General features: G+C 61.8%; 106 protein-coding genes (2 of these 106 running past the window's edge). 46 read left to right on the forward strand and 60 right to left on the reverse strand.

The window, feature by feature from the left end; genetic code table 11:
• The 5 genes from AC19YX_RS20220 to AC19YX_RS20240 form a co-directional block, all read right to left on the reverse strand.
• On the reverse strand, positions 1-1127 hold the start of the coding sequence (locus AC19YX_RS20220; RefSeq protein WP_500606856.1) for a DNA repair ATPase. The gene continues 4126 nt to the left of window position 1, outside the view; the window shows 1127 of its 5253 coding nt (coding positions 1-1127); its start codon is at positions 1125-1127; its stop codon lies beyond the left edge, outside the window.
• A 195-nt stretch (positions 1128-1322) separates the two neighbouring features.
• Entirely contained in the window at positions 1323-3398 is a 2076-nt protein-coding gene (locus AC19YX_RS20225; protein WP_078469971.1) for a flotillin family protein, read from the reverse strand.
• A gap of 35 nt (positions 3399-3433) precedes the next feature.
• A complete protein-coding gene (locus AC19YX_RS20230; protein WP_500606857.1) occupies positions 3434-4075 on the reverse strand; it encodes a hypothetical protein in 642 nt (213 codons plus the stop codon).
• A 63-nt stretch (positions 4076-4138) separates the two neighbouring features.
• Positions 4139-4834: a PspA/IM30 family protein gene (locus AC19YX_RS20235; RefSeq protein WP_078469969.1), complete on the reverse strand. Its 696-nt coding sequence runs from the start codon at positions 4832-4834 to the stop codon at positions 4139-4141.
• A gap of 14 nt (positions 4835-4848) precedes the next feature.
• Complete coding sequence (locus AC19YX_RS20240) at positions 4849-5343, reverse strand: YjfI family protein (RefSeq protein ID WP_500606947.1); 495 nt, start codon at positions 5341-5343, stop codon at positions 4849-4851.
• 362 nt (positions 5344-5705) lie between these two features.
• Between AC19YX_RS20240 and AC19YX_RS20245 the strand changes: the two genes are divergently transcribed.
• Positions 5706-6905 carry a CaiB/BaiF CoA transferase family protein gene (locus AC19YX_RS20245; protein ID WP_500606858.1) on the forward strand — a complete coding sequence of 400 codons (1200 nt, stop codon included), beginning with the start codon at positions 5706-5708 and terminating at the stop codon, positions 6903-6905.
• 54 nt (positions 6906-6959) lie between these two features.
• A complete protein-coding gene (locus AC19YX_RS20250; RefSeq protein WP_078469968.1) occupies positions 6960-7853 on the forward strand; it encodes a TIGR02285 family protein in 894 nt (297 codons plus the stop codon).
• 165 nt (positions 7854-8018) lie between these two features.
• Here AC19YX_RS20250 and AC19YX_RS20255 read toward each other — a convergent pair whose 3' ends face one another.
• The 5 genes from AC19YX_RS20255 to xerD all read right to left on the reverse strand — a co-directional run bounded on the left by AC19YX_RS20255 (position 8019) and on the right by xerD (position 13289).
• Positions 8019-8306 (reverse strand): DUF3509 domain-containing protein, encoded by a 288-nt coding sequence (locus tag AC19YX_RS20255; protein WP_020298985.1) that lies wholly within the window; start codon positions 8304-8306, stop codon positions 8019-8021.
• A gap of 246 nt (positions 8307-8552) precedes the next feature.
• Positions 8553-9962, reverse strand: coding sequence for a threonine synthase (thrC, locus tag AC19YX_RS20260; RefSeq protein WP_020298984.1), 1410 nt, complete (start codon positions 9960-9962; stop codon positions 8553-8555).
• 105 nt (positions 9963-10067) lie between these two features.
• Positions 10068-11372 (reverse strand): homoserine dehydrogenase, encoded by a 1305-nt coding sequence (locus AC19YX_RS20265; protein WP_500606859.1) that lies wholly within the window; start codon positions 11370-11372, stop codon positions 10068-10070.
• 131 nt (positions 11373-11503) lie between these two features.
• Positions 11504-12235, reverse strand: coding sequence for a thioredoxin fold domain-containing protein (locus AC19YX_RS20270; protein WP_078469967.1), 732 nt, complete (start codon positions 12233-12235; stop codon positions 11504-11506).
• A 157-nt stretch (positions 12236-12392) separates the two neighbouring features.
• Entirely contained in the window at positions 12393-13289 is an 897-nt protein-coding gene (gene xerD / locus AC19YX_RS20275; RefSeq protein WP_078469966.1) for a site-specific tyrosine recombinase XerD, read from the reverse strand.
• A 107-nt stretch (positions 13290-13396) separates the two neighbouring features.
• On the opposite strand from xerD, the gene AC19YX_RS20280 reads away from it, so the two are divergent.
• Positions 13397-15199: a cation:proton antiporter gene (locus AC19YX_RS20280; protein WP_500606860.1), complete on the forward strand. Its 1803-nt coding sequence runs from the start codon at positions 13397-13399 to the stop codon at positions 15197-15199.
• An 8-nt stretch (positions 15200-15207) separates the two neighbouring features.
• Here AC19YX_RS20280 and AC19YX_RS20285 read toward each other — a convergent pair whose 3' ends face one another.
• Positions 15208-15621: an acyl-CoA thioesterase gene (locus AC19YX_RS20285; RefSeq protein ID WP_201129592.1), complete on the reverse strand. Its 414-nt coding sequence runs from the start codon at positions 15619-15621 to the stop codon at positions 15208-15210.
• Between the two features lie 327 nt (positions 15622-15948).
• Here AC19YX_RS20285 and AC19YX_RS20290 point away from each other — a divergent pair, with 327 nt between their 5' ends.
• Positions 15949-18075 carry a DUF4132 domain-containing protein gene (locus AC19YX_RS20290; RefSeq protein ID WP_500606861.1) on the forward strand — a complete coding sequence of 709 codons (2127 nt, stop codon included), beginning with the start codon at positions 15949-15951 and terminating at the stop codon, positions 18073-18075.
• A gap of 57 nt (positions 18076-18132) precedes the next feature.
• Here AC19YX_RS20290 and rplS read toward each other — a convergent pair whose 3' ends face one another.
• The 5 genes from rplS to ffh all read right to left on the reverse strand — a co-directional run bounded on the left by rplS (position 18133) and on the right by ffh (position 21702).
• On the reverse strand, positions 18133-18483 hold the full coding sequence (rplS, locus tag AC19YX_RS20295; RefSeq protein ID WP_003175895.1) for a 50S ribosomal protein L19: 351 nt from the start codon (positions 18481-18483) through the stop codon (positions 18133-18135).
• 45 nt (positions 18484-18528) lie between these two features.
• Positions 18529-19302 carry a tRNA (guanosine(37)-N1)-methyltransferase TrmD gene (gene trmD, locus AC19YX_RS20300; protein WP_177326797.1) on the reverse strand — a complete coding sequence of 258 codons (774 nt, stop codon included), beginning with the start codon at positions 19300-19302 and terminating at the stop codon, positions 18529-18531.
• Positions 19284-19820 (reverse strand): ribosome maturation factor RimM, encoded by a 537-nt coding sequence (gene rimM, locus AC19YX_RS20305; RefSeq protein WP_020298976.1) that lies wholly within the window; start codon positions 19818-19820, stop codon positions 19284-19286. Before rimM ends, trmD begins: the two co-directional genes overlap by 19 nt.
• A gap of 5 nt (positions 19821-19825) precedes the next feature.
• Complete coding sequence (gene rpsP, locus AC19YX_RS20310) at positions 19826-20077, reverse strand: 30S ribosomal protein S16 (RefSeq protein WP_003209587.1); 252 nt, start codon at positions 20075-20077, stop codon at positions 19826-19828.
• A gap of 248 nt (positions 20078-20325) precedes the next feature.
• On the reverse strand, positions 20326-21702 hold the full coding sequence (gene ffh, locus AC19YX_RS20315) for a signal recognition particle protein (protein WP_003209589.1): 1377 nt from the start codon (positions 21700-21702) through the stop codon (positions 20326-20328).
• A 210-nt stretch (positions 21703-21912) separates the two neighbouring features.
• On the opposite strand from ffh, the gene AC19YX_RS20320 reads away from it, so the two are divergent.
• The 3 genes from AC19YX_RS20320 (at position 21913) to AC19YX_RS20330 (ending at position 25607) form a co-directional block, all read left to right on the forward strand.
• Positions 21913-22725 carry a cytochrome C assembly family protein gene (locus AC19YX_RS20320; protein WP_020298975.1) on the forward strand — a complete coding sequence of 271 codons (813 nt, stop codon included), beginning with the start codon at positions 21913-21915 and terminating at the stop codon, positions 22723-22725.
• Between the two features lie 12 nt (positions 22726-22737).
• On the forward strand, positions 22738-23979 hold the full coding sequence (locus AC19YX_RS20325; protein ID WP_201129590.1) for a transporter associated domain-containing protein: 1242 nt from the start codon (positions 22738-22740) through the stop codon (positions 23977-23979).
• 317 nt (positions 23980-24296) lie between these two features.
• Positions 24297-25607 carry an MFS transporter gene (locus AC19YX_RS20330; protein WP_020298973.1) on the forward strand — a complete coding sequence of 437 codons (1311 nt, stop codon included), beginning with the start codon at positions 24297-24299 and terminating at the stop codon, positions 25605-25607.
• A gap of 76 nt (positions 25608-25683) precedes the next feature.
• On the opposite strand, the gene purT is transcribed toward AC19YX_RS20330, so the two are convergent.
• The 5 genes from purT to AC19YX_RS20355 form a co-directional block, all read right to left on the reverse strand.
• A complete protein-coding gene (gene purT, locus AC19YX_RS20335; RefSeq protein ID WP_078469961.1) occupies positions 25684-26865 on the reverse strand; it encodes a formate-dependent phosphoribosylglycinamide formyltransferase in 1182 nt (393 codons plus the stop codon).
• Between the two features lie 101 nt (positions 26866-26966).
• A complete protein-coding gene (locus AC19YX_RS20340) occupies positions 26967-27434 on the reverse strand; it encodes a VUT family protein (protein WP_078469960.1) in 468 nt (155 codons plus the stop codon).
• Between the two features lie 203 nt (positions 27435-27637).
• Positions 27638-27847: a DUF1289 domain-containing protein gene (locus AC19YX_RS20345; protein WP_500606862.1), complete on the reverse strand. Its 210-nt coding sequence runs from the start codon at positions 27845-27847 to the stop codon at positions 27638-27640.
• Entirely contained in the window at positions 27844-28368 is a 525-nt protein-coding gene (locus tag AC19YX_RS20350) for a gamma carbonic anhydrase family protein (protein WP_020298969.1), read from the reverse strand. The genes AC19YX_RS20345 and AC19YX_RS20350 overlap by 4 nt, the downstream gene beginning before the upstream one ends.
• A 55-nt stretch (positions 28369-28423) precedes the next feature.
• Positions 28424-29023: a CoA pyrophosphatase gene (locus tag AC19YX_RS20355; RefSeq protein ID WP_020298968.1), complete on the reverse strand. Its 600-nt coding sequence runs from the start codon at positions 29021-29023 to the stop codon at positions 28424-28426.
• 146 nt (positions 29024-29169) lie between these two features.
• Here AC19YX_RS20355 and AC19YX_RS20360 point away from each other — a divergent pair, with 146 nt between their 5' ends.
• Positions 29170-29721: an NUDIX hydrolase gene (locus tag AC19YX_RS20360; RefSeq protein ID WP_500606863.1), complete on the forward strand. Its 552-nt coding sequence runs from the start codon at positions 29170-29172 to the stop codon at positions 29719-29721.
• 192 nt (positions 29722-29913) lie between these two features.
• Positions 29914-30417: a L,D-transpeptidase family protein gene (locus AC19YX_RS20365; protein WP_078469956.1), complete on the forward strand. Its 504-nt coding sequence runs from the start codon at positions 29914-29916 to the stop codon at positions 30415-30417.
• 71 nt (positions 30418-30488) lie between these two features.
• Here AC19YX_RS20365 and AC19YX_RS20370 read toward each other — a convergent pair whose 3' ends face one another.
• Both AC19YX_RS20370 and purL read right to left on the reverse strand, forming a co-directional pair.
• Positions 30489-30800 carry a YqfO family protein gene (locus tag AC19YX_RS20370; RefSeq protein ID WP_201129586.1) on the reverse strand — a complete coding sequence of 104 codons (312 nt, stop codon included), beginning with the start codon at positions 30798-30800 and terminating at the stop codon, positions 30489-30491.
• Positions 30801-30805: 5 nt separating this feature from the next.
• Positions 30806-34702, reverse strand: coding sequence for a phosphoribosylformylglycinamidine synthase (gene purL, locus AC19YX_RS20375; protein ID WP_078469954.1), 3897 nt, complete (start codon positions 34700-34702; stop codon positions 30806-30808).
• A 286-nt stretch (positions 34703-34988) separates the two neighbouring features.
• Here purL and mltF point away from each other — a divergent pair, with 286 nt between their 5' ends.
• Positions 34989-36449 (forward strand): membrane-bound lytic murein transglycosylase MltF, encoded by a 1461-nt coding sequence (mltF, locus tag AC19YX_RS20380; RefSeq protein ID WP_078469953.1) that lies wholly within the window; start codon positions 34989-34991, stop codon positions 36447-36449.
• Positions 36450-36603: 154 nt separating this feature from the next.
• On the opposite strand, the gene pdxJ is transcribed toward mltF, so the two are convergent.
• From pdxJ to lptF, 8 genes are all read right to left on the reverse strand, one after another.
• Positions 36604-37347 (reverse strand): pyridoxine 5'-phosphate synthase, encoded by a 744-nt coding sequence (gene pdxJ / locus AC19YX_RS20385; protein ID WP_020298962.1) that lies wholly within the window; start codon positions 37345-37347, stop codon positions 36604-36606.
• A 49-nt stretch (positions 37348-37396) separates the two neighbouring features.
• A complete protein-coding gene (gene recO, locus AC19YX_RS20390; RefSeq protein ID WP_078469952.1) occupies positions 37397-38086 on the reverse strand; it encodes a DNA repair protein RecO in 690 nt (229 codons plus the stop codon).
• A gap of 66 nt (positions 38087-38152) precedes the next feature.
• Positions 38153-39055 carry a GTPase Era gene (gene era, locus AC19YX_RS20395; protein ID WP_020298960.1) on the reverse strand — a complete coding sequence of 301 codons (903 nt, stop codon included), beginning with the start codon at positions 39053-39055 and terminating at the stop codon, positions 38153-38155.
• Complete coding sequence (rnc, locus tag AC19YX_RS20400; protein ID WP_020298959.1) at positions 39048-39737, reverse strand: ribonuclease III; 690 nt, start codon at positions 39735-39737, stop codon at positions 39048-39050. Before rnc ends, era begins: the two co-directional genes overlap by 8 nt.
• Before the next feature lie 203 nt (positions 39738-39940).
• Positions 39941-40795, reverse strand: coding sequence for a signal peptidase I (gene lepB, locus AC19YX_RS20405; protein ID WP_020298958.1), 855 nt, complete (start codon positions 40793-40795; stop codon positions 39941-39943).
• A gap of 5 nt (positions 40796-40800) precedes the next feature.
• Entirely contained in the window at positions 40801-42600 is a 1800-nt protein-coding gene (lepA, locus tag AC19YX_RS20410; protein ID WP_020298957.1) for a translation elongation factor 4, read from the reverse strand.
• A gap of 171 nt (positions 42601-42771) precedes the next feature.
• Entirely contained in the window at positions 42772-43833 is a 1062-nt protein-coding gene (gene lptG, locus AC19YX_RS20415; RefSeq protein WP_078469951.1) for an LPS export ABC transporter permease LptG, read from the reverse strand.
• Positions 43826-44944, reverse strand: coding sequence for an LPS export ABC transporter permease LptF (lptF, locus tag AC19YX_RS20420; protein WP_078469950.1), 1119 nt, complete (start codon positions 44942-44944; stop codon positions 43826-43828). The genes lptG and lptF overlap by 8 nt, the downstream gene beginning before the upstream one ends.
• Positions 44945-45253: 309 nt before the next feature.
• Between lptF and AC19YX_RS20425 the strand changes: the two genes are divergently transcribed.
• From AC19YX_RS20425 to rlmF, 5 genes are all read left to right on the forward strand, one after another.
• Positions 45254-46744, forward strand: coding sequence for a leucyl aminopeptidase (locus AC19YX_RS20425; RefSeq protein WP_078469949.1), 1491 nt, complete (start codon positions 45254-45256; stop codon positions 46742-46744).
• A 60-nt stretch (positions 46745-46804) separates the two neighbouring features.
• Complete coding sequence (locus AC19YX_RS20430) at positions 46805-47233, forward strand: DNA polymerase III subunit chi (RefSeq protein ID WP_500606864.1); 429 nt, start codon at positions 46805-46807, stop codon at positions 47231-47233.
• Positions 47234-47240: 7 nt separating this feature from the next.
• Positions 47241-47657 carry a DNA polymerase III subunit chi gene (locus AC19YX_RS20435; protein ID WP_500606865.1) on the forward strand — a complete coding sequence of 139 codons (417 nt, stop codon included), beginning with the start codon at positions 47241-47243 and terminating at the stop codon, positions 47655-47657.
• A gap of 256 nt (positions 47658-47913) precedes the next feature.
• A complete protein-coding gene (locus tag AC19YX_RS20440) occupies positions 47914-50760 on the forward strand; it encodes a valine--tRNA ligase (RefSeq protein WP_500606866.1) in 2847 nt (948 codons plus the stop codon).
• 129 nt (positions 50761-50889) lie between these two features.
• The gene (rlmF, locus tag AC19YX_RS20445) at positions 50890-51912 is read left to right on the forward strand and encodes a 23S rRNA (adenine(1618)-N(6))-methyltransferase RlmF (protein WP_500606867.1); all 1023 of its coding nucleotides are present in this window, start codon (positions 50890-50892) and stop codon (positions 51910-51912) included.
• A gap of 63 nt (positions 51913-51975) precedes the next feature.
• On the opposite strand, the gene AC19YX_RS20450 is transcribed toward rlmF, so the two are convergent.
• Positions 51976-52257, reverse strand: a complete 282-nt coding sequence (locus AC19YX_RS20450) for an HU family DNA-binding protein (protein WP_003440137.1) — start codon at positions 52255-52257, stop codon at positions 51976-51978.
• Positions 52258-52652: 395 nt separating this feature from the next.
• Between AC19YX_RS20450 and yejK the strand changes: the two genes are divergently transcribed.
• Both yejK and AC19YX_RS20460 read left to right on the forward strand, forming a co-directional pair.
• Positions 52653-53657 (forward strand): nucleoid-associated protein YejK, encoded by a 1005-nt coding sequence (gene yejK, locus AC19YX_RS20455; RefSeq protein ID WP_500606868.1) that lies wholly within the window; start codon positions 52653-52655, stop codon positions 53655-53657.
• Entirely contained in the window at positions 53657-54007 is a 351-nt protein-coding gene (locus AC19YX_RS20460; RefSeq protein WP_500606869.1) for a glutaredoxin family protein, read from the forward strand. Before yejK ends, AC19YX_RS20460 begins: the two co-directional genes overlap by 1 nt.
• Before the next feature lie 24 nt (positions 54008-54031).
• On the opposite strand, the gene AC19YX_RS20465 is transcribed toward AC19YX_RS20460, so the two are convergent.
• The 5 genes from AC19YX_RS20465 to AC19YX_RS20485 all read right to left on the reverse strand — a co-directional run bounded on the left by AC19YX_RS20465 (position 54032) and on the right by AC19YX_RS20485 (position 57964).
• Positions 54032-54967 carry a glutathione S-transferase family protein gene (locus tag AC19YX_RS20465; protein ID WP_421547995.1) on the reverse strand — a complete coding sequence of 312 codons (936 nt, stop codon included), beginning with the start codon at positions 54965-54967 and terminating at the stop codon, positions 54032-54034.
• A gap of 87 nt (positions 54968-55054) precedes the next feature.
• Complete coding sequence (locus tag AC19YX_RS20470) at positions 55055-55375, reverse strand: GIY-YIG nuclease family protein (protein WP_500606870.1); 321 nt, start codon at positions 55373-55375, stop codon at positions 55055-55057.
• 53 nt (positions 55376-55428) lie between these two features.
• Positions 55429-55899 carry a nuclear transport factor 2 family protein gene (locus AC19YX_RS20475; protein WP_078469940.1) on the reverse strand — a complete coding sequence of 157 codons (471 nt, stop codon included), beginning with the start codon at positions 55897-55899 and terminating at the stop codon, positions 55429-55431.
• 99 nt (positions 55900-55998) lie between these two features.
• Positions 55999-57315 (reverse strand): CynX/NimT family MFS transporter, encoded by a 1317-nt coding sequence (locus AC19YX_RS20480; protein ID WP_078469939.1) that lies wholly within the window; start codon positions 57313-57315, stop codon positions 55999-56001.
• The gene (locus tag AC19YX_RS20485; RefSeq protein WP_500606871.1) at positions 57305-57964 is read right to left on the reverse strand and encodes a FadR/GntR family transcriptional regulator; all 660 of its coding nucleotides are present in this window, start codon (positions 57962-57964) and stop codon (positions 57305-57307) included. Before AC19YX_RS20485 ends, AC19YX_RS20480 begins: the two co-directional genes overlap by 11 nt.
• A gap of 166 nt (positions 57965-58130) precedes the next feature.
• On the opposite strand from AC19YX_RS20485, the gene AC19YX_RS20490 reads away from it, so the two are divergent.
• Complete coding sequence (locus AC19YX_RS20490; protein ID WP_078469937.1) at positions 58131-58442, forward strand: type II toxin-antitoxin system MqsR family toxin; 312 nt, start codon at positions 58131-58133, stop codon at positions 58440-58442.
• Positions 58439-58921 (forward strand): type II toxin-antitoxin system MqsA family antitoxin, encoded by a 483-nt coding sequence (locus AC19YX_RS20495; protein WP_500606872.1) that lies wholly within the window; start codon positions 58439-58441, stop codon positions 58919-58921. The genes AC19YX_RS20490 and AC19YX_RS20495 overlap by 4 nt, the downstream gene beginning before the upstream one ends.
• Before the next feature lie 59 nt (positions 58922-58980).
• On the opposite strand, the gene AC19YX_RS20500 is transcribed toward AC19YX_RS20495, so the two are convergent.
• The 4 genes from AC19YX_RS20500 to AC19YX_RS20515 form a co-directional block, all read right to left on the reverse strand.
• A complete protein-coding gene (locus tag AC19YX_RS20500) occupies positions 58981-59745 on the reverse strand; it encodes an amino acid ABC transporter ATP-binding protein (protein ID WP_003171943.1) in 765 nt (254 codons plus the stop codon).
• Between the two features lie 10 nt (positions 59746-59755).
• Entirely contained in the window at positions 59756-60853 is a 1098-nt protein-coding gene (locus AC19YX_RS20505; RefSeq protein WP_078469935.1) for an amino acid ABC transporter permease, read from the reverse strand.
• A gap of 10 nt (positions 60854-60863) precedes the next feature.
• A complete protein-coding gene (locus tag AC19YX_RS20510) occupies positions 60864-62045 on the reverse strand; it encodes an amino acid ABC transporter permease (RefSeq protein WP_078469934.1) in 1182 nt (393 codons plus the stop codon).
• Between the two features lie 65 nt (positions 62046-62110).
• Positions 62111-63139, reverse strand: a complete 1029-nt coding sequence (locus AC19YX_RS20515; protein ID WP_020298417.1) for an amino acid ABC transporter substrate-binding protein — start codon at positions 63137-63139, stop codon at positions 62111-62113.
• Between the two features lie 469 nt (positions 63140-63608).
• On the opposite strand from AC19YX_RS20515, the gene AC19YX_RS20520 reads away from it, so the two are divergent.
• The 5 genes from AC19YX_RS20520 to AC19YX_RS20540 all read left to right on the forward strand — a co-directional run bounded on the left by AC19YX_RS20520 (position 63609) and on the right by AC19YX_RS20540 (position 68862).
• Positions 63609-64265 carry an alpha/beta hydrolase gene (locus tag AC19YX_RS20520; RefSeq protein WP_500606873.1) on the forward strand — a complete coding sequence of 219 codons (657 nt, stop codon included), beginning with the start codon at positions 63609-63611 and terminating at the stop codon, positions 64263-64265.
• 96 nt (positions 64266-64361) lie between these two features.
• Entirely contained in the window at positions 64362-65855 is a 1494-nt protein-coding gene (gene rhlB, locus AC19YX_RS20525; RefSeq protein ID WP_078469932.1) for an ATP-dependent RNA helicase RhlB, read from the forward strand.
• A 144-nt stretch (positions 65856-65999) separates the two neighbouring features.
• Positions 66000-66977: an ornithine cyclodeaminase family protein gene (locus AC19YX_RS20530; protein WP_500606874.1), complete on the forward strand. Its 978-nt coding sequence runs from the start codon at positions 66000-66002 to the stop codon at positions 66975-66977.
• A 41-nt stretch (positions 66978-67018) separates the two neighbouring features.
• A complete protein-coding gene (locus AC19YX_RS20535) occupies positions 67019-68146 on the forward strand; it encodes an NAD(P)/FAD-dependent oxidoreductase (RefSeq protein ID WP_500606875.1) in 1128 nt (375 codons plus the stop codon).
• An 89-nt stretch (positions 68147-68235) separates the two neighbouring features.
• Positions 68236-68862, forward strand: a complete 627-nt coding sequence (locus AC19YX_RS20540; protein ID WP_078469929.1) for a helix-turn-helix transcriptional regulator — start codon at positions 68236-68238, stop codon at positions 68860-68862.
• A 48-nt stretch (positions 68863-68910) separates the two neighbouring features.
• Here the strand turns inward: AC19YX_RS20540 and AC19YX_RS20545 are convergent, their stop codons facing one another.
• The 4 genes from AC19YX_RS20545 to moaC all read right to left on the reverse strand — a co-directional run bounded on the left by AC19YX_RS20545 (position 68911) and on the right by moaC (position 71089).
• The gene (locus tag AC19YX_RS20545; protein ID WP_020298410.1) at positions 68911-69687 is read right to left on the reverse strand and encodes an ABC transporter substrate-binding protein; all 777 of its coding nucleotides are present in this window, start codon (positions 69685-69687) and stop codon (positions 68911-68913) included.
• Positions 69688-69922: 235 nt separating this feature from the next.
• The gene (gene moaE / locus AC19YX_RS20550; protein ID WP_500606876.1) at positions 69923-70375 is read right to left on the reverse strand and encodes a molybdopterin synthase catalytic subunit MoaE; all 453 of its coding nucleotides are present in this window, start codon (positions 70373-70375) and stop codon (positions 69923-69925) included.
• A 1-nt stretch (position 70376) separates the two neighbouring features.
• On the reverse strand, positions 70377-70619 hold the full coding sequence (gene moaD, locus AC19YX_RS20555; RefSeq protein ID WP_500606877.1) for a molybdopterin converting factor subunit 1: 243 nt from the start codon (positions 70617-70619) through the stop codon (positions 70377-70379).
• A complete protein-coding gene (moaC, locus tag AC19YX_RS20560; protein ID WP_201129565.1) occupies positions 70616-71089 on the reverse strand; it encodes a cyclic pyranopterin monophosphate synthase MoaC in 474 nt (157 codons plus the stop codon). The genes moaD and moaC overlap by 4 nt, the downstream gene beginning before the upstream one ends.
• Positions 71090-71283: 194 nt before the next feature.
• On the opposite strand from moaC, the gene AC19YX_RS20565 reads away from it, so the two are divergent.
• A complete protein-coding gene (locus AC19YX_RS20565) occupies positions 71284-71730 on the forward strand; it encodes a DMT family transporter (RefSeq protein WP_500606878.1) in 447 nt (148 codons plus the stop codon).
• On the opposite strand, the gene AC19YX_RS20570 is transcribed toward AC19YX_RS20565, so the two are convergent.
• From AC19YX_RS20570 to AC19YX_RS20580, 3 genes are all read right to left on the reverse strand, one after another.
• Positions 71727-72647 (reverse strand): LysR family transcriptional regulator, encoded by a 921-nt coding sequence (locus tag AC19YX_RS20570; RefSeq protein WP_500606879.1) that lies wholly within the window; start codon positions 72645-72647, stop codon positions 71727-71729. The two genes, AC19YX_RS20565 and AC19YX_RS20570, sit on opposite strands and share 4 nt — an antisense overlap.
• Before the next feature lie 142 nt (positions 72648-72789).
• Complete coding sequence (locus AC19YX_RS20575) at positions 72790-74184, reverse strand: PhoH family protein (protein WP_078469923.1); 1395 nt, start codon at positions 74182-74184, stop codon at positions 72790-72792.
• Between the two features lie 349 nt (positions 74185-74533).
• Positions 74534-75658: a polysaccharide deacetylase family protein gene (locus AC19YX_RS20580; protein WP_500606880.1), complete on the reverse strand. Its 1125-nt coding sequence runs from the start codon at positions 75656-75658 to the stop codon at positions 74534-74536.
• Positions 75659-75845: 187 nt separating this feature from the next.
• Here AC19YX_RS20580 and yaaA point away from each other — a divergent pair, with 187 nt between their 5' ends.
• The 14 genes from yaaA (at position 75846) to AC19YX_RS20650 (ending at position 94733) form a co-directional block, all read left to right on the forward strand.
• Positions 75846-76625, forward strand: a complete 780-nt coding sequence (gene yaaA, locus AC19YX_RS20585; RefSeq protein ID WP_078469921.1) for a peroxide stress protein YaaA — start codon at positions 75846-75848, stop codon at positions 76623-76625.
• A gap of 811 nt (positions 76626-77436) precedes the next feature.
• On the forward strand, positions 77437-78753 hold the full coding sequence (locus AC19YX_RS20590; RefSeq protein ID WP_020298401.1) for a nucleotide sugar dehydrogenase: 1317 nt from the start codon (positions 77437-77439) through the stop codon (positions 78751-78753).
• Positions 78754-78847: 94 nt separating this feature from the next.
• Complete coding sequence (alg8, locus tag AC19YX_RS20595; RefSeq protein WP_446739662.1) at positions 78848-80329, forward strand: mannuronan synthase; 1482 nt, start codon at positions 78848-78850, stop codon at positions 80327-80329.
• Positions 80330-80364: 35 nt separating this feature from the next.
• The gene (locus AC19YX_RS20600) at positions 80365-81534 is read left to right on the forward strand and encodes an alginate biosynthesis protein Alg44 (protein ID WP_078469918.1); all 1170 of its coding nucleotides are present in this window, start codon (positions 80365-80367) and stop codon (positions 81532-81534) included.
• A 2-nt stretch (positions 81535-81536) separates the two neighbouring features.
• Positions 81537-83048: an alginate biosynthesis TPR repeat lipoprotein AlgK gene (gene algK, locus AC19YX_RS20605; protein ID WP_500606881.1), complete on the forward strand. Its 1512-nt coding sequence runs from the start codon at positions 81537-81539 to the stop codon at positions 83046-83048.
• A gap of 35 nt (positions 83049-83083) precedes the next feature.
• Positions 83084-84562, forward strand: coding sequence for an alginate export family protein (locus AC19YX_RS20610; RefSeq protein WP_078470225.1), 1479 nt, complete (start codon positions 83084-83086; stop codon positions 84560-84562).
• A gap of 41 nt (positions 84563-84603) precedes the next feature.
• Positions 84604-86178: a mannuronan 5-epimerase AlgG gene (algG, locus tag AC19YX_RS20615; protein WP_421548327.1), complete on the forward strand. Its 1575-nt coding sequence runs from the start codon at positions 84604-84606 to the stop codon at positions 86176-86178.
• A gap of 11 nt (positions 86179-86189) precedes the next feature.
• On the forward strand, positions 86190-87650 hold the full coding sequence (locus AC19YX_RS20620; protein WP_421548006.1) for an alginate O-acetyltransferase: 1461 nt from the start codon (positions 86190-86192) through the stop codon (positions 87648-87650).
• Positions 87651-87657: 7 nt separating this feature from the next.
• Positions 87658-88773 (forward strand): mannuronate-specific alginate lyase, encoded by a 1116-nt coding sequence (locus AC19YX_RS20625; protein WP_078469915.1) that lies wholly within the window; start codon positions 87658-87660, stop codon positions 88771-88773.
• Positions 88774-88926: 153 nt separating this feature from the next.
• Positions 88927-90492 (forward strand): MBOAT family O-acyltransferase, encoded by a 1566-nt coding sequence (locus AC19YX_RS20630; protein WP_201129558.1) that lies wholly within the window; start codon positions 88927-88929, stop codon positions 90490-90492.
• An 11-nt stretch (positions 90493-90503) separates the two neighbouring features.
• Positions 90504-91679, forward strand: coding sequence for an alginate O-acetyltransferase (locus tag AC19YX_RS20635; RefSeq protein ID WP_500606882.1), 1176 nt, complete (start codon positions 90504-90506; stop codon positions 91677-91679).
• Between the two features lie 14 nt (positions 91680-91693).
• Positions 91694-92347: an alginate O-acetyltransferase AlgF gene (locus AC19YX_RS20640; RefSeq protein ID WP_020298391.1), complete on the forward strand. Its 654-nt coding sequence runs from the start codon at positions 91694-91696 to the stop codon at positions 92345-92347.
• A gap of 116 nt (positions 92348-92463) precedes the next feature.
• Positions 92464-93915: a mannose-1-phosphate guanylyltransferase/mannose-6-phosphate isomerase gene (locus tag AC19YX_RS20645; protein ID WP_078469912.1), complete on the forward strand. Its 1452-nt coding sequence runs from the start codon at positions 92464-92466 to the stop codon at positions 93913-93915.
• 542 nt (positions 93916-94457) lie between these two features.
• Complete coding sequence (locus AC19YX_RS20650) at positions 94458-94733, forward strand: short-chain dehydrogenase (RefSeq protein WP_201129555.1); 276 nt, start codon at positions 94458-94460, stop codon at positions 94731-94733.
• Positions 94734-95148: 415 nt separating this feature from the next.
• On the opposite strand, the gene AC19YX_RS20655 is transcribed toward AC19YX_RS20650, so the two are convergent.
• The gene (locus AC19YX_RS20655) at positions 95149-96414 is read right to left on the reverse strand and encodes a type II toxin-antitoxin system HipA family toxin (protein ID WP_500606883.1); all 1266 of its coding nucleotides are present in this window, start codon (positions 96412-96414) and stop codon (positions 95149-95151) included.
• Positions 96411-96707 (reverse strand): helix-turn-helix domain-containing protein, encoded by a 297-nt coding sequence (locus tag AC19YX_RS20660; RefSeq protein ID WP_500606884.1) that lies wholly within the window; start codon positions 96705-96707, stop codon positions 96411-96413. The genes AC19YX_RS20655 and AC19YX_RS20660 overlap by 4 nt, the downstream gene beginning before the upstream one ends.
• 825 nt (positions 96708-97532) lie before the next feature.
• On the opposite strand from AC19YX_RS20660, the gene AC19YX_RS20665 reads away from it, so the two are divergent.
• Entirely contained in the window at positions 97533-98171 is a 639-nt protein-coding gene (locus AC19YX_RS20665) for a hypothetical protein (protein ID WP_500606885.1), read from the forward strand.
• A 30-nt stretch (positions 98172-98201) separates the two neighbouring features.
• On the opposite strand, the gene AC19YX_RS20670 is transcribed toward AC19YX_RS20665, so the two are convergent.
• Entirely contained in the window at positions 98202-98864 is a 663-nt protein-coding gene (locus AC19YX_RS20670) for an RES family NAD+ phosphorylase (RefSeq protein ID WP_500606886.1), read from the reverse strand.
• Positions 98865-99392: 528 nt separating this feature from the next.
• Here AC19YX_RS20670 and AC19YX_RS20675 point away from each other — a divergent pair.
• From AC19YX_RS20675 to AC19YX_RS20685, 3 genes are all read left to right on the forward strand, one after another.
• A complete protein-coding gene (locus tag AC19YX_RS20675) occupies positions 99393-99857 on the forward strand; it encodes a multidrug transporter (protein WP_078469907.1) in 465 nt (154 codons plus the stop codon).
• Between the two features lie 36 nt (positions 99858-99893).
• Positions 99894-100718, forward strand: coding sequence for an SDR family oxidoreductase (locus AC19YX_RS20680; RefSeq protein WP_500606887.1), 825 nt, complete (start codon positions 99894-99896; stop codon positions 100716-100718).
• 179 nt (positions 100719-100897) lie between these two features.
• Positions 100898-101929: a sel1 repeat family protein gene (locus tag AC19YX_RS20685; protein WP_500606888.1), complete on the forward strand. Its 1032-nt coding sequence runs from the start codon at positions 100898-100900 to the stop codon at positions 101927-101929.
• A gap of 23 nt (positions 101930-101952) precedes the next feature.
• Here AC19YX_RS20685 and AC19YX_RS20690 read toward each other — a convergent pair whose 3' ends face one another.
• The 6 genes from AC19YX_RS20690 to AC19YX_RS20715 all read right to left on the reverse strand — a co-directional run bounded on the left by AC19YX_RS20690 (position 101953) and on the right by AC19YX_RS20715 (position 107733).
• On the reverse strand, positions 101953-102348 hold the full coding sequence (locus AC19YX_RS20690) for a DUF3592 domain-containing protein (protein WP_500606889.1): 396 nt from the start codon (positions 102346-102348) through the stop codon (positions 101953-101955).
• A 57-nt stretch (positions 102349-102405) separates the two neighbouring features.
• Positions 102406-102840 carry a DUF3592 domain-containing protein gene (locus AC19YX_RS20695; protein ID WP_500606890.1) on the reverse strand — a complete coding sequence of 145 codons (435 nt, stop codon included), beginning with the start codon at positions 102838-102840 and terminating at the stop codon, positions 102406-102408.
• Positions 102841-102931: 91 nt separating this feature from the next.
• Entirely contained in the window at positions 102932-103795 is an 864-nt protein-coding gene (locus tag AC19YX_RS20700; RefSeq protein WP_201129546.1) for an efflux RND transporter periplasmic adaptor subunit, read from the reverse strand.
• A 10-nt stretch (positions 103796-103805) separates the two neighbouring features.
• Positions 103806-104006, reverse strand: a complete 201-nt coding sequence (locus tag AC19YX_RS20705; RefSeq protein ID WP_078469901.1) for a DUF1656 domain-containing protein — start codon at positions 104004-104006, stop codon at positions 103806-103808.
• Complete coding sequence (locus tag AC19YX_RS20710; RefSeq protein WP_500606891.1) at positions 103996-106197, reverse strand: FUSC family protein; 2202 nt, start codon at positions 106195-106197, stop codon at positions 103996-103998. Before AC19YX_RS20710 ends, AC19YX_RS20705 begins: the two co-directional genes overlap by 11 nt.
• Before the next feature lie 24 nt (positions 106198-106221).
• Positions 106222-107733 carry an efflux transporter outer membrane subunit gene (locus AC19YX_RS20715; protein ID WP_078469899.1) on the reverse strand — a complete coding sequence of 504 codons (1512 nt, stop codon included), beginning with the start codon at positions 107731-107733 and terminating at the stop codon, positions 106222-106224.
• 264 nt (positions 107734-107997) lie between these two features.
• Here AC19YX_RS20715 and AC19YX_RS20720 point away from each other — a divergent pair, with 264 nt between their 5' ends.
• Positions 107998-108966, forward strand: coding sequence for a LysR family transcriptional regulator (locus AC19YX_RS20720; protein ID WP_020298381.1), 969 nt, complete (start codon positions 107998-108000; stop codon positions 108964-108966).
• A gap of 166 nt (positions 108967-109132) precedes the next feature.
• Positions 109133-110107 carry a 2-hydroxyacid dehydrogenase gene (locus AC19YX_RS20725; RefSeq protein ID WP_500606892.1) on the forward strand — a complete coding sequence of 325 codons (975 nt, stop codon included), beginning with the start codon at positions 109133-109135 and terminating at the stop codon, positions 110105-110107.
• Positions 110108-110213: 106 nt separating this feature from the next.
• On the opposite strand, the gene AC19YX_RS20730 is transcribed toward AC19YX_RS20725, so the two are convergent.
• Positions 110214-111125, reverse strand: a complete 912-nt coding sequence (locus AC19YX_RS20730; RefSeq protein ID WP_500606893.1) for a DMT family transporter — start codon at positions 111123-111125, stop codon at positions 110214-110216.
• Positions 111126-111346: 221 nt separating this feature from the next.
• On the opposite strand from AC19YX_RS20730, the gene AC19YX_RS20735 reads away from it, so the two are divergent.
• Positions 111347-112222, forward strand: coding sequence for an AraC family transcriptional regulator (locus tag AC19YX_RS20735; RefSeq protein WP_201129536.1), 876 nt, complete (start codon positions 111347-111349; stop codon positions 112220-112222).
• 27 nt (positions 112223-112249) lie between these two features.
• Here AC19YX_RS20735 and AC19YX_RS20740 read toward each other — a convergent pair whose 3' ends face one another.
• Both AC19YX_RS20740 and AC19YX_RS20745 read right to left on the reverse strand, forming a co-directional pair.
• Positions 112250-113302, reverse strand: a complete 1053-nt coding sequence (locus tag AC19YX_RS20740) for a YncE family protein (RefSeq protein WP_500606894.1) — start codon at positions 113300-113302, stop codon at positions 112250-112252.
• Positions 113302-115343, reverse strand: the 3' portion of a protein-coding gene (locus AC19YX_RS20745) for a TonB-dependent siderophore receptor (RefSeq protein ID WP_500606895.1). Its footprint extends 394 nt past the window's final position; only the last 2042 of its 2436 coding nucleotides appear in the window; the start codon falls outside the window, past its right edge — the gene reads right to left on this strand; the stop codon is at positions 113302-113304. Before AC19YX_RS20745 ends, AC19YX_RS20740 begins: the two co-directional genes overlap by 1 nt.

Consider the following 115343-nt stretch of genomic DNA (forward strand, 5'->3'; position numbering starts at 1 on the left):
TTGTAGGTGAGCAGTACCGAACGCCCCTGCTCGGGGTGATAGAAGATGTACTGCACGTCTTCGCCGTTGGGCGAGCGTACCGAGCGCTTGAAGCGCATGCCTTCCATCGATTGCTCGAAGGTCTTGTACTCGCCGCTCTGCAGGTAGTAGCCACCGGGAAAGATGATGCCGTGGTCTTCCGGCAGCTGCACGCAGGCCAGGCCAATGGCATCGATGCGCTCGACCTGACGGGTCAGGCTGTTGAACACCAGGTAGCGCCACTGCTCTTCGCGGTACGGCAGGATCTTGAGCAGGATCAGGCTGCCCAGGCGGGCGAATTCGATCTGGCCGTCGTCCAGGGACTGGGTCTTGTCCAGCACCTCTTCGCGGTAGATGCCCAGGCCATCCTCGGTGTTGTTCTCGACCTTGACGGTGAGGTCGCCGCCCATGGTTTCGACGAACACGGTGTCGAGGATGTTCATGTGCGGGAAACGGCCTTCGACGGCCATTTCCCGGGTTGCTTTGCGCCACTCGAAATCGAACGGGGCCGGCAGCGCTATGTCGCGCTCGCCGCGGTTGTCGATGTAGCGCACGTCGCGCCCATCCAGGGAGATGGACCAACGGAACACCCGCACGTCGGTGATGCGTTCACCGATCTGGAAACTCGCCAACAGCTTGCCGTCGCGAATCGCCAGTTGCAGCAGGCGGGTGTTCTTGTAATAGGTGTAGAGCTCGTTGAAGTCGTTGAGAAAGCCCTGGGCGGCAAGGAAAGTGCCTTCCAGCGGCACGGGTTCGGCCTCGTAGCCTTCGCCCTCTTCCACCAGCCGATAGAGGGAGAACACGTCGGCGACGCTGGTCTCCTTCTTCAGGCCGATAAAAACGTTGTAGCCAAACAGCAGGCAGTCGCCGACCTGGACGATGTCCCGGGCGATGCAGTTGTTTTCGGTGCGGATGCGCACGCGCCCGACCACTTCCATGCGGCTGTTGCCGAACTCTTCCAGGCGGCGCTGGTTGAGGCCTTCGGCGGTTTGCCGCAGGCGTTGGCCCTGGTCCAGCAGGCGCTTTTGCAGCACCTCATAGGCGCCGCCTTCGGCGACGGCCTTGTCCAATACATCCTGTGCGGGAGTTGCGGCTTGTGCGTCCGACATCGTGGCCTTCCTGGATCTACGGCGGTGTACAAAAAAAGAAACTGGGCGCTGCTAGTTGATGCGATGGGCTGTAGCTGGCGTGGCTGCTGAAGGTTGAGGGCGCTGGCGCCTGACAAACCGTTGATCTTCCGGGGTTATCCGGAGGGTTGTCAGGGCCAGCGCAGCCTCGCGGGCTCGGCAGCGACTACAGGTGCATCAGGCTTCGGCTGCCGGAGTTTCGAGCTTGCGCTCGGCAGCAGCGGCGGCCAGCTCGGCGGCTACGGCGGGAATGCCTTTGCCATTGAGCAAGCGGGACAGGACGTCCTGGACCACCGGGCTCTTGCCGACCACGCCTTCGATGGCCTTGCCCACCGACAGCGACTTGGCGAAGGAGTTGAAGAAGTCGCCTTCGCCGCCGACGATTTCGATCTTCGCCTTGCTGAGGGCAGCGGACAGCACTTGTGCCTGGTCCTTGGCGATGTCCTTGTTGGCGGCGATGGCAGCCATCGCTTCCTCGAAGTTCTTCTCCAATTGCATGCGGAACTCTTCGTGCTGACGGGCGCTGTCGCTGAGGGAATCCAGGGCACCGAACTTCTTGCCCAGGCCTTCGGCTTCGGCGTTCAGGCGCTCCAGCAATACTTCGGCCTCGGCCGAACCCATGTCCTTGGTGGCCTGGGCCTTGGCCGCGCCCAACTGGGCTTCGCCACGGGCCTGGGCACCGAGCTTCTCTTCCATGACCTTGGCTTCGGCCAGGCCATCTTTCTCTTTGGCTTGCGCCTGAGCTTCCATGACGCGGGCGTCGGCCAGGCCTTTTTCCTGCTCGCCACGGGCTTCAGCGATCATCTGCTCGGCGCGAACCCGTGCCTGGGCCATGCCTTCCTTCTCTTGCGCGGCGACGGTGACTTCCAGAACCCGCGCATCGGCCAGGCCAGGTGCAGCGCGTTCGGCTTCCAGGCCTTCGGCCAGGCGTTTCTTGGCTTCGGACTGCTTGGATGCGGCTTCCAGATCGGCCTGGGCCAGGTTGTTGATTTCCACCGCGCGATGCTTGGAGCGGGTTTCGTCGGCTTCGGCCTGTTTCACCTGGCGGACCATTTCCTGCTCGGCTTCGGCTTGCGCCTGGAGCACGACGACCTGCTTGGCGCGCTCGGCCTGGGAGATCTCGCGCACTTCCTTGATCCGTTCTTCTTCCTGGGCCACGGTCTTCTCGACCGCGACGCGCTCACGAATCACCACGGCGATGTTCTTGCGCTGCTCTTCCAGGGCTTTTTCGCTGTCGATGCGTTGCAGCTCGACTTCACGCTCGCGCGAGACGATTTCCAGGTCTTTGGCGCGGGTGACTTTCTCCACCTCGATCACCACCGCCCGCTGGCGGTTCTGCTGCGCCACTTCGACTTCGCGCTGATGGTTCTCGGTGCGTACGTCGATTTCCTGCTGGGTCTGGATGCGAGCCTGCTCGGACTTCAGGCGCTCCTCTTGCTGGACCTTGGAGGTCTCGGCTTCTTCGCGGGCGCGGATGGTTTCGATCTCGCGCTTCTGCCGCGCTTCGGCATCGGCCTGCTGGCGTTCGAGGGACAGCGAGGCTTCGCGGGTCTCGACGTTTTTCTTCTGGATCGCCAGTTCCTGGTTACGCTCCAGTTCGTTGGTGATCACGTTCTGCATGGCTGTCAGTTCGGTGATCTTGCGAATACCCTCGGCGTCGAGAATGTTGCTCGGGTCCAGGGAATGCTTGGCGGTCTGTTCCAGGTAGTCGATGGCCACGTCTTCCAGCACATAGCCGTTGAGGTCGTTGCCGATCACTTCGATGATGCGATCGCGGAAATCCTGGCGGTTCTCGAACAGCTGCACGAAGTCGAACTGCTTGCCGACGGTTTTCAGGGCTTCGGAGAACTTGGCGTTGAACAGCTCGTTGACTGCCGAGCGATCGGAGGCACGATCGACACCGATGGCCTTGGCCACCTTGAGCACGTCTTCCTGGGTTTCATTGACCCGCAGGTAGAAAGCCACGGTGATGTCGGCGCGCATGTTGTCACGGCAAATCAGCCCGTCCTTGGCGCGACGGTCGACTTCCAGGGTCAGCAGGGAGATCTTCATGAACTCCTTGAGGTGGATGACCGGGTACACCAGGGCGCCGGTGAAATGCACCTTGGGTGTCGAGGACATGTCGTTGACGATCAGCGCGGTGCCCTGCGGGACCTTGATGTAGAAGGCCTTGAACAGCGCCAGCAGGCCGAAGACCACCAGAACGACAAGGCCGACCCCGAACAGGATGGGCAGCAGTGACGGTAAGTTCATTGAAATCAATCTCCTTTGATCTGAGGGAGTCGGGGTCAGATGCCCCGGAACTCGGCCTCGGTAATGACCCGATAGGCGTGTTGCGCCTCCAGATACTCCAGTAACACGACGCGATCGCCGCGTTTGAAAGCCAGTGCCTCATCGGCACGCACGCGCAGGATCAGGCCCGCGCCACCGTCTTGCAAAATGGCTTCGCCGTGCTCCAGGGTGACCCGGCCACTGCGTATCACCGCCGTTTGCCCGATCACTGATCGGCTGTTGGGCGCTTCCATCTTGTGAAACAAGGGCCGCAACGGGCTGCATACCAGCGCACTGATGGGCGCGGCGATAAACAGCGCGATCACGGCCAGCACCAGGCCCAGGGGATAGCGCAACAGCCCCAGGTCCAGGTGGCTGAGAACGAACAGCTCGGCGAAATAGGTAATGAACCAGCTGAAGAAAAACAGCAGGGTCAGGACCAGGGTCAGCGGAATGCCGTTGAGTTTGAACTTGATCAGCAGGCCGGCCAGGCCCTCGGCGTTGCCAGTGCCTTCGAACAGCGAGTCGGCCTCGACGTCCAGCAGGTCGATGTCGATCATACCCAGGGCGACGATCGCCCAGTAGATGACCGCCAGGCACAGCATGAAGCTGAACAGCACGGTGGGAAATGACAATACGGTCTGCAGGAAGATTTCCATCGCGTTCCTATCCCTGAAAAAAGCGGGCAAGGCCAGTTGGCCCCGCCCATCGACAACGGTGAATCAGGTCTTGCCCTGGTCCTTCAGACGCGCCAGCACGCTGTTGGCACTATGGCGGTCTTCAATGATCCCGGCGGCCCGCAGCTTGGCATGCAGCGCGTCCTCGGGGCTGGCGGCGCTGGCCAACTCCTCGGCCGCCTCCATCTGCGCCGCGCGTTCAGCCTGCTGGCGCTTGATGCGCTCCAGGGACTCGACCGCGGTTTGCAGTTTGTTCTGGGTGCCGCCATAACGCTGGGCCACGGCCAACTGGGCCTTTTGCACGCTTTCGGTGGCCTTGACCGTATCCACCTGTTGTTTCAAATGCTTGATATTGCCCTCGGTCTGATTCACCGCCTTGCGCAACTGACTGACGCTGGCGGCAAAGCCCTCGGCCTGTTCCCGCTCGGCACGCAACTCGGCTTCGAGCTGGGCGATCTTCTCTGCCACTTCCAGGGCCAGGGCTTCGTTGCCGACTTCCAGGGCCTTGAGGGCATGGGTTTCGTATTCACTGACACGGGCCGCGGTTTTCTGCACCTGCTCGGACGCCAGCTTCTGGCGCGCCATGATCTGCGCCAGAGACTCTCTTGATGAGCGCAACGCCTGCTCGGCATCGCGGATTTCCTGATCGAGAATACGCAGCGCCTGGCTGTCCACCAGGGCCTCGCCGGCTTCCGTCGCGCCACCACGCAGAGCGGTGAGCAATTTGCTCCAAACGTTCATGTGCATTCCTCCAATCAGGCCTGAGCCTTGAGATAGCCTTCGTAAGCCTCGGTCGCGCGAATCACGTTGCTGGCCAGGGTCTCGATCTCGTACAGCACGTTGGACAGCAGCGAGGTCGCGCTCAAGGCGCCGAACATGCTGTAGCAGCGTTCGCCATCGGCCTGGGTGTCCAGACCGATGCTCGACAGCGGAAACAGTTGGCGACTGAGCAGCACTTCCTCGTTGAAAGCCGCCACATCACTCACCGCGCTCTGCGGCCAGAGCAGCGCCTCAACCAGGATCTGCCCTCCGTGCAAGGCCACGAACAGCGGCAAGTCGCCGTATTCATGCATGGTCACGTGAAGGCTGGCGTCGGCGCCGTCGAGCAACTCGATACTGGCATCGCCAGCGCTGAACAACTCGGTGCCGGCCAGGGCCTGACACAGTGCTTGGGCATTCCAGGTTTGCGGCATGCTCATGTCTCCTTCCTTTTCCACCGGGCCCCGGTCATGCAGGCGTTGGCGAAATATTCGTGGGTATTAACTGAGGACTCGGTTTGCATGGAAGAGAGATTAATTCATCACGCGTGAGAATTTCAATAGCATCACGCGTGATACTAAAAAGACATTTTTTCGGCACGCAAAACAAAACCTCAGGGCACGCCTGAAGCCGGAAAAAGGGAGGGAGGTAAACAAGACACGAGGACCTTTCCCTGGTTTTCCGAAGCGCGCAATCCTTGGCAGACGGCAATTAAACCCGCTGGAGCCCTGAATGAGAAGCACCAATTGCCCGGCCACGCCACGCCGCCCAGGAAAAAGGCCAGCGCCCGGCAGTGCCCTAAACGCCATCAATGGTCTAGGCTAGGCGGATTTTCCTGCCTCGCGGACGCCCCATGAATACCCTCAGCAAGCCTCTCGCCGGATTGAAAGTGATCGAACTCGGCACCCTGATTGCCGGCCCCTTTGCCTCGCGCATCTGCGCCGAGTTCGGGGCCGAGGTGATCAAAGTCGAGTCCCCGGATGGCGGCGATCCTCTGCGCAAGTGGCGCAAGCTGTATGAGGGCACTTCGCTATGGTGGTTTGTCCAGGCACGCAATAAAAAGTCCCTGACCCTCAACCTCAAGCACCCCGACGGCCTGGCCATCCTCAAGCAGTTATTGAGCGATGCCGACATCCTGATCGAGAACTTCCGCCCCGGCGTCCTGGAAAAACTCGGGCTGGGCTGGGACGTCCTCCACGCCCTCAACCCGAAGCTGGTGATGGTGCGCCTCTCCGGCTTCGGCCAGACCGGCCCCATGAAGGACCAGCCGGGTTTTGGCGCGGTCGGTGAATCCATGGGCGGCCTGCGCTACATCACCGGCTTCGAGGATCGCCCGCCGGTACGCACCGGGATTTCCATCGGCGATTCGATTGCCGCCCTGTGGGGCGTGATCGGCGCATTAATGGCGCTCCGCCATCGAGAGGTCAACGGCGGCCAGGGACAGGTGGTCGACGTAGCGTTGTATGAAGCCATTTTCGCGATGATGGAAAGCATGGTTCCGGAGTTCGATGTATTCGGCTTTATCCGCGAGCGCACCGGCAATATCATGCCCGGCATCACCCCCTCGTCCATCCACACCAGCGCCGACGGCAAACACGTGCAGATCGGGGCCAACGGCGATGCGATTTTCAAGCGCTTCATGCTGCTGATCGGTCGTGAAGACCTGGCCAACGACCCGGTCCTGGCCAGCAATGACGGGCGTGACAGCCGGCGTGACGAACTGTACGGAGTGATCGATCGCTGGGTCAGTTCGCTGCCGCTGGACCAGGTGGTCGAACAGCTGAACCGCGCCGAAGTGCCCGCCAGCCGGATCTTCAGCGCCGAGGACATGTTCAGCGACCCGCAGTTTCTGGCCCGGGAAATGTTCCTCCAGGCCAAGCTGCCGGACGGGAAAGATTTCAAGATGCCCGGCATCGTGCCGAAACTCTCTGAGACGCCGGGTACTTGCGAATGGGTCGGCGCGCAATTGGGCGAGCACACCACGCAGGTACTGGACGCATTGGGTTATGACCGCGAGCAGATCAGCCGTCTGCGCGCAGCCGGGGCGATCTAGCCCCTGACGAGGATGCAGCAGGATGAATGTTTGCCACAGAGAATCGACCCCCTGATGGACCCACGCAGCAGCCGGCGAACCACTTCCGTGAAGCGCATCCTGCCGCTGCTGCTGGTATTGAGCGGGTTTCCACAGATCGGCCAGGCCAAGGAAACCCTACTCTGGCTGTTACGCGACCTGCCGCCGACCACGATTTTCGATGGCCCGCAAAAAGACCAGGGCGTGGTCGATCAAATACTGCCCGCCCTGTTCGCCAGCATGCCGGAATACGAACACACCATCGTCCACGTCAACCGCGCCCGCGGCATACAGATGCTCCGCGACTCGCCCTTCGCCTGCGACCCATCATTGATGCTGACCCCGCAGCGCGCGCAGTGGGTGGCGTTTTCCAAAATCAGTTTTCGCGCCTTCAGCAATGGCGTGGCAGCCCTGCGCCAGGATCATGCCAGCCTGCGGCCATTTATCCAGGACGGTCGGCTGGACCTGGCAGCGTTGCTGGCCAGCGGACCGCGTAGCGTCGGCATCGTCGCCGAGCGCAGTTATGGCGATCAGATCGACAGCCTGCTGGGCAAAGCCCCCAGCGATGCCCTGACCGCCCACTATGGCAACAGCGCCATTGGCAACCTGCTGCAGATGCAGCGCCTGGGCAGGCTCAAGACCCTGATCGGCTACCAGCCGGAAATCCGCTTCCAGGCGCAACAGCAAGGCATCGACCCGAGCAGTCTGGAGTTCTATCCGATTATTGGCGTACAAAAATACCAGGCGGTGCATGTCGGCTGCTCGAACACAGCCCAGGGGCGACACGCCATCGAGCGCATCAACCAGACCCTGCTGCAACTGCGCCAGAACCGCCTGATCGAGCTGTATGCCGCCTGGCTGGAGCCGCCGATACGCGAGGAATACCGCAAGGATGCCCTGGCGCTTTTTCGCGAAAAACCCGAGCAGTAATAAACGCCGGACAAAAGAAACCCCGAGAAGTGGGGAGACGACTCGGGGTTAAACGTGGCCTACAAAGACCAGTACAACAAGCTACAAGCACCGGAGCACAATGCTTGATCCTGCTGATACAAGGTCTGACGACCCTGGGGCAGGAAGGTTCCGCAAAAAGTTAAATCAGGGCCTTCTGTCGAAGGCCTTTTCTTGCGCCGCATTGCGCAAGGCTGCAATCACGCAGGGTTCCAGACGCCCTTCGGCAATCAACAAATCTCGGTGCAGGCCATCAACGACATCGGTCAACAGGCGCTTGTCAGTCAACTGCGCCTGATTGATCTCACGTTCGAGCACGATGGCGCCCTGCACATTTTTCAAGGTCACCAGGCATTCGCCATGGGCACCCGACGGGGTCAGAGTTACCTGATACGGGCTCAAAGCTTCACCCAGCAATAGGCTGATACTTTCCATCTCGATCACCACTCAATAGTCCGAAAACACAGTGCTTTAGGGCGTGTCCACAATAAGTGACCACCGGCCCGAGAAGAAAGTTCGTCAGCAGGCCCCAGGTCATACCGACCCGAGTCTTGCGAGCATGCACGGCAAAGATGACAAGGATAAAACACAGACCGGTTCCCATCGGCACAATCCGCCTGGGCGACAACCACAAAAAAGCCCGTCATCAGACGGGCTTCAAGAGCTGCGCAGCCTGCTCGATCAGAGCGGCTTGCCGCGGTTACCGTGCTGGCTGACAAACCCCTGGACCGCTTTCAGGTCGTTGGCCAGGACCGTGCACCGTTCCTCGCGCTCGAACAGATCGGACAGGTGCGCCGGCAGCTCAAGGGCCTTGCCAACACCGGCCTTCTCCACCGCTTCCGGGAACTTGACCGGGTGTGCGGTACCGAGGATCACCATCGGCGTATCCAGGCTGCGACGGCACTCGCGGGCCGCTTTCACGCCGATGGCGGTGTGCGGGTCCAGCAGCTCGCCGCACTGGGCGAAGACTTCAGCGATGGTCTCGCAGGTCTGTGCGTCATCCACGGCCAGGGAATCGAACAGCTTGCGGGCTTCGGTCCAGCGCTCTTCTTCAACGCTGAAACCACCACCCTGCTTGAAGCTGTCCATCAGGCCCGCGATGGCCGCGCCGTTGCGACCGTGCAGGTCAAACAGCAGACGCTCGAAGTTCGACGAGACCATGATGTCCATGGACGGTGACAGGGTCGCGTGCAGGGTTTCCTTGACGTACTGATTGCCGCTCATGAAGCGGTGCAGAATGTCGTTGCGGTTGGTGGCGACGATCAACTGGTTGATCGGCAAGCCCATGTTGCGCGCCAGGTAACCGGCAAAGATGTCGCCGAAGTTGCCGGTCGGCACCGAGAACGCCACCGAACGTGCCGGGCCGCCCAACTGCAGAGCTGCGTGGAAGTAATAGACGATCTGGGCCATGATCCGCGCCCAGTTGATCGAGTTCACCGCCACCAGCCGCGTGCCCTTGAGGAAGCCCTGGTCAGCGAAGCTGTTCTTGACCATTTCCTGGCAGTCGTCGAAGTTGCCTTCGATGGCGATGTTGTGGATGTTCTCGCCAAAGATGGTCGTCATCTGCCGACGCTGCACTTCCGACACACGCTTGTGCGGGTGCAGGATAAAGATGTCGACGTTTTCGCAATGCTTGCAGCCTTCAATCGCCGCCGAGCCGGTATCACCGGAGGTCGCGCCGATGATCACTACGCGCTCGCCACGCTTGGCCAGCACGTAATCGAGCAGGCGACCCAACAGTTGCAGGGCGAAGTCCTTGAACGCCAGGGTCGGGCCATGGAACAGCTCCAGGACCCACTCATTGCCATTCAGCTGACGCAATGGGGCGATGGCGCTGTGGGAAAACACACCGTAGGTCTCTTCCAGGATCTTCTTGAAATCCGCATCCGGAATGCTGCCTGCAACGAACGGGCGCATGACCCGGAACGCCAGCTCGTGATACGGCAGGCCGGCCCAGGAGGCGATTTCTTCCTGGGTGAAGCGTGGCAGGCACTCCGGCACATAGAGACCACCATCACTGGCCAAACCTGCCAGCAGCACATCTTCGAAATTCAGGGCCGGTGCCTGGCCACGAGTACTGATATAGCGCATAGGAGCAAACCTTCGGTTTGAGCTGCAAGCTGCAAGCTGCAAGCGACAAGTGAAAAGCGGCTCTGCTCTCACTTGCAGCTTGAAGCCTGAGGCTTGCAGCTGCTGTTAATTCAGATGTTCGACACGGATGCGGACCACCGGACCCACGACACCCTGCAGGGCTTCCAGGGCGTTGATCGCATCGTTGATGCGCTGTTCCACCACGCGGTGGGTCAGCAGGATCATCGGCACCAGGCCGTCATGCTCTTCGACTTCTTTCTGCATGATCGACTCGATGTTGATGCCGCGCTCCGACAGAATGCTCGCCACCTGGGCCAGCACGCCAGGATGATCCTTGGCCTGGATCCGCAGGTAGTAGGCGCTTTCGCAGGCCTCGATCGGCAGGATCGGGTGGGCCGACAACGAGTCCGGCTGGAAGGCCAGGTGCGGCACGCGGTTTTCCGGGTCGCTGGTCATGGCACGAACCACGTCCACCAGGTCGGCGATCACCGACGAAGCGGTCGGCTCCATGCCGGCGCCAGCGCCGTAGAACAGGGTCGAACCGGCGGCGTCGCCATTGACCATCACGGCGTTCATCACGCCGTTGACATTGGCGATCAGGCGATCAGCCGGGATCAGTGTCGGGTGCACGCGCAACTCGATGCCGGCAGCGGTGCTGCGCGCCACGCCCAGGTGCTTGATGCGGTAGCCCAGGGCCTCGGCGTAGTTCACGTCGGCGGTGGTCAGCTTGGTGATGCCTTCGGTGTAGGCCTTGTCGAATTGCAGCGGGATACCAAAGGCGATGGACGCCAGGATGGTCAGCTTGTGCGCCGCATCGATGCCTTCGACGTCAAAGGTCGGGTCGGCTTCGGCATAGCCCAGGGCCTGGGCTTCGGCCAGCACGTCTTCGAAGGTACGGCCCTTCTCGCGCATTTCGGTGAGGATGAAGTTACCGGTGCCGTTGATGATCCCGGCCACCCAGTTGATGCGGTTGGCTGACAGGCCTTCACGAATCGCCTTGATCACCGGGATACCGCCGGCCACTGCAGCTTCAAAGGCGACGATCACGCCCTTTTCACGGGCCTTGGCGAAGATTTCATTGCCGTGGACGGCAATCAGCGCCTTGTTCGCGGTAACCACGTGCTTGCCGTTTTCGATGGCCTTGAGCACCAGCTCGCGGGCGACGGTGTAGCCACCCATCAACTCGATGACGATATTGATTTCAGGGTTGGTGGCCACGGCGAAGACATCGTTGGTAATCGCAATACCGGTCGTCTGGAACTGAGGCTTTGGCGTACGCATGGCAATTTGTGCCACTTCGATTCCACGCCCGGCACGGCGGGCAATCTCCTCGGCGTTACGCTGAAGTACGTTGAGGGTGCCGCCACCGACGGTACCCAGCCCACAGATGCCTACTTTGACCGGATTCACTTTGAACTCCCCATAAAACGGCCGACTCAAGGTCGGCCGTGGAAATCAGCCGCAGACCGCGCGGCTCTCTATTAATGACGCAGCGACCGAAAGCGCCACGCCATGATCGTCAAAGGCTCGACGACGCAGGATTATTTCGCACCCAGCGCCAGTTTGGCGACTTGTGGCGCAGGCTGGTAGCCCGGAATCACTTGGCCATCAGCCAAAACGATGGCCGGCGTACCGTTCACACCAATCGACTGGCCCAGGGCGAACTGCTTGGAAACCGGGTTGGCGCACTTGGCCGCCTTGACTTCCTTGCCGTCGGTCATCTTGTCCATGGCGGCTTTTTTATCCGCCGAACACCAGACCGCCTGCAACTGCTCGTCGCCCGGCGAGCCAAGACCCTGGCGCGGGAACGCAACATAACGCACTTCGATACCCAGCTTGTTCAGCTCGGGCACTTCGGCGTGCAGCTTGTGGCAGTAAGGGCAGGTGGTGTCGGTAAAGACGGTGATGTGGGTCTTGGTTTCGCCGATGGCCGGGTAAACCACGGTTTCCGCAACAGGGATGCCGTTGATCAATTTGGAAATGCCCAGGCGTTCGGTTTTTTCGGTCAGATTGACCGGCTTGCCGTCCTTGAGCTGAAACAGGTAACCCTGCATCACGAACTGGCCGTCGGCGCTGGCGTACAGCACGCGGCTGCCCTTGAGCTTGACTTCGTACAGACCGGGCAGCGGGCTGAGGGTGATGCTTTCCACCGGCACTTCAAGCTGCAGGCTTTCAAGGCTCTTGCGAATGGCTTTTTCAGCGCCGTCATCGGCAACGGCAAAGGTACTGACCAACGCAATGGCTGCGGCGGCGATAATCTGGGTCACGCGCATGGGAACTCCTGGAGGCGGACAAATGGGACGGGTAGAACGCCCGTACTGGAACACCGGGTCATAACCGCCCACTTTGCAAACCGGCAAAGCCTATCACATATGCCCGCAGGGGCCGACTACAGCTGACGCAAGAGCGTTGGCAGCGGTCGGTTATCGATCAGCCGCGCGGATGATGTCGGGCATGCAGATCCTGCAGGCGGGCGCGGGCCACATGGGTGTAGATCTGGGTGGTCGAGAGGTCGCTGTGCCCCAGCAACATCTGCACCACACGCAGGTCGGCGCCATGGTTGAGCAGGTGGGTGGCAAAGGCATGGCGCAAGGTGTGGGGCGACAGCGACTTACCGATCCCCGCGACCTTGGCCTGGTGCTTGATGCGATGCCAGAAGGTCTGGCGGGTCATCTGCTCACCGCGCTGACTGGGGAACAGCACATCGCTGGGCCGTCCGCCGAGCAACTCGCCCCGGGCATCGCGCATATAGCGCTCGACCCAGACAATCGACTCCTCGCCCATGGGCACCAGGCGCTCCTTGCTGCCCTTGCCCATCACCCGCAACACGCCCTGGCGCAGGTTGACCTGTTCCAGGGTCAGGCTGATCAATTCAGTGACCCGCAAGCCGCAGGCATACAGCACTTCGAGCATGGCGCGGTCGCGCTGGCCGATGGCGTCGCTCAAGTCCGGCGCGGCCAGCAGGGCTTCGACATCCGCTTCCGACAGCGACTTGGGCAGCGGCCGGCCGAGTTGCGGCATGTCGACTTGCAGGGTCGGGTCGACGGCGATCAGTTTTTCCCGCAGCAAGTAACGGTAGAAGCCCCGTACCCCGGATAGAAAACGCGCGGTGGAACGCGGCTTGTACGCCTGCTCGACGCGCCAGGCCAGGTGATCGAGGATCAGCTCGCGCCCGGCATTGGGCAGCTCCAGCCCTTGCTCCTGCAACCAGCCGTTGAACAACGCCAGGTCACTGCGATAGGCATCGCGGGTGTTGTCCGACAGGCCTTTTTCCAGCCACAACGCATCGAGAAAACGGTCGATCAGGGGATGGTCGATGGCGGCCATAAATACTCGAAAGGCGCAGGCCAAAGGCCGCGCTTAAATAAATAGTGAACTGTGCTGAGGGTCGCTAGTCTTTCATAGCCGGCTATTTCAAGGAACAGGGAGCTTCAATGAACGAACAACAGATACTGCTGGCCATCGGCGGCATCGGCGTCGCTGCCCTGGGCTGCCAATGGCTGGCCTGGCGCCTGAAGCTGCCGGCCATCCTGTTCCTGCTGCTGAGCGGGATCCTCGCCGGCCCGCTGCTCGGCTGGCTCGACCCGCAAGAGCTGTTCGGCCCGCTGCTGATGCCCATGGTGTCGCTGGCGGTGGCGCTGATCCTGTTTGAAGGCAGCCTGACCCTGCGCCTTTCCGAGTGGCACGAAATCGGCCGAGTCGTGCGGCGCCTGGTGACCATCGGCGCCCTTTCGACCTGGGCCGTGATCAGCCTGGCAACCCATTGGCTGCTGGGCTTCGACTGGATGCTGGCCCTGCTGTTCGGAACCCTGACCCTGGTCACCGGACCCACAGTGATCGTGCCGATGTTACGGGTGGTGCGCCCCCGGGCCTCGATCGCCAACATCCTGCGCTGGGAAGGGATTGTCATCGACCCCATCGGCGCCCTGCTGGCGGTGGTGGTCTACAGCTTCATCATTGCCAGCGCATCCGGCGACGGCCTGAGCCACAGCCTGATGACCTTTGGCGGCGTGATCCTGTGCGGCAGCCTGTTCGGTATCGGCGGCGGCTGGGCCCTGGGCAGTGTCATGCGTCATCAATGGCTGCCGGAGTATCTGCACAACCTCGCCACCCTGGCCACGGTGCTGGGGATTTTCATTGCCGCCAACCAAGTGATGCACGAGTCGGGCCTGCTGGCGGTGACGGTGATGGGCATGTGGCTGGCCAATATGAAGGGCGTCGATGTGCGGCAGATCCTGCACTTCAAGGAAAACCTCAGTGTGCTGCTGATTTCCGGCCTGTTCATTCTGCTGGCGGCGCGCCTGGACCTGCAGGCACTGATCGCCCTCGGGCCACTGGTGCTGATTCTGCTGCTGGTGATCCAGTTCATCGCCCGCCCGCTGAACGTCATGCTGTCCACCGCCGGCTCAAGCCTGAACTGGCGCGAGCGCGCCCTGCTCTGCTGGATTGCCCCCAGGGGCATCGTCGCCGCAGCCGTGTCGGCAATCTTCGCCATCCGTCTCGACCAGGCCGGCCACGAAGGCGCCTTGCTGCTGGTGCCGCTGACCTTTGCCGTGATCATTGGCACCGTGGTCCTGCAAAGCGCCACCGCACGCCCACTGGCGCGCCTGCTGAAAGTCGCGGAGCCGGCGCCCAGCGGCTTTCTGATCGTCGGCGCCAACACACCCGCGCGAACCATCGGCAAAGCCCTGCAGCAACTGGGCAGCCGGGTACTGCTCACCGACTCCAACTGGGAGAACATCCGCGCCGCCCGCATGGACGGCCTGCCGACCTACTTCGGCAACCCGGCGTCACAGCATGCTGACGCCCACCTGGACCTGGTCGGCCTCGGCCACCTGCTGGCGCTGTCTCCCGCCGGCGAGCTGAATGCCGTGGCCGCCATGCGCTTTCGCCACGACTTCGGCCACCAGCGCCTGTTCACCCTGACCAGCGGCCTGGAAAACCGTCGCACCGACAAACACCGCGCCAGCCTTGAGCACCGCGGGCACCTGCTGGGCAGTGAAACCCTGACCTTCAACAGGCTGGCCAGCCTGCTGAACCAGGGCGCCGAGCTCTACAGCACCCACCTGACCACCGGGTTCACCTGGGACGACTACCAGACCCTGCACGGCGAACGCGCGACCCTGCTCTTCGCCCGCGACAGCAACGGCTGGGTGCACGTGGTCACGCCAGAGAGCGCATTGCAACCGACTGCCGGCTGGACCTTGCTGGCGCTGATCGAGAAGGACAGCGCCTGAGGCGTTACTCAGACGGCAAAACCCGGCAGCACCGGGACCGGGCGTTTGTCTTCGTCAATCGCGACAAAGCTGAACAGGCCGTGAATGGCCTTTTCACGCCCATCGCAACTCATGCTTTCGACAAACACCTCAACCTCGACCTTGAGGCTGGTATTCCCCACTTTCACCACCCGCCCCACCAGCTCGACGATCGAGCCGGCGGCAATCGGGTGGTTGAAGTCGATGCGATCGGTGGACACGGTCACTAGCGGCAGGCGGCAGAAACGGGTCGCGGCGATAAACGACACTTCGTCCATCCAGGCCAGGGCCGTGCCGCCGAACAGGGTGTTGTGGTGGTTGGTGGTGGAGGGGAAGACCGCCTTGGTCACACGGGTGACCGACAGCTCGGTACGGCGCTGGATTTCTTGCTCACGAAGGGTCATGGGTCTACTGCCTGAATGGGTCGACCCGCGCATGGGCACGCTGCGGGCATAAAGGGCCGATGAGCGCTGCACGGCAGCGACCAGGGGCTCGATGGGAACAACGGGGTGGCCGCCCGCCTGTGGATAACAACAGGCCGGGGCCGCCGAGAGGATGTGACGCACCCTCTGGCCCATGCAGGCTGCATGGCTCGGGCGATCACACTTTATTGGGGCGGTGAGTATATCGCCGCCCGCCTGGGGCCGATAGAACCCGCGATACGCCAGAGGCGACGCTCAGCCACAAAAAAATGCGATTATCCGCGCACCGAAAAAGGAGACCCATGCGCCATGGATGCCCTGCCCACGCCCTTGCTCGTCGAGCACCTGCTGCAACGCCTGAGCACCGACAGGCCGGATCATCCAGCCTTTGTTGGCGCACCGATCGATATCAGCCCCCTGACACCCGCTCAGTTGGGCAGCCTCTGGCCGGCTATCCGCCGGGCCCTGCGCGACTATGCAAACCCGGCTGCGCAACAGATGGCGACCTCGATCCTGCAACAGGTCACGCAGCTGGAACTGAGCCCGACTCTCGATCAAGGCACCCTGCTGGAGGCCCTGCGCACTTGCCTGAACTGGCAGGAAGCTGTGGAGCAACTGGCTTATGCCACCGGCCAGCCGAGCGCCGCATTGGCCAGCGAGCTGCGCAGGATCCTCGATGAACCCTCTGCGCACTGGGCGGCGAATTACCATCAGGCCTACGTCCTGACGCAGTGGGTCGATGAAGAAGCCCAGGCCGCGCTGCGACGTTGCGTGCAAGAGCGTTACGCCAATGCGCCCTATGCCCGACAGGAATTCGAGCTGCTTGAGCACCTGGAGCCACAATCACGGCTGGCCCTTGCCGGCAGCGACTACTGGACCGGTCATCACCACCTGAGCGCCGACCCCGCCTGGGTGCTGATGGGGGACGCCGTGTACGTCGAGTTCTCGCAGCACATCCTCAACCTCGCCGCCCGGCGCCTGGAAGATATCCACAGCGGTCACACGCCCTATGTGGCCGATGGCGCCTTCACCATCGATGACACGCCGGTGATCGCCCGAGCTGCCCGGGTCGCGTTAATGCGCGATGCCCCGTGGCTGCCGCCGCTGATGGACAGCTTGCTGCCCAAGGCCTGCGTCGCCCCGACCCAGGCCAAGACCGCGCCGTCGCAATCCCTGGCCATCGCCCTGGGTCACTGCATCGAGCAGGTCCCCACTCCGGAAAGTGTGCAGGCTCTGCGCAGCGCCTTGAGCCTGGTGCGGCATGCCAGCGTCCAGAAAAAACTCACGCGCAACCTCAAGCCTGCCGAACGCGGCCTGGCACAACGCCCCGAAATCGCCCTGCGCCTGGCACCGACCAGCGCGCCCGGCAAGGCCCAGCACGCACTCCTGGCCAGTTGCCTGGAGTCCGGGCTGTGGCAGCCCTTTGAGTTGTCTTTTAGCGACTGGCGAGCGCAACTGGCGGACTCCGCCGTGGGCGCGCCCTTTGCCCGCTCACTGATATGGGTTGCCCATCAGGACCAGGGGCCAAGTCGCAGCTTCGTGCTGAACGCCAACGCCCATGCGGTTGATGCCCAGGGTCAGCCGCTGACACTGGAGGCCGGGGGCCGGATTTCGCTGTGGCATCCATTGTCCGCCGGCGCAGCGGAACGCCAGGCCTGGCAACGCCTGATCATCGAACGCCGGATCAAGCAGCCACTGCGCCAGGTGTTTCGCGAGTTCTACCTGCCGCCGCCAGAGGAACTGGAGAGCCACGCCAGCCAGGTATTCGCCGGGCACAGCCTGTCCATCCGCCCGCTGATCGGCCTGGCGCGTCGCGAAGGCTGGAAGATCGACCGCGACGGCGGCCTGAACCGGAACCTGGGGGATATCCGGGTCACCTTCGAAGTGGGGGCCGAACTCTACCCGGGCCTGCAGGGCCACTGCCTGTCCGGCGCCGTACATTTCGCCCGGCGTAGCGAGAAACACTGGCGGCCCGTGCTGCTGAAAAATGTGCCGCCACAGGTATTTTCAGAAGCCTGCCGGGCCATCGATCTACTGGTCAGCATCAGCAGTTTCGCCATCGAAGAGCTGACGCAGAACGCCGCTGGCGAGCCTATCAGCCCAATGCCCCCAGGCAAGAGGGAGCAACGCCTGGAGCTTCTGTCTGGACACAATCTCAACCAGATGACGCTGATGCGCCGACATGTACTGAGCACGGCCTTCGCCCCGCTGATCGAGGAAGGCAAGGTGGCGATGGATGGGCGTCATGTGCGGGTCGGGGATTACGCGGTGCACCTGGTCACCGGGCGCGTGTCGCGCGACGGAGCGCCGGCGGATGTGGCGTTGGCGGCGCAAAGTGGCAAGTTGGCTGCCCTGCCCTGGCTGCCGTATGACGAGGTGCTGCTGGAGAGGATCGCCAATACCGTCTGCGCCCTGCTGAATCCGTCAGGGCGCTAAATGCCAGGCAATAAAAAAGCAGCCCGTAGGCTGCTTTTTCTGCATCGGAAGCTGGACTTAAGCCAGTTTTTCCTTGATGCGAGCTGCTTTACCCGACAGGTCACGCAGGTAGTACAGCTTGGCTTTACGTACGTCACCGCGACGCTTAACAGCCATGCTGTCGATTTGCGGGCTGTAGGTCTGGAAAGTACGCTCTACGCCAACACCGTTGGAGATTTTACGAACAGTGAAAGCACTGTTCACACCACGGTTACGCTTGGCGATTACGACGCCTTCGAACGCTTGCAGACGCGAACGGTCGCCTTCCTTCACTTTCACCTGAACGACAATAGTGTCGCCCGGGGCAAAGGTAGGGATCTCTTTGGTCATCTGCTCTGCTTCGAGTGCAAGAATGATTTTGTTAGTCATGCTGTGCTCCTAAGGTAAATCGTCTGACTTACCATCGATACGTTGTTAACTATCGTCCCGCTCGCGGATGTATTCCTCGAGCAGCTTCTTCTCTTCTCCAGAAAGCGAGCGGCTTTCCAGAAGATCGGCGCGTCGTTCAAAGGTCCGACCAAGGGACTGCTGTAAACGCCAACGCCGGATGTGTGCGTGGTTGCCACTTAGCAACACGTCGGGAACACGCTGATCCGCATACACCTCCGGTCGGGTGTAATGCGGGCAATCAAGCAGACCGTCCGTAAAGGAATCTTCCTCGGCGGAGTCCGCATGCCCTAAAGCTCCAGGCAGCAGTCGTGTAACCGCATCTATCAGGACCATCGCCGGCAGCTCGCCACCGGAGAGTACATAGTCGCCAATCGACCACTCTTCATCGACATGAGCTTCAATAAAACGCTCGTCAATGCCTTCATAGCGGCCGGCAATCAGGATCAGTGCATCCTCATTCGCCAACTCGCGTACCGCCGACTGAGTCAGTTGACGGCCTTGGGGGGACAGGTAAATAACCTTCGCCGCCTCCCCGGCTGCTGCCTTGGCCTGAACCAGAGCATCTTCCAGGGGTTTGATCTTCATCACCATGCCCGGGCCACCGCCAAATGGGCGATCGTCCACAGTGTGATGTCGATCCGTCGTGTAGTCTCGCGGATTCCAACAGGTGAGCTGCAACAGCCCCTGTTTCACCGCACGACTGGTGATGCCGTACTCGCTGATGGCGGAAAACATCTCGGGAAACAAACTGATCACTTCAACGCGCAAATTAGCCACGCTTAGAAGTCCGCGTCCCATTCCACCTTCATCTCGCCCGCTGCCAGGTCGACGGCCAACACGCATTGCCCGGTATAGGGCAACAAGCGTTCACGATCATCCAGGCTGCCAGCGCAAGGCTTGACCACCATTACATCATTGGCGCCGGTTTCCAGAAGATGATCGATTTTCCCGAGCAATTGCCCAAGTTGATCAATAACCTTCAGACCTTCCAGCTGGTACCAGTAGTACTCGCCGTCGGTCAATTCAGGGAACAGGTTGCGCGGCACGCAGATCTCATAACCAGCCAGAAGACGAGCTTCTTCACGATCATCAAGACCCTTGAGCTTTGCGACCAGGAACTTATCGCTCCCGCGTCCACTGACCAGCTCGACCTGTTTCACACTACCCTCGCGCTTGAGCGTCCAGGTTTTGTACTGCAACAGGTTTTCGGTTGGATCAGTAAAGGAATAAACCTTCACTTCGCCGCGAACGCCATGAACAGAATAAATCTTGCCGATAACGATCAAATCATCAGCAATGGCAGGCGTCGCGTTCATATTGCTCAGGCCGCAGCCTTAGATGCATCCTTCAACAACTGAGCAACGCGCTCAGAAGGTTGTGCACCAACGCTCAGCCAGTAGGCTACGCGCTCTTGGTTCACGGACAGGCGGACTTCTTGACCACGAGCGATCGGGTTGAAGAAACCAACTTGTTCTTTGTGCGAACCGTCGCGTGGGTTACGGCTGTCGGTCACGGTCAAGTGGTAAAACGGGCGCTTTTTGGAGCCGCCAAGGGCAAGACGGATTGTTAGCATGTGAACATCGTTCCTGTAGTCGGTGCTGCAAATCTAAATGCACAGCGGGCATAGGTGCCCGAAAGGCCGCATATTCTAAGGAATATCCGGACTTTTGCAAATGTCTTTTTCCGGCGCCTATCGGCTCGCCATCCAGATTTGCTATGGAGCCATTGCGAACAACGGCTGGTCAGCGCCCCCAAGTGCGGGTTTGCTGGAGATTCCACGTCCCCGTGGAAAGCGCCGGCATGACTGCCGACGCGGATTCTTTACATCTTCGGCATGCCGCCGCCGGGCAACATTCCGCCCATGCCGCGCATCATTTTGGCCATTCCGCCCTTGGCGGAGAACTTCTTCATCATCTTCTGCATCTGCTTGTGCTGCTTGATCAAGCGACCGATGTCCTGCACCTGGGTGCCGGAGCCCATGGCGATCCGACGCTTGCGCGAACCGCTGATCAGCTCAGGGTCGCGGCGCTCGGCCGGGGTCATGGAATTGATGATGGCTTCCATCTGCTTGAATTGCTTCTCTGCCGCGCCCTGGGCATTGCCCATTTGCGCCAGGTTGACGCCACCGATGTTCGGCAGCTTGTCCATGAGGCCGCCGAGGCCGCCCATGTTCTTCATCTGTTGCAGCTGATCACGGAAGTCTTCGAGGTCGAAGCCCTTGCCCTTCTTCAGCTTCTTGGCCAGTTTGTCGGCCTTGTCTTTGTCGAGGGTCGCTTCAGCCTGCTCGATCAGGCTGAGCACGTCGCCCATGCCGAGGATCCGCGAAGCGATACGCTCGGGGTGGAACGGCTCGAGCGCTTCGCTCTTCTCGCCCATACCGATGAACTTGATCGGCTTGCCGGTAATAGCCCGCACCGACAGCGCGGCACCACCCCGGGCATCGCCGTCGACCTTGGTCAGGATCACACCGGTCAGCGGCAGTGCATCGCCAAAGGCCTTGGCCGTGTTGGCGGCGTCCTGGCCGGTCATGGCATCGACCACGAACAGGGTCTCTACCGGGTTGATCGCGGCGTGCAGGGCCTTGATCTCACCCATCATCTCTTCATCGATGTGCAGGCGACCGGCGGTATCGACGATTACCACGTCGATGAATTTGAGTTTTGCTTCTTTAATAGCTGCTTGCGCGATATCGACCGGCTTCTGGCTCAGGTCGGACGGGAAGAAGGTGACACCGACTTCGCCTGCGAGCATTTCCAGCTGTTTGATGGCTGCCGGACGATAAACGTCGGCGGACACCACCATCACCGATTTCTTTTTGCGCTCTTTAAGGAAGCGCGCGAGTTTGCCGGCGGTGGTGGTTTTACCCGCGCCCTGCAAACCGGCCATCAACACCACGGCAGGCGGTACGGCGCTGAGGTTAAGGTCCTCGTTGGCCGCGCCCATCAGGCTTTCGAGTTCGGCCTGGACGATCTTCACGAAGGCCTGGCCCGGTGTCAGGCTGCGCGACACTTCGGTGCCGACCGCACGCTCCTTCACCGAATTGACGAAGTCCTTGACCACCGGCAGGGCGACGTCGGCTTCGAGCAACGCCATGCGCACTTCACGCAGGGTGTCTTTGATGTTGTCCTCGGTCAGCTTGGCCTTGCCGGTGACATGGCGCAGCGTCTGCGAGAGACGGTCGGTTAAGTTTTCAAACATTGCGCGATCCTTTCAGGCCCTGTGTAGACCGGGATAATGGCGGCCCAGACCGGAATCAACATGTGCTCGGCGAGCCTGCGGCGTGGGCAGGTCGCGGATTATAGCGAAGACTGCGCGCGGCGGACACCTCGCTGTCTGGTTGCGCGGTCTTTCGTGCCATAAGGGTTCTATGCCAAACTCAACGCCTTTCGGGCTTGTCTCACAGGATTTATGCTCCCCTTGTCACCCAGCTTGCTAACCACTCTCGCCGCCGCCTGTTTATATGCCGCTGCGACCTTCTATCAAGGCACTCGTCTGGCCAAGGGCGCCAAGGCGAACAAGCGCCTGCTGGTCACGCTGGGCATCCTCGCCCTGCTGGCCCACAGTGCCAGCCTTTTCACCCACCTGATGACGCCGGTCGGCCTCGGCCTGGACTTCTTCAGCGCCGCCAGCCTGATTGCCGCTGCAGTGATCGCGCTGACCCTGCTGGCCTGCTCGCGGATCCCGGTGGAAAACCTGCTGTTGCTGCTGTTCCCACTGGGTGCAGCCACGGTGTTGCTGGCGCAGTTCGCGCCCACCGGCACGGTGCAGATCATCGACGAAGCGCCGGGGATTCTCGCCCACATCCTGTTGTCGATTCTGGCCTACGGCATGTTCACCATCGCCGTGTTCCAGGCCTTGCTGCTGCTGGTGCAGGACCATCAACTCAAGAACAAGCACCCCTCCGGGCTGATCAAGAACTTCCCGCCGCTGCAAACCATGGAAAGCCTGCTGTTCGGATTCCTCTGGGCCGGCTGGACCCTGCTGTCGCTGTCGCTGATTTCCGGCTGGCTGTTCGTCGAAAACCTGTTCGCCCAACACTTGGTGCACAAGACCCTGCTGGCCTGCCTGGCGTGGATCGTGTTCAGCGTGCTGCTGTGGGGGCGCAACCGCCTCGGCTGGCGCGGCCACAAGGCCATTCGCTGGACCCTGGCCGGTTTCTGCCTGCTGATGCTGGCCTATTTCGGCAGCAAGCTGGTCCGCGAATACATCCTGCATATCTGACGAGCAGCCATCATGGACAACTTGCCTATAGGGCCGATGCTCGCTGTATTGGCCTTGCTGGTTTTATGGTCGGCACTGTTCACCGCCATCGAAATCGCCCAGCAGCACTTGCTGACCCTGCGCAACGCCTCTCGCTCCGGCGACAGGCCCCTGGCCCGCCTGAGCTTCCCTCGCGAAAGCCTGATCCTGTGCAACACCCTGTGCCGGGTGCTGACGGTGATCCTCAGCACCCTGCTCGCGCTGTTCTACTGGGAACAGAACGGCCCGTGGATGGCCTGCCTGATCGCCACCTGCCTGCTCCTGGTGCTCGCCGACTACCTGCCGCGAGCCCTGGCCGTGCGCTACCCGGAAGGGGTTCTGGCCCTGGGCAATACCCTGCTGGGCGTACCACTGAAGATCATCTATCCGGGCGCCTGGTTGCTGAATGCCATCAGCCTGTTGCTGCTGCGCCCCTTTACCCCGAAGGTCGGCGTGGTCAAGCACAGCGAGGATGACCTGGCGCCCGAGTCGGAACATCCGTCGAGCCACGAACCTGCCAACTGCCGCCCGCACCTGCTGTCGGGCATCCATGCCCTGGACAACATCACGGTCAACGACATCCTGGTGCCGCGCAGTGAAGTCGACGGGATCAACCTCGACGACCCCATCGAAGACATCATCGAGCAGCTGCGCGTCTCCAAGCGCACTCGGCTGCCGGTGTTCCACAGTGATATCAACCAGGTCGAGGCGGTGCTCAACACCCGGCAGATCCGCCATCTGCTGCCGGATGCCAGCCTGACCAAGGACGCCCTGCTCAGCGCCTGCCACGAACCCTACTTCGTGCCGGAAAGCACACCGCTGCAACTGCAACTGCTGAACTTTCACAAACAGCAGCGCCGCCTGGGCATGGTGGTCGACGAATACGGCGAAGTCCTGGGCATCGTCACCCTGGAAGACATTCTCGAAGAAATCGTCGGCGAGTTCGAAAGCGAACACAGCCTCGACAACCCGCACATCCACCCGCAAGCCGATGGTCGCTACGTGATCGAAGGGGCCGCGTCGATTCGCGAGTTGAACAAGAGCCTGGGCTGGCACCTGCCCAGTGATGGCCCGAAAACCCTCAACGGCCTGGTCACCGAAGCCCTGGAAACCATACCCGACAGCGCCGTCTGCCTGAAGATCGGCCGCTATCGCCTGGAAATCCTCGAGACCGAAGACAACCGCATCAGCCGCGTGTTGATCTGGCACACCAGCTCGACACCCGTCACGAGATAAAACTCAAGCTAAGGCGAAATCAGCGCAAAACAGCCGCCTCATAGCGATTAAACCCGCAAGATAGCGGCTGTTTTCTGAAAAAAAACGCTGTTTTTCCCCCTTGTTGAATCGATAGCCCCCTTCCTATAATCCCCTGGCTTACCCAAGCCCCGCCCGACCGCGTGCTACCCGCACTTAGCGCGTCCAGGCACCGCTTTACTGTGTCTGAACGGTGTTTGCTCCCATCCCGAGCCACCCCGCGCACGCCCCTGACCCAGGGGGTGTACGACTAATAATAATCCGCGTCCAAACGCGCAATGACCGTCAGGGATACTTCAATGAGCACCACCTATAACGAGGCCGCGACCGCCGCCCCGACCAACTCGACCGCTCGCGTTGCCACGGCGAGTATCGTTGGCACTGCCATCGAGTTCTACGACTTCTACATCTACGCCACGGCCGCCGCGCTGGTGATCGGCCCGGTGTTTTTCCCGCAAACCTCCGGCACGGCGCAGATGCTTGCCTCGTTCCTGACCTTCGGCATTGCCTTTATCGCCCGCCCCATGGGTTCGGCGCTGTTCGGCCATTTTGGCGATCGCATCGGCCGCAAATCGACCCTGGTGGCCTCCCTGCTGCTGATGGGGGTCTGTACCACGCTGATCGGCTTGCTGCCCGGCTATGACAGCATCGGGGCCTGGGCGCCGATCCTGTTGTGCGTACTGCGCTTCGGCCAGGGCCTGGGCCTTGGCGGCGAATGGGGCGGCGCGGCGTTGCTGGCCACCGAGAACGCGCCAAAGGGCAAGCGCGCCTGGTTCGGCATGTTTCCGCAACTGGGCCCCTCCATCGGCTTCCTGGCAGCCAACGGCTTGTTCCTGATCCTGGCCATGAACCTCAGCGACGAGCAGTTCCGCAGTTGGGGCTGGCGCATCCCGTTTATTCTCAGCGCCGCGCTGGTGATGGTTGGCCTGTATGCCCGCTTGAAGCTGCATGAAACCCCGGTGTTTGCCAACGCGGTGGCCCACGAAGCGCCCGTCAAAGTGCCGCTGGTAGAACTGTTCAGCCAGCATTGGCTGCCGGTCCTGCTGGGCGCGGCGTCAATGGTGGTGTGTTACGCGCTGTTCTACATCACCACGGCGTTTTCCCTGAGCTACGGCGTGTCGACCCTGGGCTACAGCCGTGAGACCTTCCTCGGACTCTTGTGCTTCGCCGTGCTGTTCATGGGCCTGGCGACACCGATTGCCGCCCTGGCCAGCGACCGTTACGGGCGCAAGCCGGTACTGATCGTCGGCGCAGTGCTGGCCATCCTGTCGGGCTTCACCATGGAGCCGCTGCTGACCCACGGCTCGACCTGGGCAGTGGCGCTGTTCCTGGCCCTGGAACTGTTCCTGATGGGTGTGACCTTCGCCCCGATGGGCGCGATGCTGCCGGAACTGTTCCCGACCCGCGTGCGTTATACCGGCGCTTCGGCAGCGTATAACCTGGGCGGAATTGTCGGCGCATCGGCGGCGCCCTTCTTTGCCACGAAGCTGGTGGCGATGGGCGGCCTGAGTTATGTCGGTGGGTATGTGTCGGCGGCAGCGCTGCTCAGCTTGATCGCTGTGCTGTGCCTGAAAGAAACGCGGGATAACGACCTGAATCGGGTCGCTTGATAGAACGGATAGCCGGCAATCCGGCACCTACACGGTTTAACGCACACCTGTAGGGGCCAGCTTGCCGGCGCGGCCTTTAGAGCTCGACCACCACCGCTTGCGAAGCGCGGGTCGCCTTGGCCCGTGCGGCCTCGATCGACTCGTCACGCGCCAGGGCCACGCCCATGCGGCGCTGACCATTGACTTCCGGCTTGCCGAACAGGCGCAGGGCGGTGTCCGGCTCGCTCAGGGCGGCGCCCAGGTTGGCGAATGCGGTCTGGGTCGACTGGCCTTCCACCAGAATCACTGCCGAAGCTGATGGCCCGAACTGGCGAATCAGTGGAATCGGCAAGCCCAGGATCGCCCGCGCATGCAGGGCAAACTGCGACAAGTCCTGGGAAATCAGGGTCACCAGGCCGGTGTCATGCGGGCGCGGCGACACTTCGCTGAACCACACCTGATCGCCCTTGATAAACAGCTCGACGCCAAACAGGCCACGGCCACCCAGCGCCTCGGTCACGGCCTTGGCCACGCGCTCGGATTCCGCCAGGGCTTTGGGGCTCATGGCCTGAGGCTGCCAGGACTCCTGATAGTCACCTTTCTCCTGACGGTGCCCGACGGGCGCGCAGAAGGTGGTGCCGCCGATGTGACGCACGGTCAGCAGGGTGATTTCGTAATCGAAATCGATAAAGCCTTCGATGATCACCCGGCCCTTGCCGGCACGTCCGCCTTCCTGGGCGTAATCCCAGGCCTTCTGCACGTCGTCGGCGCTGCGCAGCAGGCTCTGACCCTTGCCCGAGGAGCTCATGACCGGCTTGACCACGCAGGGGAAGCCCAGGTCTTGAACCGCCTTGGAATAGTCCTCGAAGGTGTCGGCAAAGTGGTAGGGCGAGGTCGGCAGGTCCAGCTCTTCAGCGGCCAGGCGGCGGATGCCTTCACGGTTCATGGTCAGTTGCGTGGCACGCGCAGTCGGGATCACGGTGAAGCCTTCGGCTTCCAGTTCGACCAGGGTCGCCGTGGCGATGGCTTCGATCTCCGGCACGATAAAGTGCGGTTTCTCCGCCTCGATCACTGCCCGCAGGGCCGCGCCGTCGAGCATGTTGATGACGTGGCTGCGGTGAGCCACTTGCATCGCCGGCGCATTGGCATAGCGATCCACGGCAATCACTTCAACGCCCAGGCGCTGCAGCTCGATCACCACTTCCTTGCCCAACTCGCCACAGCCACAAAGCAAAACGCGGGTCGCGGTTGGCGACAATGGAGTTCCGATACGGGTCATCTGCAGGTCCTCAAAAGGAGCGGATCATCGAGGGCCGCGCACCAGACGGGCGACCCATGGGGAGAAAGCGCGGCATTTTACATGAACCGCGGGATTTGGCCTCAGCTGGCGCACGTCGCCTTGCGCAAGCGCCAGGCCATGGCCAGCCAGACCACCGTCACGCCGGCGAACTTGGAACCCAATGCGGTGAGCACGACTCCAGGCGTCAACGCGTCGATCAGGCCGAAGAAGATAAAGGTGTCCAGCGGGATGCTCAGCGCCGAACTGATCCATAGCCGGTCGTGCAGCGGGCGCTTGGTAATGCTGAACACCAGCCAGTCGATGCACTCGGAGACCGCGAATGCCGTGGCGCTGGCCAGGGCGATCGTCGGATCGGAGGTCACGTAAGACAGCACCAGCGCCGCCAGCATGGCGAGCAGTGCACCGTGGCCGAAGCGGGTCTGCACCATATCGCGCAGCACAAACACCAACCCGCCCCAGGCCGACCAGATGATGTCCAGATGCGGGGCGCTGGAAAAGGCGTAGTTGATCAGCACGACGCTGCTGATGTAAGCGATCAGGAAGAGCATGGCGCGAAAGGTACCTGTAGATAAGGCGCACAGGGTACTTGAGCGGCCAGGCGCACGCAAAATCTGCCGCCCTCCAATCATCCCACCGGTGCCGCTGCCGCAGGGTCGGGCCGCGTTCGGACGCTGGCCCTAAAAGAGATCGTGAATCCGGATGGAATGGACGGTGTCTGATGGCCAGCGCAGCCAGCGGCAGCGGCTACAGGTCAGTTGGAGGTGCCCACCATCCACACCAGGCCGCTGGCTTTGGCTCGCTCGTGGCACAGGCTGAGCACTTTGCGCCGCTCGTCGTTGTCCATGCGGCTCCAGCGGGTGATTTCATCCACGGTTCGCTGGCAGCCGGTGCAGATGTCGTCATCATCCAGGGCGCAGATGCTGACGCAGGGCGAGGCAACCGGGCGCTCGGTGCTGGTCATTGTTCTTGCTCGACCAGGTCACGGGCGTAGCGCTGGGCGTTGTGCACATAGTGCGCGGCACTGGCTTCGAGCATTTTCTTTTGCGGCTCGGTCAGTTCGCGCACCACTTTGCCAGGCGAACCCATCACCAGCGAGCCATCGGGAATTTCCTTGCCTTCGCCAATCAGCGAATTGGCGCCAATGATGCAGTTTTTGCCGATTTTCGCCCCGTTGAGGATCACCGCGTTAATACCGATCAGGCTGTAATCGCCAACGGTGCAGCCATGCAGCATGGCGTTATGGCCGATGGTGACGCCCGTGCCGATGGTCAGCGGGTAGCCCATATCGGTGTGCATTACCGTGCCATCCTGCACATTGCTGTTCTTGCCGATCAGGATCAGTTCGTTGTCGCCACGCAACACCGCGTTGAACCAGACATTGGCGCCCTCCTCCAGCTTGACCTTGCCAACCAGCGTGGCGTTCGGGGCGACCCAGCTTTGCGGGTGGGTTTCAACTCGGGCATCGCCCAGGCGGTATTTCATCTTCTTATCCTCAGGGCTCAGGCGGCCGCGGGTTCATGCCATACGAGCGATGGCTTCAAATATTGATAGAGCTCTTGGGGGGGTGATGCAGGCTGATTTTGGCGTCATACAGCAGATTGATCAGTTCGACGATCATGATCGCCGTCAAACCCCAGATCTTGTATTCGCCAAAGCGATAACTGGGCACATACCAACTGCGGCCCTGATAGTCGATGCGGTGGGTATGCTCGCGCGGGTCCTGGCGGAAGAACTCCAGCGGCACACTGAACACCGCGGCAATCTCGGCGTCGTTGGCCAGGTACTCGACATAATCGGGAATCACCCCGACATAGGGTGTGACCTTGATCCCGTGCAACGAAATCAGCGGGCTCAAGGGACCAATGACTTCCACCAGCCCTGGAGGCAGGCCGATCTCCTCTTGCGCCTCGCGCAGTGCGGTGAAGATCAGGTCAGGGTCTTCCGGGTCACGCCTTCCACCGGGAAACGCCACTTCACCGCCATGGGTCGACAGCCCGCTGGCACGCAGGGTCAGCACCAGTTCCGGCTCTTCACTGCGGGTAATAGGCACCAGCACCGCCGCCTCCGGAAAACGGCGATCAGTCTCCAGCGTTCGTGGCGTATGGTTGGTTACCCGATGAAGTAGCTCGTCCAGCATGAGTCATCTCGATCTGTTGGCTACCGTGCATCATGCACCAATCCCGGCATCGGCCCAACCCCCGGCCCCTGGCATGTCGCTTAACGACAACTTGCCGACAAACTGGCCGCACGCCAAGATAGGCCCAGCCTTTTCGGAAGCCCAGCATGAAATTTTGCAGCCAGTGCGGTAAACCGGTAACCCAGCGTATTCCCGAGGGCGACTCACGCCTGCGGTTTGTCTGCGACCACTGCCAGACCATCCACTACCAGAACCCGAATATCGTCGCCGGCTGCGTGCCGACCTGGGGCACCCAGGTGCTGCTGTGTCGCCGCGCCATCGAGCCACGCCGTGGCTACTGGACCCTGCCCGCAGGCTTTATGGAAAACGGCGAGACCATCGAACAGGCCGCCATCCGCGAAACCGCCGAAGAAGCCTGCGCCCGGGTCCGCAACCTGAGCATCTACACCTTGATCGACGTCCCCCATATCAGCCAGGTGCACGTGTTTTTTCGCGCCGAGCTGGCGGACCTGGACTTTGCCGCCGGAGAAGAGAGCCTGGAAGTGCGCTTATTCGATGAGTCGGAGATCCCTTGGTCCGAGCTGGCTTTCCGCACGGTCGGGCGTACCTTAGAATGCTTTTTCGCTGATCGGCACACCGAGGACTTCCCCGTGCGCTCCGAGTCGATTCCTCCGCTCGCTCAGCCGGCCATCACGTAGAACCTGCTCCCGATCTGGCGAGAGACGCTCAGGCTGGACAAAAAATGGCTGAAAAAGCGCAATTTAGGCCGCTAAATGAGCATTTCGAAGGCACTTTTAGCGCCACATGATCCAAGCGCAGCAGATCTGCGAACAGATTTTTAAACAATAAAACGTACGCAGCACCGGTGTACGCCTAGGGATATCGTTTCAATGCGCTGGTTGCTTGCCCTTCTCTGCTTGTCACTCACTGTTGCGTCCCACGCCTCTACGGTAGAAACCCTGGACGGCAAGATCATCGAAAAAGTGCTGGTCCTCAAGTCGGCCCACCAACTGCAACTGATTAACGACGGCAAGCCGCTCAAGACCTATCGCATTTCCCTGGGCAAGCAGCCCAAGGGACCAAAACTGATGGAAGGCGATAAACGCACGCCGGAAGGCTTCTACTGGCTCGACTGGCGCAAGACCAGCGATCGCTTCAACCTGGCCATGCACATCTCCTACCCGAATATCAGCGACTCCGCCCGCTCACGCCGCGAAGGCGTTCCACCGGGCAGCATGATCATGATCCACGGCACGCCGGACAGCGAAGACTACCCCGAGCAGTTTTTCCACACCCTGGACTGGACCGACGGCTGCATTGCCATGCGCAACGTCGATATGCGAGAAGTCTGGGGCCTGGTCAAGGACGGCACCATGATTGAAATCCGCCCCTGAGCGCTGGCTCCGCCCCATGAAAAAGCCCGCTGACCGTTACCGGTTCAGCGGGCTTTTTCGCAATGGCGGGCCTAGAAGTCTTCCAGGCGCCAAACCTCATAAGCCGGCGTTTCGTAGGGATGGCTCTGTTTCAGGGCCATCACCACCGAACGGATCAGCTCATCAGCCACCACCAGCTCGACCTTCCACTCCTCGACCTGCTCGACCAGGCCGGTTTGCCCGAGAAACGGCTGGCTGCCGTCCAGCGGGCGAAACTGACCCTGGCCCAGCACCTGCCAGGCGCAGTGGTCGTAGGCACCGATCCGCCCGCCACCGGCGGCGAATACAGCGCTCTTGACCACGTCCACATGGCTGGGAGGAACGAAGAAGCTGAGCTTGTACATGCCCCTTAGTTCACCCAGACCCGAGCGTTACGGAACATGCGCATCCACGCCGCATCTTCGTTCCACTCTTCCGGGCGCCAGGAGTTCTGCACCGCGCGGAACACCCGCTCCGGGTGCGGCATCATGATGGTGACGCGACCGTCACGGCTGGTGAGACCGGTGATCCCGCGCGGCGAGCCGTTCGGGTTGGCCGGGTAGTTCTCGGTGACCTTGCCGTGGTTGTCGACGAAACGCAGGGCCACGCAACCGGACAGATCGGCTTCGAGCAGAGCGTCTTCGTTGGCGAACTCGGCATGGCCTTCACCGTGGGCGATGGCGATCGGCATGCGCGAACCGGCCATGCCCTGCAGGAAGATCGAGTTCGACTTCTGCACTTCGACCATGGCCACACGGGCTTCGAACTGCTCGGAACGGTTACGCACAAAGTGCGGCCAGAACTCGCTGCCCGGAATCAGCTCGTGCAGGTTGGACATCATCTGGCAACCGTTGCACACACCCAGCGTGAAGCTGTCGGTACGTTCGAAGAAGCCCTGGAAGGCGTCCCGCGCACGGCTGTTGAACAGCGCCGACTTGGCCCAGCCCTCACCGGCACCCAGTACGTCGCCGTAGGAGAAGCCACCGCAAGCGACCATGCCCTTGAAGTCGTTCAGGTCGACACGCCCGGCAAGGATGTCGCTCATGTGCACGTCGATCGCGTTGAAGCCCGCACGGTCGAAGGCCGCAGCCATTTCCACCTGGCCGTTGACGCCTTGTTCACGCAGGACCGCCACTTGAGGACGGACGCCCTTCTTGATGTAAGGCGCGGCCACGTCCTGGTTGACGTCGAAGGCCAGCTTGACGCTCAGGCCCGGGTTGTCTTCTTCCAGCAGCACGTCGAACTCTTGCTCGGCGCAGTCGGCGTTATCCCGCAGGCGCTGGATCTGGTAGCTGGTTTCAGCCCACTGACGTTGCAGCAGACGACGCTGGCCGGAGAAAACGGTGTCGCCATTGAAGGTGATGCTGACTTCGCCGTTGTTCAGTGGCTGGCCGATGACCGACACACAGTCGCCCAGGCCGGCAGCGCTGAACTGTGCCAGTACGTCTGGAGTGGCGTCCTGGCGTACCTGGATAACGGCGCCCAGCTCTTCGTTGAACAGGATCGCGGCGATGTCGGCCGAGGTTTCAGCCACGCCGTCGAGGTTCAGGCTCAGGCCGCAGTGACCGGCAAAGGCCATTTCCACGGTGCTGGTCAGCAAACCACCGTCGGAACGGTCGTGGTAGGCCAGCAGGTGACCGTCGGCGTTGAGGCCCTGGATCACTGCGAAGAAGGCCTTCAGGTCTTCGGCGTCATCGACGTCCGGTGCCTGCTTGCCGAGCTTGCCGTGAACCTGGGCCAGGATCGAGGCGCCCATGCGGTTCTGGCCACGGCCGAGGTCGATCAGGATCAGGTCGGTGATGCCCTTGTCCATGCGCAGCACGGGGGTCAGGGTCTTGCGGATATCCGCCACTGGCGCGAAGCCGGTAACGATCAGCGACAGCGGCGAGGTCACGCTCTTGTCGACGCCCTCGTCGCTCCAGCGAGTGGCCATGGACATCGAGTCCTTGCCCACCGGAATGGTGATCCCCAGCTCTGGGCACAGCTCCATGCCGACCGCTTTCACGGTGTCGTACAGGCGCGCATCTTCACCCGGGTGGCCGGCAGCGGACATCCAGTTGGCCGACAGTTTGATGTCGGAGATTTTCTCGATGCGCGAAGCCGCGATGTTGGTCAGGGTTTCGCCAATCGCCATGCGCCCGGACGCCGGTGCGTCGAGCAGGGCCAGCGGCGTGCGCTCACCCATGGCCATGGCTTCACCGGTGTAGACGTCGAAGCTGGTGGCGGTGACGGCCACGTCAGCCACCGGGACCTGCCACGGGCCGACCATCTGATCACGGGCAACCAGGCCGGTGATGGTCCGGTCGCCAATGGTGATCAGGAAGCTTTTGCTGGCCACGGCCGGGTGGTGCAGGACGCGCTCCACGCAGTCGTCGATGGACAGGCTGCTCGGGTCGAAATCATCGCCCAGCTCGGTCTCGCGGACCGCCGAACGGTGCATGCGCGGGGCTTTGCCCAGCAGCACTTCCAGAGGCATGTCCACCGGGCTGTTGCCGAAGTGGCTGTCGGTGACAGTCAACTGCGGCTCGGCGGTGGCTTCGCCCACTACGGCAAACGGGCAGCGCTCGCGCTCGCAGATCGCCTGGAAGCGCTCGAAATCTTCAGCGCCGACGGCCAGGACGTAACGCTCCTGGGATTCGTTGGACCAGATTTCGTGCGGGGCCATGCCCGGCTCGTCATTGGGAATATTGCGCAGCTCGAAACGGCCGCCACGGTCGCCATCGTTGACCAGTTCCGGGAAGGCGTTGGACAAACCGCCCGCACCGACGTCATGGATGAAGCTGATCGGGTTTTTGTCACCCAACTGCCAGCAACGGTCGATGACCTCCTGGCAACGGCGTTCCATTTCCGGGTTTTCGCGCTGTACCGAGGCAAAGTCCAGGTCAGCCGAGCTGGTGCCGGTGGCCATCGAGGAAGCAGCGCCGCCGCCCAGGCCGATCAGCATGGCTGGGCCACCGAGCACGATCAGCTTGGAGCCGACGGTGATCTCGCCTTTCTGTACGTGTTCGGCACGGATGTTACCCATGCCGCCGGCCAGCATGATCGGCTTGTGGTAGCCACGAACCTCGTCGCCACGCGGGGTGGTGATGGATTGCTCGAAGGTACGGAAGTAGCCGGTCAGGGCTGGACGGCCGAATTCGTTGTTGAACGCGGCGCCGCCCAGCGGGCCTTCGATCATGATGTCCAGCGCGGTGACGATGCGCTCGGGCTTGCCATACGGCACTTCCCACGGCTGCTCAAAACCCGGGATCTGCAGGTTGGATACGGTGAAACCGGTCAGGCCAGCCTTGGGCTTGGCGCCGCGACCGGTGGCACCCTCGTCACGGATCTCGCCACCGGAGCCGGTGGACGCGCCCGGGAACGGGGCGATCGCCGTCGGGTGGTTATGCGTCTCGACCTTCATCAGGATATGCACCGGCTCCTGGACCGCGCCGTACTGGCGGGTCTCGGGGTCCGGGAAGAAACGGCCGGCGACGTTGCCGACGATCACCGAGGCGTTGTCCTTATAAGCCGACAGAACACCTTCGCTGTGCATCACGTAGGTGTTCTTGATCATGCCGAACAGGCTCTTGTCCTGGCTTTGGCCGTCGATGTCCCAGCTGGCATTGAAGATCTTGTGCCGGCAATGCTCGGAGTTGGCCTGGGCGAACATCATCAGTTCGATGTCGTGCGGGTTGCGCTTGAGGCCCTGGAAGGCACTCATCAGGTAATCGATTTCGTCTTCGGCCAGGGCCAGGCCCAATTCGCGGTTGGCGCTTTCCAGCGCTTCGCGACCACCGCCGAGGATATCGATGGCGGTCAGCGGCTTGGGCGTGGCGTGGCTGAACAGGCCGGCAGCCTGTTCCAGGTTGCCCAGAACGATCTGGGTCATGCGGTCGTGCAGGACGTCGGCGATCTGTTGCGCCTGGACATCGCTGAACTCACCGGCCACGTAGAAGGCAATACCGCGCTCCAGGCGCTGGATTTTTGCCAGGCCACAGTTGCGGGCGATATCACTGGCCTTGCTCGACCATGGCGAGATGGTGCCAAACCGCGGCAGCACCAGGAACAGGCGACCGGTCGGTTCTTGGACCGGTACGCTTGGACCGTACTTCAGAAGGCGCGCAAGCACCTGCTGTTCGTCGCCGGTCAGGTCGCCGGTGACTTCGGCGAAGTGAGCGAATTCAGCATACAAGCCACTGACAGCCGGGACAGATCGGCTCAGTTGCTCAAGGAGTTTGCTGTGGCGAAAGGCAGAAAGGGCAGGAGCGCCGCGCAGGATCAACATCTTCGGGACAGCCTCGGGAAGGGGTGTGCTTTGAGGCCGTGCATTCTAGCCTAAAGCGCCCGCCACGGCACCCGAAACGGCACGCGAGACTGCGGCCAGACGTCGGCCCAGGGACCGCCGGCTATAACAAAGAGGCATCAGGCCCATTCAGAAGGGTTATTTTAAGCGTCACATTGAGCAGCGAGCCGCCATTCACAAGGGCTCCAGCGCCGGCGGCGAATCTCTAGCAGACCAGCCCTTATCTGTCGAGATATGGCGGCCGTGGTCCTTTGCGTATACTGCGCAAATGTTTTCCCCTATGGCTTTACGTCCGCGCTGTGCCAGATGGCTCATCGCAACCGGACTCTTCCTGATGCTCGGTGCCTGTGTTGAAAAACCCAGCACCCTGGAGCGTATAAAGGAGGATGGTGTGCTGCGGGTGGTCACCCGTAACAGCCCGGCCACCTACTTTCAGGATCGCAATGGCGAAACCGGCTTCGAATACGAGCTGGTGAAACGCTTCGCCGACGATCTGGGCGTTGAGCTGAAGATCGAAACCGCCGACAACCTCGATGACCTTTTTGGCCAGTTGGGTAAACCTAACGGCCCGGTGCTGGCTGCTGCCGGTCTGGTCAGCAGCGAGAAACGCCAGCAACAAGTCAGGTTTTCCCATCCTTACCTTGAAGTCACCCCGCAGATCATCTATCGCAACGGCCAGTCCCGGCCGACCAACGCCGCCGACCTGGTGGGCAAGCACATCATGGTGCTCAAGGGCAGCACCCACGCCGAGCAACTGGCCGATCTGAAGCTGAAGTACCCCGGCATCGAATACGAAGAATCGGATGCGGTGGAAGTGGTCGACCTGTTGCGCATGGTCGACGAAGGGCAGATCGACCTGACCCTGGTCGACTCCAACGAAGTGGCGATGAACCAGGTGTACTTTCCCAACGTGCGCGTGGCCTTCGACCTCGGCGACGCCAGCAACCAGAGCTGGGCCGTGGCCGCCGGCGAAGACAACAGTCTGCTCAACGAGATCAACGCCTACCTCGACAAGGTGCAGAAGAACGGCACCCTGCAGCGCCTGAAAGATCGCTACTACGGGCACGTGGATGTTCTGGGCTACGTGGGCGCCTACACCTTTGCCCAGCACCTGCAGCAGCGTTTGCCCAAATACGAGAAGCACTTCAAGGCCTCGGCCAAGCAGGAGAAAGTCGACTGGCGCCTGCTGGCAGCGGTCGGCTACCAGGAATCCATGTGGCAGCCCGCGGTGACGTCCAAGACCGGCGTGCGCGGCCTGATGATGCTGACGCAAAACACCGCCCAGGCCATGGGCGTGTCCAACCGCCTGGACCCCAAGCAGAGCATCAGCGGCGGGGCCAAGTACCTGGCCTATATCAAGGAACAACTGGACGACAAGATCGAGGAACCGGATCGCACCTGGTTCGCCCTCGCCGCCTATAACGTCGGCACCGGCCACCTGGACGACGCGCGCAAGCTGGCGGAGAAAGAGGGGCTCAACCCCAACAAGTGGCTGGACGTGAAGAAAATGCTGCCACGGCTGTCGCAGAAACAGTGGTACAGCAAAACCCGTTACGGCTACGCCCGGGGTGGTGAGCCGGTGCACTTTGTGGCCAACATCCGGCGCTACTACGACATCCTGACCTGGGTCACGCAGCCGCAGCTGGAAGGCGACCAGGTGGCTGAAGGCAATCTGCACGTGCCCGGTGTCGACAAGACCAAGCCCCCGGCGGAAAACCCACCGCTCTAAAGCCCCACTCTCAATACATCCCGTAGCCGCTGCCGAGCCCGCGAGGCTGCGCTGGCCATCCGCAACGCATCAATCTACCTGACACCCCACGGCGCCCGGCACGGCCAGCGTCCGAACGCGGCCCGAGCCTGTCGGCAGCAGCTACAGAGTTGGGTCAGGCTTTGGCGGCGGCCAGGATCAGGGCCTTCATTTCCGCCACGGCGCCTTTGAAGCCGACGAACAAGGCATGGGCCACAAGGGCGTGACCGATGTTCAGTTCGTTGATGCCCTTGATTGCCGCCACCGCCTCGACGTTGTGGTAATGCAGGCCGTGCCCGGCATTGACGATCAGCCCTTGAGCCAAGCCGATTGCCACGCCCTCAGCCACACGCTGCAGCTCTTGCGCGACCTCGGTTGGGGTCTGCGCATCGGCGTAGCGCCCGGTGTGCAGCTCGATGGCCGGGGCGCCGACACGGCGGGAAGCTTCGATCTGCCGCTCATCCGCGTCGATGAACAACGACACTTCGGCGCCGGTTTTCGACAGGCGTTCGACCGCGGCCTTGATCCGCGCTTCCTGGCCTGCGACATCCAGACCGCCCTCGGTGGTCAGTTCCTGGCGGGTTTCCGGGACCAGGCAGATGTGTGCCGGACGGATGCGTTCGGCGAACGCCATCATTTCCTCGGTAACGCCCATCTCGAAATTCATGCGGGTCTGCAGCACGTCCTTGAGCAGCACGACGTCGCGCTCCTGGATGTGCCGCCGGTCTTCGCGCAGGTGCACGGTGATGCCGTCAGCGCCCGCCTCTTCTGCATCCAGCGCGGCCTTGACCGGATCGGGATAACGGGTGCCCCGCGCCTGACGCAAGGTGGCGACGTGGTCGATGTTCACGCCAAGAAGAATGCGATTGCTGGTGGTCACGGAAGCGCTCCTGAATAAATGAAGATTCGGCGCACAGCATACGGGGTGATCAGGGCTTGCGAAACAACTCGCGACTGACCAATGGCCGACCGCCCAGGTGCACCGCCAGGGCCTGGCGCATCAAGCGCTTGGCGGCCGACAGCGCACCGGGGGCACTCCAGTCGGCCTCGGCCATGGCCAGCAGCTCGGTGCCGTTGAACAACCCCGGCTGCAACAGGTAAACCTGCTCCAGCCCGGCATCCACTTGCAGGCGGTACAGGCCTTTGGCGTCTATCGGCTGGCCATGGATATCGCTGTCCAGGGCAAAGCCGTAGCCCAGGTCATCCAGCAGCCGCCATTCGAACGCCCGCAACAAGGGCTCCAGGGGACGCCCCTCGGCCAGGGCCAGCAAGGTCGCGGCATAGTGATCGAAGACCGCCGGATGAGGATCCTCGGCAGGCAACAGACGAATCAGCAGTTCATTGAGGTAGAGCCCGCTGAACAGAGCCTCGCCATTGAGCCAGGTGGAGACGCCGGCACTTTCCATGCGCCCGACGTTCTTCAGCTCGCCGCGCCCGCGAAACTCGACTTCCAGTGGCACGAATGGCCGGGCCAGGGTTCCGGCCTTGCCGCGCGCACTGCGCAGTACCGCACGCAGGCGGCCTTGGGGCGTGAGGAAGTCGACCAGGGCACTAGTTTCGCGGTAGGCGCGACTGTGCAGGACATAAGCGGGCTGGCCGACGGGGGGGTGGGTAGACATCAGTGTCCGGTTCTCAGGTGAGAGAGGGTGAGGGAGCGCACTCCCCCACTCCAAGAGCCGGCGCTATTACAGGTCGCCGTAGCCCAGGGAACGCAGGGCGCGCTCGTCGTCGGACCAGCCGCCTTTGACCTTGACCCACAGGTTGAGCATGATTTTGGAGTCGAACAGCACTTCCATATCCTTGCGCGCCTCGGTGCCGATGCGCTTGATGCGCTCGCCCTTGTCACCAATGATGATTTTCTTCTGGCCATCGCGTTCGACGAGAATCAGCGCATGAATATGCAGGGTTTTGCCCTGCTGCTTGAATTCTTCGATTTCCACGGTGATCTGGTACGGCAGCTCGGCCCCCATCTGGCGCATGATCTTCTCGCGCACCAGCTCGGCGGCGAGAAAGCGGCTGCTGCGGTCAGTGATCTGGTCTTCAGGGAAGAAGTGATCGTTTTCCGGCAGGTGCTCGGCGATCACTCGCTCCAGCGCTTCGAGGTTGTGCCCGTGCTGGGCCGATATCGGCATGATCTGCGCGTTCGGCAACTGCTCCTGCAACCAGGACAGGTGTGGCATCAGCTCGGCCTTGTCTTCGATGCGGTCGGTCTTGTTCAGCGCGACGATCAGCGGGCCGGTCACGTACTGCACGCGCTCGAGAACCATCTGGTCTTCGTCGGTCCACTTGGTGCGATCAACCACGAAGATCACCACGTCGACGTCTTTCAACGCCGCCGAAGCGGTCTTGTTCATGTAGCGGTTGAGGGCCTTTTCGCCCCCTTTGTGCATGCCTGGGGTGTCGACGTAGATCGCCTGGACAGCGCCCTCGGTCTTGATCCCGAGCATGTTGTGACGGGTGGTCTGCGGCTTGCGCGAGGTGATGGCCAGCTTCTGTCCGAGGATGTGGTTGAGCAGCGTCGATTTGCCCACGTTCGGGCGGCCGACGATGGCGACATAGCCACAGCGTGTTGCAGTTGAATCAGTCATGGCCATTCTCCACGCCCAGGGCAATCAGTGCTGCAGCGGCCGCTACCTGTTCGGCAATACGACGGCTGACACCCTGACCTCGGCTTTTTTCATTCAGTAAGGTGATTTCACATTCGACGAAGAACGTCCGGCAATGGGGCTCACCCTGGATATCCACCACTTCGTAACGCGGCAGGTCGCAGGCACGCGATTGCAGGAATTCCTGCAGGCGGGTCTTGGGATCTTTGTTGGTGTCGACCAGCGTCAGGCTGTCGAACTCGGAGGTCAGCCAGGCCAGCACGCGGTCGCGCGCTGCGTCCATGCCGGCATCCAGGTAGATCGCACCGATCAAGGCTTCCAGGGCATCGGCAAGGATCGACTCACGACGAAAACCGCCGCTCTTCAACTCACCGGACCCCAGGCGCAAGTACTCGCCCAGGTCGAAACCACGGGCCAGTACGGCCAGTGTTTCACCTTTTACCAGGCGCGCGCGCAAACGCGACAACTGGCCTTCGCGAGCCTGGGGGAAACGCTCGAACAGCGCCTCGCCGGCCACGAAGTTGAGAATGGCATCACCGAGGAATTCCAGGCGCTCATTGTTGCGCCCGGCAAAGCTGCGGTGAGTGAGGGCCAGGATCATCAGTTCCTGGTCCTTGAAGGTGTAGCCGAGCTGACGCTCGAGACGGCTCAAAGAAACGCTCACGGTTTACCCACGCTGAGTTCGTGGTCGAATTTCACCACCATAGGGAGGCATACAGTGCCTGTGGCAATTAACGCAGTGTTCAAATGCACATCCTGAATATCGTTGACTGCATGCTTCTGGAGCCTGGGCGATCCCGGTCGTTCGCCGTTATCCCCGCTCCAGAAAAGCATTCGGCGCTGTGTTCAACAGCGCCGTGGGTGTGATTACTTGATCAGGCCAACCCGCGAGAAATTCGGCAGGTGGCTGAGTTTCGGTTCGGGCCAGCTCATCCAGACTGCAAAGGCCTTGCCGACGATATTCTTGTCGGGAACCATGCCCAGCAAGTCTTTGGGAATGCTCGGATCATCCCAGTAACGGCTGTCGTTGGAGTTGTCGCGGTTGTCGCCCATCATGAAGTAATGACCGGCGGGGACCACCCACTGACCATCGGTCGGGGCGTGGTAGCGACTCATCTCTTTGCGAATCAGGTGCTCGACTTCGCCGAGTTTTTCCTTGTACAGCTCCGCACTGCCCAGGCTACCGGGCTGCGAGCCCACCAACAGTTCAGCGACCGGCTGACCATTGATGAACAGCTTCTTGTCGCTGGTGTAGCGCACTTCATCACCCGGCAGGCCGACTACACGCTTGATGTAGTTGACGTTGGGGTCGCTCGGGTAGCGAAACACCATCACATCGCCGCGTTTCGGATCACCGACTTCGATGACTTTCTTGTCGATCACCGGCAAGCGGATCCCGTAAGAAAACTTGTTCACCAGGATGAAGTCGCCTACATCCAGGGTTGGCATCATCGAGCCCGAAGGGATCTGGAACGGCTCCACCAGAAACGAACGCAGCACCAATACGATGAACAGCACCGGAAAGAACGACTTGCCGTATTCAACCAGCAAAGGCTCTTTGTTCAGTTTCTCGACCACCACCCCATCCGGCTCGCTGACGCTGCCCTGATAGTTGGCGATGGCCGCACGCCGACGTGGCGCCAGAAAGATCAGATCGAGCAACGCCAGGAAACCGCAAACGGCGACAGCGATGACCAGCAACAGCGGGAAATTTAGTGACATAGGACCTAACTATCCAACCTGAGCACTGCAAGGAAGGCTTCTTGTGGAATTTCCACGTTACCGACTTGCTTCATGCGTTTTTTACCGGCCTTCTGCTTTTCCAACAGCTTGCGCTTACGGCTAACGTCACCACCGTAGCATTTGGCCAATACGTTCTTTCTGAGTGCCTTGACGGAGGTCCGCGCAATGATCTGCCCGCCAATGGCGGCCTGGATCGCGACGTCGAACATCTGGCGCGGAATCAGTTCTTTCATCTTCTCGGTCAACTGGCGACCTTTGTAGTGCGCGTTATCCTTGTGCACGATCAGCGCCAGAGCGTCGACCTTGTCACCGTTGATCAGCACATCCAGTTTCACCAGATTAGCCGACTGATAACGATCGAAATGGTAATCCAGCGAAGCATAACCACGGCTGGTGGATTTGAGACGATCGAAGAAGTCCAGGACCACTTCGTTCATCGGCAAATCGTAGGTCACCTGGACCTGGGAGCCGAGGAACAGCATGTCGTGCTGCACGCCACGCTTTTCGATACACAGGGTAATGACGTTGCCCAGGTGCTCTTGCGGCACAAGAATATTGGCGCGAACGATTGGCTCGCGCATGTCTTCAATGGACGACAAGTCTGGGAGCTTGGACGGGTTGTCGACGTAAATCGTTTCACCGGTTTTCAGCAACAGCTCGAAAATAACGGTCGGCGCGGTGGTGATCAGGTCCAGGTCATACTCGCGTTCGAGGCGCTCCTGGATGATTTCCATGTGCAGCATGCCGAGGAACCCGCAACGGAAGCCGAAGCCCAGGGCGTCGGAGCTTTCCGGGGTGTACTGCAGCGACGAGTCGTTCAGGGTGAGCTTCTGCAGGGCCTCACGGAAGTCTTCGAAGTCGTCGGAGCTGACCGGGAACAAACCGGCGTAGACCTGCGGCTGAATCCGCTTGAAGCCTGGCAGTACATCAACATCGGGCGTCGAACTCAGGGTCAGGGTATCGCCCACTGGCGCACCGTGAATGTCCTTGATACCGGCGATGATGAAGCCCACTTCACCGGCCTTGAGGTCGGTGGTGGCGGTGTGTTTCGGGTTGAATACACCGACGCTATCCACCAAGTGGATCTTGCCGGTGGATTTGACCAGGATCTTGTCGCCCTTTTTCACTCGGCCATGGCGCACGCGCACCAGGGACACAACGCCCAGGTAGTTGTCGAACCAGGAGTCGATGATCAACGCTTGCAGCGGATCTTCGTAGTTGCCGGTTGGCGCAGGAATGGTCTTGACCAGACGCTCGAGCACTTCATCGACGCCCAGGCCGGTCTTGGCACTGCACTCGACCGCGTCGGTGGCATCGATGCCGATGATTTTCTCGATTTCTTCCTTGACCCGATCCGGATCGGCCTGGGGCAGGTCGATCTTGTTCAGGACGGGCATGACTTCCAGGCCCTGCTCAATCGCCGTGTAGCAGTTGGCAACCGACTGCGCCTCAACGCCTTGGCCGGCATCCACCACCAGCAATGCACCTTCACAGGCCGCCAGCGACCGGCTGACTTCATAGGTGAAGTCGACGTGGCCCGGGGTATCAATGAAGTTCAGCTGGTACTTGATGCCATCGCGGGCGGTGTAATACAGGGTGACACTGTGGGCCTTGATGGTGATACCGCGCTCACGCTCAAGGTCCATGGAGTCCAGGACCTGGGCTTCCATTTCGCGTTCGGCCAGGCCGCCGCACATCTGGATGAAGCGATCAGCCAGAGTCGACTTGCCATGGTCAATGTGGGCGATGATGGAGAAATTGCGGATATGACTCAAATCACTCACAGGTCAACACTCAAAAAGGCTGCAGGCATAGCCCGCCGAAAAATAGCCGGGAATTGTACCTGAAACACCGCGCTAGCGTCACGTTCGCCTGTCAGCCACCGGCAAATGCGCAAACGCCCCGATCTTGCGACCAGGGCGTTTGTCATCCTGCAGCGCCTGTCGGCGGCATCATCAGCCGGCGCGACGCAACAACCAGAAGCCGGCCAGGGTGCAAATAGCGGCGGGCACCAGCACCGCGAACAGCGGCGAGAAGCCGAACACCAGGCTCGACGGCCCCAGCAAGTCCTGGGCGATGCGGAAGGTAAAGCCCACCAGCACCCCGGTGAACACCCGCTGCCCCAGGGTTACCGAGCGCAAAGGCCCGAAAATGAAGGAAATCGCCATCAGCACCAGGGCGGCGGTGACCAGCGGTTGCAGCACCTTGACCCAGAAGGCCAGCCAGTACCGGCCGTTGTTCAGGCCCTGGTCCGCCAGATAGTGGATATAACCCCACAGGCCGGTGATCGACAATGATTCCGGGGCCATGACCACGGTGCTCAGCAATTGCGGGCTCAACGCTACGTCCCAACGCTCATCCGGGGTGCTGATGACCTCGGTGTGGCCTTCACGGAAGTAGGTGGTGGTGACATCCGTCAGCTGCCAGTAATCCTTGTCGAACTTGGCATGCTTGGCGAAGCTCGAGGACAGCAGGTGGCGTTCCTTGTCGAAGTGGTAACGGGTCACGCCGTACAGCAAACCATTGGGCTGGACCGCGTTGATGTGGATGAATTCATCACCCTGGCGGTGCCACAGGCCGTGCTTGGAGCTTTGCGCATCGCCCGAACCCTGGGCCAGGGCGCGGTTAGCCTGGGCCTGGCTTTCGGTGGCGGGCGCCACGTACTCACCCACCAGCACGCCGACCAGCATCAGCACCAGCATCGGCTTCATCACCGCCCAGACGATACGCCCGACCGAAACACCGGCCGCACGCATGATGGTCAGTTCGCTGTTGCTGGCCAGGCTGCCCAGGCCGATCAGGCAGCCGATCAGCGCCGCCATCGGCAGCATCTCGTACACCCGACGCGGCGCGGTCAGTAACACGAAGCCCAGCACGTCCATCACGGTATAGCTGTCGCTGACACTGCCCATCTCATCGATAAAGGCGAACAACGAAGCCAGGCCGAGAATAATCCCCAGCACCGCCAGGATGGCCATGAATACACTGCTACCAATGTAGCGATCGAGCTTAACCACGGGCCATCTCCTGCACGCTGCGGCGACTCGCCAGTTTCAAGCGCAAAGGCTCCCAATACAGCAGGGCCAGGCCGACCAGCAGGAACAACACATGCACCCCCCATAGGCCCAGCACTGGCGACAGCTTGCCCTTCTCCAGGGAACCACGGGCGGCAATCAGGATAGTCAGGTAAGCCATATAAAGAAGAATCGCCGGAATCAGCTTGAGGAAACGCCCCTGCCGCGGGTTGACCCGCGCCAACGGCACGGCCATCAGGGTCACGATAAACACCAGCAACGGCAGCGACAGGCGCCATTGCAACTCGGCCACGGCCCGCAGGTCGGTCTTGCCGAACAGGTCGCGGGTCGGCATGGCGTCGCGGTCGGTGACTTCGTCACTGACGTCCGGCTTGGCCAGCAATACGCCGTAGGTGTCGTACTTGATCACCCGGTAATTGGCCTCGCCCGGGTTGCCGTCATAGCGATAGCCGTTTTCCAGAATCAGGTAGCGGTTGCCGTCCGGACGGATGTCCTGGTGGCCTTTTTCGGCGACCAGCACCGAAATCCCCTGGTCCTTCTTGTCCTTGTTCAGGCGTTTTTCCGAAATGAACACGCCGCCCAGATTGGCCCGGTCCTCGGACAACTGCTCGGTATAGGTCACACGAGTACCGTCGTTGAGCGCCTGGAAGCGACCCGGCACCAAGGTGTCGAACTCGGTCATGGCGTCCTGCTTGTTGAGCAGCAGCTGGAACTGGTTCGCTCCCTGCGGCGCCAGGCCCAGGCTCAACCAGCCGACCAGCACGGCGATCAGCGTGGCCGGAATCATGGTCATGCCCAGCAGTCGCTGCTGGCTCATGCCCGTGGCCGAGAGCACGGTCATTTCACTTTCGAGGTACAACCGGCCATAGGCCAGGAGAATGCCGAGGAACAGGCCCAGCGGCAGAATCAGTTGCAGGAACCCGGGCAGACGAAAGCCCATGATCAGGAACAGCGAACCCGGATCCAGCGCTCCCGAGGCAGCTTGGGCCAGGTATTTGACGAAGCGCCCGCTCATGATGATGACCAGCAGCACCGCGCTCACGGCGCTCAGGGTCAGCAGAACTTCGCGAGATAGATAACGAAAGACGATCAAACCAGACACTCCAGGGCTGTCAGGCTAAGGCGGCCAAACAAGCAAACGTATCGAGCCGGCCCGCCAAGGCAGGCCGCCGAAAAAAGATGGCGCATTATCCTGTGAATGCGTGCGCCTGTCACTGCACATGCTCATGCAGGCCTCTAAAGCGGCGAAGTTCGCACGCTGGAGGGTTGTCAGGCTCGGGCGGCGAGGTTCAAACTGGCGGCTTTGTCGTCGCTGGCTGACGATACTTTCTTCTATGTATAGATACGCCCCGCGCAGGGCATCGACCTTGCGCTCTTTGACCATTACCTCAGGGATCCGGACATGGAACTGGTTGTAAAAAGCGTTAGCCCAGAAACCTTGAAGACCGCCACTCTGGTGGTCGCCATCGGCGAAGGCCGCAAGCTCGGCACGGTCGCCAGCCAACTCGACGAACTCAGCGGCGGCGCCATCAGCGCCGTCCTCAAGCGCGGCGACCTGACCGGCAAGGTCGGCCAAAGCCTGCTGCTGCACAACGTGGCCAACCTCAAGGCCGAACGCCTGCTGCTGGTCGGCATCGGCAAGGACGCTGAACTCGGCGACCGCCCGTTCCGTAAAATCGCCAGCGGCGTACTCAATACCCTCAAGGGCCTGGGCGGCAGTGATGCCGTGCTGGCACTGGACGAAGTGGTGGTCAAGGGCCGCGACAGCTACGGCAAGTCCCGGCTGCTGGCCGAAACCCTGGTCGATGGTGGCTATGTCTTCGACCAGTTCAAGAGCCAGAAGGCCGAACCCCGCGCCCTGAAGAAAATCACCCTGCTGACCATCAAGGCCGCCCAGGCTGAAGTCCAGCGCGCAGTCACCCACGCCACGGCCATCGCCAATGGCATGGCTTTCACCCGCGACCTGGGCAACCTGCCGCCGAACATCTGCCACCCGACCTTCCTCGGCGAACAGGCCAAGGCCCTGGGTAAAGAGTTCAAGGGCTTGAAAGTCGAAGTGTTCGACGAGAAAAAGATCAAGGAACTGGGCATGGGCTCGTTCTATGCCGTGGGTCAGGGCAGCGACCAGCCTCCACGCCTGATCGTCATGCAATACAACGGCGGCAAGAAATCCGAGAAGCCGTTTGCCCTGGTCGGCAAAGGCATCACCTTCGACACCGGCGGCATCAGCCTCAAGCCGGGCGCGGGCATGGATGAAATGAAGTACGACATGGGCGGCGCAGCCAGCGTCTTCGGCACCCTGCGCGCGGTCCTCGAGCTCAAGCTGCCGATCAATCTGGTGTGCATCCTGGCCTGCGCCGAGAACATGCCAAGCGGCGGCGCGGCGCGTCCGGGCGACATCGTCACCACCCTGAGCGGCCAGACCGTGGAGATCCTCAACACCGACGCCGAAGGCCGCCTGGTGCTGTGCGACGCCCTGACCTACGCCGAACGCTTCAAGCCGCAATCGGTGATCGATATCGCCACCCTGACCGGTGCCTGCATCGTAGCTCTGGGTTCCCACACCTCCGGCCTGCTGGGCAACAACGACGAGCTGATTGGCCAACTGTTGAGCGCCGGCCAACAAGCTGACGATCGCGCCTGGCAACTGCCGCTGTTCGACGAGTACCAGGAGCAACTGGACAGCCCGTTCGCCGACATCGCCAACATTGGTGGGCCGAAAGCCGGCACCATCACGGCGGCCTGCTTCCTGTCGCGCTTCACCAAGAACCTGAACTGGGCGCACCTGGACATCGCCGGCACCGCCTGGACCAGTGGCGGCAAGGACAAGGGCGCCACTGGCCGTCCGGTTCCCCTGCTGACCCAGTACCTGCTGGATCGCGCCAAAGCCTGAAACCCATGACCTCGGTCAGCGCCGCTTGCGGGCGGCGCCAGCCCAGGCTCAGGAATCGCAATGACCAAAGTCGACTTTTATATCCTTCCCAGCGCGGATCCTTCAGCGCGCCTGGATTTTGCCTGCAAGCTCACGGAAAAAGCCTGGCGCATGGGCCACCGCATCTACCTGCATTGCAGCGATGCCGCCCAGCGCGAAGACCTGGATGCCCGCCTGTGGCGCTTCAAAGGTGAGACCTTCGTGCCCCACGGCCCCGCCGAAAACGAGCCAGAGGGCTTGATTGTCCTTGGCCTGGGCGATGACTGCGGCGCCCACCAGGATCTGCTGGTGAACCTGGACCTGAAAGTCCCGGGCTTTGCCAAGGCGTTTGCCCGGATCGCCGAAGTCGTGGTCGAAGACCCGACGATTCGTCAGTCCGCCCGCGAGAGTTTCCGTTTCTATCGCGAACAGGGCTATCCTCTGCAAGATCACCGTTTACAGCGACTCTGAGCACCCGATGGACACTCCAAAACCGCAGCAAAAGTCCGCGCACCTGCTGGACGACCTCGAGTCGATCCGCCAACTGCTCGGCGATGACAACCTGCAACCGCCGCTGCTCACTGAGACCGTGAACGGCGACGTGCAAATCCCCCTGCTGTTCGACATGGTCGGCGGCAAGCAACCCGAGGCCGCCGTTGAGCCCGCCCCCGCCGCACCCGTCGAGGCGCCAGCCCCTATACCAGCGCCCACCCCGGCAGTGGCAGCACCTGTTGCCAACTCCGGCCCGGACGCCCTGCTGCACCTGGATCGCGAGCTGCGCGCCGCGGCGCAGTTGATCATGCAAGACGTGATCGACGACTTCGCCCCCCATATCGAAACCGAAATCAAACGCCGCCTCGAAGCACGTATGGAACGGCTGCTGAATAACCTTTAGCGCCTGCCGAGCTTGCGAGGCTGCGCGGGTCATCCGCAACGCCTTTGCTCCATCAGGTAGTTCTCTTGCGTCAGTCCCGGCCAGCGCAGCCTGCGGCAGCGGCTACAGGCCGATTTCGTAGGCGCCGCTGACCACAAGCAACGCCACTGCTTTCCCGGTCACGCCTGCGCATGCGGCTGGCCGGTAGCTTGCTGGCGGGCGCCTCCGCTATACTTGCCGGCTTTCCTGAATAAATGCCAATAGGGTCCCGCCGCGCATGGATAAGACCTACCAGCCGCACGCCATTGAAACTTCCTGGTACCAGACTTGGGAGTCCGAGAACTACTTCGCCCCGCAAGGCGCGGGCGACTCCTACACCATCATGATTCCGCCGCCGAACGTCACTGGCAGCCTGCACATGGGCCATGGCTTCAACAACGCGATCATGGACGCCTTGATCCGCTTCCGCCGCATGCAGGGTCGCAACACCCTGTGGCAACCGGGTACCGACCACGCCGGTATCGCCACGCAAATGCTGGTAGAGCGTCAGATCGAAGCCCAGGGCCAGAATCGTCATGACTTGGGCCGGGAGAAATTCCTGGAAAAAGTCTGGGAGTGGAAGGATCAGTCCGGAGGCAACATCAGCCGCCAGATCCGCCGCCTGGGTTCCTCCGTGGACTGGAGCCGCGAGCGCTTCACCATGGACGACGGCCTCTCGGAAGCAGTCAAAGAAGCTTTCGTACGCCTGCACGAAGACGGCCTGATCTACCGCGGCAAGCGCCTGGTCAACTGGGACACCAAGCTGCACACGGCGATTTCCGACCTCGAAGTGGAAAACCACGACGAGAAAGGCTTCCTGTGGAACCTCAAGTACCCGCTGGCCGACGGCGCCAAGACCGCTGAAGGCCAGGACTACCTGATCGTCGCCACCACCCGTCCGGAAACCATGCTCGGCGACTCCGCCGTGGCCGTGAACCCGGAAGATGAGCGCTACAAGGCCCTGATCGGCAAGTTCGTCGAACTGCCGCTGGTAGGTCGTCGCATCCCGATCATCGCTGACGACTACTGCGACCCTGAATTCGGCACCGGCTGCGTGAAGATCACCCCGGCCCACGACTTCAACGACTACGAAGTCGGCAAGCGCCACAACCTGCCGCTGCTCAACATCTTCGACAAGAACGCTGCCGTGTTGTCGGCCTGCCAGGTGTTCAACCTGGATGGCACGCTCAACGAAAGCATCGACGGCAAGATCCCGGCCGAGTACGCCGGCCTCGACCGCTTCGAAGCGCGCAAGCAGATCGTTGCCGCATTCGACGCCGCCGGCCTGCTGGTCAGCGTCGATGATCACGCCCTGAAGGTGCCCAAGGGCGACCGCTCCGGGACCATCATCGAGCCGTGGCTGACCGACCAGTGGTATGTCTCCACCAAGCCCCTGGCAGAACCTGCCATCGCGGCAGTGGAAGACGGCCGCATCGCCTTCGTGCCGAAACAATACGAAAACATGTACTTCTCCTGGATGCGCGACATCCAGGATTGGTGCATCAGCCGCCAGCTGTGGTGGGGCCACCGGATTCCGGCCTGGTACGACGAGTCGGGCAAGGTCTACGTAGGCCGCGATGAAGCCGAAGTACGGGCCAAGCACAACCTCGGCCCGGACGTTGCCCTGCAGCAGGACAACGACGTGCTCGACACCTGGTTCAGTTCGGGCCTGTGGACCTTCTCCACCCTGGGCTGGCCGGAGCAGACCGACTTCCTCAAGACCTTCCACCCGACTGACGTGCTTGTGACCGGTTTCGACATCATTTTCTTCTGGGTTGCCCGGATGATCATGCTCACCATGCACCTGGTGAAAAACGAGGACGGCACACCGCAGGTTCCATTCAAGACCGTGTACGTCCACGGCCTGGTCCGCGATGGCCAGGGCCAGAAGATGTCCAAGTCCAAGGGCAACGTCCTGGACCCGCTGGACATCATCGACGGCATCGAGCTCGAAGCCCTGGTGCAGAAACGCACCACCGGCCTGATGCAGCCAAAACTGCAGAAGTCCATCGAGAAGCAGACCCGCGCCGAATTCGCCGACGGTATCGCCAGCTATGGCACCGACGCCCTGCGCTTCACGTTCTGCTCCCTGGCGTCCACCGGTCGCGACATCAAGTTCGACATGGGCCGCGTCGAGGGTTATCGCAACTTCTGCAACAAGATCTGGAACGCCGCGCGCTACGTGCTGGACAAAGGTGAAGACTGCGGCCAGAACGGCGAGGCCTACGAGCTCTCCCTGGCGGATCGCTGGATCATCTCGCAGTTGCAACGCACCGAAACCGAAGTCACTCGCCAGCTCGACCAGTTCCGTTTCGACCTGGCTGCCCAGGCGCTGTACGAGTTCATCTGGAACCAGTACTGCGACTGGTACCTGGAGCTATCCAAGCCTGTGCTGTGGGACGAGAACGCGCCGGTCGAACGCCAGCGCGGCACCCGTCGCACCCTGGTGCGGGTGCTGGAAGTGGCCTTGCGCCTGGCTCACCCGTTCATGCCGTTCATCACCGAAGAAATCTGGCAGCGCCTCGCGCCGCTGGCCGGCAGCACGGGCAAGACCATCATGCTGCAGCCTTGGCCGGTGGCCAATGAAGCACGCATCGACGAGGCCGCCGAAAGCGATATCGAGTGGCTCAAGAACCTGATGCTCGGCACCCGCAACATCCGCGCCGAAATGAACATCGGTCCAGGCAAGCCGCTCGCGGTGTTCGTGAAAAATGCCAGCGCCGAAGATCAGCGTCGTCTCACCGAGAACGATGCGCTGCTCAAGAAGCTGGCGAAGCTGGAGTCGATCACCGTATTGGCCGCAGGCGCAGAAGCACCGCTGTCCGCCACCGCCCTGGTCGGCGAGATGGAAGTGCTGGTGCCCATGGCGGGCCTGATCGACAAGGGCGCCGAACTGGCACGCCTGGACAAGGAAATCCAGCGCCTGCAAGGCGAAGTGCAGCGGGTCGGCGGCAAGCTGTCCAATGCCTCGTTCGTCGACAAGGCCCCGGCCGAAGTCATCGACAAGGAACGCGCCAAACTGGCCGAAGCCGAACAGGCTCTGGGCAAGCTGGCTGAGCAGCACGCACGGATTTCCAGCCTGTAAGGTGGGACCCGGGTGAAAAAAGAGACCTTCGGTCTCTTTTTTTATGGGCGGCCACTTTTGACCGGGCTTGCCCAGGAATATGGGACAATAGCCGCCACTTTTGAAACAAGCCCAGAATCGACGCAGCCCATGACCGCCCCCAGCACACTCAAAGCACCGCGCAAGAAGCCAAAACCCGCCACCCCGGCCAAGGCCGTCGTGCCCCGGAAAGAGGCCACCCTGCACCCGCGTAACCGCCATCAGGGCCGCTACGACTTCCCGGCCCTGATCAAGACCACGCCGGAGCTGGCGCAGTTCGTGATCATCAACCCGTACGGCAAGGAAAGTATCGACTTCGCCAGCCCCGACGCGGTACGGGTGTTCAACCGCGCGCTGCTCAAGGCCTTCTACGGCATCAAGCACTGGGATATCCCGGCCGATTACCTGTGCCCGCCGGTGCCAGGGCGTGCCGACTACGTGCACTTCCTCGCCGACTTGCTGGCCAGCGTCAACGAAGGCGTGATCCCCCGTGGCGCGCCGGTCAAGGTGCTGGACATCGGCATGGGCGCCAACTGCGTCTACCCGCTGATCGGCTACAGCGACTACCGCTGGCACTTCCTCGGCTCGGAAATCGACCCGACAGCCGTGGCCGCCGCCAAGGCGATCGTGCAGTCCAACGGGCTGAGCAAGGCCATTCAACTGCGCCAGCAAAGCAATCCCAAGCACATTCTGCTGGGCCTCCTGGAGCCGGGCGAGCGCTTTGACCTGACCATGTGCAACCCGCCCTTCCATGCCTCCATGGATGAAGCGACCAAAGGCAGCGAACGTAAATGGCGGGCACTGGGCCGCGCCGACCCGAAACGCAAATTGCCAGTGCTGAACTTCGGCGGCCAATCGGCTGAACTGTGGTGCGAAGGTGGCGAGGCGCGGTTTGTGACCCAGTTGATCGCAGAGAGCGCACACTTCCAGCACAAAGTGCTGTGGTTCAGCACCCTGGTGTCGAAAGCGTCCAACCTGCCGGCGATTCAGACTGCGCTGAAGAAGGCCGGGGTGCTGGAGAGCCAGGTGGTGGAGATGTCCCAGGGGCAGAAGCAGAGTCGCTTTGTCGCCTGGACCTTCCAGACGCCGAGCGAACAACAGATCTGGCGCCAGCGCTGGGTGCGCAAGGACTAAAAGCTGCAGGCAACAAAAAACCGTGCCCGGATCGCTCCGGAGCACGGTTTTTTTTGCTGCGTCTTACTTGTTAACAGCGTCGGTCAGGCCTTTAGCCACGACCAGCTTGATAACTTTCTTGGCAGCGATTTCGATGGCAGCGCCAGTCGATGGGTTACGGCCAGTACGGGCAGGACGCTCGGTCACTTTCAGCTTGCCGATACCTGGCAGAGTGATTTCGCCGCCATTTTCCAATTGATCAGCAACGATTTGGGCCAGTTGGTCCAGTGCGTTACGCGCGGTGGTTTTCGGCGCGTCGATAGCTTCAGCGATATCAGCGATCAGTTGGTCTTTAGTAATAGCCATTGTGGTGTTCCTTCCCTATCAAATTCATTTGGATTGCAGAGTGCAGTGTCAGCCATCGAGCCAGATCTTTTGGATCTGGCACCCCGGTTACAACCACGACAGATCGGGGTTATAGATACCGAAATCAGGGTTTGGTTCGACCTGACAAATGCTGAATGCACGCTTAACGCTGATACATCGCGTAAGACGGGGCAAAACTAGCACAGAGACGGGGAAATATCCGCCTCTACCTAGCCATTTGGTCAGCTTTATTGCTCTAAATCCGTAAAAAATTGCATAAGCCCCGGGGTCTGGCCATTCCTGTCCCGGCAAACACCGCCAAAACCAGCAGGTGCGGTACACTGGGCACTTTTTCGGGGAGCCCGCCCTCCCCCAGCCAACCAGCCGAGAAGCCCATGCCGATCCGTCATTGCATCGTCCACCTGATCGACAAAAAACCCGACGGCACCCCTGCAGTTCTTCACGCCCGCGACTCCGAACTGGCCGAGTCCGCGGCGATCGAAAACATGCTTGCCGACCTCAACGAAAGCTATAACGCCAAACAGGGCAAGGCCTGGGGTCTGTTCCATGCCGAATCCGGGGCGCACCCCTTCAGCGGCTGGCTGAAGGAGTACCTCGATGGCAGCAAGGACTTCACCGCATTCAGCCGGGTTGCGGTCGAGCATCTGCAGAAGCTAATGGAAGAGTCCAACCTGTCGGTCGGCGGCCATGTGTTGTTCGCTCATTATCAGCAAGGCATGACCGACTACCTGGCGATCGCCCTGCTGCACCACAGCGAAGGCGTGGCGGTCACCGACCAGCTGGACGTGACCCCCTCGCGCCACCTGGACCTGGGCCAACTGCACCTGGCCGCGCGGATCAACATTTCCGAATGGCAGAACAACAAGCAGTCCAAGCAGTACATCTCGTTCATCAAGGGCAAGAACGGCAAGAAGGTCTCGGAATACTTCCGTGACTTTATCGGCTGCCAGGAAGGCGTCGACGGCCCCGGCGAAACCCGGACCCTGCTCAAGGCCTTCAGTGATTTCGTCGAAAGCGAAGACCTGCCCGAAGAAGACGCCCGGGAAAAGACCAAGACCCTGGTCGACTACGCCAGCAGCCAGGCCAAGCTCGGCGAACCCATGGGCCTGGAAGAGCTCTCGGAGCTGATCGACGAAGACCGCCCCAAGGCTTTCTACGACCATATCCGCAACAAGGACTACGGCCTGTCGCCGGAAATCCCTGCCGATAAACGCACCCTCAATCAGTTCCGCCGCTTCACCGGGCGCGCCGAGGGCCTGTCCATCAGTTTTGAAGCCCACCTGCTGGGCTCGAAGATCGAATACGACGAAGAGGCCGGGACCCTGATCATCAAAGGCCTGCCGACCCAACTGACCGATCAGCTCAAACGGCGTAACTGATGGTGGGCGGCGTACTGAAAAAGGTACTGCTGATCCTGCTGGTGGTAGTCCTGTATCAGAACTGGGGCAAGATCGAACGCCTGTTCAACCCGTCGGGGATGGCATCGGAGCAGGTCCGGGCCAACGCCCGGGTCGTGCTCTATGCCACTGACTGGTGCGGCTACTGCAAGGCCACCCGGCGCTTCCTCGATCAGAAGGGCATTGCCTACCGCGAGTTCGATATCGAAAAAGACACCCAGGCGCGCAGTGCCTATGAGGCCCTGGGCGGGCGCGGCATTCCGATCCTGGATGTCAACGGTAGCTTGATCCGCACCTATGACCCCGAGGCCATCATGGCGGCGCTGAAGTAACAGCGCGCCGCCATTTGCCCTCGATTACTGGGCTTCGATGCGAAAGCCCAGGCGCGGAAAGTGCACATGCACCACACCGCCACGGGGGTCTTCGCGACGCAGGATCAGTTCCTCGCTACCCGCGAACAACAACTCCCCCAGCACCGGGTCGACGCCGTAGTCGGTCGCCGCAATCAGCACCTGCTGCCCGGGCTTGAAGCCATTGGGGTCGATGAACGGCTCGGCCGGCAGCGCCGCCGGCGTGGCCGTGCGGGCTACCTCCAGCGCTTCCTCGGCGCTCATGTCGCTGGCGGCGCCATGGCCGAAGCCCATTACCCGCGCGTGCCAGGCGCTTACCGCAGGGTAGGCATCGACCAGAGGTGCAGTGACCGGCGTCGCCTTGAGGAACCACAGCGGATGCGCCAGGGCGAAGTCGGCAATCGAGGGCTCGCCGAACAGAAAGTCGCCCTGCTCGCGCTGCAGTTGCTGCTCGAGGCGAGCCATGAGGGTCGGCCACTGATGCTTGGCCTGCTCAGCAGAGACGCGGGTGGCACTGCCGCCACTGAACAGCCCGGCGCGGTCTGCGAGAAAGGCCTTGATCGCTTCCGGCGACAACTTGCCAAAACGCACGGCGACCGATTCCGGCTGGAACACCAGGCTCACCGCATGCTGGAACACCACCGAATCGGCCCACGCGGCGAACGCGGCAACCACCAGTTCCTGGCCTTCGGGGTACAACGTCGGCGCGGCCTTCTCCTGCTCCAGGCGACGGGCGATCAGGGCGGTGTCGCAATAGATATCGGCCCCCACCTGCAACACCGGCGTCTTGCGATAACCACCGGTCAGCGCCGTCAGATCAGGTTTTGGCATCACCGGGGAAATCTTCACCGAGCGCCAGGACAGGCCCTTGAAGCCCAGCAGCAGGCGCGCTTTTTCCGCAAAAGGAGAAGTCGGGTAATGATGGAGAATCAACTCTGACATGCTGCAGTCCGCCGGATAAGAAGGGGAATGCAGCTTAGCGCGCAAATCCCCGACGGCCTACAGATGCGCCTGATGGGAACTTATCAATCAGGGTGATAAGCCCGGGCCGGCCGAGGCCACCAGGCATTCCTTGGCGCTTTTTCGAAGCTTTTTGATCAGCCGCTCCTGGCGCAACGCATCACTCTTGTCGCGGCAGACTTCGGTGTACACCAGGGCCACCGCTGGGCTGGAAAGGAAGAAGCGCGCGCCCTTGCCGCTCTGATGCTTGGCAAAGCGCTTGTGCGGGTCGTCGCTGATGCCGCAGTACAACGAACCGTTGGCCGCCCTGACCAGGTACACAAACCAGGGTTTGCTGGCCACGACGGCAGGTTCGGGTTCGGCGCAGGGGATTGGGCTGGGGGTGCTCACGTGACGATCAGGGCTTGTGGATAACAAGCCGCGATCTTAGCAGAGGACGCGCCTCAACGACCGGCCTGGAACGCCTTCAAGCCTTTCAGGGCCTGGCCGCGCACTGCGTTTTTGACCAGCGGCGTCCAGCCCAGCAGCAGGCCCTTGGTGCCCAACGCCTGCCGCGCCCAACGCCACAGGTCGAAGTGATCGTGGTGCTCGCAGATCTTGCCGTCACGAAACACGAAGCGCGCCTGGATATCGTTGACCACGATGTTGCCGGTCTGGCTGAACAGGTAAGTCGCGACCCAGTGCGCGCCGCCGGTGCGCTCATCGGCGCGGACGTTGTCGAACGTCAGGGAAAAGTCCTTGGCCCGGGTCGTGAGCAGGCGCCACATGTCGCCGGCATCGCGCCCGCGCAACTCGCCGAAGGCCGGGTCGCTGAACAGCACATCGTCGGTATAGCAGGCAGCCATGGCCTCGGCATCCAGGCGCTGGAACGCTTGATAGAAGGTGGTAATCAAGGCGCTGTGGGCATCACTCATGGGCAGGCTCCGAACGATCAAAATATGATGCGCACAATAATCTGCCCACGCGCAGAACACTATCGGCATTCGTGGCGGGAATACCGAGAGTGGTGCGGGTCAGATTTTTTCGCTTTCGACCTGCACAAACAGCGAGCGGCCGGCACCCAGGCCGGCAGCGATGGCCCCCAGGCCGATCACCCCGAAGATCCAGCCCAGGGCCGTCCAGCCGCCGGTCCAGTCGTGCACCAGACCGACTGCGAATGGCCCCATCGAGGCCAGGGTGTAACCGATGCCCTGGGCCATGCCCGACAGGTTGGCCGCCACATGAGCGTCGCGAGAACGCAGCACAATCAGGGTCAGGGCCAGGCTGAACGTCCCTCCCTGCCCCAGCCCGAGCAGGATCGCCCAGCCCCACAGCCCGTCGATCGGCGCATACAGGCAACCGAACAGGCCGCCCAGGGTCAGCAGCATGACAATCACGATCGCCAGGCGCTGGTCCTTACCACGGGTCGCCAGCCAGGGCGCCGCCAGGGAGCTGGCCAGTTGCACGATCACCGAACCGGACAACACCAGCCCAGCCTGGGTCGGGGTCAGGCCACGACCAATCAGAATCGACGGCAACCAGCCAAAAACGATGTAGGCCAGGGATGATTGCAGGCCCATGTAGAGGGTCACCTGCCAAGCCAGGGGGTCCCGCAACAGACCGCGCACGCGGTAGGCCGCATGATGCGCGCCCTGCTTCTTGCCGACCTGGGGCAGCCAGAACACTGCCGCCACCAGCGCCGGCAGCACCCAGAACCCCAGGCCCATGGCCCAGCTGTCACTGAAATGATGGCTGAGCGGCACCGTGGCCCCGGCCGCCATGGCCGCGCCCAGGCACAGCGCCATGGTGTAGACCCCAGTCATGGTGCCGGCGTGCTTGGCAAAATCGCGCTTGACGATTCCCGGCAACAGGACGCCGATCACGCCGATGCTGGCGCCGGCCAGCAGGCTGCCGGCAAACAGGCCGAACTCGCCAAGGCTGCTGCGCAGGATAATCCCGCCCGCCAGGGTCAGCAGAATCCCCAGCACCACCCGCTCGGCCCCGAAACGCCGCGCCAGCAGCGGTGCCAGGGGCGCGAACAGGCCCAGGCAGAGCACCGGCAAGGTGGTCAGTAACCCGGCCTGGGCCGCTGACAGGCCGAGGCTTTTAGAAACGTCGCTGAGCAGCGGCGCCATGCTCGATAGCGCCGGACGCAGGTTCAACGCCACCAGGATCAAGCCCAGCAACAAAAGCCAAGGGCGGCGCAGCACCGGGTGGCTGTGCTGGACCTGCTCGTCATCGGCCTCGGCGTCGATCAGCAGTTCTTCAAGTTCCGGCGTACGCCGGCTGGGGGATGGCGTGGCGTTGTCGGCCTGGTGACTGGACATGGGCTTCTCGGTATCAAGGTTCATTGATCAACTGCCGGGAAAGGGCTTTGGCCCGCTCCGGGTCACGCTGTTCCACCGCATCGAGCAGTTGCACATGCAGGTCGAAAACCTGCTGACGCCGTGGAGAAATATTCAGGGTCTTGCGCAGCTGGGCACCGACCACGCTGGAGAAGTAGCGGTACAGCTCGCTCAGGGTCGGGTTGTGCGCGGCATCCACCAGCAACCCGTGGAACAGCAGGTCGCAGGCGATGTAACGGTCCAGGTCGCCGTGATAATGCGCACCGCTGACCGCGAGCGCTTCGCGCAGGGCCCTGAGGTCCTCATCGGTGCGGCGCAGCGCGGCCAGGCCAATGGCCTCGACCTCGAGAATCTGCCGCGTCTCCCGAGCCTGCTCCTGGGTGCAGCCGGACAGCGCCTTGAGGGTGTCCAGAGGGTCGGCCAGGGCACGCAGGTAACTGCCATCGCCCTGGCGGATCTCGATCAGCCCGGAAAACGCCAGCACGCGCATGGCTTCACGCACGGTATTGCGGCTGATGCCCAGTTCGGCAGCCAGTTCCGGCTCGGTAGGCAAGCGCTGACCAACGCTCCAGGCGCCATGATTGATGCGCAGGCGCAGTTGCTCCAAAGCCTGGTCAACCAGGGAGCGTTTCACCAACGGGGAAATATCTGACATAAACCTCAGCCTTTCATCCAATCATCGGACGAATTTTCTGACATGTTAGTCAGCTTCATCTGAGAAGGCAAAAGGTTAGGGTTACGGAGCAGGCAATCTGGGAAAAATCCGATTGCTTAAAAAACCCTTTGAGGGTAATTTCCAATCACGCAATGCAAGGTGTCTTATGGAAAAGCACACAGCGCATTACCACCTGTCAGTGGTCAAGGCCGAGGTTTTGCGGCTCGGCGCCAGAGCCTTCACCCGATCCGCCCTGGAGGGCGGTCGAAGGCTCGGCCTGAGCCTTGGGCACATGCAGCGCATCGTCTGCACCCTGAAGCCCGCCATGCTCGACAAATCCATGACCAGCTACGCCGACCATCAACTCTGGCAGGACGTCTACCACGCAACACACCAGGGCCTGGAGATCTACATCAAAGTGACGTACCGCCCAGGCGGTAGCGCTCCGGTGATCTCCTTCAAGGAGAGAAACACATGAACCGACAGCAATGCATGAGTTGCGGCTCCCCCGATGAGATGAAGCCGTTCAGCCATCGCAGCGAAATCATCGACTACAAGCACCTGACCCGCCCGGTGCATGACCTGGCAGGCTGGGAATGCCAGGTCTGTGCCGAAGTCGAATTCGACGCTGACAGTGCAGATCGCTACGCCGCCGCCGGCGATCAACTGATCGAGGACTGCCGGCAATTGATCGCCGCCGAGATGAAACGCATGCGCCGCAAACTGCACCTCTCGCAAAAGGAGGCCGTGCAGCTGCTTTCCGGCGGTGGACACAATGCCTTCTCCCGCTATGAACGGGGTGAAGTCGCGCCGCCCCAGCCACTGCTGATGCTGATGCGCCTGCTCGATCGCCACCCTCACCTGCTGGCGGATGCCCGCGAATTGAGCGAGGCCGGCGACCTGCAGCAACTGCTGCTCGCACGCCATCCGCCGTACGAAACCACCTTGGCCAGTTGAACCCCAGGCAAAAATAAACCCGGCGCCAGGCCGGGTTTATCGTCAGACACCGGGCTCGATCAATGCAGGATCTGGCTCAGGAACAGCTTGGTGCGATCGTTTTGCGGATTGTCGAAGAAGTCGTTCGGCGCGGCCTGTTCGACGATTTCACCCTTGTCCATGAAGATCACCCGGTTGGCCACGGTCCGGGCAAAGCCCATTTCGTGGGTCACGCAGAGCATGGTCATGCCGTCTTCGGCGAGGCCGATCATGGTGTCCAGCACCTCTTTCACCATCTCGGGGTCGAGGGCTGAAGTCGGTTCATCGAACAGCATGATTTTCGGTTTCATGCACAAGGCGCGGGCAATCGCCACACGCTGCTGCTGACCGCCGGAGAGTTGCCCCGGGAATTTGTGCGCCTGCTCTGGAATGCGTACGCGCTCCAGGTAGTGCATGGCAATTTCCTCGGCCTTGCGCTTGGGCATCTTGCGCACCCACATCGGCGCCAGGGTGCAGTTCTGCAGGATGGTCAGGTGCGGGAACAGGTTGAAGTGCTGGAACACCATGCCCACTTCACGGCGGATCGCTTCGATCTGCTTGAGGTCATTGGTCAGCTCCACGCCATCGACCACGATGCGGCCCTGCTGGTGTTCTTCCAGGCGGTTGAGGCAGCGGATGGTGGTGGACTTGCCCGAGCCCGAAGGCCCGCACAGGACGATACGCTCGCCCTGTTTGACGTTGAGGTTGATGTCTTTCAACACGTGGAACTGGCCGTACCACTTGTTCACGCCCTGCATCTGGATAATGCCTTCAGGGCTCACAGGCTGTTTGATCGCTTCACTCATGAAAAAACTCCTAACGCTTGTGGCCAGTGTCCAGCTTACGTTCCAAATGCATGGAGTAGCGGGACATACCAAAACAGAAAATCCAGAACACCAGGGCCGCGAACACATAGCCTTCAGTGGCCATGCCCAGCCATTTCGGGTCGGCGGCGGCTTGTTTGACGCTGTTGAGCAGGTCGAACAGGCCGATGATGATCACCAGGCTGGTGTCCTTGAACAGGGCAATGAAGGTGTTGACGATGCCGGGGATCACCAGCTTCAGGGCTTGCGGCAGAATCACCAGGCCCATGCTGCGCCAGTACCCGAGGCCCATGGCCGCCGCCGCTTCGTATTGACCTTTGGGAATCGCTTGCAGACCGCCCCGTACCACTTCCGCCACGTAGGCCGACTGGAACAGGATCACGCCGATCAAGGCCCGCAGCAGTTTGTCGAAGTTCATGCCTTCAGGCAGGAACAGCGGCAGCATCACCGACGACATGAACAGCACGGTAATCAGCGGTACGCCACGCCAGAACTCGATGAAGGTCACGCAGACCACACGAATCGCCGGCATGTTCGAGCGCCGCCCCAGCGCCAGCACGATGCCCAACGGCAAGGCCCCGGCAATACCGACGGTGGCGATGACCAGGGTCAGCATCAGGCCGCCCCATTGGCTGGTTGCCACGTTGGTCATGCCGAAGATGCCGCCATGCAGCAGGAAGTAGGCAACGATCGGGTACAGCACCAGAAAGCTCAGGCCGTAGATCGCCTTGCGCGGGAAGCGCGAGACGAACAGCGGCGCCACGCCCACCACCGCCAGCCACACAGTCAGGTCCACACGCCAGCGCAGGTCCTGCGGGTAGTAGCCGTACATGAACTGGCCGAAGCGCTGCTGAATGAAGACCCAGCAGGCGCCCTCCTTGGTGCAGTCGGCACGCGTGGTGCCGACCCAGTTGGCATCGAGAATCGCCCAATGCAGGATCGGCGGCACCACCAGGTAAATCAGGTAGAACGCAAACAGGGTCAGCAGGGTATTGAGCCAGCTGGAGAACATGTTGGCGCGCATCCACGCCACCACCCCAATACTGCTGCTCGGAGGGGGCATGTCAGGTTTGAATGTATGAGTTGTCATGCGCGTTTCCTCACCGCTCGATCAGCGCAATGCGCTTGTTGTACCAGTTCATCAGCAGGGAAATGCTGATACTGATCGCCAGGTACACGCTCATGGTGATGGCAATGACTTCAATCGCCTGCCCGGTCTGGTTGAGCACCGTGCCGGCAAACAACGAGACCATTTCCGGATAACCGATACCGGCTGCCAGCGAGGAGTTCTTCGCCAGGTTCAGGTATTGGCTGGTCAGCGGCGGAATGATCACCCGCAGCGCTTGCGGAATGATCACCTTGCGCAGCGTTGGGCCGTTGCGCAGCCCCAGGGAGCGCGCCGCCTCGGTCTGGCCGTGGCTGACCGACTTGATCCCGGAACGCACGATCTCGGCGATAAACGCCGCGGTGTAGACGGTCAGGGCCAAGGTCAGGGCCAACAGTTCCGGGATCAGCACCCAGCCACCGACGAAGTTGAAGCCTTGCAGCTTTGGCAATTCCCAGTGCAGCGGCGCGCCGAAGATCAGCGCGCACAACCCAGGGATCACCAGGATCAACGCCAGGCCGGTCCAGAACTTGTGGAACGGCACGCCGGTGGCCTCGAAGCGCTTATTGGCCCAGCGGCACATCAGCACAATGGCGACGATGGCCAGTACCACGCTCACCACGAATGGCCAGAACCCGTCCGCCGCCTGGGCGGCCGGCATGTTCAGGCCACGGCTGCTGACAAAGAAGGTGTCACCGAAGTTGTGGCTGTTGCGCGGCCCCGGCATGGTCAGGAACACCGCGAAGTACCAGAACAGAATCTGCAGCAACGGCGGGATGTTGCGGAATACTTCCACATACACCGTGGCCAGCTTGCTGATGATCCAGTTCTGCGACAGACGCGCCACGCCGACGATAAAGCCGAGAATGGTCGCCAGGATCACCCCGATAAAGGTCACCAGCAGGGTGTTGAGCAAGCCGATGACGAACACCCGGGCATAGCTGTCCGATTCGGTGTAGTCGATCAAATGCTGCGCGATGCCGAAACCGGCGCTGCGCTCGAGAAAGTCGAAACCCGAGGTAATGCCCCGGTGCTGGAGGTTGGTTTGGGTGTTGTTGAACAGAAACCAGCCCAGCGAGACCACCGCCACAATGGTGATGATCTGGAATAACCACGCACGCACTCGTGGATCGCTGAGACTGAGCCTCTGCTTTGGTGCGCCGATTGAATTTTGCATGAAGTGCCCCAGAAATAATGGAACAGAACATCACCCGGTGGTTGGCCCACCGGGTGATAGAACCATCAGCGCACTGGTGGTGCGTATTGGATGCCGCCGTTGTTCCACAGCGCGTTCAGGCCGCGGTCGATGGCCAGTGGTGTGCTCTTGCCGAGGTTTTTCTCGAACACTTCACCGTAGTTACCTACTTGCTTGACGATCTGTACTACCCAGTCCTTCGGCAGTTTCAGGTCTTTGCCGTATTCACCGTCCGCACCCAGCAGACGTGCAACATCGGGGTTCTTGGTGGACTTGGCTTCGGCTTCGACGTTTTTCGAAGTCACGCCGGCCTCTTCGGCATTGAGCATGGCGAACAGGGTCCATTTGACGATGCTGAACCATTCTTCGTCGCCTTTACGCACGACCGGGCCCAGGGGCTCCTTGGAAATGGTTTCCGGCAGAACGACGTAGTCGGTCGGGGTCGCCAGCTTGCTGCGTTGTGCGTACAGCTGGGATTTGTCGGAAGTCAGCACGTCGCAACGACCGGATTCCAGCGACTTGGCGCTTTCATCGGAAGTGTCGAAGGTGATCGGGGTGTATTTCAGGCCGTTGCCACGGAAGTAGTCGGAAACGTTCAGCTCGGTAGTGGTACCGGCTTGGATGCAGATGGTTGCACCGTCCAGTTCCTTGGCGCTTTTGACGCCCAGCTTATTGTTCACCAGGAAGCCGATGCCGTCGTAGTAAGTCACGCCGGCAAACACCAGGCCCATGCCCGAATCGCGGGAGCTGGTCCAGGTGGTGTTGCGCGACAGCACGTCGATTTCGCCCGATTGCAGCGCGGTGAAGCGCTCCTTGGCGTTCAACTGGCTGAATTTGACCTTGGTCGCGTCGCCAAACACGGCGGCCGCAACAGCCCGGCACACGTCAGCGTCGATGCCCAGGATCTTGCCGGTGGCGTCCGGTACCGAGAAGCCCGGCAGACCGTCGCTCACACCGCATTGCACAAAGCCTTTTTTCTGCACTGCATCAAGGGTCGCACCCGCCTGCGCGAAGCCGCTCATACCCAGTACCGCGGCTGCCGTGACGACGGCCAGGGTGGATTTCAACATCTTCATTCAAACCTCCAGTTTTGCTCTTGTTGTGTCGGAGCTTGAGTCCTGCCGCACCCTTATGAGGCGCTGTTGACCCTGTGCTGGCTTTTTTTTAGGGTCAAGCGGCGTAAGACCTTCGCTATGAGTCTAGTAGGATAAATCCCCGTAACGGAGCCCCCACATCTCACCAATCGGCCGAACGGGCTGTAGCCCTTTCATGTTCGCGAAGCCCGTAGCGGCCAGTGGCGAACGTCCATCACCGGATTTTTGCTATGCCCCAGCCAGCGGCAGCCTGATAGTGTTACCGCCGGGGGTAAGTGCAATCACTTCGATATCCCTGTTAGCAAAGCCCGTACCATATTCAGCGCTTAAGCGTTTCAGCCAATGGTCAATAGCAAAACGTTCAACCTTGCGACATCTTCTTCACAGATCAACTTGCTGCGCACCTTGACCACGCACCTATTCAGCGCGCATGCACAACAATGGAGCAACCATGACCGAACCCTTGATTCTTCAGCCCAGCAAGCCCGTCGACGCCTGTGTTATCTGGCTCCATGGCTTGGGGGCAGATCGCTATGACTTCCTCCCGGTGGCCGAAGTCCTGCAGGAAACCCTGCTGACCACACGCTTCGTGCTGCCCCAGGCACCGACCCGCGCCGTGACCATCAACGGCGGTTATGCCATGCCCAGCTGGTACGACATCCTGGCCATGAACCCGGCCCGCGCGATCGACCGCGACCAGCTCGATCAGTCGGCAAAACAGCTTATCGAGCTCATCGAACAGCAACGGGCTGGCGGAATAGACGCCTCGCGGATTTTCCTCGCCGGTTTCTCCCAGGGTGGTGCGGTGGTGCTGCACACGGCCTTCCTGGAGTGGCAGGGCCCCTTGGGCGGCGTACTTGCCCTCTCGACCTACGCCCCGACCTTCAGCGACGAACTGCAACTTTCGGCCAGCCAACAGCGGATTCCGGTGCTGTCGCTGCATGGGCAATACGATGAAGTGGTGCAGAACGCCATGGGGCGGACCGCTTATGAGTATTTGAAACAGCATGGTGTCACCGTGACATGGCAGGAATACCCAATGGGCCATGAGGTGTTACCCGAAGAAATTCGCGACATCGGCGTCTGGTTGAGCGAGCGTTTACGCTAAAAACGAAACTTCCTGTAGTCCGAGACCCAACACACTACGCCGCGCCCGATTCTTGCATTACACTGCCCGGCGTACATTCCTTAACCAATTGATGAGATGACCGTGCTCAAAGCACTCAAGAAAATCTTCGGTAAAAGCGAGGCTGAGCAGCTCGCGCCAAGCTCCAGCGTCCCCTCCCCCAGCCCCAGCAGCCATCATGAAGGCCGTCAATCGGGCCGGACCGCGCCAGCTACCGCAAGCCAAAAAGAGCCGGTGACCACACCCGCCGCCCCTGCTGTTGCAGCCCCATCGACTCCCGCCCGCAGCGAAAAGCCCAAGGCCGAACAACCTCGTCGTGAGCGCGCGCCAAAGCCGGCCGTCAGCACCTGGAAACTCGAAGACTTCGTCGTCGAGCCCCAGGAAGGCAAGACCCGCTTCCACGACTTCAAGCTCGCCCCCGAGCTGATGCATGCCATTCATGACCTGGGTTTTCCTTACTGCACGCCGATCCAGGCGCAGGTCATGGGCTTCACCATCAATGGCCAGGACGCCATCGGCCGGGCCCAGACCGGCACCGGCAAGACCGCCGCGTTCCTGATCTCGATCATCACCCAGCTGTTGCAGACCCCGCCGCCGAAAGAGCGCTACATGGGCGAGCCACGGGCACTGATCATTGCGCCGACCCGCGAGCTGGTGGTCCAGATCGCCAAGGACGCCGCCAGCCTGACCAAATACACCGGCCTGAACGTGATGACTTTCGTCGGCGGCATGGACTTCGATAAGCAGCTCAAGCACCTCGAAGCCCGCCACTGCGACATCCTGGTCGCCACCCCGGGCCGCCTGCTGGACTTCAACCAACGCGGCGACGTGCACCTGGACATGGTCGAAGTGATGGTGCTGGACGAAGCCGACCGCATGCTCGACATGGGCTTTATCCCCCAGGTACGGCAGATCATTCGCCAGACTCCGCCGAAAAATGAACGTCAGACCCTGCTGTTCTCCGCGACCTTCACCGAAGACGTGATGAACCTGGCCAAGCAATGGACCACCGACCCGGCCATCGTCGAGATCGAATCCGAGAACGTGGCCAGCGAAAACGTCGAACAGCACATTTATGCCGTGGCCGGCGCCGACAAATACAAACTGCTCTACAACCTGGTCACCGACAACGGTTGGGAGCGGGTCATGGTCTTCGCCAACCGCAAGGACGAAGTCCGGCGCATCGAGGAACGCCTGGTACGCGATGGCGTGAATGCCGCCCAACTGTCGGGCGATGTACCGCAGCACAAGCGCATCAAGACCCTGGAAGGTTTCCGTGAAGGCAAGATCCGCGTGCTGGTGGCCACCGATGTGGCAGGTCGCGGGATCCACATCGACGGCATCAGCCACGTGATCAACTTCACCCTGCCGGAAGTACCGGACGACTACGTGCACCGCATCGGGCGTACCGGCCGGGCCGGGGCCAACGGTGTGTCCATCAGCTTCGCCGGTGAGGACGACTCCTATCAGCTGCCATCGATCGAAGCCCTGCTGGGGCGCAAGATCAGCTGCGAAACACCGCCCACCGAGCTGCTGCGCCCCGTGGAGCGCAAACGCCCGCAAGCGACCTGAGGCACGGGCAGCGCCCGAAGCCTCTGCCCTGAAGAAAACGCAGCCCCACCAGGCTGCGTTTTTTTTCGCCTGGCGATTGCCGAACAAAACTAAAAGTCCATAATAGACAAATTAGTTTATATCCACTGCCGTGGGAGCCCCCGCATGTCCAGCACGCCTTATGTGATTGCCCAACCCCAAGCCCGCGAACTGCTGGCCCAGGTCGATGTGCCGCAGATCCTGCGCAAACTGTTTATCGACCTGGCCGCCGGGCGTGCGGTGCAACCGGCGCAGCAGTTGGTGGAATTCCCCCAGGGGGCCGGCGACTTCATCAACTACCTGGGGGTGCTGTCCGATGATCGGGTGTATGGGGTCAAGACCTCGCCCTATATCGTTCGCGCCGAAGGCCCGCTGGTCACCGCCTGGACCCTGCTGATGTCCATGGACAGCGGCCAGCCGCTGTTGCTGTGCGATGCCGGCGAACTGACCACCGCCCGCACCGCCGCCACCACGGCCGTGGCGGTGGACGCCCTGGCGCCTGTCGACGCCCGCCAGCTGTGCATCATCGGCAGCGGTCCCGTGGCCATGGCCCACCTGCATTACGCCAAAGGCCTGCGGCCATGGCAGAACATCCGCCTGTACTCGCCGAGTCTCGCCAGCGCCAGCGCAGAACAACAGGCTCGGCTCCAGGCTCTGGACCCGCGGCTACAAATTACCAGCAGCCGTGAACAGGCCCTGGCCGACGCGGATGTGATCATGCTCTGCACCTCGTCCGCCGGGCCGGTCATCGACCCAGCGCAACTGAGCCGTCCGGCGTTGATCACTTCCATCAGCACCAATGCGCCACGGGCCCACGAGGTGCCGCCGCAAAGCCTGGGCCAGATGCAGGTGTATTGCGACTACCGCCAGACCACACCGGACGCCGCGGGCGAAATGCTGATCGCCAGCCAGCAGCACGGCTGGCACAAGGAGGCGATTGTCGGCGACCTGGGCGAGTTGCTCAGCGGCCAGGCCCCGCGCCCGAACGCCACCGGCTCGGTGTTTTTCCGCTCCATCGGCCTGGGCCTGGAGGACATCGCCCTGGCAAATGCGCTGTACCGCTTGCAGCTCAAGGCTGACGCAGCGCCAGCGCCCGCCCGATAAGCGCGGCACCCGGCCCTACCCAGACTTTTCCGGAGACACCCATGCCTCAGGCAGACTTCATCATCATTGGCGGCGGCATCGCCGGGGCATCCACCGGCTACTGGCTGTCAGGCCATGGCCGGGTCGTGGTGCTCGAGCGCGAGTCGCACCCGGCCTACCACTCCACTGGGCGCTCGGCGGCCCTGTATACCGCGGCCTATGGCACCGCCCAGGTGCGGGCCCTGACCCTGGCCAGCCGCGCGTTCTTCGACGCGCCGCCCGCCGGTTTCTGCGAACACCCGCTGCTGACGCCGCGCGGGGAGATGACCGTGGACTTCAACGGCGACCCGCAAGAGTTGAACAATCAGTACCTGAGCGCCAAGGCCTCGGTGCCGGAGATGCAACTGCTCAGCGCCGACCAGGCCTGCGCGCGCCTGCCGATCCTGCGTCGGGAAAAAGTCCACGGCGCGCTGTATGACCCCAGCGCCAGCGATATCGACACCGACGCCCTGCACCAGGGCTACCTGCGCGGTATCCGGCGCAACCAGGGCGAGCTGCATACCGACTGCGAAGTGCTGTCCCTGGCGCGTGACGACCAGGGACTGTGGCACGTGACGACCGCCAACCAGACCTTCAGCGCGCCCATCATCATCAACGCCGCCGGCGCCTGGGCCGACCAGATCGGCGCCATGGCCGGCGCCCGGCGCCTGGGGCTGCAACCCAAGCGCCGCGCAGCCTTTATCTTCGCCGCACCCGAAGGCCTGGATATCCACCATTGGCCGATGCTGGTGAGCCTGGATGAGTCGTTCTACATGAAGCCCGATGCCGGGATGTTCCTCGGCTCGCCGGCCAACGCCGACCCCGTCGAACCCCATGACGTGCAGCCCGAAGAACTCGATATCGCCATGGGCATCTACCAGATCGAAGAAGCCACCACCTTGAGCATCCGCCGCCCGACCCGCACCTGGGCCGGCTTGCGCAGTTTCGTCAGTGACGGTGACCTGCTCTCGGGGTTCGACCCAAAGGTTCCGGGGCTGTTCTGGGTCGCCGGCCAGGGCGGTTACGGCATCCAGACCTCACCGGCCATGGGCCAGGCCAGCGCCGCACTGGTACGTGGCCTGCCCCTGCCCGAACCACTGACACGCTTTGGCCTGGAGGCCGCCATGCTCTCCCCTGCACGCCTGGGCTGAAGCCCGGCTCAGGTGACGCGCCCCTGGGATTGCGGCAAACTCCCAGCGCCCTGGATGCCAGGGCGCTGACACCGCCTGGAGTACGACCCATGACCACACCTGTGCAGGACCCTGCCCTGGACAACTTCCGGGCGATCGCCGATGCCATCGCCACGCTGTTTTTCCCCCATGCCGAGGTGGTGATCCACGACCTGCGCACGCAAAAGATCGACTACATCGCCAACAACATTTCCAAGCGTGAAGTGGGCGACGACGCCGCGCTGGAGGACATGCTCAGCGAGGAGGTCAGCGAACGTAATATTGGGCCGTACGAAAAACTCAATTGGGATGGTCAGAAGATTCGCAGCCTGAGCAGTGTGCTGCGCGACAGCCAGGGCCATCCGTTGGCCGTGCTGTGCATCAACCTGAATATTTCCCTGTTTGAAAACGCCAAGGCGGCGCTGGACCTGTTTCTCTCGCCGAACAAACTGATCCCGCAGCCCGACTCGCTGTTTCGCGATGACTGGCAGGAACGGATCAACACCTTCCTCCACAACTGGCTGCGCGAACGCCAGCTGGGGCTGAACCTGCTGACCCGCGAGCACAAGCGGGAGCTGGTGCTGGCATTGCACGCCGAGGGCGCCTTCAAGGGCAAAAGCGCCTCCAACTACGTGGCCAACGTGCTGAGCATGGGCCGCGCCACGGTGTACAAGCACCTGAAGGAATTGAAGGGCTGAACCTGTGTCACCCGGGCTCCGCTCAAGAAGCCCGGGTGACGTCGCCGATCAATCGCCGTAGATGTCCGACTTGAAGTACTTGGCCTGGATCTTCTGGTATTCGCCGTTGGCGCGGATACCGTCGATGGCCTTGTTCAGCTCGCCAACCAGCTCAGTGTTGCCCTTGCGCACCGCGATCCCGGCGCCTTCGCCGACGTATTTCGGGTCCTTGAGCTCGGGGCCGACAAAGGCATAACCCGCGCCGCGCGGCATCGCCAGGAAATCGCTCAAGGGGATGGTGTCGGCAAACACCGCGTCCAGGCGACCGGACGCCAGGTCCATGTAGATCTCTTCATTGTTGCTGTAGCGCATGACCTTGATGCCCTTGGGCTCGAACACCTCGGTGGCGTAGCGGTCGGTGGTGGTGGCCCGCTGCACGCCAACGGTCTTGCCCTTGAGGCTGGCGTACTGGTCATCCACCACTGCGCCCTGCTTCATCACCAGGCGCGAGGAGGTGAAGTAGTACTTGTGGGTGAAATCCACCGACTTCTTGCGCTCTTCAGTGATGGTCATGGACGACAGCGCGAAGTCGATTTTCTTCACTTTCAGCGAGGGAATCAGGCCGTCGAACTCACCCTCGATCCACTCGCACTTGACCTGCATCTGCGCGCACAGCGCATTGCCGATGTCGTAGTCGAAGCCTTCGATCTTGCCTTCGGAGGTCTTGAAAGCGAACGGTGGGTAGGCGGCTTCGATACCGATGCGCAGGGTTTTGTCGGCGGCGAACAGACTGCTGCACGCCAGCAAGCTCAGCACCAGGCCACTGATAAGGGGGAGTTTCTTCATGATCGTTCTCTCGCGGGTTTGTTGTAGGTTTGGCAAGACAGAAGAAAAGAGCAACGCAGGGGTAACCGCTTTTTTGTACTTATAATTCCATACTGGACTTTTATGTATTTATCGTCAATGGAGCGCGCGCAGTTGCGTCGCGCCATCAAGCGCAGGGAACGTTCAGCAAGCCAGGAATGACGCAGGCGCCGGCAAGCCGGCGCCACGGGGGAAGGGATTAACGCTTATCTGAGGATCAGGGCTTCCAGCGATCCGCCGCCGCGTGATCGCTGTCGCGCCCTTGCACCCAGCGCGGCCCGTCGCGGGTGTTTTCTTTCTTCCAGAACGGCGCGCGGGTTTTCAGGTAATCCATGACAAACGCGCAGGCCTCGAACGCCGCCTGGCGATGGGCACTGGCGACGCCGACGAACACGATCGGCTCGCCAGGCAACAACTCGCCGATGCGGTGCAGCACCTCCAGCTTGAGTAGCGGCCAACGCTGCTCGGCTTCAGCGACAATTTTGGCCAGGGCCTTTTCGGTCATGCCCGGGTAATGCTCGAGAAACATCCCCGCCACTTCCAGGCCGTCATTGAAGTCGCGCACATAGCCGACAAAGCTGACCACCGCGCCGACGCCGACGTTGGCGGCATGCAGCGCATTGACCTCAGTGCCCGGGTCAAAGGCGGCGGACTGCACGCGAATCGCCATCTCAGCCCCCGGTCACGGTTGGAAAGAATGCCACTTCGTCGCCATCGCTGAGGGGCTCGTCAAGCTGGCACAGCTCCTCGTTGCGCGCACACATCAGGTTTGGCTCGGCCAGGACCTCGGCGCCATGACGCTCCACCAGCAAGCGCCGCACCTCCTCCACCGTGGCGAACTCACCCTCCAGCAGCAAGCCATCCATCCCCAGCGCTTCGCGGTAACGGGCGAAAAACTTCACGTTCAGCTTCATGGCGTTGGCGCCTGGTAATGGCCGCTCTTGCCGCCGAGTTTTTCCAGCAGGCGCACGCTTTCGATGGTCATGCCTCGGTCTACGGCCTTGCACATGTCGTAGATCGTCAAGGCGGCGATGCTGGCGGCGGTCAGGGCTTCCATCTCGACCCCGGTCTGCCCGGCAAGCTTGCAGCGGGCGACGATGTGCACGGTGTCGTCGCCTTCGGCAGTGAGCTCGACCTTGACGCTGGTGAGCATCAACGGATGACACAGCGGGATCAGATCACTGGTTTTCTTCGCCGCCTGGATCCCGGCGATTCGGGCCACGGCAAACACATCCCCCTTGGGGTGGCCGCCGCTGACGATCATGTCCAGGGTTTGCGGGAGCATGCGCACCCGCGCTTCGGCCACGGCTTCACGGGAGGTCACGGCTTTTTCGGTGACGTCGACCATATTGGCGCGACCTTGGGAATCGAGATGAGTCAGCACAGCCTTACTCCTGATCAGGAGCGGCGATTGTAAACCCCTGGGTCAATTTTTCGCACGCGCCTTAGCGCCCTTTCCCACGCAAGCGTCTGGCCCACCCAAGGGCCATCAGCCTGGGGAATGCACGGCATCAGAACAACGAATTGGCCGGGGTCGGCGAATCACCGTACAAGGTCGAAAACACAGGAGTTCATTGCATGACATTGCTCGTTCCAATCCTTCTCAGCCTGCTTGCCGGGTTCGCCGTCCCCCTCCAGGCCGGGACCAACGCCCGACTGGGGGCGCTCCTGGGCCACCCACTGTGGGCCACCGGGGTTTCGCTGCTGGTCAGCCTGCTGGCGCTGATGGTCGTGCTGCTGGTGATCAAAGTGCCCAAGCCCAACCTCAGCGCCTTGTCAGGCGCCCCCTGGTGGATCTGGATGGGCGGGATCGCCGGCGTGCTCTACATCACCATCGCCCTGCTGATGGCCCCACGCCTGGGGGCACTGAACTTCATCATGGCGGTGATCATCGGCCAGTTGGTGATCTCGCTGATCATCGACTATTTCGGCCTGGTGGGCTTGCCGCGCAAGGACATCAGCCTGCAAAAGCTGGTCGGGGTACTGGTGGTAGTCGGCGGTTTTGTCATCACCACCCGCGGTTAAACCCTAGGGGCGGCCGCCACCTCGCTGACCTGCCGACGCAACCAGGCATGGGCCGGATCATCACTGAAGCGCTGATGCCAGATGTGCACAAAGGGGAATGGCGCAATCGCCAGGGGGGGCGGCAGGCACAGCAGCAGCGGGTCGGCTGCGGCTTGATCCAGGGTGCGGGTGGCGACCGTCAGGATCAGGTCAGTGCCCAGGATCATCTGCGGCGCGATCCGCCAGTGGGGCACGCTGACCACCACGCGTCGCTGCAACCCACGGGCGCGCAACTGGCTGTCGACTTCACCGTTGAGGCTGGCATCTATCGACACCTGCAAATGGGGCCGGGCCAGGTACTCGGGCAGATCCAGCACGCCGCTGGCAGGCAACGTTTGCCGGTCCACCAGGCAGGAAAATGTTTCCTCGAACAGCACCTGCATGGCGATTTCCGGCCCCAGGCTGGGAAATACCCCCAGGGCCAAGTCGATCTTGCCCCGGCTCACTTGTTCGAACATCTCGTGGCGGCTGCCCTGGGTCACGTTGAGGCTGATATTCGGCGCATCGCGACGCAGGCGCACCAGCAAACCCGGGAGGATGAGCGCCGCCCCGTAGTCGGACATCGCCAGCTCAAAGGTGCGCTCGGAGCTGGCCGGATCGAAGTCCAGGGTCTTGCCGAGCAGGGTCTCGACCTGGCGCAGGATCTCCTTGAGCGGCGCCCGCAGGTTCTGCGCCAGCACGCTGAGCACCACCTCATGGCCGTCGCGGATCAGCAGCGGATCGTCCAACAGGGTGCGCAGCTTGCCCAGGGAGTGGCTGATGGCCGGCTGGCTCAGGTGCAGGCGCTCGCCGGTGCGGGTCACGTGTTTCTCCGTGAGCAGGGCGTCGAGCACCACCAGCAGGTTCAAGTCGATGTTACGCAGTAACTGGGTGCTCATCCTGGCCTCATCTGGGCGGGCGCACGCCATGGCCGGGGCCAGGGCACGGGTCTGAATCGGCGCCCAGAATACCCGGTTGCCCGGTGCGCGATGCAAACAAAACGGGCGACCCAAGGGCCGCCCGCATTCACAACTGCATGGGTTACAGGTGGGTTTCGGCGTATTCCGCGAGAATCGAGCGTGGCACCCCTTGCAGGGTGATGTGCACGCCGTTCGGGAAGTCCTTGAAGCGTTCGGTGAGGTAGGTCAGCCCGGAGCTGGTCGCGGACAGGTAAGGGGTGTCGATCTGCGCCAGGTTGCCCAGGCACACCACTTTGGAACCGGCGCCGGCACGGGTGATGATGGTTTTCATCTGGTGCGGGGTCAGGTTCTGGCATTCATCGATCAGGATCAGGCTTTGCTGGAAGCTGCGACCCCGGATGTAGTTCAGGGATTTGAACTGCAACGGCACCTTGCTCAGGATGTAGTCGACGCTGCCATGGGTGTTTTCGTCATCCATGTGCAGGGCTTCGAGGTTGTCGGTGATGGCGCCGAGCCAAGGCTCCATTTTTTCCGCTTCGGTGCCGGGCAGGAAGCCGATCTCCTGGTCCAGACCCTGCACGCTGCGAGTGGCGATGATCCGCCGATATCGTTTGCTGACCATGGTCTGCTCAATGGCGGCAGCCAGGGCCAGGATGGTTTTACCCGAACCGGCGGCCCCCGACAGGTTGACCAGGTGGATGTCCGGGTCGAGCAAGGCATACAGCGCCAGGCCCTGGTAGATGTCACGCGGTTTCAGGCCCCAGGCTTCCTGGTGCAGCAGGGGCTCCTGATGCAGGTCGAGGATCAGCAAGGTGTCAGCGCGGATTTCCTTGATCCAGCCGACAAACCCTTGTTCGTCGATGATGAATTCGTTGATGTGCACCGCCGGCAGGTTGTCGATGAGCTGCACCTGGTGCCAGGTACGGCCATGGTCCTGACGGGTTTCCACTTTGCTCACGCGGTCCCAGAACGAGCCGGTCATGTTGTGGAAACCGTTGGGCAGCAGGGACACGTCGTCGACCAGTTGGTCGGTGCTGTAGTCCTCGGCCGCAATTCCGCAGGCGCGCGCCTTGAGGCGCATGTTGATGTCTTTGGTCACCAGCACCACGCGCAGGTCCTTTTCGCGCGCGTGCAGGTCGATCAACTGGTTGATGATGATGTTGTCGTTGAGGTTTTCCGGCAGCAGGCTGTTGGGCTCCGAGCGCTTGGTCATCAGGATCGACAACAGGCCTTTGGGGCCGCTCTTGCCACGCTGGATAGGCACGCCCAGTTCGACATCTTCCGGTGTCGCTTCGCCTAGGGTCTTGTCGATCAGGCGAATCGCCTGCCGACATTCCGCGGCAACGCTGTGATGGCCGCTCTTGAGCTTGTCGAGTTCCTCCAGAACGATCATCGGGATGGCGACGTGGTGCTCTTCGAAGTTCAACAGCGCGTTTGGATCGTGAATCAATACATTGGTATCGAGTACATAAAGGATTGGCTGGTTGGAAGAAGGGCTGCGTCCGTGATCATCCATACTCGGTCACCTTATGTGGGAGCCAGTCGACGCAATACCATGGCGGTGCTGCGCCTCGAAAGGACCACCGAGTTCGTCCGTGGGGGCTCGGGCGACATGAACACAAAAGGAGTCTTGGAAGACGCCACCTGTGTTGCAGGTTTCGGCGGTCTGACTTTGGTAATACTCCAAAACCTGTGACAGGAAAAAGCACTTTGACGTTTTTTTGAAGTTTATTTTTCAGGGTGACGAATAGCCCTTGGCGCGCTGCCCGTCCACCGTTAAAGTCGGAAGTCCGCCTGCAACCATTTCTCGTCAAAAATCGCCCCTATCCAGCCAAAAACCCAGCATTTGCGGGCTTTTACGGCTTTCAGCGAAAGGCATCCTGGCAGTCTTCCCAACCAATCCCGCTTTGCGCGGTTTGTGTCAGCAACCAGGGCATAGCGGCCTTGACCGTGTCTTGTTTGGCGTTGAAAGCGATCACGCCGCGCCGCCATAACAACATCAGGGTCAGGACCCGCTGGCCGCTCTCTTCAGCCTTGAGCTTGCCCGGACCGTCCTGAGCGTCGATATCCCACAACGCCACCTGCAACCCCTGGGCATTGAAGAAGGCCTGGGCGTCGGCGCGGCGCTGACCATAGGGTGGGCGGAACAGGGGCACATAGTTTTCCGGCAGCTTGTTGCGCACCAGCTCGGCGCTGCGCTGGACCGAGTACTGCCAGTCCTGCCAGTGGCTGTGGGAGCGGTACTCCCAGCCCTGCACGCCAACACACTGCCGCGAGTACAACGACTGCAGGCTGGCCACCGAGGCCTGGTTCAGGCGGTTCTGAATATCGCTGCCAAGGACGAAGAAGGTGCCGTTGAGGTTCGACTTGCGCAGGTAGTCGGTCAACCACGGGGTGTTGTCGGGGGCCAGGTTGGCGGCGCTGTCGAACGTCAGCAGAAACAGGCGGTCGTTGAGTTCGTCGCCATTGCGCTCGTAGTCGCCAAAGCGGGCGACCTCGCTGCTGGTCTGCGGGAACAGCGCAGCCTTGCGCAACAGCTCGTCCAGGTATTGCTCATGAAACGCCCGGCTCGGCTCGGCCCAGCGGATATAGAAGGAATCGTCCCCCAGGTGAAACTTGCCGGCCTGCTCGCGCAGGCTGTCCATGTCTTCCACCAGGAAGCAAAAAGACGCGTCCTGGTCGCAGCTCTGCTGGGCATAGTTGTAATTGCTCAGCAGGCGCTGCCAGAGGCGCTGACGCAACGCATCGATCGCCTCCCTATTAATGATGCGCAGACCCAGGCGCTGCTTGAGCGAGGCCTCGTCCCAGGCTTCGCTGACCAGCAGGGTGCGGGCAAAGGTCAGGATCTCGGCGCGCGAGGCGACGTCGAACAGGGTCGGGCTGCTGAGCTTCTCTGGCCAGGTGCTGCGATCCAGGGTCGCCACGTCATTGGCCGCCGCCAGGGCGCCAAAGCTCATGAGCCAGGCCGAAAAAACAAATGCGATACGCAAAACAAACGCCTCCAGAACAAAACCCGCGCCGCACTATAGCCGATCCTCCCCTGTGGCGAGGGCACTTGCTCCCGCGCCAACCGCCACAACGCCCAGCACCCCCACCTTGCGTCACCTATCGCCTTCATAGGTGGAGTCCGGGCGCCCAAGCCCCTAGAATCCCCCGACGCTTACAGGAGACGACTTCATGCTGATGGTGATTTCACCCGCCAAGACCCTCGATTTCGAGACCCCACCGGTTACCCAGCGCTTTACCCAGCCGCAATACCTGGACCATTCCCAGGAGCTGATCGAGCAATTGCGCGAACTGAGCCCGGCCCAGATCAGCGAACTGATGCATGTCTCCGACAAGATCGGCGGCCTCAATGCCGCGCGTTTCGGCAGCTGGAACCCGGCCTTCACCCCAGCCAACGCCAAACAGGCGCTGCTGGCCTTCAAGGGTGACGTGTATACCGGCCTGGATGCCCAGACCCTCAGCGAAGCGCAGTTCGACTACGCCCAGCAGCATCTGCGCATGCTTTCCGGCCTGTACGGTCTGCTGCGCCCCCTGGACCTGATGCAGCCTTATCGGCTGGAGATGGGCACCAAACTGGCCAATGCCCGTGGCAAGGACCTGTACGCCTTCTGGGGCACACGCATCAGCGAATGGCTGAATGAAGCCCTGGCCGAGCAAGGGGATGACCTGCTGCTCAACTTGGCGTCCAACGAGTACTTTTCGGCGGTGAAACGCAGTGCACTGAATGCACGCATCATCAATACCGAGTTCAAGGACCTGAAGAACGGCCAGTACAAAATCATCAGCTTCTATGCCAAGAAAGCCCGCGGCATGATGAGCCGTTTTGTGATCGAAGAGCGCATCAACGACCCGGCCGCCCTCAAGCAATTCGATGTGCAGGGTTATCGCTATAGCGCCGAACAGTCAAAACCGGAAAACCTTGTGTTTCTGCGCGACCACGCCCCGGAATAAAGCACGTCTCCACGCGCTGTTGTCCTACAATCAGCGCGCCAACTTTACATCCTTCCCATACTCCCCCGATCTTTTCGCGTCATTTAGTTGACGCGAATAGCCTTTGTTCTGAATTTATAACTTTTCTTTCACTCGACAGATGTGACTTTTTTCAGTAGTGGCACTTGTTTTTTTTAACGGTAGTGGCACAAAAGTATCCCCGCCTTGCAACTCCCCATAACTAAAGGTTCAAACCGCACGTGCCATCAATATGAGAGCAGTGCCATCTTTGTCCGTATTTCAAGAAATTTCAGAAAACAGGATGAGTGGGTCGGAACTATGTCCTTAACCACCGCTCATACCACCGGTAACGATTCTCATCGTCGCTGTAAGAGATGACTTACACGCAGGCAACTAACACTAGGCAAGTTAGCTTCAAAGTTTGACCGCACAGTCTAAAACTTGAACTAACCCTTTAAGGACAGGAGATAACGCATCATTACTATCCCCTACAAGGCCAAGGCATAGCCCCTATTCAGCGCTTCCGAAAGCGCCGCCAACGCACGCCCGTCATGGCTTACAGCCATTGCCACAGGGCCTGCAGCGAAGCTCGGAAAGGCCCTCCCACGGACGGCCGGCTACATTCAAGGGCAAGCCCTTACAACAAGGCCAAGTTGCGCACAACTTGAGTGCATTTATTTAGTCACTCGGAAATTAGTCTGCCCGCCACGGCATTACAGCGCCTGTTCGCTGCACTTCCGAGTGCGTAACTACAGCTGGCAAACATTAACTCCAGCCATTTAATGGCATGAATAACACAGAGGTAAATGCGATGCGCATCAGCATATTTGGTTTGGGTTACGTCGGTGCAGTGTGTGCCGGTTGCCTGTCTGCACGGGGCCATGACGTGATTGGCGTCGATGTTGCCAAAGACAAGATCGACATGATCAACGCCGGTAAATCGCCGATCGTTGAACCGGGCCTGGGCGAACTTCTGGCCAAGGGCATCGAGACCGGTCGCCTGCGTGGCACCACCAACTTCGCCGAGGCGATTCGCGATACCGACCTGTCGATGATCTGCGTCGGCACGCCGAGCAAGAAGAACGGCGACCTGGAGCTGAACTACATCGAAGCCGTGTGCCGCGAGATCGGTTTTGTCCTGCGTGACAAGACCACCCGCCACACCATCGTGGTTCGCAGCACCGTATTGCCGGGCACCGTCGCCAATGTGGTGATCCCGATCCTCGAAGACTGCTCGGGCAAGAAAGCCGGCGTCGACTTCGGCGTTGCGGTCAACCCCGAGTTCCTGCGTGAAAGCACCGCGATCAAGGATTACGACCTGCCACCGATGACTGTCATCGGCGAGTTCGACACCGCTTCCGGTGACGTCCTGCAATCGCTGTACGAAGAGCTCGACGCGCCGATCATCCGCAAGGACATCGCGGTGGCCGAGATGATCAAGTACACCTGCAACGTCTGGCACGCGACCAAGGTCACCTTCGCCAACGAGATTGGCAACATCGCCAAGGCGGTCGGCGTCGACGGCCGTGAAGTGATGGACGTGGTCTGCCAGGACAAGACCCTCAACCTGTCCCAGTACTACATGCGCCCGGGCTTTGCCTTCGGCGGCTCGTGCCTGCCCAAGGACGTGCGCGCCCTGACCTACCGCGCCGGCTCTCTGGACGTGGAAGCGCCGCTGCTCAACTCGCTGATGCGCAGCAACGAATCCCAGGTGCAGAACGCCTTCAACATCGTCCAGAGCCACGACAAGCGCAAAGTCGCGCTGCTGGGCCTGAGCTTCAAGTCCGGCACCGACGATCTGCGAGAAAGCCCGCTGGTGGAGCTAGCGGAAATGCTGATCGGCAAGGGCTACGACCTGAGCATCTACGACAGCAACGTCGAGTACGCCCGGGTCCACGGGGCGAACAAGGACTACATCGAATCGAAGATCCCCCACGTCTCGTCCCTGCTCAACTCGGACTTCGACTCGGTGATCGACAACTCCGACGTGATCATCCTCGGTAACCGCGACGAGAAGTTCCGCGCCCTGGCCGAAACCGCCCCCCACGGCAAACAGGTGATCGACCTGGTCGGCTTCATGTCCAAGGCCACCAGCGTCAGTGGCCGTACCGAAGGCATTTGCTGGTAAAGCAGCGGCAAGCTTCAAGCTACAAGCCGTAAGCAAGGGCTCCGCGCTTGGAGCTTGCGGCTTGGAGCTTGCAACTGATTTTAGGATGCTGATTATGCAATGGCTCAAGCACAGCCTGTTACAAGCCGCCGGTTGGCTGTTCTACCTCAGTTTGTTGATGGGTCTCGCCCTGGCGTTGCCCGCCTCGACCTTTGACGCCGAGTCGAAGGATTTCATCTTCCTGATTGGCGCCGTAGGCATCTGGCGCTATTCGATGGGGGCCACGCACTTTCTGCGCGGCATGCTGTTCCTGTACGTGGTCTACCCGCACCTGCGGCGCAAAGTGCGCAAGCTGGGCAAGGCCGCCGATCCATCCCATGTGTTTTTGATGGTCACCAGCTTTCGCATCGATGCCCTGACCACCGCCCAGGTCTACAGCTCGGTGATCCGTGAAGCCATCGAATGCGGCTTCCCCACCACCGTGGTCTGCTCCCTCGTGGAAATGTCCGACGAGCTGCTGGTGAAAAGCCTGTGGGCCAAGATGAACCCGCCGGAGCGCGTCAAGCTCGACTTCGTACGCATCGCCGGCACCGGCAAGCGTGACGGCCTGGCGTTCGGCTTCCGCGCCATCTCCCGCCACCTGCCGGACGACCGCGCCGTGGTGGCCGTGATCGACGGCGACACGGTGCTGGCCGAAGGCGTGGTACGCAAGACCGTGCCCTGGTTCCAGCTGTTCGGCAATGTCGGCGGCCTGACCACCAACGAGTTCTGCGAAGTACGTGGCGGCTACATCATGAGCGAGTGGCACAAGCTGCGCTTCGCCCAGCGTCACATCAACATGTGCTCCATGGCCCTGTCCAAGCGCGTGCTGACCATGACCGGGCGCATGTCGGTATTCCGCGCCACGGTGGTCACCGACCCGGACTTCATCGCCGACGTCGAAAGCGACTCGCTGCAACACTGGCGCCTGGGCCGCTTCAAGTTCCTCACCGGCGACGACAAGTCCAGCTGGTTCAGCCTGATGCGCCTGGGCTACGACACCTTCTACGTGCCGGATGCCGCGATCAACACCGTCGAGCACCCGCCGGAAAAGAGCTTTATCAAGGCCAGCCGCAAACTGATGTTCCGCTGGTACGGCAATAACCTGCGGCAGAACTCCCGGGCCCTGGGCCTGGGGATGAAACGCCTGGGGCTGTTCACCAGCGTGGTGCTGTTCGACCAGCGCGTGTCGATGTGGACCTCCCTGCTCGGCCTGACCGTGGCGATCATCGCCAGCTTCAAATACGGCTTTGCCTTCATCCTCGCGTACCTGCTGTGGATCGGCATCACCCGCCTGATTCTGACCCTGCTGCTGTCCTGCTCCGGGCACCGGATCGGCCCCGCTTACCCGTTGATTCTCTATTACAACCAGATCGTCGGTGCGCTGGTGAAGATCTACGTGTTCTTCCGCCTCGACCAACAGTCCTGGACCCGCCAGGACACCAAACTGACCCGTGATCTCGCCAGCTTTCAACGTTGGTTCAACACCTGGTCGTCTCGGACCATGACCTTCTCTGCCGGCAGCGTGTTCGTCGCCGTGTTGCTGCTGATGGTCTGACCTGCCTTGCCTGAATTAACTAGGAAATAGCCCTTATGAACACCGCCGTGAACGTCAACGTAGTGCATGAATCCGAAGCCCAACGCCAACATGCCCGGGTCAAGATCCCGGCCAAGCTGCGCTTTTTCGGGACCGACCGTACGCCCCTGGAAGTCCGGGTCCACGACCTGTCCGCGGGCGGCCTGAGCTTCAACGCCGGGCAGCAGGTGCTCACCGTCGGCGAGGTGCATAAAGGCCGTCTGCAATTCGTCATCGACAACCTCGGCCTGGCCATGGACGTCGAGTTGCAGATCCGCTCCCACGACCGCCAGACCGGCCGCGTCGGCTGCCAGTTCCAGAACCTGGAGCAGCAGGACATTTCGACCCTGCGTCACCTGATCACCTCCCACCTGTCCGGCGATATCGTGACCATGGGCGACGTGCTCGCCACCCTGCAACGCGACAACTTCACCAAGGCGCGCAAGGTCAAGGACGGCGGCCACGGCATGACCGCCTTCGGCCGCCTGCGTGCCGTGACCTTCAGCGCCGGGATCTTCATCGTCGGCCTGGCCGCCTTCGGCTTCATCCTCAAGTCGGTGTACGGCATGTACTTCGTCAGCCACGCCCAGGCCGGCCTGGTCAACGTTCCGGGGATGAACGTGACCATGCCTCGCGACGGTACCGTGCAAAGCCTGGTGCAGGCCGACGGCGTCGCTGCCAAAGGCGCACCGCTGGCCACCTTCAGCACCAGCATGCTCGACGTGCTCAAGGGCCACCTGGACGAAGATCAGCTGCAACCGGCCAAGGTCGAAGAGCTGTTCGGCAAGCAGATGACCGGCACCCTGACGTCGCCCTGCGACTGCACCGTGGCCCAGCAGATGGTCGCCGACGGCCAGTACGCCAGCAAAGGCGACGTGATCTTCCAATTGGTGCCGCGCAACAGCCAGGCCAATGTCGAGGCACGCTTCTCCTATCGCCAGTTCGCCGACGTCCGCCCGGGCACCCCGGTGAGCTTCCAGATCGCCGGCGAAGACAGCACCCGCACCGGCAAGATCGTCAGCAGCACCAGCCTCAACAGCGCCGACCTGTCGTCCGATATCCGGGTCCAGATCAAACCCGATGCCCCGCTGAGCAGCACCTTCGCCGGGCGTCCGGTGGAAGTCAGCAGCGATCGCGGTCCTTCCATGAACTGGCTGATCGATAAAGCCATGGCTGCGGGTCTGTAACCATGACAGTGCCTACCCATACCTCAGTCGCCGCGGCCCCAGGCTGCGACCGGCCACACAGCGGACTCCTGACACAACGCGCGGCCTGCCCTGGCCAGCGCCTTGCTTTCGATCGTCGCAGCCTGCGGCGGCTGCAGGTATCGGTGCTGCCCCTGGTTGCCGCCCTGGCCCTGGCCGGTTGCGCCGGCCTGCCCGACCAGCGCCTGGCCAACGAAGCCCTGAAGCGTGGCGACACCGCCCTGGCCGAACAGAACTACCGCCAGCTGGCGGACCTGGGCTACAGCGAGGCCCAGGTTGGCCTGGCCGATATCCAGGTCGAAAGCCGCGACCCGGCGCAGATCAAGCAGGCCGAAGCCACTTACCGCGCCGCCGCCGACACCTCGCCACGGGCCCAGGCCCGCCTTGGCCGGCTGCTGGTGGCCAAGCCGGGTTCGACCGAAGCCGAGCAGCACGAGGCCGAAGGCCTGCTGAAAAAAGCCTTTGCCAATGGCGAAGGCAATACCCTGATTCCCCTGGCGATGCTGTACCTGCAATACCCCCACAGCTTCCCCAACATCAACGCCCAGCAACAGATCAGCCAATGGCAGGCCGCCGGCTACCCTGAAGCCGGCCTGGCCCAGGTGCTCCTGTATCGCACCCAGGGCACCTATGACCAGCACCTGGATGAAGTCGAGCGCATCTGCAAGGCCGCGCTCAACAGCACCGATATCTGCTACGTCGAGTTGGCCACCGTGTACCAGAAACGCGGCCAGCCCGAGCAACAGGCCGAGCTGCTCAAGCAACTGCAAGCCGGCTACAGCCGCGGCACCGTCAGCGCCCAGCGCGTCGACAGCGTGGCCCGGGTACTGGGGGATGCGACGCTGGGCAAGCCCGACGAAAAAACCGCGCAGGCCCTGCTGGAACAGGTCGCCCCGGGCTACCCGGCGTCCTGGGTCAGCCTGGCGCAATTGCTCTACGACTTCCCGGAACTGGGCGACGTCGACAAGATGATGCAATACCTGGACAACGGCCGTGCTGCCGACCAGCCACGCGCCGAGCTGCTACTGGGCAAGCTGTACTACGAAGGCAAGTGGGTCCCGGCCGACGCCAAGGTCGCCGAGGAACATTTCCAGAAAGCCGTGGGCAAAGAAGTGGCCGCCGATTACTACCTGGGCCAGATCTACCGTCGTGGCTACCTGGGCCAGGTCTATCCGCAAAAGGCCCTGGACCACCTGCTGACGGCCGCCCGCAACGGCCAGAACAGCGCCGACTTCGCCATTGCCCAGCTGTTTTCCCAGGGCAAGGGCACCCAGCCCGACCCGGTCAACGCCTACGTCTTCAGCCAACTGGCCAAAGCCCAGAACACCCCGCAAGCCAATGAGCTTGCGCAACAGCTCGACACCCAACTGCCGCCTGCCCAGCGCGCCCAAGCCCAGCGCCTGCTGCAACAGGAACAAGCCCTGCGCGGCACCCTGAGCCAGAACACGCTGCAATTGCACGCCCTGCAAGAAGAAGACGGCGAGGAAACCCTATGACCCGCAATTCCCCATTCCACACCGCGGCGACAGGCATGCGCTTTCGTCTCTCGCAACTGGGCATCGCCCTGGGTTGCGTGCTGGTCTGGTCGACGCCGTCCCTGGCGGCCATGACCGACACCAAGAATTTCGGCCTGGAAGTGAAAATCACCGGCCAGTCCGAAGACGACCGCGACCTCGGCACCGCCAGCGGCGGCGACGTCAACGGCCTGGGCCTGGACCTGCGGCCCTGGGTCTACGGCGAACGTGGCGCGTGGAGCGCCTACGCCATGGGCCAGGCCGTGACGTCCACCGACATCATCGAGACCGACACCCTGCAGCAGGCCGACAGCGACGGCACCCAGGCTACCGACAACGGTGATCGCAAGACCAAGAAGAACTACCTGGCGATGCGCGAGTTCTGGGTCGGCTACAGCGGCTTCACGCCCTACCCCGGCGAGCAGTTGAAACTCGGCCGCCAGCGCCTGCGCAACGACGACGGGCAATGGCGCGACACCAATATCGAAGCCTTGAACTGGACCTTCGACACCACCTTGCTGCGGGCCAACGTCGGCGCCGCCGAACGCTTCAGCGAGTACCGCACCGACCTCAAAGAGCTGGCGCCCAAGGACAAGGATCGCCTGCACGTCTACGGCGATGCCGCCTATCAGTGGACCCCGGGCAACTGGGTGGGCATTCGCGGCCATCACACCCATGACGACGGCAAGCTCGACTACCCGACCCCGGGTGAAGCAGCCGACTCCCTGGACAAGAAAGAAAACGGTGACATCAGCTGGCTTGGCCTCACCGCCGACAGCGACGCCTATAACTGGCGCAACACCAACACCGTCAACTACTGGGCCAGCCTGACCGGCATGCGCGGCGACCGCGACACGGTCAACGCCCTGACGACCGACGGCAGCCGCCCGGCCGAGGCCAAGCGCAGCGACGATATCAGCGGCTGGGCCACCGACCTGGGTGTGCGCCTGCGCCTGGACCCTCATTGGCAAGTCGGCGCGGCCTATGCCCGCGCCAGCGGCGACTACGAGCAGAACGGCCTGGAAAGCAACCGCTCCAACTACACCGGGACCCGCTCGCGGGTGCACCGTTTCGGCGAAGCCTTCCGCGGCGAAATGAACAACATGCAGACCGCCACCCTGTTCGGCTCGTGGATGCTCAACGACGAATACGACGCCAGCCTGATCTACCACAAGTTCTGGCGCGTGGACGGCAACAAGCCGGTGGGCAGCAACGGTATCAGCGCGTTCGACAACACCTACGACGGCTCGGGCGCGCTGATCTCCAGCACCTCGCTGCCTGAAGACGGCAAGAAAGACCTGGGCCAGGAGATGGACCTGGTGGTCACCAAGTACTTCAAGCAAGGCTTGTTGCCCGCCGCGCTGAGCCAATCCATCGACGAACCTTCGGCGCTGGTGCGCTTTCGCGGCGGCGTGTTCAAGCCCGGCGATGCCTACGGCAAAGACGTCGACTCGTACATGCACCGCGCGTTTATCGACGTGATCTGGCGCTTCTGATGCGAACCGCGAAGGGAGTGCCCACGATGAATTGCTACCCCATGAACAGCCATGCCGCGAAAGGCTGCCTCAGCCTGCTGGCCGGCGCGATGCTGCTGGCCAGCTCGGCCGCCTTCGCGACGGCCGAGCCGGCCAAGGCGCCAGTCGTGGCCAAGGAACTGCAACAGGCCAAGACCTACACCGTCAGCAGCGCGCCGACCGAGCCGCTGGAACTGGCCAAACCGACCCTGCCCGACCTCTCCGGCTACACCGCCGAGGCCGCCGCGGCCAAGATCGTGCGCAGCAAGCCGGGCAAGATCAGCGTGCGCCGCATGATGCAGGAAGACGCCCTGAAGGACTTTATCGGCGGCGATAACAAAATGGCCGAGTGGGTGGTGCGCCAGCACGGGATCCCCCAGGCGATTTTCGTCGACGACGGCTACATCAACCTCAAGGACCTGGTGAAAAAACTGCCCAAGCAGTACATCAGCGAAACCGCGCCCGGGGTCTACCTGGCCAGGATCCCGATCGTGGTCGGACGCCACGGCATCCTCGACATCGACCAGCAGACCAAGGAGCTGCGCCTGTCCCAGGAAGGCGGTTCGTTCCTGGTCAACGATGGCCAGCTGTTTGTGCGTGACACCAAGGTCACCGGCTGGCGCGAGAAGGACAACGGCCCGGCGACCTTCCGCTCGCCCAAGGAATTCCGGCCGTTCCTGCTGGCCTGGGGCGGCACCGAGACCTACATCGTCAACAGCCAGATGGCCAGCTTCGGCTACGCCAACAGCAAGTCCTACGGCGTGAGTATTTCCCAATACACGCCGAACATGGCCAAGGTCCTCAAGCGCCCTGAACCCACCGGCTGGATCGTCGGCTCGGAGTTTTCGGACATGTGGTACGGCTTCTACTGCTACGAAACCCGCGACTTCGTGGTCAAGGGCAACACCTACAAAGACAACATCGTCTACGGCATCGACCCCCATGACCGTTCCCACGGCCTGATCATCGCGGACAACACCGTGCACGGGACCAAGAAGAAGCACGGGATCATCATTTCCCGCGAGGTCAACGACAGCTTCATCTTCAACAACCGCAGCTTCGACAACAAACTCTCGGGCCTGGTGATCGACCGCAACAGCATCAACAACGTGATCGCCTACAACGAGATCTACCGCAACCACACCGACGGCATCACCCTCTACGAGAGTGCCGACAACCTGTTGTGGGGCAACAAGGTGCTGAGCAACAAGCGCCACGGCATCCGCATTCGTAACAGCGTGAATATCCGCCTCTACGAAAACATCTCCATGGCCAACGGCCTGACCGGGGTCTATGGCCACATCAAGGACCTCTCCGACACCGACCGCGATATCAAGCTCGATCCGTTCGATGCCCAGGTTTCGCTGATCGTGGTCGGCGGCGAACTGGCGGCCAACGGCAGCGGCCCGATGTCCATCGACTCGCCGCTGAGCGTGGAGCTGTACCGCGTATCGATGCTCGCACCGACCAAAAGCAGCGGCATCAGCTTCTCGGGGATTCTCGGCGAGCGCCAGGACGAGATTCTCGACCTGCTGGTGCGCCAACAAAAAGCGGTGCTGATCGACCCCGTCGAACGCCAGACCGAATTGCGCGATTGAGGATGACTTTTATGCACCCACACCTGATCAAGATCCTGAGCCTGTCGGCGTTGACCGCCGGCATCCTCGCTGCCAGCGCCGGCGCCCGCGCCGATGACGCGGCTGCCGAGGCCAAGGCGCCAACATTCAGCGCCGAGCCGTGCTGCAACCTGTGCCCGGCCGCCCACGACGCGAAGAATTACGTCACCCGCTACCAGCAGAACTTCACCACCCTGGTACAAGCCCAGGGCGACTGGCTGTTCCGCACCCAGGAAGACCTGCGCACCGAATTCAACACCACCCCGGAAGGCTTCCGGCGCATGAAGCAACTGCACGATGCCTTCCAGAGCAAGGGCGTGGAGTTGGTGGTGGTCTACCAGCCGACCCGGGGCCTGGTGAACCGCAACAAACTCAACCCCGAGCAGAAGGCCCGCTTCGACTATGACAAGGCGCTGAAAAGCTACCAGGGCATGCTCGGCCGTTTTGCCCAGATGGGTTATGTGGTGCCGGACCTGTCGCCGCTGACCAACGAACAGCTGCCCGACACCCTGCCGGCCCATGACTTCTACTTCCGTGGCGACCAGCACTGGACCCCCTACGGCGCCCAGCGCACGGCGAAGATCGTGGCGGAAAAAGTCAAACAGATGCCGGCCTTCGCCGACATTCCCAAGCGTGAATTCGAGACCCACAAATCAGGGCGCATGGGCAAGACCGGCACCCTGCACAACATGGCCGGGCAACTGTGCGGCACCAGCTACGCGGTGCAGTACATGGACCAGTTCACCACCGAGCCCAAGGGCGAGGCCGGCGATGGCGACCTGTTCGGCGATTCCGGCAACCCGGAAATCACCCTGGTGGGCACCAGCCACAGCGGCAAGAACTACAACTTCTCGGGCTTCCTGCAGCAGGAACTGGGCGCCGATATCCTCAACGTCGCCTTCCCCGGCGGTGGCCTGGAGGGCTCGATGCTGCAGTACCTGGGCAGCGAAGAATTCCAGAAAAAGCCGCCGAAGATCCTGATCTGGGAATTCTCTCCGCTGTATCGCCTGGACCAGGAAACCATCTACCGGCAGATGATGGCGCTGCTCGACAACGGCTGCGAAGGCAAAGACGCCCAGCTCAGCGGCAGCACCACCCTCAAGCCCGGCAAGAACGAGCTGATGGTCAACAGCAAGAACATGGACCTGCGCAACAGCAGTCATCAGGTCGATATCCGCTTCGCCGACACCTCGGTGAAAACCTTGCAAGCCACCCTCTGGTACATGAACGGGCGCCACGAGGACATCAAGATCGAAAAACCGGAAACATCCGACACCGATGGGCGTTTCGCCTTTGAACTGCGCACTGACGAAGACTGGGCCTCGCAGAATCTGCTGGCGGTCGAAGTCCAGGGCCCCGAAGCGGGCACCGCAGGACAGAAAGTCGAAGCGAAAATTTGCAAACGCAACGTATTCCCGAGCGCCGGGCAACGCACCGCGCAAATCGGGCAATGAGGTTTCTATGCAAACTGCAACGCTGAAAAAACTCCTGACACCGACCCTGCTCAGCCTGGCGATGTTCGCCGGCAGCACCCAGGCCGCCGCCCCGCTGCGTCCGCCCCAGGGCTACTTTGCGCCGGTGGACAAGTTCAAGACTGGCGACAACAGCGAAGGCTGCGATGCCATGCCCGCGCCCTATACCGGCGCCCTGCAGTTTCGCAGCAAGTACGAAGGCTCGGACAAGGCCCGTTCGACCCTGAATGTGCAGTCGGAAAAAGCCTTCCGCGACACCACCGCCGACATCACCAAGCTCGAGCGCGGCACCAGCAAACGGGTGATGCAGTTCATGCGTGACGGTCGTCCGGAACAGCTGGAATGCACCCTCAACTGGCTGACCTCCTGGGCCAAGGCCGACGCGCTGATGTCCAAGGACTTCAACCACACCGGCAAGTCCATGCGCAAATGGGCCCTGGGCAGCATGGCCTCGGCCTATATCCGCCTGAAGTTCTCCGACTCCCATCCCCTGGCCGCCCACCAGCAGGAAGCGCAATTGATCGAAGCCTGGTTCAGCAAGATGGCCGACCAGGTGGTCAGCGACTGGGACAACCTGCCGCTGGAAAAAACCAACAATCACTCGTACTGGGCCGCCTGGTCGGTGATGGCGACCTCCGTCGCCACCAACCGCCGCGACCTGTTCGACTGGGCCGTCAAGGAATACAAGGTCGGCGCCAACCAGGTCGACGCCGACGGTTTCCTGCCCAACGAACTCAAGCGCCAGCAACGCGCCCTGGCCTACCACAACTACGCCCTGCCGCCGTTGGCGATGATCGCCAGCTTCGCCCAGGTCAACGGGGTGGACCTGCGCCAGGAAAACAACGGCGCCCTCAAGCGCCTGGGTGACCAGGTGCTGGCCGGGGTCAAGGACCCGGATATTTTCGAGAAGAAGAACGGCAAGGAACAGGACATGACCGACCTCAAGGTCGACTCCAAATTCGCCTGGCTCGAACCCTTCTGCAGCCTCTACACCTGTGGCCCGGAGGTGCTGGAACGCAAGCACAAGATGCAGCCGTTCAAGACCTTCCGCCTCGGCGGCGACTTGACCAAGGTCTATGACCCGTCCCATGAAAAGGGCTCTTGAAACGGATGCCGGTCGAGCGCGGGTGCGGCCAGGGAGCTGACTCCCTGGCTACATGAAGTCTTTGCAACAGGGTAACAACCCAACCGTTTTCCAACGGGGGGGGTTTGGGGGGGCTGCGGCCTCTGTCTATTGGTTAAACACGGAGAGATCGGGATGGTTTTCTCATCCAATGTGTTCCTGTTTCTGTTCTTGCCGATCTTTCTCGGCTTGTACTACTTGAGCGGGCAACGCTATCGCAACTTGCTGCTGCTGATCGCCAGCTATGTGTTCTATGCCTGGTGGCGCGTGGACTTCCTGGCGCTGTTCGCCGGCGTCACCCTGTGGAACTACTGGATCGGCCTCAAGGTGGGCGCCGCCGGTGTGCGCACCAAACCCGCCCAGCGCTGGCTGCTGCTCGGGGTCGGGGTCGACCTGTGCATCCTCGGCTACTTCAAATACGCCAACTTCGGCGTGGACAGCATCAACGCGATGATGACCTCCTATGGTCTGGAGCCGTTCATCCTGACCCACATCCTGTTGCCGATCGGGATCTCGTTCTACATCTTCGAGTCCATCAGCTACATCATCGACGTCTACCGCGGCGACACCCCGGCCACTCGCAACCTGATCGACTTCGCGGCGTTCGTGGCGATCTTCCCGCACCTGATCGCCGGCCCCGTGCTGCGCTTTCGCGACCTGGCCGACCAGTTCAACAACCGCACCCACACCCTGGATAAATTCTCTGAAGGCTGCACGCGCTTCATGCAGGGTTTTATCAAGAAGGTGTTTATCGCCGACACCCTGGCGGTGGTGGCCGACCATTGCTTCGCCCTGCAGAACCCGACCACGGGTGATGCCTGGCTCGGCGCCCTGGCCTACACCGCACAGCTGTATTTCGACTTCTCCGGCTACAGCGACATGGCCATCGGCCTGGGATTGATGATGGGTTTCCGCTTCATGGAAAACTTCAAGCAGCCCTACATCAGCCAGTCAATCACCGAGTTCTGGCGGCGCTGGCACATCAGCCTCTCCACCTGGCTGCGGGACTACCTGTACATCACCCTGGGCGGTAACCGCAAAGGCACCCTGACCACCTACCGCAACCTGTTCCTGACCATGCTCCTGGGCGGCCTGTGGCACGGGGCGAACATCACCTACATCGTCTGGGGCGCCTGGCACGGCATGTGGCTGGCGATTGAAAAAGCCATTGGCCTCAACACCTCGCCGCGCAGCTTCAACCCGATCCGCTGGGCCTTGACCTTCCTCCTGGTGGTCATGGGCTGGGTGATCTTCCGCGCGGAAAACCTGCACGTGGCCGGACGCATGTACGGCGCCATGTTCAGCTTTGGCGACTGGTCGCTGTCGGAACTCAACCGCGCCAGCCTCACCGGCCTGCAAGTGGCAACCCTGATCGTGGCCTACATGACCCTGGCGTTCTTCGGCCTGCGGGACTTCTACCGCAACCGTCCGCCCGTCAAGACCCAGCCTGAAGTCAGCACCGCCAGCGATGGCCCGGCCGCCGCCCAGCCCGGCCTGATCAAGGCTGTGCCTGGCGACAACCCCGGCAGCATCCACCAGCCGGGTTACATCGTGGGCACCGACGCCCAGGTGCAACCGGCCTATTGGACTGCCGACTGGCCGCGCTACCTGATGCGCACCCTGGTGCTGCTGCTGTTTATCGCCTCGATTCTCAAACTCTCGGCGCAAAGCTTCTCGCCGTTCCTTTACTTCCAGTTCTGAGGGATCTGCCCATGACCCGCTCATTACGCATTTTCTATATCGCCCTGTTCCTGGTGACCCTGATGGTCCTGGGCCTGTGGTCGGTGCGCAGCTTCTTCAGCTTCAGCACCAACAGCGATGCCACCGTACTCAACGGACGCTGGACCAAGGCCGTGGAAACCCACTACGACAAAGAGTTCCCGATCAAGCGCCTGGGCACCAACCTCTGGGCCGCGCTGGACTTCAAGCTGTTCAACGAAGGTCGTCCGGGCGTGGTCCTGGGCCGCGACCAGTGGCTGTACAGCGATGAAGAATTCAACCCCATCGTCAACGAAGAACTGAACCTGCAAGGCAACTACGCCCTGGTCGAAGGCGTGCGCCAGACCCTGAAGGCCAAAGGCGTGAAACTGGTGATGGCGATCGTGCCGGCCAAGGTCCGCCTGTACCCGGAACACCTGGGTGACGTGCAGCCGGCGAGCATCCACGCCAACCTCTACCAGGACTTCCACGCCCGGGTCGCGGCCGACAAGATCCTCGCCCCCGACCTGCTGGGCCCGCTGCAACAGGCCAAGCAACAGGGTGAGCAAGTGTTCCTGCGCACCGACACCCACTGGACCCCGAGCGGCGCCGAAATCGCCGCCCGGCAACTGGCCAAGGCGATTGCCGAAAAAGCCCCGCTGAGCGGCCAGCCGCAGCGCTTCGTCACCGAAGCCGAGCAGACCGTGGAGCACAAGGGTGACCTGCGCCTGTTCCTGCCCCTGGACCCCTTGTTCGAAAACCTGATGCCGGCCCAGGAGCCGCTGCAAAAACGCGTGACCCGCGCCGCCGACGACCAGCCGGCCGCCGACGATGCGCTGTTCGCCGACAACCAGGTCCCGGTGGCGCTGATCGGCACCAGCTACAGCGCCAACCCCAACTGGAACTTCGTTGGCGCACTGAAGCAGGCGTTGCACAGCGACGTGGTCAATTACGCCGAAGACGGCCACGGCCCGATCCTGCCGATGCTCAGCTACCTGAAAAGTGACGCCTTCAAAAACGATCCGCCGCAAGTGCTGATCTGGGAATTCCCCGAACGCTATCTGCCTGTGAACAACGAAATCGGCGACGCCGACCCGCAGTGGGTCGCCGAGCTGAAAAAAGCCGGCGCCAGCCAACAAAACGTAGCTGCACTCAACAAATCCGAGACGCCCGACCGGGCGCAAAACTGAAAGAGAGGTACACCATGACTTTCACTACTACTCCGCGTCGTCTCGCCAAGGCCCTCACTCTGGCCGCCGGCATGAGCGTGCTGTCGATGTCCGCCTTCGCCGGCGACGCCGCGCTCTACGGCCCGACCGCGCCTAAAGGCTCGTCCTTCGTGCGTATCTACAACGCCAGCAACAGCGAAGTCAGCGCCACCGTCGGCAGCACCAACCTCAACGACGTCGCCCCGCTGGCCAGCAGCGACTTCAGCTTCATGCCCGGCGGCGACTACAGCGCCAAGGTCGGCAGCCAGACCGTGCCGGTCAAACTCGCCGCCGACCACTATTACACCCTGGTCAACAACGCCAGCGGCCAACCGCAACTGATCGAAGAACCGCCGTTCAAGAACAAGCAGAAGTCCCTGGTACGGGTGCAGAACCTCAGCGACAAATCCCTGACCCTGAAAACCGCCGACGGCAAGACCGATGTGGTCAAGGCCGTGGCCGCCAAGGGCCGCGGCGAGCGCGAGATCAACCCGGTCAAGGTCAGCTTCGCCCTGTACGACGGCGAGAAAAAAGTCAGCGACCTCAAGCCCGTGGCCCTGGAGCGCGGTGAAGCCGCCGTGCTCTACGTCACCGGCAATGGCAGCAGCCTGTCGCCAGTGTGGGTGAAACGCCCCGTGTCGACGCGCTAAGCAGAATCTGTCGCCGCTGCCCAGACACGAGGCAGCGGCGACAACGAGACAAAAACAAGAGTGAAACGACAGAACGCAGTAGCTCTAACCCATACGATATTTGAAGGAGTAACAACATGATTCCGGTGATCTTGTCAGGTGGTAGCGGCTCACGTCTTTGGCCGCTTTCGCGCAAGCAATTCCCCAAGCAATTTCTCGCCCTGACCGGCGAACAGACCCTGTTCCAGCAGACCCTGGAGCGCCTGGTGTTCGACGGCATGGACACCCCGATCGTGGTCTGCAACAAGGACCATCGCTTTATCGTCAATGAGCAACTCAGTGCCCGCAAACTGGAATCGCAGCGCATCCTGATGGAGCCCTTCGGTCGCAACACCGCACCGGCCGTGGCATTGACCGCAATGATGCTGGTCAACGAAGGCCGTGACGAACTGATGCTGGTGCTGCCCGCCGACCACGTGCTGGACGACCAGAAAGCCCTGCAGCGCGCCCTGGCCCTGGCCACCGTGGCCGCCGAGCGTGGCGAGATGGTGCTGTTCGGCGTACCGGCCACCAAACCGGAAACCGGTTATGGCTACATCAAGTCCAGCAGTGATATCCACCTGCCCGAAGGCGTGAGCCGGGTCGCCCAGTTCGTCGAAAAACCCGACCACAAGCGCGCCACCGAATTCGTCAAGGACGGTGGCTATTTCTGGAACAGCGGCATGTTCCTGTTCCGCGCCAGCCGCTTCCTCGAAGAGCTGAAAAAACACGATCCGGACATCTACGACACCTGCCTGCTGACCCTGGAGCGCAGCGTGCAGGACGCCGACACCGTGGACATCGACGAAGCGACCTTCGCCTGCTGCCCGGACAACTCCATCGACTACGCCGTGATGGAAAAAACCCAACGCGCCTGCGTGGTGCCGCTGAGCGCCGGCTGGAGCGACGTGGGTTGCTGGTCGTCGCTGTGGGACGTGCATGAAAAAGACGCCAACGGCAACGTCAGCAAAGGCGATGTGGTGATCCAGGACAGCCACAACTGCATGATCCATGGCAACGGCAAACTGGTGTCGGTGATCGGCCTGGAAAACATCGTCGTCGTCGAAACCAAGGACGCCATGATGATCGCCCACAAGGACAAGGTCCAAGGCGTGAAACAGATGGTCAACACCCTCAACGAACAGGGCCGCAGCGAAACCCAGAACCACTGCGAGGTCTACCGTCCGTGGGGCTCCTACGACTCGGTGGACATGGGCGGACGCTTCCAGGTCAAGCACATCTCGGTCAAGCCGGGTGCCTGCCTGTCCCTGCAAATGCACCACCACCGCGCCGAACACTGGATCGTGGTCAGCGGCACCGCCGAAGTCACCTGCGACGAAAACGTGTTCCTGCTCTGCGAAAACCAGTCGACCTACATCCCCATCGCCTCGGTCCACCGCCTGCGCAACCCAGGCAAAATCCCCCTGGAAATCATCGAAGTGCAATCGGGCAGCTACCTGGGCGAAGACGACATCGAACGTTTTGAAGACATCTACGGCCGCTCCACCCCGGTGGAACGTGGCGTGTCGGTCAAGACAATCGCGCAGTAAGCGCAGCGGAAAGCTTCAAGCGGCAAGCTGCAAGTAAAAGCGGATCGCCGTTGTCAGCAATACCTTCAACCCTCTGGTCCATTGCCTGCGTCCCCTATCCGCAGGCAATGGGCCAGGGGGATTTTTTTGAGGGGGCCTGTAGCCGCCGCCGCCAGGCTGCGCTGGCCTTTGAATACGCCGTGATGTGTCAGGTGTATTGGTGGCGTGATTGATGGCCAGCGCAGCCTGGCGGCAGCGGCTACAGGTGTAGCGTCACGCTACAAATATCGGGTTGACCGCCCCAGCGGGCCTCCCTATCCTCGCGCCTGTCACGACTCATTCGTGATCGGGTTTGACGGCTCGGCAACACTTTCAGGACGCATAGTTCCTCGACTCTGCTTGCGCTCTTCTGCGCTCGCAAAAAGTCTTATGGCGACTGTGCGTGGGGCATCTTCGGATGCGCCGGGTTCCTGAGACCGGTCCGTCAACCTGCGTACAGTTGCCACCCCATTCGTTTGACGGCGATCCAGTGGCAGCTCTATTTATTTCAGGAGCAACACACCATGACGGACCGCATCGCGCTAACCAGCAACGAATCCTCCACTCCCACCCTGTTCATCGACACCCGCGCGCCCCTGGACGAACTTCACGCCAGCGCCGCCTACCGCATCCTTGCGGTCACCCAGTTGATGGAAAGCATCGTCCATATGGACAACCGTCAAGCCGACGCCACCGACCTCTCACAAATCGCCCACGCCAGCGTCATCCTCCTGCGCGATGGATGCGATCTGCTGGACGTACTGGGTCGGCGTATTCGTGGCAGCCAGCACCTGAGCTGACACCCACACCACCCGCCCCCACCCAAGCACCGCCCGGTAGGGCGCGCCAACAGGCGTTTGATCTTGATCCACCCGCCCCTTCGGCAGGCCGAGTGGAGGTGTTCATCAGGGGAATGGCGCGTAGCGCCCCTCGACGCAGTCGATGACATCGCTAGTAGCGATGCCCCCTGAGGGACGCCGGAACGAGGGAACCCGAGCGCAGCGAGGGCCGTACGCTCGGGGCGAGACCTTTTGGTTACTTTTGGCTGGGCCGGCATTCCGGGCGTTTGCCAAAAGTACCTCGCCGTAAGGGCGAAACCCTAAGCCGCCGTTACCGCAGCAACGGATATGCACCCAATCCGCAAAAAACCAGGCCGGCTAGCAGACCGCCCCGAACAAAACAGCAGCACACATCCCAGCCCTGGACACCGAGCGCTTAAAACTGCGCATGAACATCCGCAAGCGTCTCAAAGATCTCCTTCCCATCAGCCGCCAAAATACCCAGCTCAGCAAACACCGCTTCCCAATTGCCCAACGCCTCCAGCGTCTGATCAATGTAGTCATCCGGCTTGAGAAACTTATAGTCCGCACACAAGCGCCTGATCGCCGCCCTCGACGGACGCCCCTGGCCATCGAACGCGGTGGTGTGCTCACCCATGCCGGTAGAGAAGGTCAGGTCGTACGCGGGCGCCAGCACCCACTGCCCGTCCTGATTGCCTTGCCTCTCTTCGTACAGAAAAGCGAAGTTCTTCGCGTGATCGTCGTAGTTGTGGGCCAAGCCGTTAAACACCATGAGCCGGGCCATTTTCTCCACTTCCTTGGCGCTCCTGGTCAGGGCGAACGTCAACCTCAGCAAGTCCTTGTAGTCCAGGCACGGAACTCTGAAGTCCGCATGCAAAATCCCGGCGGCGGTCATCATGTGCACTTTCTGATTGTGCTTGCGATCAAAGCGCCGGGTGGCAAAGAAACGCTCGTTCCAGCCCTGCTCCGAGGGCACGGTGATGAGCTCGCTGTGAGCCATATCGACTCCAGCGGCGCGGGCCATGCGGGCGTAGGCGCATTCAATCGCGCCCATGGACCAGGGTTCCTCAAGGGACCTGAATTTCACGATCCAGTGCGCGTAGCCCTCCGGCAAGGGTTCAAACGCCGAAACCACCTGGGACAGATCCGCCGAAAACGCAACGGCAGCCTTGGGCCGGGCGCCCCCCGGCGAGCCACCGGCAATCCGCAGCGCTTTCAACACCTCAACCGTCTCCCCCACCTGGACCTGGACCGATGCCTCATACAACGCTGAAAGGCTGATGGGCTCCCGGGCCACTTTTTCCGACATGGGGTAGTACTCGAGGGCACCCATCCCCCGGTTGCCGATGTAGGCAAGACGGTCGAGCTGAGTCAGGCCGTGGGTAACCCGCGATCCATACTCCGCGGTAAAAAAACGCCCCATCAACAGCAAGCCCCAACCGTCGGGAAGAGAATCGGCGAAGGCCCCATGAAGGCCCAGAAACAGATGGGTATCGGGTTGCTGCGGCCTCTCGTCGAAGGCCAGTTGGGGCGACAGGTTGAACCCCTGGGTCAGCCACTCCTTGGCATAGGTGAAGTAAGTGCCTTGGCGGTTCCAGCTAAGCAGCCCCACCTGACGGCCATGCATGAAGACGCCCAACTCTTCGATCGGCTTGTACTTCTTGATGCCTCGTTCAGTCATCGGGTGCCCCTCTGGCGTTTTGAGTTTTGCAGCTCAAACAGCGTGTTTGGCGAAGGCGGCTTGAACAACTTGAGCAGCGGATCAAGCTCATCCAAAGCCGCCGCGAGCAGGACCATCGACTCCAGGGAAATGGCTCCCTGCAGCTCAAAGCGCTTGATCGTCGACGCCGGCACCCCGGATTTTTCAGCCAAGGTTTTGCGCGACAGATTTTTTGACAACCTGAGGGCTTGGGCGTTTTTTCCGATCTCGGCCGTGATCTCGGACGGGGTGTACATAAAGCGAGTCAGTGACATAACTGAAAGACCTGCCCAAGCGAGTGGGCACTTAACTTAATATGGACAACCTGATATCCATTATAGGCGATTTATCGAAATAGAAGACCTTATATGGTCCACAAAAATCAGGCAGAGAGTGCTAGAGCAAAACGTATAAGGGCCATCAGCCTTCAAGCGGCAGGGAACTTTCCAGCCCCGACTCCGCCTGCGCGGTGTCGTACGCAGCCTGCGGCAGCGATTACAGGTCCGAGGCCTCTCGCCTACTCAAAATTTCTGCCTCCAATGCCCCAGAGGCGCCGCCCGGTAGGGCGCGCCAACAGGCGTTTGATCTTGATCTACCCGCCCCCTTCGGCAGGCCGAGTGGAGGTGTTCATCAGGGGAATGGCGCGTAGCGCCCCTCGACGCAGTCGAGGACATCGCTAGTAGCGATGCCCCCTGAGGGACGCCGGAACGAGGGAACCCGAGCGCAGCGAGGGCCGTACGCTCGGGGCGAGACCTTTTGGTTCCTTTTGTGGCGTTTGACAAAAGGGACTCGCCGTAAGGGCGAAACCCTAAGCCGCCGTTACCGCAGCAATGGATATGTACTCCAACCACATTCTCCCCACGCTACCGCTACAGCAATCCTTCCTGACACACCCAGCACCTATCCCGTCCAGCGCAGCCTGGCGGCCGCGGCTACAGACAGCGGATCGTGCAACCCCACGCGAATGCCATCCTGCTGCGTACACTGCTGGCGAATTCGAAATCAACAAATTGACGAGTTGTCACATTGACGCATTGACGCATAAAAAATAGGGAGCTAGCCTAAGGTCACTGAAAAACCACCCGCACGGGAGGGGAAAAATGAAGACTGCCATTGGCAAACCCACTCAACAGCCAATCCATTCACAAGAGGCTGCCAAGGCTGCACTGATGGAGGGTTTTGAAAACTTCCTGGACAACCTGTCTCAGCCGCTTCTTATGGAAATAGCCAACCATGGGGCAGAAGAAACCTATTTCGACGCACTTCAGGCACTCCTGAAAAAAGTCGGCACCCAACAGCTGAGCCCCCAGGTACGTAATCAAATTGCCTATACAAAAGGCAAAGCGCTTTCATTTGAAAACGTTAAGAAAACCTACGAACTGCTTGACTCTAAAACCGTCTGCGAAATCCTCGGCATCTCTCGGCAAGCGCTTAACAAGAGAGTCCAGGCCGGACAGGTCATTGCTTATACCGAAGGTACTCGTAAGCACTACCCTGCGTTCCAGTTCAAGAACAACGCCGTGATTGCAGACATTGGCAAGTTGACCAAGGCCATAGCCATCGACTCCAAAGAGGGTGCGAAAACCAATGTGCTTTTGGGTTATTTAGCCCAGGACATGGACTTCTCCAACCCAGGGGAGCCACAAAACCTGCAGCCTAGGTACACACTTCTCTCCAACAAGGATGCTTTTGAAATAATTGTTCGCGACTTCCAAAACAGATTGACCATGGGCAAGTGAAATCGGCGCCATTAAAGGGCCAACTCATTCTCACTCGATTGGAACCCGCATGCGATTCAACAACTCACCGACCGTTTCCCCATTAGAAAGCACCACACTTCCCAACGACTGCTTACTCACTGCGACCAGTTGAGTAGGCCGGCCTTCAAACAACACCAGATTGCACCCCTCCAGGCTTGCCGTGATGGGATACACCTGCGAGGGATAGAGGATGCCGTCGACAGCAGGTTGCCAGCGCATGACAACGCCACTCAGGGTTTGCGTGTAGGCATAACCTTCATCGCCCTGTCCGCGCGACTTGACGATTGCGCCAAGGGTTTTGCCAGCGTTGCGAGCCAATGCCGCCGCATCGACCACCACCAACTGGCGAGTGGTTTGAAGATGGTGCAGTGACCTTTCCTCTACTTCGGACTGCAAAACAGGGCTTCCTGCCCCAGACCTTCCATGTTGCAACGTTTCCGCAAGTGCCACCCTATCGCTGAAGGAAACATAGCAGGTGCCGATTTTCTTCTGAGGATCGCCGTAGCGGGTGTCCGAATTGCGATTGTAATAAAGCGGGTCAGAATACTGTTGTTCTTGTACGCGATATACCGACATTCGCTCAGCGATGAGCCTGGTTGGCAGATCGTGCATTGAAAGGGCGGCATGAACTTCCTGCTTAGCTACTTCGAACGTAGTCTTTTTCTTGGTCATCAATTATTGGGCCTCTAATAAGGTTGTTTTTTTGCACTGGGCTTTTCCATTAGCACGTTCAAAGATTGCTCACATCAATTGAAACGCCATGTAACCCTTATGCAGCTCATGACATGCGCCTGATTAAAACAGCTATCCAAGGCTGATCTTGGTGCTGATTCAATCTCAAAACCCAAGACCTTTCCAGACATTTTTATATTAAAAAACAATAAAAAAACTATGCCCACCAAACAATTACATCAATTAATACAGACAGCCAACTCCATGAACCTTGGGGGACACCTTAGTTAACAAAAAACCGCCCAGATTATTTGATACAAATAAAACCCAATGTTTTTTCCTGCTCTTATTTGATAAAAACCATCTTCACCCTGGAAACTTCTGGATAAGCTCTATGGCTGACCCTATAACTGAAACACCGTTAAACTTTCGCCCATTTGCAAAAGCCCCTGATCAAAGCCATCCCTCATCGCCAACCCCACCTACGCTTAGGTAGGATGTCCCCCTCTCTTCCCCGAGGCGCATGTCATGTTCATCGGCGTTCTGCTGGTCATCACCTGGTTGATCCTGCTCCTGCGCTACCCCGCCAAAGCCCTGCCCGTGTCCCTGGCGGCAGCTTTTGGCCTGGGCCTGGTGGCCTGCTGGGTGGTCTGGCTCGACAACCGCGAAGCCCAGCAACTGGCGCGCCTGGAACTGCGCATCGCCTACGCTCCCCAAGCCTGCCCGGCCGACCGCCCCTTGCAGTTGAAGATGAACAACGGCAACGACGTGCCCCTGATCGAATTGCGCTGGCGCATCGCCGCCTACGCCCCGGGGGATACGGTCAATCTTGCCGACAACCAGTACAGCGCCCCGCGCTATCGCGGCCCCGGCGAGTTGCAAGCCGGCGCCAACTGGGAAGACTGCTTGCCGCTGCCGCCTCTGCGCCCCGGCTACCGCCCGCAGACCCTGGAGTTTCGCGCCGAGCGTTTGCAGGGTAGTTTCTCCGACTGATTGCTCCCTCCCCTCTTCCAGCACAAGGACCGCGCCATGCCCGTCGCGTTGATCACCGGTTGTTCCAGCGGTATTGGCCGCGCCCTGGCCGACGTTTTCAAAAACGCCGGTTTCACTGTCCTGGCCACCGCACGCAAGGGTGAGGATGTGGCAGCCCTGCACGCCGCAGGTTTTACCGCACTGCAACTGGATGTGAATGACGGCCCGGCCCTCAGTGCCCTGGGCGAGCAGATCAACCAGCAGTACGGCGGCCTCGACGTACTGATCAACAATGCCGGCTACGGCGCCATGGGCCCGCTGCTCGACGGTGGCGTCGAAGCCATGCAGCGCCAGTTCGAAACCAATGTGTTCTCGGTGGTCGGGGTGACCCGGGCGCTGTTTCCGGTGCTGCGCCGCAGCCGGGGGCTGGTGGTGAATATCGGCAGCGTTTCCGGAGTGCTGGTGACGCCCTTTGCCGGTGCCTACTGCGCCTCCAAAGCGGCGGTGCATGCCCTGAGCGACGCGCTGCGCATGGAGCTGGCGCCGTTCGGCATCCGCGTGATGGAAGTCCAGCCCGGGGCCATTGCCTCAAGCTTCGCCCGCAATGCCGGGCATGAAGCCGAGCAACTGATCAACGAGCAATCGCCCTGGTGGCCGCTGCGGGAAGGGATTCGCAACCGGGCCAAGGCCTCCCAGGACAAACCGACCCCCGCCAGCGAATTCGCCGCCCACCTGCTCAAGGCCGTGCAGCAGGACTCGCCGCCGCGCCTGGTGCGGATCGGCAATGGCAGCCGTGCGCTGCCGCTGCTGGCCGCGCTATTGCCCAAGGGGCTGCTGGACAAGGTGCTGATGAAGCGTTTCGGATTGAGCGCCAGGCTCTGATCGTTCAACGCCGGCCATCATGCGCATGACAGCGTTGTGCGCAGCGCCGATGCCCGTAGAATGCGCGCACTCAAATCGCAGGGAAGCGGCACCTCAAGCACGGAACGGCTGCACCCCGCCCCTGCTCATGCCCTCCTGGCGTCCTCGCTTTTACTCGATTGAACCTCAGGGACTCTCCATTGAAATGTCGTAGCCTGCTGCCCTTGGCCATCTTCAGTCTGCTGGTGGGCTGCAATGCCGCGTCACCGGACGAGAAACTCAATAACTCCCTGCCGGACTTGAGCCTCGAACAGATCCTGCCCAAGGTCGAGGCCAACCCGTACTGCACGCCGGATATGGACAGCGAGTTGCTGCTCGGCCTCGGCAGCCGACTGAGCGATGAGGACGATCTGCTCTATGGCGCAGGCCGTACCTTGCAGGCCAGCAAGGAAATAAAAATGGCTCGCAGTTGCCTGATCATGGCCGCCCCTCGCTACACCACGAGCCTGTGCGTCCTGGCCGGCATTGTCGGCGCCAGGCAAAACGACTATGACAAAAGTGAAGCCTTCAACTACATCGCTTACGCCGCCAAGCACAATGAATCCTGCGCGGAAGCAGGCCTGGCCGACCTCTACAGCGTGGGCAAGCTGGGCATTGCACCGAACAAGGAATTGGCCATGGGCTGGCTCGAGCGCGCCGCTCGGCACGGCGACCAGGACTCGCAACAGGACATGGTGCGTTGGAGCCGCGACCAGGGCAATTTCCCGGTGGCCTATGCCTGGGCCAGGGTCCTGGATGATGCAGAAACAGTCGAGGCAGTGAAGCGCAAAATGAGCCCGCAGCAAATTGCCGAAGGCGAGCAGCACTACACCCAACTGCTCAGCCAACTCACGCCCGAAAAGGATATCAAGGAGGCGCTGCGCAAGATCGTCATCGCCATCAGCTCAGCGGATCTGTACTACAGCCACCCGCAGGTGTTCGAGGGCATGTCCCCTGTGCAACGGCGTGCGTTCGTGGCCCAGTTGGTGGACATGCAGGACCTCTACCCGCAGTTCCACACCCGTGGCCAGGTGATGGCCTACGCATTGATTGCCCGCAGTGTGCAAACTACCGGCCCGGCCGTGGACCTGTGGCAGGACCCGGCGCTGCATGCTTTGCTGATCAATGATGAGCTGAGCGTGGAAGAGATCGTCGCCAAGGCCAAAACCATCCTGGCCAAGCGCAAGCAGTAACGGCGCTAGTGACCGGCCCGCCCTCAAATGACCAGCATCGCGCCCAATGCCGTCAGGGCCAGGGCCCCCAGCAGCGCGATGATAAACAGCCCGTTCCAGGTATCGGGGATGACCTCGGCAGGGTTGCCGGGGTTGTAGAACACCCCCACCGTGTCGCCGACCTTGGATTTGGAAAACTGACTTTTGAAATCATGGGTCAGCAGCGTGCCGTCAGCGGTGACATAGGACACGGTTCTGGAGGAGATATAGCTGGTGCCGCCCTGCACCCCGACCATCCGCGAACTGGAAAAGCTCAGCACCTGGGCCGGCGCATAAACGCCGTTGAGCCTGAGGGCAAAAAAATCGCGGGACGTATGATAAATACCCAGCCCACTGCCCAGCACCATCAGTAAAAAGAAAAACTTCGCGATATATCGCACCTGCACACTCCTGATCTGCTTCAACAGCTGACGCCCTACGCTCTTTCAACGCCCGGTTCAGGGCTCGACGGGCGGCCCCTGCGGCGGCGCTTTCATGGGCGTAAACGACGAAAACGCCAGCAGCCCGGCCAGGGCCCCGAGCGTCATCATCAGCCCGAAAAACAACGTCAGCCAACTGGCCGAAACCACGTCCTGGGGGTTCTCAGGTTTATACAGGAGGTCGACCTGGTCGCCCTCTTTCGCCCCGGACAACTCATCGTGAAAGCTGTGCTTGATCAGCGTGCCCTCGGCCGTGGCGAACTGGACATCGGTGTATCGGGTGTAGCTGGACTTGCCGCCGTTGTGCACCGGGTACACCGTGACCCGAAGCACCGTGCCGACACTGGGCAGGCCATTGAGGCGGTAATCGGCAAACTGGTGGAAGAAATGCACGGCACCGGCGCCGAAAGCCAGTGCCGCCAGTAAAAAAATACTCCCTGGAAAAATCCTCACCCACGTCATCCCTGCTCAACAAAGTGCGGCGAATATAGAGAGCGGCTACAGGCAGCAGCAACCGTTTTGTGCAACGGCTGCCATTCCGCCCCTATTGCTCCCCCTCCTGCCTGACTACCACGGTGCAGGTGATGCCCGCCGCCAGCAGCACGCCGTCCGGCACTTCATCGATGTGGATACGCACCGGCACCCGCTGGGCCAGGCGCACCCAGTTGAAGGTCGGGTTGACGTCGGCGATCAGCTCGCGGCTTTCCGGGTTGTCGCGGTCGTAGATGCCGCGGGAGATGCTTTCCACATGACCCTTGAGCACTTCGCCGCTCATCAGTTGCATGTCGGCTTTATCGCCCACCCGCACGTGGGGCAACTTGGTTTCTTCGAAGAAGCCGTAGACCCAGAACGAGTTCATGTCGACCACGGCCATTTTCGGTTCGCCGATGCGCGCGTAGTCACCGCGATGCACGTTGAGGTTGGTGACATAACCGTCCACCGCCGCCCGTACCTGGGTGCGCGCGAGGTTGAGTTCGGCGGCGTCCAGTTGCGCCTGGGCATGCTGGTAATCGGCCAGGGCCGAGTCGGCGATGTTGCTGGCGTCGTCGCGGTTTTCCTTGGAGATCACCAGGTTGTCCAGGTCGGCGCGGCGGTGGGCGTTGACCTTGCGCATCTCCCAGGTGGCCTTTTTCGAAGCCACCAGCGATTGCGCCTGCTTGACCGCGATGCGGTAGTGCTCGGGGTCGATCTGCATCAGCAGGTCGCCTTTTTTCACCAACTGGTTGTCACGCACCGGCACCTCGACCACTTCGCCGGTGACGTCGGCGGCGACGTTGATGATGTCCGCCCGCACCCGACCATCGCGGGTCCAGGGGGTGTTCATGTAGTGCTCCCACAGGGTGCGGCCGATCCACAGGGCAAGGGCCAGCACCAGCAGGGTCGCGAGCAGGCTGAAGAACTTTTTCATCGGGTCACTCTCAACGGTAAACAGTGAGCGCCATGGCGCCGAACAGACAGGTGAACAGGCTCAGGCGCAGCAGCGCCGGGTGCCAGAAAAAGCGGTACAGGTCGTAGCCGGCGATAAACCGGTCCAGGGCCCAGGCCAGGGCCGCGGCGACAAAAAACATCAGGGTCATGGTCGGCATGTAAACGCCGTGGAAGGCGATTTCACGAGGCATGTTCGGGTCCTTGGACAGCAACGGGGCGCGGCGTGGCATAGGCCGCCAGCGGCGACTGGGGGTCGAGCAATGAGCTGCGGATAAAGTGCAGGTAGCTTTTCACCCGGCGCAGGGCCGAGGTGTCGAAGTGCGGGGCAAAGGGCTCATCGGTGGCCTGGACCCGGCTGATGGCGTGGTCGACCGCGATCAGGCCGCGCTCCAGGTTGCTCTGGCTCGGTTGCAGGAACAGTCGCACCAGCGAGCGGCCCATGACCCGGATCGCCTGGCGCCACGGCTGGGATTGGGCATAGGCCGGGTGCACCGGCAGGATCGCCTGCTCTTTGCGCAATTCGATGATCGCGTGGCCGACTTCCAGCACCACGAACATCCAGCGCAGTAGCTCGCGCTGCACCTGGGGCTGCCCCACCGCCAGGCCATAGGCCTGGTGCAGCAGGTCGCGGGTTCGGCTCTCGAAGCTGGAGGCCAGACCCTTGAGCTTGCCGCTGATGGCGTACACCACCTGGCCGCGCAGGTCTTGTTCGAGTCGGCGCCACAGCCAGCGGCTGTTGGGCGGCAGGATGATCGCCCCGGCCGCCGCACACACCAGCATGCCCATGACCATGGCGATGTAGTCGTTGATAAAGCTGTAGGGGTTGTAGACCGTGAGGTTGTCCGGCACCGAGCCGGTGCTGAAGAAAATCAGCAGCCCCAGGCCGACCCCGGCGTATTGCGGACGCGAGGTGAGGAACGAGCCCAGCACGATCACCGGCGCCAGCATCACGCACAACAGCGGGAAGCCGTCGATCCAGGGGAACACGAAGAACATTTCGACAAAGCCGATGATCGCCCCGATAAAGGTCCCGCACGCCATCTGGAACGCCATGCGTTTGGGGTTCGGCGTGGCCGCCGACAGGCCGATGGTGGCGGCGGCGATCAGGGTCATGGTGGCGCCGCTGGGCCAGGCCGTGGCCACCCAGTAACTGCCCAGTACCACCAGCACGAAGGCCGCGCGGATCCCCGAGGCGGCGGAGGCCAGCCAGTTGGTCTGCGGGGTGAAGGGTTCGTCCCAGCGCTCGCGTTCATGGCTGTGGTCGGCCAGCGAGGCGTGGGTCTGGGCGTAGCCGTGCAGGTCGTCGACAAAGCGGTACAGCAGTTCGTAGGCGGTGTGGAAATCCATCTGCTCGGCGTCACTGGGCTGCAGTTCCTGGAACTGCGCCCGCAGGCTGCGCACCCGGGCCGGCAGCTCGGCCTTGTAGGCCGCCAGGGCCGTGGCCAGGCGCGCCGCGTCGGGGCTGGTCAGGGCCCGGCCGGAGAAACCGTCCAGCAGTTCGGCCAGGTCCTGCAACCCGGGTTTGATCGCGCCCACCACAGAGTCGGCACCGCTGCCACGCAGGCGCTCGAGCAATTGGTGCAAGGCGTTGAAGCGGGTGGTGATGCTCATGAACTCGCTGTTCAGGCGACTCAGGCGGCCGTTGCGCCGGCGCATGTGCGGGTCTTCGAACACCGTGACGCTGCGCAGGCCCTCCAGGCCCACCGCCTCGGCGATAAAGCGCACGTTGCCGCTCTCGAACGCCTCGCGCTGGCTGCGTCCCCGCAGGCCATCGGTGACAAACAGGGCAAACACCCCGAAGCGCTGGTACAGGGCATTGCGCATCGCGGCGCTGGCGGTCTGCGGCAGGATCGCGGCACTGACCAGGGTCGAGCAGAGAATCCCCAGGGAGATCTCCAGCACCCGCCACACGGCCGCCATAAAGGCCCCGTCCGGATGGGCCAGGGCCGGCAGGCCGACCATGGCGGCGGTGTAGCCGGCCAGCACGAAACCGTAGGCGCGAAAGTTGCGATAACGCGCCGCGCCGGCCGAACAGATGCCGACCCAGATCGCCAGGCAGCCGAGGAACAGCTCGGTGTTCTGGGCGAACAGGGCAATCAGCGCGACCATCACCGCCGACCCGGTCAGGGTCCCCAGGAAGCGGTAGAAACTCTTGGCGAACACCTGGCCGCTCTGGGGCTGCATCACGATAAACACGGTGATCATCGCGGTGCGCGGCTGCGGCAGCTCCAGGCGCATGGCCAGCCACAAGGTGAGGAACGCGGCGGTCAGCACCTTGAAGATGTAGACCCAGGTCACGCCGTCGCTGCGCGCCCAGTCAAAGAAACCCCGGCGCCATTCAAGGGAGTGCAGCCAGCGCAAAGGTGCAGGCAAGGGAGTCATTGGGTCCTTCTCAGTCGTCAGCGATCAGTGGTCAAAGACGGCCAGGGCCGCCGGGGTCTTGCTCGGTTGGATCTTGACGTCCGCTGGCACATCGCGCCCCGCCTCCAGGCCGCCGCCCAGGGCCGTCACCAGCTCGGCATGGGCCGTGAGCCGCGCCGCCTGCACCTGCTGCTGGATCTGTTGCTGCTGGAACAACAGGCTCTGGGCGTTCAGCACATTGAGGTAGTCGGTGAGGCCGCGCTGGTAGGCGATCATCGCGATGTCATAGGTTTTCTGCGCCGACGCCACCGACTCGGCGGCAAAGCCTTGCTGCTTATCCATGGACTCGCGGCGGATCAACTGGTCGGAGATGCTTTTCAGCGCATTGACCAGGGTCTGGTTGTAGTGCGCGACGGCGATGTCGTAGCCGGCCGAGGCTTCACCCAGTTCGGCACGCAGGCGCCCGCCGTCGAAAATCGGCAGGCTGATGGCCGGGCCGACGTTGTAGGTGAGTTTCTTGCCGGTGAGGAACTCCAGCGCACCGCCGCCGGTGGCCATGTAGCCGAGGCTGCCCACCAGGTCGACGTTGGGGTAGAAGCCGGCGTGGGCCACATCGATGCCACGGGCCTGGGCCGCCACTTGCCAGCGGCTGGCGACCACATCCGGGCGCTGGCCGAGCAACTGCGCGGGCAAGGCCGATGGCAGGCGCAGTGCGGCGCCCAGGGCCAGGGTTGGCCGTTGCAGTTGCGCGCCGGCCCCCGGGCCTTTGCCGGCCAGGGCCGCCAGTTGGTTGCGGGTCAGGGCGATTTCTTCATCCAGGGCGTCGATCTGGCGATGGGTTTCCGGCAGCGGGGTTTGGGCCTGGCTGACTTCGAAGTGAGTGCCGATGCCCGCGTCCAGGCGCTTTTGCGCCAACTCGAGAATCTGCTGTTGCTGCTTCAGGGTCGCCTGCACGATGTCGCGCCGGGCGTAGTGCAGCGACAGCTGGATGTAGGCCCGTACCACATTGTTCGACAGCTCCAACTGGGCCAGGCGCGCCTCGGCGGCGCTCATGTGGGCCAGGTCCACGGCGCGTTCGCTGGCGTTGCTTTCGCGCCCCCAGAGGTCCAGGGCATAGCTCAGGCCCAGGGCCGCGTTGTTGTCCCAGGTGGTGCTGTTGGCCAGGTCACCGGGACCGTAGAACTGATCAGTGGGCCAATTGTGGCGCTTGAGGCTGGCATCGCCCTTGATCTGCAGCGATTCGGCAGATTCGGCGACACCGGCCAGGGCCCGTGCCTGGCGCACCCGGGCGGCGGCCATGGCCATGCTCGGGCTGCCTTGCAGGGCGAGGTCGACCCATTGGTCCAGCTGCGGGTCGCCATAGGCCTGCCACCACTGGGCACTGGGCCAGTGGGCGTCCTGGGCGGCGCTCTGAATCGCCTCGTCGGTGGCCAGGGTATTGGCGGGAAGTAGCGTGCCTTGGGGCGCTATGCCTCCGGTTCCGATGCAGCCGCTGATTGCTAACGATAAAGCCCAAACACTGAGAGTCTTCAACTCTCTGCTGATGCGAGGCGGCACTGCTGCGAATTCCTGAGATCGGGGGGAGGGGCAACTCTCTGGCAGGGGCCGTCTGGTGGGCGACACGATGCGTCTGGGACAACGCATTGCACGACAGGCTCCTGCAGATCGCGGCAATTCTAGGGGGCGGCCTCGATTGCGATAAGGTGGGTTTCCTGTGAATCTTTGTTACCGTAAACGCGATAATCCATTGGTCGTATCCCCAAGCCCCTGTAAACACTGAAACTTCGTGTCACAATTTGCCATCTCCCTTGAGAGCACCCCATGGACACTTTGCAAAACATGCGCGCCTTCAGCTGTGTCGCCGAGGCCGGCAGTTTCACCGCCGCCGCCGTGCAACTGGACACCACCACAGCCAATGTCTCGCGCGCGGTCTCCAACCTTGAGGCCCACCTGCAAACCCGCTTGCTTAACCGTACGACTCGACGCATCGCCCTGACCGAGGCCGGCAAACGCTACCTGCTGCGCTGCGAGCAGATCCTGGCCTACGTCGAAGAAGCCGAGGCCGAGGCCAGCGACGCCCATGCCCGCCCCGCCGGGCAATTGAAAGTGCACACCATGACCGGTATCGGCCAGCACTTCGTGATCGACGCCATCGCCCGCTATCGCAAGACCCACCCCGACGTAACCTTCGACCTGACCATGGCCAACCGCGTGCCGGACCTGCTGGACGAGGGCTACGACGTGTCCATCGTGCTCGCCAGCGAGCTGCCGGATTCGGGGTTTGTCTCCCAGCGCCTGGGGATCACCTACAGCATCGTCTGTGCCTCGCCGGCCTATGTAAAAGCCAACGGCTGCCCGAACAAGCCCATCGATCTGCTGAACCACGCCTGCCTGCGCCTGGTGAGCCCGGTCATCCCCCTGGAAAAGTGGACCTTCGACGGCCCGGAAGGCCAGGAAATGGTGACCATCAATGGCTCGCCGTTCCTGGTGAACTCCGCCGACGCGATGAAAACCGCGATCACCAGCGGCATGGGCGTCGGCGTACTGCCGGTGTACGCCGCCATCGAAGGGCTGCGCAACGGCACCCTTGTGCGGGTCATGCCGCAGTACCGCTCCCAGGAGCTGAACCTGTACGCCATCTACCCTTCGCGCCAGTACCTGGACGCCAAGATCAAGACCTGGGTCGAGTACCTGCGCGGCTCCCTGCCGGAGATCCTCGCCGCGCACCAGGCCGAACTCGCCGCCTACGAACTCAGCGGCAGCCTGGCCGGTGCACGCCTGACCAACTGAGCCTGCTCAACCGCTGTAACCGCTGCCGCCAGGCTGCGCTGGCCATCCGCATCAGGGCAAACACCCCTGATGCCCCCAGGCGCTCCCAATGGCCAGCGGCTACAAAAAAGCTGTCGAGAATGTTAGCTTGCTTGGCATTCTCTCCCGCCTGTCGAGCTTTCCCGCGATGAAAAAGACCGTACTTGCCTTCAGCCGCATCACTCCCGAGATGATCGAACGCCTGCGCCAGGAGTTCGACGTGATCGTGCCCGACCCCAAGCAGGGTGATATCAGCGCGCAGTTCAACGAAGCCCTGCCCCAGGCCCACGGCCTGATTGGCGTCGGCCGCAAACTGGGCCGCGCCCAGCTGGAAAACGCCGCCAAACTGCAAGTGGTGTCCAGCGTCTCGGTGGGTTACGACAACTACGATCTGGGCTACTTCAACGAACGCGGGATCATGCTCACCAACACCCCGGACGTGCTCACTGAAAGCACCGCCGACCTGGCATTCGCCCTGCTGATGAGCAGCGCACGCCGGGTGGCCGAGCTGGACGCCTGGACCAAGGCCGGCCAGTGGCAGGCCAGCGTTGGCGCTTCGCTGTTTGGCAGCGACGTGCACGGCAAGACCCTGGGCATCGTCGGCATGGGCAACATCGGTGCCGCCGTGGCGCGTCGCGGCCGCCTGGGCTTCAACATGCCGGTCCTGTACAGCGGCAACAGCCGCAAGCCCCAGCTGGAACAGGAGCTCGGGGCGCAGTTCCGCAGCCTGGATCAACTGCTGGCCGAAGCCGATTTCGTGTGCCTGGTGGTGCCCCTCAGTGACAAGACCAAACACCTGATCAGCCAGCGTGAACTGGCGCTGATGAAGCCGAGCGCGATCCTGGTGAATATCTCCCGCGGCCCGGTGGTGGATGAGCCGGCGCTGATCGAGGCCCTGCAGAAAGGTCAGATTCGCGGTGCCGGGCTCGACGTCTACGAGAAGGAGCCGCTGACCGAATCGCCGTTGTTCCAACTGAAAAACGCCGTAACCCTGCCCCACGTTGGCTCGGCGACCCACGAAACCCGTGAGGCCATGGCCAATCGCGCGGTGGATAACCTGCGCAGCGCCTTGCTCGGTGAGCGCCCTCAGGATCTGGTCAACCCGCAGACCTGGAAGGGCTGAGGGGCACGTCCAGGGGCGCCATGCCCCTGGAACCCGGCGGTTCTGCAAGCCATGCCCCCATGCTCAGCGACCTGGCCTGCATCCGCGCAATGGCTACAGGTTGCACTCAGGCAGCAGGGCGCAGATTCCCAGGTGTGACGGCCAAGGCCGGTTTCGGTTTGCGAAACACCAACACGTTGCCCAGCATCACCAGGACCAGCCCGGCCAGTGCCGGAGCGGTCCACTGATAGCCTTCGGCGTAGGCCGACACATTCAGCGCCACCACCGGAAACAGCACGGTGCAGTAGGCGGCGCGTTCCGGGCCCATGCGCCCGACCAGGGTCAGGTAGGCGGTAAAACCGATCACCGAGCCCGGGATCACCAGGTACAGCAGCGAGCCGATATAGCGCGTGTTCCATTCCATGGCGAACGGCACGCCCTGGACCAGGCAATACACTCCCAGCATCACCGCGCCGTAGGCCATGCCCCAGGCGTTGGTGGTCAGCGGCTTGAGCCCGGCCTTCTGTTGCAGGCTGGACAGCAGGTTGCCCGCCGAGAAACACAGGGTGCCGAGCAAGGCCAACCCAAGGCCCAGCAGGGTTTGCGGGCTGGCGCTGTGGCCCACCAGCTCCGGCCAGAACAACAGCCCCAGGCCCAACAGGCCGAGGCCGCCACCCAGCAGCACGTTACGCGCCACCCGTTGGCCGAAGAACACCCGGGCATTCAGCGCGTTCCACAGGGTTGCCGTGGAAAACACCACCGCCACCAGACCGCTGGGGATCCACTGGCTGGCGTGCAAGAAGCACATGAAGTTGATGCAGAACAGGCACACGCCCTGGGCCAGGCAGATCAGGTGCCCGCGCCGGTTCATCACCTGCAGTTTGCGGCTGAGCAGCAGCAATACGAACAGGATCAGCGCCGCCAGGCCGAAGCGGTAGACGATCGAGACCGGAATCGCCACCACGCCCAGTTGCAGTTTCAAGGCGATCCAGGTGGTGCCCCAGATCAGAACGGTGAGCAAATACAAGGCAAGGTTCATGGCGCTACTCCTGAGTTCGGCTTGCAGTGTCAGGCCCCATGCACCGCGCACGCTTGCATAAACTTGCGCTTTTGTCGGATCGGCAGCTGGCAGCGCCCTGTCTACGGAGTAGGATGCAAAGCCTTGAAGGCCGCGCCATCGCCCTCCCCCCCGGGCCGTGCGCAGCCAACGGCAGCGGCTACAGGATCGTGGCGCACTCATTTTTCAACGACGTACAGACCATGCCCGCACTGGAAACCCTGCAAGTCTTCCAAGCCCTCAACCGCTCGCCCAATGCTCGCCTCGAGCACAGCGCCGAGCTCGGTGACGGCCTGGCTGCAGCCTTGTGGAGCAACCACCACGACGCCCAGGACTACGAGGCCCCCAGCCACCACACCCTGTCGTGCTACATCGCCGGCGGCACCGGGACCTTTCGCCGCGAGCAACCGGGCACCACGGGCGGGCCGGACAAACTGTGCATCCTCCCCGCCGAACATCAATCAGCCTGGGTGATCAACGGTGAAATCCGCCTGGCGCACCTGTATTTCAGCCCCGAACAATTCGCCCTGGGCTGCGTCACCCTGCTCGACCGCGAACCCCGCGAGCTGCAACTGCGCGAAAGCACCTTCCTCGATGACCCGCTTCAGGCCCGGCGCTTTCGCCGCCTGATCCAGCTCAACTGGGACGAACCCGCCGAACGCCTGCTGACCAGCAGCGTGGCCCACGAAATGCTCAGCCACGCGCTGCTCAACCAGGTCGGCCTGCGCCAGGGCCTGCGCTTGAAGGGCGGGCTGGCCGCGCACCAGCGCCGGCATCTGGTGGAGTACATCGACAGCCAGTTGGGCGAACCCATCAGCCTCGGGCAGTTGGCCGGGTTGTGCGCGTTGTCGGAATACCATTTTGCGCGGATGTTCCGCGCAAGCTTCGGCCTGCCGCCGCACCAGTATGTGCTGGCCCGGCGCCTGGCCCAGGCCCGGCATTTGCTGCGCAGTACCTCCCTGGCCCTGGGCGAAATTGCCCTGGCCTGCGGCTTCTCCAGCGCCAGCCATTTCACCAACCGCTTTCGCCAGACCCTGGGCGGCACGCCCGGAGAGTATCGCCAGGCCCTCGCCCGCTGAGCCAACTGAGCCCGCCGCAGACCGGCCTCAGGGCGCCAGGGTCAGCACGCTGAAGGTATTGGCATGAAACAGCGGATCCGCCTTCGCCGGTGAGGTTTGATCCAGCGGCTGGGTAAAGTCCATCGCCGCCAGGTACACCCGTTTGCTGCCCGGATCGAACGCCATGTTGTAGGCCATCGGCGTGGTGCTGACGCTGCTGCGCAGGCGGTAGTGATCGGCGTCCAGCTGGTCCACCAGGGTCAGGCTGGCGTCCACTCCGCTGGGGATCAGCAACAGGCGCTGCTGCGGGTCATACGCCAGCGCGTTGACGTCACGCCCAATTGGCAGGCTGGCCTTGAGCGCACCGCTGTCGCGGTCCACCACCAGCAACTGCGGCTGCTCACCGCGGCAGGCGATAAACAACCGGCCGCGCTCGGCGTCCTGGGCCAGGGCACTGGGCCGGCTGCATTGCGGGTAGCGCCAGGTGTCCAGTACCGCGAAGCTGCTGGTCGACAAGCGCGCCACCTGGCCTTCATCACGCATCGGCATGAAGAAGCTGCCATCGCCCTTGAGCAGCAACGGGTCGATCTTCTTCACCGCGAACTCATGGGCGGCGACGATGCGCTCCTGCCGGGGGTCGAACACGTACAGGGTCGAGCGGTCGGCGCGCCGGCCGCTGACGATGATCACCTGCCCGGTGCCGGGGTCGTACACCGCGCTGTTGAGGTTGCTGCGGGCCACCGCGATACGCTTCAGCGGCTTGAGGGTGGATAACTGCGCCACCCCCAGGCTGCCATCGGTGTTGAGCAGCAACAGGCGATCCAGCTCCGGCACCAGCACCACGCCATTGGCGCCTGCAGACTGCTCAAGGGTCTTCACTGGCCGTTGCTGGTCCACATCGAACACGCTCAGGCCGTTTTCCCGCCGCGCCAGGTACAGGTACGGCCGGCTTGGGTCCAGGGCGATAAAACCCCAGCTGGAGCCGGACCCGGGCAGCGTGACCCGATGCTCCCGGTGATAACCCCGATCGTCGCTAGCGGGCGCCGCCCAGGCGCCCGCGTTGAGGACCAGGGCCAGGCTCAACAGGTTCCAGGCCTTCATCAGAACTCCAGGGTGCTGGACAGCGACACTTGACGCGAATCGCCCATGGACACAAAGAAGCGGCTCGCCGACGAGGTGTAGTAGGTCTTGTCGAACAGGTTCTTCACGTTGAGCTGGAACTTGACCTTCTGCCCTTCGACCTTGGTGTCGTAGGTGGCGAAGGCGTCGGCCACGGTGTAGGCCGGCAGGTCGAAGCTGTTGGGCGCATCGCCGGCCCGTTCGCCGACATAGCGCGCACCGGCGCCGACCCGCAGGCGGTCGCCGCCGATCAGGCTGCCGAAGTCATACACCGCCGACAGCGAACCGGTGTTTTTGGCCACGTTCTGCAAACGCTTGCCTTCGTATTGGGTGTCCTTGGTCACTTCGGCGTCGGTGTAGGCGTAGCTGCCGATCAGGCTCCATTGCTCGGTGAGCTGGCCGGTCAGGTCCATTTCCAGGCCGCGGGACTTCACTTCGCCAGCAACGCTGGTCACGGTGTCGGTGGCGGTCGCGGTGGTCACCAGCACGTTGCGCTTGGTGATATCAAACAGCGCCGCGCTGGCGGTGATGCGCCCCGGCAGGTCGAGCTTGGCCCCCAGCTCCCAGGACTTGCCTTCCTCCGGTTCGATGCTGCCATCGAGCACCACATTGCCGCCGCCCAGAGGCGCGATGCTGGAGTTGGGCTTGAAGGATTCGGTGTAGCTGCCATAGAACGACAGCGCGTCGGTGTAGCGGTACACCAGGCCGGCGCGCGGCACCCACTTCTGACCGTTGGTGTCGGTGTTGGCGTGGAACGGACGGCCCCGACCCGCGTACTGGTCGTACTCCTGGAAGCGCGCACCGCCCACCAGAATCCACTGGTCGGTGAGGTGGATCGAGTCCTGGAAGAACAGCGAATCGGTACGCAGCAGATCGGTCTGGTCGCTGTCGGCGGCGCGCACGGCAGTACCCGCCACTTGCTGGCCATACACCGGGTTGAGGTAGTTGAAGGTCGACGCGGTGCCGCGAATCAGGTCGGCGCGGTAAATCTTGCGGTACTCATCGTCCAGGCCGAACACCAGGTCGTGCTGCATCCCGGCCAGCTCGGTCTTGCCTTGCAGGGTGGCGGTGGCATAACGGTCGGTGGTCAGGGCGCCCTGGGTGCCGTCCATGGTGCGGGTCAGGGTGCCGTTGCTATTGACGGCCGTCAGGCGCACCTGGCTGGCGTCGTAGGTTTCGCGGTTCCAGCTGTAGCCGAAATGCGCCTTCCAGTTGTCGTTGAGGTCATGGTCGACCTCAAATCGATACAGGTCCGAGCGCCCTTCCAGGTTGTTGAACGGTTCGTCCAGGCGGCGGGTCGCCGGAATGTCCAGCGGGTGGTTGGTCCTGGGGTCGATGGCGGTACCACGGTCGAACGGGGTCAGGAACTCGCGGTGCTCGTAGGCCAGCAGCACTTTGGTGTCTTCGCCGTACCAGGCCAGGGACGGCGCCACCAGCGTCTCGCGGTGGGTGCCGAAGTTGCGCCAGTAGTCTTCATCCTCGTGGTCGACAATCATCCGATAGGCCAGCCCGGAGTCCCCCAGGGCGCCGGTGCTGTCGAGGCTGCCACCGCTGCCGTTCTTGCCCGAGCCATAGCTGGAGCCGCGTACGGTCACGGCGTTGTACTGCTCGAGCTGGGGCTTTTTGCTGACAATATTGACCACGCCGCCCGGGTCCTGAATGCCGTAGAGCAGGGACGCCGGGCCCTTGAGCACCTCGACCCGCTCGGCGGTGGCATTCAGGGCGCGCCCCTGCATCACCGGCATGCTGTCGCGCATGATCGAGCCGTTACGGTTGTCGCCAAACCCGCGGATCATCACCGCATCCAGGGTGCCGCCCAGGGTGTTGCTCTGGGTGATGCCGCTGATATTGGTCAGGGCATCGTCCAGGTTGCGCGGCGCCTGGTCGCGCATGGCCTGGGCCGGCACCACGTTGATGATCTGCGGGATCTCCTGGTTCAGAGCCTGGGAGCGGGCGATCGAGGTGGTAGCCGGTGGCTGGTAGCTGGTGCTGTCGGCCGCGACCACGGAGGTGATGGTGGTCG

It is taken from the genome of Pseudomonas sp. MF09150 (assembly GCF_059862355.1).

Excerpts from the sequence above, each read along its gene's own strand:
- AC19YX_RS20225 (WP_078469971.1), bottom strand. The coding sequence starts at position 3,398 with ATGAACTTACCGTCACTGCTGCCCATCCTGTTCGGGGTCGGCCTTGTC.
- AC19YX_RS20230 (WP_500606857.1), bottom strand. The coding sequence starts at position 4,075 with ATGGAAATCTTCCTGCAGACCGTATTGTCATTTCCCACCGTGCTGTTC.
- AC19YX_RS20235 (WP_078469969.1), bottom strand. The coding sequence starts at position 4,834 with ATGAACGTTTGGAGCAAATTGCTCACCGCTCTGCGTGGTGGCGCGACG.
- AC19YX_RS20245 (WP_500606858.1), top strand. The coding sequence starts at position 5,706 with ATGAATACCCTCAGCAAGCCTCTCGCCGGATTGAAAGTGATCGAACTC.
- AC19YX_RS20250 (WP_078469968.1), top strand. The coding sequence starts at position 6,960 with ATGGACCCACGCAGCAGCCGGCGAACCACTTCCGTGAAGCGCATCCTG.
- AC19YX_RS20255 (WP_020298985.1), bottom strand. The coding sequence starts at position 8,306 with ATGGAAAGTATCAGCCTATTGCTGGGTGAAGCTTTGAGCCCGTATCAG.
- thrC (WP_020298984.1), bottom strand. The coding sequence starts at position 9,962 with ATGCGCTATATCAGTACTCGTGGCCAGGCACCGGCCCTGAATTTCGAA.
- AC19YX_RS20270 (WP_078469967.1), bottom strand. The coding sequence starts at position 12,235 with ATGCGCGTGACCCAGATTATCGCCGCCGCAGCCATTGCGTTGGTCAGT.
- xerD (WP_078469966.1), bottom strand. The coding sequence starts at position 13,289 with ATGGCCGCCATCGACCATCCCCTGATCGACCGTTTTCTCGATGCGTTG.
- AC19YX_RS20280 (WP_500606860.1), top strand. The coding sequence starts at position 13,397 with ATGAACGAACAACAGATACTGCTGGCCATCGGCGGCATCGGCGTCGCT.
- AC19YX_RS20285 (WP_201129592.1), bottom strand. The coding sequence starts at position 15,621 with ATGACCCTTCGTGAGCAAGAAATCCAGCGCCGTACCGAGCTGTCGGTC.
- AC19YX_RS20290 (WP_500606861.1), top strand. The coding sequence starts at position 15,949 with ATGGATGCCCTGCCCACGCCCTTGCTCGTCGAGCACCTGCTGCAACGC.
- rplS (WP_003175895.1), bottom strand. The coding sequence starts at position 18,483 with ATGACTAACAAAATCATTCTTGCACTCGAAGCAGAGCAGATGACCAAA.
- trmD (WP_177326797.1), bottom strand. The coding sequence starts at position 19,302 with ATGGGACGCGGACTTCTAAGCGTGGCTAATTTGCGCGTTGAAGTGATC.
- rimM (WP_020298976.1), bottom strand. The coding sequence starts at position 19,820 with ATGAACGCGACGCCTGCCATTGCTGATGATTTGATCGTTATCGGCAAG.
- rpsP (WP_003209587.1), bottom strand. The coding sequence starts at position 20,077 with ATGCTAACAATCCGTCTTGCCCTTGGCGGCTCCAAAAAGCGCCCGTTT.
- ffh (WP_003209589.1), bottom strand. The coding sequence starts at position 21,702 with ATGTTTGAAAACTTAACCGACCGTCTCTCGCAGACGCTGCGCCATGTC.
- AC19YX_RS20320 (WP_020298975.1), top strand. The coding sequence starts at position 21,913 with ATGCTCCCCTTGTCACCCAGCTTGCTAACCACTCTCGCCGCCGCCTGT.
- AC19YX_RS20325 (WP_201129590.1), top strand. The coding sequence starts at position 22,738 with ATGGACAACTTGCCTATAGGGCCGATGCTCGCTGTATTGGCCTTGCTG.
- AC19YX_RS20330 (WP_020298973.1), top strand. The coding sequence starts at position 24,297 with ATGAGCACCACCTATAACGAGGCCGCGACCGCCGCCCCGACCAACTCG.
- purT (WP_078469961.1), bottom strand. The coding sequence starts at position 26,865 with ATGACCCGTATCGGAACTCCATTGTCGCCAACCGCGACCCGCGTTTTG.
- AC19YX_RS20340 (WP_078469960.1), bottom strand. The coding sequence starts at position 27,434 with ATGCTCTTCCTGATCGCTTACATCAGCAGCGTCGTGCTGATCAACTAC.
- AC19YX_RS20345 (WP_500606862.1), bottom strand. The coding sequence starts at position 27,847 with ATGACCAGCACCGAGCGCCCGGTTGCCTCGCCCTGCGTCAGCATCTGC.
- AC19YX_RS20350 (WP_020298969.1), bottom strand. The coding sequence starts at position 28,368 with ATGAAATACCGCCTGGGCGATGCCCGAGTTGAAACCCACCCGCAAAGC.
- AC19YX_RS20355 (WP_020298968.1), bottom strand. The coding sequence starts at position 29,023 with ATGCTGGACGAGCTACTTCATCGGGTAACCAACCATACGCCACGAACG.
- AC19YX_RS20360 (WP_500606863.1), top strand. The coding sequence starts at position 29,170 with ATGAAATTTTGCAGCCAGTGCGGTAAACCGGTAACCCAGCGTATTCCC.
- AC19YX_RS20365 (WP_078469956.1), top strand. The coding sequence starts at position 29,914 with ATGCGCTGGTTGCTTGCCCTTCTCTGCTTGTCACTCACTGTTGCGTCC.
- AC19YX_RS20370 (WP_201129586.1), bottom strand. The coding sequence starts at position 30,800 with ATGTACAAGCTCAGCTTCTTCGTTCCTCCCAGCCATGTGGACGTGGTC.
- purL (WP_078469954.1), bottom strand. The coding sequence starts at position 34,702 with ATGTTGATCCTGCGCGGCGCTCCTGCCCTTTCTGCCTTTCGCCACAGC.
- mltF (WP_078469953.1), top strand. The coding sequence starts at position 34,989 with ATGTTTTCCCCTATGGCTTTACGTCCGCGCTGTGCCAGATGGCTCATC.
- recO (WP_078469952.1), bottom strand. The coding sequence starts at position 38,086 with ATGTCTACCCACCCCCCCGTCGGCCAGCCCGCTTATGTCCTGCACAGT.
- era (WP_020298960.1), bottom strand. The coding sequence starts at position 39,055 with ATGACTGATTCAACTGCAACACGCTGTGGCTATGTCGCCATCGTCGGC.
- lepB (WP_020298958.1), bottom strand. The coding sequence starts at position 40,795 with ATGTCACTAAATTTCCCGCTGTTGCTGGTCATCGCTGTCGCCGTTTGC.
- AC19YX_RS20425 (WP_078469949.1), top strand. The coding sequence starts at position 45,254 with ATGGAACTGGTTGTAAAAAGCGTTAGCCCAGAAACCTTGAAGACCGCC.
- AC19YX_RS20430 (WP_500606864.1), top strand. The coding sequence starts at position 46,805 with ATGACCAAAGTCGACTTTTATATCCTTCCCAGCGCGGATCCTTCAGCG.
- AC19YX_RS20435 (WP_500606865.1), top strand. The coding sequence starts at position 47,241 with ATGGACACTCCAAAACCGCAGCAAAAGTCCGCGCACCTGCTGGACGAC.
- AC19YX_RS20440 (WP_500606866.1), top strand. The coding sequence starts at position 47,914 with ATGGATAAGACCTACCAGCCGCACGCCATTGAAACTTCCTGGTACCAG.
- rlmF (WP_500606867.1), top strand. The coding sequence starts at position 50,890 with ATGACCGCCCCCAGCACACTCAAAGCACCGCGCAAGAAGCCAAAACCC.
- AC19YX_RS20450 (WP_003440137.1), bottom strand. The coding sequence starts at position 52,257 with ATGGCTATTACTAAAGACCAACTGATCGCTGATATCGCTGAAGCTATC.
- yejK (WP_500606868.1), top strand. The coding sequence starts at position 52,653 with ATGCCGATCCGTCATTGCATCGTCCACCTGATCGACAAAAAACCCGAC.
- AC19YX_RS20460 (WP_500606869.1), top strand. The coding sequence starts at position 53,657 with ATGGTGGGCGGCGTACTGAAAAAGGTACTGCTGATCCTGCTGGTGGTA.
- AC19YX_RS20465 (WP_421547995.1), bottom strand. The coding sequence starts at position 54,967 with ATGTCAGAGTTGATTCTCCATCATTACCCGACTTCTCCTTTTGCGGAA.
- AC19YX_RS20475 (WP_078469940.1), bottom strand. The coding sequence starts at position 55,899 with ATGAGTGATGCCCACAGCGCCTTGATTACCACCTTCTATCAAGCGTTC.
- AC19YX_RS20480 (WP_078469939.1), bottom strand. The coding sequence starts at position 57,315 with ATGAACCTTGATACCGAGAAGCCCATGTCCAGTCACCAGGCCGACAAC.
- AC19YX_RS20485 (WP_500606871.1), bottom strand. The coding sequence starts at position 57,964 with ATGTCAGATATTTCCCCGTTGGTGAAACGCTCCCTGGTTGACCAGGCT.
- AC19YX_RS20490 (WP_078469937.1), top strand. The coding sequence starts at position 58,131 with ATGGAAAAGCACACAGCGCATTACCACCTGTCAGTGGTCAAGGCCGAG.
- AC19YX_RS20495 (WP_500606872.1), top strand. The coding sequence starts at position 58,439 with ATGAACCGACAGCAATGCATGAGTTGCGGCTCCCCCGATGAGATGAAG.
- AC19YX_RS20500 (WP_003171943.1), bottom strand. The coding sequence starts at position 59,745 with ATGAGTGAAGCGATCAAACAGCCTGTGAGCCCTGAAGGCATTATCCAG.
- AC19YX_RS20505 (WP_078469935.1), bottom strand. The coding sequence starts at position 60,853 with ATGACAACTCATACATTCAAACCTGACATGCCCCCTCCGAGCAGCAGT.
- AC19YX_RS20510 (WP_078469934.1), bottom strand. The coding sequence starts at position 62,045 with ATGCAAAATTCAATCGGCGCACCAAAGCAGAGGCTCAGTCTCAGCGAT.
- AC19YX_RS20515 (WP_020298417.1), bottom strand. The coding sequence starts at position 63,139 with ATGAAGATGTTGAAATCCACCCTGGCCGTCGTCACGGCAGCCGCGGTA.
- AC19YX_RS20520 (WP_500606873.1), top strand. The coding sequence starts at position 63,609 with ATGACCGAACCCTTGATTCTTCAGCCCAGCAAGCCCGTCGACGCCTGT.
- rhlB (WP_078469932.1), top strand. The coding sequence starts at position 64,362 with ATGACCGTGCTCAAAGCACTCAAGAAAATCTTCGGTAAAAGCGAGGCT.
- AC19YX_RS20530 (WP_500606874.1), top strand. The coding sequence starts at position 66,000 with ATGTCCAGCACGCCTTATGTGATTGCCCAACCCCAAGCCCGCGAACTG.
- AC19YX_RS20535 (WP_500606875.1), top strand. The coding sequence starts at position 67,019 with ATGCCTCAGGCAGACTTCATCATCATTGGCGGCGGCATCGCCGGGGCA.
- AC19YX_RS20540 (WP_078469929.1), top strand. The coding sequence starts at position 68,236 with ATGACCACACCTGTGCAGGACCCTGCCCTGGACAACTTCCGGGCGATC.
- AC19YX_RS20545 (WP_020298410.1), bottom strand. The coding sequence starts at position 69,687 with ATGAAGAAACTCCCCCTTATCAGTGGCCTGGTGCTGAGCTTGCTGGCG.
- moaE (WP_500606876.1), bottom strand. The coding sequence starts at position 70,375 with ATGGCGATTCGCGTGCAGTCCGCCGCCTTTGACCCGGGCACTGAGGTC.
- moaD (WP_500606877.1), bottom strand. The coding sequence starts at position 70,619 with ATGAAGCTGAACGTGAAGTTTTTCGCCCGTTACCGCGAAGCGCTGGGG.
- AC19YX_RS20565 (WP_500606878.1), top strand. The coding sequence starts at position 71,284 with ATGACATTGCTCGTTCCAATCCTTCTCAGCCTGCTTGCCGGGTTCGCC.
- AC19YX_RS20570 (WP_500606879.1), bottom strand. The coding sequence starts at position 72,647 with ATGAGCACCCAGTTACTGCGTAACATCGACTTGAACCTGCTGGTGGTG.
- AC19YX_RS20575 (WP_078469923.1), bottom strand. The coding sequence starts at position 74,184 with ATGGATGATCACGGACGCAGCCCTTCTTCCAACCAGCCAATCCTTTAT.
- yaaA (WP_078469921.1), top strand. The coding sequence starts at position 75,846 with ATGCTGATGGTGATTTCACCCGCCAAGACCCTCGATTTCGAGACCCCA.
- AC19YX_RS20590 (WP_020298401.1), top strand. The coding sequence starts at position 77,437 with ATGCGCATCAGCATATTTGGTTTGGGTTACGTCGGTGCAGTGTGTGCC.
- alg8 (WP_446739662.1), top strand. The coding sequence starts at position 78,848 with ATGCAATGGCTCAAGCACAGCCTGTTACAAGCCGCCGGTTGGCTGTTC.
- AC19YX_RS20600 (WP_078469918.1), top strand. The coding sequence starts at position 80,365 with ATGAACACCGCCGTGAACGTCAACGTAGTGCATGAATCCGAAGCCCAA.
- algK (WP_500606881.1), top strand. The coding sequence starts at position 81,537 with ATGACAGTGCCTACCCATACCTCAGTCGCCGCGGCCCCAGGCTGCGAC.
- AC19YX_RS20610 (WP_078470225.1), top strand. The coding sequence starts at position 83,084 with ATGCGCTTTCGTCTCTCGCAACTGGGCATCGCCCTGGGTTGCGTGCTG.
- algG (WP_421548327.1), top strand. The coding sequence starts at position 84,604 with ATGAACAGCCATGCCGCGAAAGGCTGCCTCAGCCTGCTGGCCGGCGCG.
- AC19YX_RS20620 (WP_421548006.1), top strand. The coding sequence starts at position 86,190 with ATGCACCCACACCTGATCAAGATCCTGAGCCTGTCGGCGTTGACCGCC.
- AC19YX_RS20625 (WP_078469915.1), top strand. The coding sequence starts at position 87,658 with ATGCAAACTGCAACGCTGAAAAAACTCCTGACACCGACCCTGCTCAGC.
- AC19YX_RS20630 (WP_201129558.1), top strand. The coding sequence starts at position 88,927 with ATGGTTTTCTCATCCAATGTGTTCCTGTTTCTGTTCTTGCCGATCTTT.
- AC19YX_RS20635 (WP_500606882.1), top strand. The coding sequence starts at position 90,504 with ATGACCCGCTCATTACGCATTTTCTATATCGCCCTGTTCCTGGTGACC.
- AC19YX_RS20640 (WP_020298391.1), top strand. The coding sequence starts at position 91,694 with ATGACTTTCACTACTACTCCGCGTCGTCTCGCCAAGGCCCTCACTCTG.
- AC19YX_RS20645 (WP_078469912.1), top strand. The coding sequence starts at position 92,464 with ATGATTCCGGTGATCTTGTCAGGTGGTAGCGGCTCACGTCTTTGGCCG.
- AC19YX_RS20650 (WP_201129555.1), top strand. The coding sequence starts at position 94,458 with ATGACGGACCGCATCGCGCTAACCAGCAACGAATCCTCCACTCCCACC.
- AC19YX_RS20655 (WP_500606883.1), bottom strand. The coding sequence starts at position 96,414 with ATGACTGAACGAGGCATCAAGAAGTACAAGCCGATCGAAGAGTTGGGC.
- AC19YX_RS20660 (WP_500606884.1), bottom strand. The coding sequence starts at position 96,707 with ATGTCACTGACTCGCTTTATGTACACCCCGTCCGAGATCACGGCCGAG.
- AC19YX_RS20665 (WP_500606885.1), top strand. The coding sequence starts at position 97,533 with ATGAAGACTGCCATTGGCAAACCCACTCAACAGCCAATCCATTCACAA.
- AC19YX_RS20670 (WP_500606886.1), bottom strand. The coding sequence starts at position 98,864 with ATGACCAAGAAAAAGACTACGTTCGAAGTAGCTAAGCAGGAAGTTCAT.
- AC19YX_RS20675 (WP_078469907.1), top strand. The coding sequence starts at position 99,393 with ATGTTCATCGGCGTTCTGCTGGTCATCACCTGGTTGATCCTGCTCCTG.
- AC19YX_RS20680 (WP_500606887.1), top strand. The coding sequence starts at position 99,894 with ATGCCCGTCGCGTTGATCACCGGTTGTTCCAGCGGTATTGGCCGCGCC.
- AC19YX_RS20700 (WP_201129546.1), bottom strand. The coding sequence starts at position 103,795 with ATGAAAAAGTTCTTCAGCCTGCTCGCGACCCTGCTGGTGCTGGCCCTT.
- AC19YX_RS20705 (WP_078469901.1), bottom strand. The coding sequence starts at position 104,006 with ATGCCTCGTGAAATCGCCTTCCACGGCGTTTACATGCCGACCATGACC.
- AC19YX_RS20710 (WP_500606891.1), bottom strand. The coding sequence starts at position 106,197 with ATGACTCCCTTGCCTGCACCTTTGCGCTGGCTGCACTCCCTTGAATGG.
- AC19YX_RS20720 (WP_020298381.1), top strand. The coding sequence starts at position 107,998 with ATGGACACTTTGCAAAACATGCGCGCCTTCAGCTGTGTCGCCGAGGCC.
- AC19YX_RS20725 (WP_500606892.1), top strand. The coding sequence starts at position 109,133 with ATGAAAAAGACCGTACTTGCCTTCAGCCGCATCACTCCCGAGATGATC.
- AC19YX_RS20730 (WP_500606893.1), bottom strand. The coding sequence starts at position 111,125 with ATGAACCTTGCCTTGTATTTGCTCACCGTTCTGATCTGGGGCACCACC.
- AC19YX_RS20735 (WP_201129536.1), top strand. The coding sequence starts at position 111,347 with ATGCCCGCACTGGAAACCCTGCAAGTCTTCCAAGCCCTCAACCGCTCG.
- AC19YX_RS20740 (WP_500606894.1), bottom strand. The coding sequence starts at position 113,302 with ATGAAGGCCTGGAACCTGTTGAGCCTGGCCCTGGTCCTCAACGCGGGC.